Origin of the sequence: Rothia sp. P7181 (assembly GCF_048513015.1) — a bacterium.
Lineage (GTDB): Bacteria > Actinomycetota > Actinomycetes > Actinomycetales > Micrococcaceae > Rothia.
Window position 1 is genome coordinate 115,119 of sequence record NZ_JBLXXZ010000001.1, and the last position, 115,343, is coordinate 230,461.

Below are 115,343 nucleotides of genomic sequence, written 5' to 3' on the forward strand. Positions count from 1 at the left end.
GTGTTGTTCCTGGGCATAGAACATTTGCGCGGATTCCGTGTGGGGCAAGTTGCAACCCAAAACTTGTTGTGACTCGTGTTGCGGCAGCTTTTGACGCTCCGTAGGCTCCAAATTCGGCGCGTGGTACGTTTGCAGCGTTTGAGCTGATAGTGACGATACCTCGACTGTTTGTCGGGTCTTGTGGTTGTTGTTCTATCATGTATTGGGCAACTTCTCGAGTGACTAAGAATACCCCGTCAGCGTTGACGGCATGGACGGTGCGCCATTGTTCTAGGGTCGTTTCGAGAAGAGGAGCAGCATGAACAATCCCAGCGCAGTTAATGAGTCCTTGTACTGGCTGGCGACGTTGACGAAGGTAATCTCCTAGATGTTGTACACAGGTTTCGTCGGTGACATCTAAAGGGTAGTATTCACATTTTTCAGTGGGGTGTTGTGTGTTTGAGAGTATTTGTTCTTGTGTATCGCAGGCAAGAACGGCGTAGCCTTCTGTCAGAAGGTGTTGGGTGACGGCTGCGCCGATGCCACCGCAGGCGCCGGTAACAATGACAAGTGGTGTTGTGGTATTCATGGTGGTTAGTCCTGACGAGATAATGCTGTCAGAATGTCTTGAGTTGAGGTGACGATACCGCATCGTTGAGCAACATAGTCGCAGGCAAGTTCGTGTTCTTTTTGGCTGAAATCAGCAAGGGCATCAGCGGTGAAGAATACTTGTATGTCGCGCATAAATGCGTCAAGAGCGGTAGTCATACAACCGATGTGTGCGTAGACTCCGGTGATGATTAGTTGGTTTCTGCCACTGAGTTTGAGGTCTTCTTCGAAGGTGCTTTTTGCGAAGGCTGAGTAACGCCATTTGGTGAGGACGGTGTCTTGTTGGGTAGGCGCTAGTGCGGGAATAATTTCTGCGTCAGCGTCTTCTTGTAGCCCTTCGCCCCAGATGTCAGTCAGTAGTGCTCTATCATCGGGATGTTGGCGTGGTGGCTGTGCCGTGTAGTAGACAGGGATTCCGCTATCTCGTGCAGCGTTGATGAGGGCAGAGGTGTTGTGAATAGCCTGTTGAATTTGTCCTTTATTTTCATCTTCAAAGATGGAGATAAAATAGTTCTGCATATCGTGGACGAGCAACGCGGCTTGATGTGGATTAAGTTCCCATGTGGCACGTTTTTCATACGGGGTATACCTATACGTATAGGTTGGTATTGTTTTGAGAGACATTGTATGTACCGTCCTTTTCCTGCCAAGAGTGTGAGGGGCGGAGAAAACCCCTCTACATGCTATTTAGGTTTACCTATGTTTTCAATACAGTAAACCTAATTTATGGTTCTTTACATGCTTTATCACTACATGTACGGTTCAAGGCAGGCAGCTATAATCTCATGTCTGCACCATGCACCCACAACAACCGATACGCCGTAAGTTGTTGTGAATTTTTATCGCAACACCCACGTTGGGTGCTCACCTCAGGCTAAGAAAGCAAAGTCCAAAGAATCGCAAGAAAGTTATTCTTATTGTTGAGCTAGCTCATTGAGCAACTTATCGTAATGTGTATCAATAGTGGCAAGGGTTGAGGTAATAATCTCGGCAGGAGTCTCGTATCCTTGCTGTGCCCACATGGTAAATACCGCCAAGCATCCTTGCAAGTGATAGTTTGCAAAGAGAGAGAGCTGTTGAGCTGGAACAACACCTTTTAGAGAGCTCCAGAAGATATCAATATATTCACGTTCTAATCTATTGCTTAGCACCTCAAAGAAGCTTCCAGCGCCACGTTGGGTGAGGAGCATGCGGCAGACTTCTTTATTACCTTGCACAAATTGCATGAACGCACCAAACACTTCACGGCTATTCATATTTTTACCGTTAACAGGGTCTGGATCTAGAATACTGCTGAGCTCTGCTAGTGCACTTTCTTGAATTTGTGAGTAGAGTTCTGATATATCAGAATAGTGCGAGTAGAAAGTTGCGCGATGAATATCAGCTTTCTCTGCTAGCTCGCTAACAGTGATGGAGCTGAGCTTCTTGTGTTGCAATAAATCCGCTAGGGCAAGGTATAACGCTGATTGAGTTTTGCGTACTCGACGGTCAGCTCGTTGAACTTTTTTCATTTTAATATCTCCAAATCCTATTTGGTAAACACTATACGGCGTATTGTCTACTATCCTACATAATAAGACCTCGTTGGTCATTGCGGATTTTCTCACACCCCACGTAGGGTTTTTACGTAGGTCACCATGTCGAAACGGTAAGAACATATGATTGAATCGCTCAATAAAGCAGATAGACAAGCTGTTGCTCAGCTCATTAGCGACAAATACCATCATTTCGTACGCCGGCCATCCAGCACACCAGAAGAGCAACAGAGAGCTATACACCTCATTATCCGCAGGTTTAACCCCGAACAATCATTTAGTGTTCGTCGAAATGGCAAAATTGTTGGATTTGCTGTTGTCGAGACATCAGAATATCCTCACGCCTTAGCCATCCCCTACGCTTCTATTCGCAAAGAATTTTCATACTTCAAAAGCCTTCTCTTTTGGATAGCACTACGAATATACCGTTCACGCAAAATAGAGATTGATGAGTACACCGCACGAGTAGAAATACTCCTTGTCGACCGCAATCACCGACGCCAAGGGGTAGCTACCGAACTTTTGGAAAAGATTCAAGAATTCGCACATGAAGAAGGAAAAACCTCACTCACCTTAGAAGTGCCAGAGGACGATATCGAAGCCCACACTTTCTTCAACAAGGTAGGGTTCACAACACTCAGTTATCGGCAACTCACCCAGTTCTTTCACCGGCTCGTACTCCCCACCGCACCTACAAAAACTTTTCAGCTATGCTATCCACTCGACGATTCAGAAGAATAATCTTGACGACGTAACAGAACCATCACCTCATAATGCTGAGTATGAGCAAACATATCTAGCACCCTGCCTTGCACTGGCTGATAAGAGGGCATATTCTGCAAATCTTTTATTAACGTCTTTGCGTTACAGCTAGAGTACAGCACCGTATCAATACCAGATTGTTCTATCCACTGGCAAAGAACCGCCCCGATACCGCGACGAGGAGGGTTCACCACCAACATCTCAGGTAAAGAGAACCCACGTTTCTGGCTCTCAAGAGCAAAGGCTGTAGCGTCCATTGCCTCAAAATGAGTATTGTTAAGACCCATATCTGCCACCGTACGATGAGCGCTCTCAATAGCTTCAGCACTAATCTCGATACCGGTCACACGAGCGTCTGACGACATTACTTGTGCTGCGTGTATAGCAAACCCGCCCACGCCACAATAAAGATCCCATAGACTTGCTGGGTTACGTTCAGAAACCCATTCTTGTCCTTGACGGTATAAAGCTGCAGCAACAGAAGAATTCGTTTGGAAGAAGCTCTGTGGTCGTAAATGTAAGGTGATATCGTTCGCCGTCATTGCAAGAGTCTGGGCAGAGCTAAGAATAATTTCTTCATCACCTTCAACTCGTGCAATCGGTTCGCGTAAAAGATTGACAGAAAAAACCCGAAGCTGTGGTAAACGTTCTTGAAGCCACGGTAAAGAACGTTTGATGGGAACAATTAACTTTTTAGAACGCAAAACGCAACGCACCATCAACTCCCCCGAAGAAGACGCTGTCATGAGAATATTTTTGAGCTCTCCTTTACGCGTTTTAATGTGGTAGGGAGTCAGCTGAGCCCGAGTAATAAATTCTTTAAGAACCGGCATAGCTTTTAACAACGCAGGCTCGTAAAGAGGACATTGGCTCAGGTCAGTCCCTTGCCCAGAAGAACCATCAACGATACCGAGTACGGGGTGATAGCTGGTTCCAGAAACCACTATTTTTGCTTTGTTTCGGAAGTTTTTCTGTTGACTAGGAACAGCGTCGAGCCACTTAATCTGTGGGTATCCTGCCGCTAGTTCACGCATATGACGTTTTTTAGCGGAAAGTTGTTCTGGGTAAGGAACATCCAGTTCAGTGCACGAAAAACATTGGTGAGTATCAAAATAGTGGCATTGCATAGCTCAACTATCCTACCGGAGTCCGAATATCCAACATAGATTCAAAGGAAATAAGACTCTTAAATAAAACGGGAGTATAACCGTTTTGGCAATTCTCAAAACACATGTGAATGTTATAAATAGCAATGTCTATAAATGTTCATATCTCCGGCTCTAGAAAATTAATAAATGCAGTTCAGCAGGACGTCCCTACACTCAAGCAAGAGCACAAGATACCCCGAGAGGATACATGGATGAGGCACACAGACTTGACACCCCGTACTTGGTGTTCATACACCATAACGATATTTTTAACTGGTCTTATTAGTGTAGGATATGGTGCCGTTGATCTTGTGATGGTTGCACACAAAGGAGCACCCGCGATAGCAGCAGTTGGACTAGGAGAAATTATTGCGGGCGCATTATTTGCACTTCTAGGACTTGGAATAGTTGACAGCTTATCAGCCCATATTGCTTCAGAAGAAGGCTGTAATAACTTAGAAAACAAAATTAATATTTTTTTAGGAGCTATGGTAGTTCTTCTCATCCCAGCAACGGCATTGGGATTGTTAATAGCGTCTACCCTAGAACCTATTCTTCAGTTATTTGTCCAAGATGATGACATCGTTACACTTACTTCTCATTATACGTGGATTAGGCTTATCAGCCTTCCTATTGCAATTGTCTTTATGCTTTTTGCTGAATCACTTAAAATCTGCGGTCTAAAAAGTTGGAGTCTTCTACTACTAATAGTTGGGTTTGGTGCTAATGCCGCTCTCAATGGGTTAGTACTATACACACCTCTAGAAACAATATTTCCTTCACCACTAGCAGCAATATCAACAACAACAACTATAGTACAAATATGTAATACTATTCTTGCAGGTTGGGTTCTCTACAAGTCTTTAAAACAACGCAAAACCGATTTTAGAAAACCTAGCTGGACAGAAATTTATGATGAATCCGCTACAATCGGTAAGTCCGCTCCAGGAATTGGGATACGCCATTTTAATGACTATATAGGAACTATTGCTGTCATTTTTCTTTTAGGAACATTTGGAGTAGAAACTTTAGCTGCAGTTACTGTTGCTACAAAAATATGGAGCTTATACTGTCGAATTCCCCAAGCTTGTGTATCTGGAACTTTTGTCTTTTACGCTTACGCAATAAGACGTTCAGAAAAATATTCAGGAAAAGCAGACCTACGCGAAACCGCTCAACGCTTATTGCGATACGCTATGATACCGACGTATCTTGGAGCATTGATACTTGCTTTTTATTCGCCCTTGTTTATATCAATTTTCGCTTCAGATAGCTTAAATAAAGATTTAACTCGTTATCTACTTCTAGCCTTCCTCATAACAGTGCCGGTATACCTTATTGAAAAAAATTATGGCGAGATGTTAACAGTTAAAGGCCGTGGTAGGGTACTTGCTGTTGGCTCATCTTTTAGTACCTATTTAATTGCCATCCCTCTAGCAACAATAGGAACTTTTTGGCTAGAATCACCAGTATTCGTCATATTGGCTGAAGGAATCTCGTCGTTGGTTCTTGCCTTAATATTTCATAAATCGCTACAACTTTGTGAATTTGAGGAAAATTATTTCCCGCGAGCGAGTTTATCCCACAACCGGCTAGGCAACACAGAATGAGCCAAAAGAAGAGGACGCGCCCCAAAACCAGCAACATAACGAGTCTTCGGACGAGAAGCCGAGACAGCTTGTACCAACGCACGAGTAATCACCTGAGGATCAGAAGCCCACCGAGCATAAAGCTGACGCATCCGCTCTGCAGTCGCCCGAGCAGAATTCTCATAGGCTCCACCCTCAGCAACCCTCTCCAAATTCTCTATTGCCACATCACTCCACTGACTAGCAATAGCACCAGGCTCAATGAGCACCACCTCAATGCCCAAGGGTTCAAGCTCCATACGCAAGCTATCACTGAGCCCTTCTAAAGCATATTTTGTGGCGTGATACCAACCACCAAATGAAGTGGTTAAACGTCCAGCAATAGAAGACACATTAATAATTCTTCCGCGCTTTGCTTCACGCATCGCAGGAAGAACAGCACGAGTAAAAGCAGCCAGCCCAAAAACGTTAACATCAAATTGGTGTCGAGCCTCGGCTAAAGAGACATCTTCAATCGCACCGTACATCCCATAGCCGGCATTATTGATGAGCACGTCAATACGGCCCGCTTCAGCTAGGACGAAATCCACCACTTTCTTGATAGTTTCTTCATCCGTCACATCAGCATATAGTGGCGTCACACCGTATTGTTTCAGCGGCTCCATCAGCTGAACCCGCCGAGCCACAGCGTACACGCGATGCCCTTGCTGAGCTAAGCTCACTGCCGCGTCATATCCGATTCCGCTAGAAGCACCTGTAATAATGATGACTGCACTCATTGTTCTTCCTTCATCAATCCATCGTACGTTCAGAATACTCTTTAATTCCCACTTTTTCCTTCTCTAAGAGGAAGAAACCAGCCACAACGTCTGAGGGGTTTTCCCTTTCTCATGCTAAAAGACGGTGCCCCGATACCAGTAAAGTATCGGAGCACCGCCCCACAGAAAATTTTCAACGTATCGTTGAAAAAATTACATCATGCCGCCCATACCAGGATCCATAGCAGGTGCAGCACCAGCAGGTTCAGGCTTGTTAGCAACAACAGCCTCAGTGGTCAAGAAGAGACCAGCGATAGAAGCAGCGTTCTGCAACGCAGAACGAGTCACCTTAACAGGGTCGTTGATACCAGCAGCCATCAGGTCTTCGTACTCACCGGTTGCAGCGTTCAAACCGGTACCAGCAGGCAAACCGCGAACCTTATCAACAACAACACCGGGTTCTAGACCAGCGTTGGTCGCAATCTGCTTCAACGGTGCGTCGATAGCAACCTTGACGATATTTGCGCCAGTTGCCTCATCACCGGTGAGTTCAAGCTTCTCGAAGGCTTTAGTGCCAGCCTGAATCAAAGCAACGCCACCACCGGCGACAATGCCTTCTTCAACAGCTGCCTTTGCGTTACGAACAGCATCTTCAATGCGGTGCTTACGTTCTTTGAGTTCAACCTCAGTTGCAGCACCAGCCTTGAGAACAGCAACGCCACCGGCAAGTTTAGCCAAGCGCTCCTGAAGCTTCTCACGGTCATAATCAGAATCGGAGTTAGCAATCTCGCCACGAATCTGAGCTACGCGACCTTCAATAGCAGCTGCGTCGCCAGCACCTTCAATGATGGTGGTCTCGTCCTTAGTAACAACAACCTTACGTGCAGAGCCAAGAAGGTCAATAGTTGCTTGGTCCAACGACAAACCGACTTCTTCGGTAATAACCTGTCCACCAGTCAAGATAGCGATATCTGCCATCTGAGCTTTACGACGGTCACCAAAGCCAGGAGCTTTGACAGCAACAGACTTGATAGAACCACGCATCTTGTTCAAAACCAGTAGTGCAAGAGCTTCGCCCTCAACATCTTCTGCGATGATAAGAAGTGGCTTACCAGCCTGCATAACCTTCTCAAGAACAGGTACAAGATCTTTCACATTAGAGATCTTGGAGTTCACAATGAGAATATAAGGATCCTCAAGGACTGCTTCTTGACGGTCTGGGTCAGTGACGAAGTATCCGGAGAGGAATCCTTTATCAAAGCGCATACCTTCGGTGAGCTCAAGCTCTAGACCAAAAGTATTGGACTCTTCAACAGTGATGACGCCTTCTTTGCCGACCTTTTCCATAGCTTCTGCAATGAGCTTACCAATTTCGGTGTCGCCAGCAGAGATAGATGCGGTTGCAGCGATTTCTTCTTCAGTCTCAACTTCTTTAGCAGAAGAAAGAAGTTCAGCGGTAACCGCTTCAACAGCTTTCTCAATACCGCGCTTGAGGCTGAGAGGATCTGCACCAGCAGCAACGTTGCGGAGGCCTTCACGAACAAGTGCCTGAGCAAGAACAGTTGCAGTAGTGGTACCGTCACCAGCAACGTCATCGGTCTTTTTAGCAACTTCTTTGACCAGCTCTGCGCCGATCTTCTCGTATGGATCTTCGAGTTCGATTTCTTTAGCGATAGAAACGCCATCATTGGTAATCGTGGGAGCACCCCAAGACTTTTCCAAAACAACGTTACGACCACGAGGTCCGAGAGTAACCTTCACAGCATCTGCTAGGGTATTCAGACCCTTTTCAAGGCCACGACGTGCCTCTTCTTCAAAAGCAATGAGCTTTGCCATTATGCTTAATCCCTCCTGGACTAAGAAAGTATTTTTCTCTCAGTTGTGCCCGCGACGGACGATGTTCTATAAGCCATGTTCTTCACAACTTATAAAGACATCTCACAAGATGAAAGTAGATATTCTCAAAGCTACCTACCGCGAATCTAGCACTAGGATTTAGCAGTCGGAGACTTTGAGTGCTAACAACAATTTTGACACCTCAAAGCACAGAGCGCAAACCTCTTGAAAGAACAAACACACTTAATCGCCCATAGCGCACAGATTACGGGGCAACGGCAGGAAGATAATCAGAGGCAAGAACAACATACAACGGGGAAGAACCAGAAGAACGCTCTTGAATATAACCAATACCTAACGCATCAGCCAAAGTATTAGCCTGCTGCTCATAACCGGCAGAATAAAACACTGTCGAAACATACACAGGCGTATCCTTCCAATTCTCTGTCACGGGCACAGGATAGCCTAAAGCCTCCACACGCTGAGTCAGTTCTGAAGCAGCACCCGTATAGGCCGAAGAGTTATAAACCTCAACCTTAATATCAGCAGGATCAGTAGGAGCATAAGTTGGAGTCACAGCGCTTTCTGAAGCAGTAGCACTCGCAGAGCCTGTTTCAGAAGCCACCGGAGAAAGAGTGCGTGGCTGAACCACAAACATGACTGCACCCACCAGAAGCGCAAGCGCACCAGCAACAACAATCAGAAGAGTCTGCCTCGTAGCATGAGCATTACCTAGAGGCTCACCACGATAAGCACCACGACGTTTTGAATTTTCAGGTACGTCGTCGAATTCATCATGAGGATACGAGTTCACATTAATCTCCGATAGCTACAAGCAATAGTTCTTCCATCTAGAGTACACAGGCTACAACCTAAAAACCCTTTTATTTTCCGTGGACTATCATCATAAAGAGCTCAAGACACCGAAAATTCAGGGCTTAGAATTGTCGCGTTGTTCCCTTAACCGACGCATCAACGCTGGTTCCTGAGCAATGACACGAGGAGAATCTATCAGTTCGTTAAGAATCTGATAATACGCTGTTGGATTTAATCCCAAACGTTCTCGAATCACTCGTTCTTTCGTCCCAGGATAACGCCAACGTTGCTTCTCTAAAGCAATCATCTTTTCTTCTTGTTCTGTTAACCCCGTATCGATAGTGTGCTGAGGAGCGTCCAACTCAGAAGTATCTTCGTGCATATCACTCCCCGACCTTCCTTAAAACGGTATGATAAAAAGCCCTATTGTATCTTATGTGTTCTGCCTAAAAATACACATATGGTGACGCATAGCAACCATTCAAACGGTGAGAACGGAATCTCATGCCCGCTTTACCCCTTAAAGAAATTATGTCTCCAGACTGGGCTGAAGCCCTAGCCCCAGTAGAACACAATATCCGTGCCATGGGCGACTTTTTACGTCAAGAACACCAAGCTGGACGACGCACACTACCGCCGTCACAACAAATCTTCCGAGCCTTCCAAGAACCGCTAGCACAAGTTAAAGTTCTTATCATTGGGCAAGACCCGTACCCCACCATCGGGCATGCGATGGGGCTGTCCTTCTCTGTACACCCGCAAGTGCGCCCTATCCCACGTTCACTTCAAAATATTTATCGTGAACTATCCTCCGATATGAACATTACCCCGCCAGAACATGGCGACCTCAGCGCGTGGACACAGCAAGGAGTACTTCTTCTCAACCGTGTACTTTCTGTTGGTGCAGGAGAAGCCGGATCTCATAGAAATAGAGGGTGGGAAAATATCACCAGCTGCGCAATTGAAGCTCTCATCCAACGAAAACAGCCGCTTGTCGCCATACTGTGGGGACGAGATGCACGAAATACGAAAACTCTTATCTCACCCTACCCCTGTATCGAATCAGCACACCCATCACCTTTATCGGCATCACGCGGATTCTTTGGATCACGACCCTTCTCAAAAGCAAACGAATTGCTAGTTCAACAAGGAGCAAAGCCTATTGACTGGCGACTTCCGTCGTCAATACCTATAGCACCCTAAAACGTTAGGCTAACGATCAAAGACGGTTGTGGAGAGGTCTTCTCGTTCACGCCCAAAACGTTGAATCAGCCACTGCATGAGGTAATGCCCCAACGCAACGCCTGAAGCCATCGCAACAATAATTGCCGCAGCGGTGATAACGCCGGGCATTGAGTTGAGGGTGTCGGTCTCTACCGTAAAAGAGTACATACCTCGGAATAATGACAAACCAGGTAGGAGGAATGTTAGAGACGGAATCGCAAATATGGCTTGTGGGGCGTGCAGACGGTATGCCAAATATGTGCTAACCATACCAATAACGAAAGCTGCTACCGCCGTATTACCGCGCCCTGCACCTTCTCCCAAGAAAAAGGTATACACGTGGTAAGTGCTCAGCCCGCTTAAAGTTACTAGCGCAATCCACCACAATGTTTTCAACCGTGCATGAGTTGTAATAGCAATAGCAAGGGTAGCGACTGTCATCCAGAAGATGTTATCGACGATAGTTGGTTTCGCAAAAACCGACTGCGATACGTCAATAGTTGTTGCCGTTGTAATCGACAATACGGTCACACCGCTAGCGAGTCCCACAACAAGCCCCAAAAAAGACATACCTGTAGACACAAAACGACCCGCAGCAGTGACCGGAAAACCGTTAATCGCGTCTTGCACCGCCGACACTAACCTAAAGGTCGGTAAAAGCATGATGAGTCCGGCAGCAACAATGTGAGGACCAGAGACGTTCAACCCAATACTATGCAGGATTGAGCCGTCATCTGTAGCGTAAATCGCGACAAAGGTAATCACTGCAGCACAAGCAGCCATATTGAAGAAGCTAGGCATCCCCATTTTGTTCATGATTCGAGTAATAAAATGAACGATGACCCATACCATTGCAGATAACGCCGCAGCATAACCGCTACCACCAATGCCCATGGTAAGTGTTCCAGCAGCAATAATATTTGCTAACCACACCACCATCGGTGAGTATGGTTTCTTTTGAGCGTTAATCGCATTTAATGTTTTTTCAGCTTCTTCACGGTCAATACCGCGGTGGGTAATCTTATGAATCAGACGGTATATATCAGCCAAAGAAGCATAATTATCAGAGGTGGAACGTACCACGCGCACCACAGTATGACTGAAACGTTCTTCTTTGAGAGTACGACGTCGTGAATCAAGGATTTCTACATGACCGTCAACGTCAGAAACATAGTTGATAATCACTGACTGATTGGTAATATCCACTTCAACGTCTTCAAGCCCATACGCGGAGCAAACAGCAACAATAGCAGAATCCACATCCATGGCGTCAGCACCATAGTGAAACATCGTTTCAGCAAGACGTAATGTAAAGTTCAGTACGTCTCGTGCTTGTTCTTTCTCTTGTACAAGCTTCTCACGATCACGTCGGGTCGATAATGAAAACTGGCGTTGAGCAATACGCCCCAAACCACGAATAGGTGCGGTCAAAGAAGGGTCTGCGCGAACAAAAGAACGTAAAGAAGAAGAAACCCAACCTCCCCTAGTATTTTTAGGTTCGACTTTAGGGATAGACGTTGTTGCAGGCGATACAGAAGGGTAACTACCTTGTTGCATCCCCGTAGCAGAAACCGCTGATTGTTGCGTGGACACAAGAGGAATACCACTAGTTAGCGGAGCAATAGGTTCTTGCTCTAGTGTCCGTAACGGTTCAAAGGGGCTAGAAGCAGAAGACACCGCATGCTGATCAGGTTGAATGCCCGTAGAGGCATCCCCAAATGGGCTGTTGGGGGCAAGATTCTCAACCGGAGCAGGAGCAACAGCCGATATGTTCGGGCTAAAAGGTGTCTGCTCAACTTGTTTATTCTCTAATGCCTGACGAAGAGCAGTATCTTGTACCCGGTCCAATGAAATAGCAGGCATATTGCCCGGCATTTTGGTAGGGGTTTTCGTTTCAGGTTGCGATGTTCCAGCTCGAGGAAGCGAGACTGTTGCACCGAACGCTTGCGAGCTCGGTTGTTCTGGCGTTGCTTGGTCAAAGGCAGCGGCGGAGGGGTATGCCTTTTGTTGTAGCTGCTCATCCGAATGAGTGCTAAAAGACATTGCCACCTCCGCCGAATTGCGTCAAAAGATTTGCCATCACGTCTTATTGTGCTGATGTGTTCTCGTTACACAAAAATACAATACGTAGCTGGGCTTATCCTACGGTTTAGTAGAAAGGTTGCCCTGTTTTACGGACCCAGAGACCACGCATAACCTTCTCAGCAAGACGATTCCATATGGTGTATTTTGCCGGAGAAAGAACATAATCCCAGACACCAACATAGTCAATGACGGTTTTTGTAAAGGATGTCTTAAAAAGACCTAAACCGTAGTGATGGTGTTCTTTATTTTTGAGCTGATCTTTAGGCGGAGTACCGCAGAAATCATAGCTCTTAATCTGGTATTCCTTCATGAGGTCTGTCAAGGCAGTCCACTGTACTTGATGTGAGTCGCCATATTGTTTACGACGAGGCTTAGAACCACCATCTTTATAAGTTCCTTTATCGCCATAACGAATCACGTAAGCACCAACGGAGGGTTCGCCGTCTTCATAGGTGAAGTAGAGGCGTCCTTGACCAGCTTTTTCAAAAGTTGTCCAGAAGTCACGGTAATACTCGTATGACCGGAGGTGGACATTTGCTGAGCCTTGTCCGACAGTGTCCATGAGCGCATACATGGTGCGCATATTTTCATCAGTCAGCTCAACACGTTCCACTTCGCAACCTTCACGGGCAGAACGACGAACGGCGTTACGCCCTCGAGAGTGAAGAGATTTGAGAACGTCTTCTTCGCTCTTGTCAGTATCAAGAATGGCAGTAGAGTCGTTAGGCTGAATATTCCATGACTTAACCAAACCAGCTTTTGAGAGAACAGCGTTGGTCTGTTCATCAGCGAGAATATCTGGCTCAACTTTAATCAGGAATACGCCAAGTTTATTCTCTTCTACGAAACGCTTACTTGCTTCAAGAATGGCAGGGACATCTTCTACGCTGTAGACGTCTGGGCCTTTAATCATGTACCAGACTTTTCCAAGTGCAGGCACACTTTTTTCAAGAATAAGGTTATAGCTGGTCAGTGAAGTTTCAGCACCTTCGACCTCTGTTGTACCTTCATATACGAGGTATAGAGGTTTCCAGCCGTGCTTAGCTTTTACTGATGCAAATGATGCTGACTGCAAGAGGTTTCCGCCATTGGGGTTAGCAATAACGTGCTCATCCCATGTCGCTATTTCTTCTGCAGTGGCAAAACGCGCTGTAAATTCTCGCAAGGGCCTCAACTTCCACATCGGTGCAAGGTTTTTCTTGCACTTGTTCTTGTTTGTATCAAACTCTAAGTGTAACGACCTACGCCACCGGAATACAGCCTGACTTGATGTGACAGGAAGCATTTTCTGAGAAATAGGTGCTTAGCGTAGAACGTAATGTCATGACGATGCCCCGCCTCATACATTGCATACAAGACGGGGCATCGACAAATTGTTTAAAGACTACTCAGCGTCGTGGTCGGTCTCAAGAATCTTTACAAGAGATTCGAGAGCTTCCTCGGCGCCTTCGCCTTCTGCGCGAAGAACAACGCGGTCGCCGTGCTTTGCGCCAAGAGACATCAAAGACAAGATGGAAGCTGCGTCCATAGCCTCATCTGCTGGCTCGCCTTCAGCGGCGATGGTTACCTCTACGGGAAGGTCGCCAGCTGCTTCTGCGAAGATAGCTGCTGGGCGTGCGTGCAGGCCAACACGGCTTGCGATGGTGGCGATACGTTCTGCCATGATTTTCTCCTTGAGATAAGAGTGTGGGAAAAGTTATCCCACTATCGAGTCTAGGACAGATTGGATAGGTTTTGCACTACCAAACCAGCCTATGTCGGTTTGTTTTTAGAGACCGAGTTCTTCAAGAACAGGGAGTTTCTTACGTGCTGCGTTTTTAGCTTCTGCAGAAGAAATCTGCGCCAAAGCGTCAGCCGCAATTTCTGCCGCTTGTTCTTTAGTAACGGAGCGAAGAACTGCTGCAACAGCTGCCATAGCACCAGCATTCATGGACAAGGTGTCTACACCAAGTCCAACGAGAACAACAGCTAAGGCAGGATCTGATGCTGCTTCACCACACACCGAAACATATTTTTTGACGCCGTGGGTTTCTGATGCTTTACGTGCACCTTCAACAGTGAGCTTAATCATTTTCAAGACTGCAGGCTGCCATGGGTTGTTCAGGTGAGCAAGGTCCCCCAAAAGACGGTCTGCTGCCATGGTGTATTGGGTGAGGTCGTTGGTTCCGATGGAGATGAAATCAACTTCACCCAAAATAGCTTCAGCATTTACGGCTGCGGCTGGGGTCTCTACCATGACACCTTTAGTTTTGAGGCCGGCTTTGTCCAACATATTCTTGAACTTACGAGCTTCAGAGGTCGTTGAAATCATCGGCGCCATCACCCAGATGTCAGCTTCAGTAGCGTCAGAGGCACGCTTAATAGCTTTAAGCTGGCGTTCTAGAACACCGGGAACAGCGTTATCGGTGCGGAATCCGCGTACACCCAAGGCAGGGTTTTCTTCTTCTGTAACGTTCAAGAAGGGAAGGGGCTTATCTGCACCTGCGTCAAGGGTACGAACAACAATGTGTTGACCAGGGAAAGCATCAAATACTGATTTGTAGGTCTCTGCCTGAGTCTCTTCACTTGGTTCGGTGTCGTTACCGAGGAAGCCAAATTCGGTGCGGAGCAGTCCAACGCCCTCAGCCTGTTTGCTAGCAGCCTTCTCTGCAGATTTTCCGTCACCAACGTTAGCGTAGAGGGGAACGTGGGTTCCGTCGGCTAGTTCACCCTTGCCGGTGAAGTCAGGTAGAGGCTTACGATTTGCATATTTAGCAGCTGCTTCTTCGTGTTCAGCAGTAGGGCTAGTCTCGATAATGCCTTCGTTGGAATCGATATATACCTTGGTTCCGTTAGGAATTTCGGTAACACCCTTAGCAGCAACAACAGCAGGAAGACCAAGCCCACGCGCCAAAATTGCGGTGTGTGCTTGAGGTCCACCGTCAGAAGTAATCAATGCGATAACTTGAGAGGGGTCAAGAGTTGCGGTGTCAGCAGGAGCAAGATCTACAGCAGCCAAAATGAAGGGCTCATTTGATTTAGGTACGCCTGGTGCTTGCTGTCCGGTCAGTTCTGCCACGATACGAGCACGCACGTCATGAATGTCGGTAACGCGTTCTGCCATGTAACCGCCAAGTGATTCCATCTGCCGTGCAAAGTCACTAGCAGCTTCCCAGATAGCACGTTCGGGGGCTAGGCCTTGTGCCTCTACCTTTTTAATAGCGCCTTTAAGGAGTGCGCGGTCAGTTGCCATCTGAGAAGTAGATTTGAGGACGGCTTTTCCGTCTCGTCCTGCGTTTTCGGCACGCTCTAGAAGATCAGCTTTGACCGCCTGAGCTGCTTGCTGAATACGCTCAGCGGCTTGTTCTGCAGTTTCGCCTTCGGCTAGCGGCAAGCCTGCTTTAGGTTCTTTGATGGGGTCTGGCATCTGAAGTACCGGACCAATAACGCGACCGGCGTAAACACCAACGCCTTTATAGGTAGTAGTCATGGAGAGTTCCTCTATTCCTTATGTATCGAAAATATCGCTATATCTTGCGTGTACGTTGAGCAATGCTTACGCCTTAGACAAGATTCCCTTTTTGTTTATAGTTGTGTAGACATCATCTAGAGCAGGCGAGCGCTCCTCCCTTATCAGAAATGATATTGGCTTCTTGAAACATAGTTTTATGGTTTCAAGAAGTCACTACTTCAGGCCATAGAGAAACTAGAGGGTTATCTCTCGAACGCTCACGGCGTCGGTGCGAGTTTCTGCTACGGTCGAAACTTGAGTACCTGGTAGTGCTGCAGCAGCTGAGCCTTGAGCCACAGCTTGTACTAAACATTCCACGGGGGTTTTACCGAGTTCGTGGGCAATTAGATAGCCGGCAAGAGCGCAATCCCCTGCTCCGACGGTGCTGCGGACTTTTACAGGTTCGTGTATGGCGTGCCATGCGCCTTCTCGTGTGACGAGAACAGCGCCGTTGCTGCCGAGGGTGGCGAGGACGGTGTCGATGCCACGGTCGACTAGCTCTTTAGCTGTACGTGCGGTCAGTTCAGCATCTTTTTCGAGGTCTTCCCATGCCTCTGGTGTACCGACGAGTTCAGCCAGCTCTTGGGCATTAGGTTTGATAAGGTTTGGCATGCCGTCCTGTCCGGTAACGGCATCACGTAGGGCGGTACCGGATGTATCGACCGCGATGAGTGGGGCTTTTTCTCCTTGAGCCTCACGAATAGCGCGACCGACTACTGCATAGTAGTCGCTGGGAACACCCGAGGGTAGGGAGCCTGCAAGAACTAACCATGAGGCGTCGTGAGTCTCTTTAATCAGGAGGCGTGTGAGTTGTTGTTGTGCCACGTCGTTGAGAGGTTCACCGGGAGCATTGATTTTGGTGGTGGTTCCGTCTGGTTCAACGATGGTGATATTTGAGCGTATGGGCGCGCCGATGGGCATGTTGGTGAAGCTGACGTCTTCTTCGCGTAGGCATCCTAGGACGGCGTCTTCGTCGTCACCGGGAAGTATCGCGACGGTGTCGAAGCCAGATACTTTGAGGGCGCGGGCGATGTTGACGCCTTTTCCGCCGGGGTCGTCTACAGCGTGTTCAGCTCGTATGACTGCCCCTCGTTGGAGGACTCCGGGCAGTTCTACGGTACGGTCCATACTTGGGTTAGCAGTTAATGTGATGATCATGCGATCAGTACCTCTACATTGGATTCTTCAAGTGCGGCAGCTAAATCACCGTCTGGAGCTTTATCGGTGATGAGGACGTCGATGTCTTCGAGCCCCGCAAAACGTACTAGTGATTCTCGTCCGAACTTTGCTGAGTCGCAGAGGAGTACCACTCGACGGGCAGATTTCACAATCGCGGTTTTAACGGTTCCTTCGTTAATTCCGGGGGTGCTGAGTCCGAAGTCTGCGTCGAGTCCGTTGACTCCGATAAACGCAATATCGGGGCGAATGGAGGCAAAGTGTTCTGCAGTGCGTGAGCCGATAGCTGCCCACGTCATTTTTCGGAGTTGTCCGCCAATGAGGTCGAGGATGATGCCGTCAGCTTCAGCTAGCTTGACGGCAATGTGTAAAGCATGTGTGATGATGAGGCGGTCTGCCCCAGATTTGAGGCTGAAGTCTTCTGCGGCGATACAATCAGCGAGAATCTGTATCGTTGTTCCAGCGTCAAGAACGATAGCTCCTGCATCGGATTCTTGAAGGAGTTCGTATGCTTTGCGTGCAATACGATTTTTTTCTGGATTATTTTCTCTCTGTCGAGATGCGATAGAAGATTCTACGGAGGTAGATTGTTCTACGGTAACAGCACCGCCGTGGACTCGTCGTAGGCGTCCCTCAGCTTCGAGGGCTGCTAAGTCTCGGCGAACTGTTTCCATTGTGACTTCATAACGGCGCGCTAGTTCTGCGCCATTGACTCGACGCGCGGTGGCAACGAGCTTCGCGATTTCAGCGCGGCGTTCTTCAGCGAACATAAGAAAATCACCTTGTATTGTGGAAATGAATAAGCCTTGTGAATTTGATTTTATGTGGGTTTATGTTGTTTCGTCAATGTAATAAGAGACGAACCCACACAATAATATGTGTTGTTATTCTCTCACCCGAGTTAAGCCCTACGACGCAACCGATACGAGGAATACTTCAACGTTACCACCGCAAAGACCCAACCGAGGCAAGCTCCTAAAGTATTAGCAAGAATATCTAAAAAAGAACTTGTACGCTGTGGTAAAAACAACTGAATACACTCAATCGTACACGTTACCAAAAAACCCACAAGCGGCACGTAAGAACGGTATCGTCGCCGAATGAGTAAAGTACCTAGAAAGCCTCCTGGCACAAATAAAATAACGTTACTCAACCATTCCACGGTCGAATACGTAAACCAAGACGGCAACCATCCCGCCTCATGCGAGTGCGCTAAGAACTCAGCCAGCCATAAACCGCCACTATTATCATCAATATGTCTTGGCCAAAGGACGATAAAACCCAACGCCAGAAGATATAGCCCAAAACTTAGCTGAGCTGCACGGTATAACAGCCGCTGTGCAGATGGAACAAACATCAAAACCTCGTACTCAAATATCCTATGGTTTACCCACCAGAAGAGGCTCATTCTCTTCCGCCCAACGGAATAAGCCAGCAAGAGGAATCTCCAGAGCCTGAGCATTAGGTACGGCTTCTTTCCATTCTTCTCCTCGAGAAGCACTGAGCACACGACGAATCAATGAGCCGTGAGAGACCGCAATAATATGTTGTCCAGGATAGTCTGAGACAATCTGACGTAAAGTTTTGATACCGCGAACGTACACTGAACGTTCTGATTCGACTCCTTGATAAAAGGCATCTGGTTCTCGTCGAGCTTCCAAAGAAATGTCTTGCCCTTCAGCTTCTCCATAATGACGTTCAACGAGGCCCTCATACGTTCTCGAAACCTCCACACCCAAATAGTTGCCAACAATTTGAGCTGTCTCAAACGCCCGAGACAAAGGAGAAGACACTATCACATCACAACGAATGCCCTCCTGAGCTAGTTTCTGAGCAGTATAGAGAGCTTGTTCACGTCCTACCTCGTTCAACTCAATATCAGTAGAGCCTTGCATAAGGCCTTTTTTATTCCAGTCTGTTTGCCCATGACGAATCATTAGCAAAGAACCCGTCAGAAGAGGCTCTACATCAGGCATATATTTTCCTTCAAATGTTAGTGGGAACAATTCTAGCCTTGATAAGACTCAAGGATGTGAAGTGGAAGTTCAGTCACCGACGCATTCTCGGGGATACCGTGTTCTTCACCAGTCAACGCTGTCATAATTTGAGCAATCCATAGACCATGAGCCACCACAATAATATGGCAATTAGGATGCTCAGCGACGATCTCTTTAAGAGCGCTAATACCGCGCTGAATCATCTCAGAGAGAGGTTCAACATCGGAGAATTGCTCTTGAATATCACGCCAATGATAGTCCGTTGCGACGAGCCCTTCCGCAGCACCGAAGGAGCGTTCTTGAAGTCCTTCATGCGTACCAGAAATATCTAGGTTTAGATGCTCACCAATGATTTTTCCTGTCTCATAAGCACGCGAAAGCGGAGAAGTGACGATTAGTTCCCAAGCAAACTCAGGAGTGTGTTCACGTATCTGTTGCTGGTAGACCATCAGATTTTTAGCTGCTTCTTGGGCCTGCCCTCGGCCTGTATCATTCAACGGAATATCGCTACGGCCTTGAAAACGGCGCTCAACATTCCACGCTGTTTGCCCGTGACGAATCAATACCATGCGAGCAGAAAAATCAGAAGATAAAGAACCCATGCCTCTTATTATCTCAAACTCTTAGACGAAGCGAAGAGTTTGAAGTATAGAGATAAGGCACAGTTCTTGGTGTATCTTCCACCAACTTCATGAATATGAAACAATGAAGCTATGTTTACTCATTCTGTTGACCCCGCATGGTTTCCTACGTGTGCCGTCTTCGATTGTGATGGAATACTCATCGATTCTGAACGCAGCTGGAATGCCGTCCAAAAACAAATTTTCAAAGAGTACGGAACAGAGCTAACTCCCGATATTGAACGGCAATTAGTCGGGGCAGCAGCTCCCGCGGTTGCCCGCACCCTCGCAGATAAGACACTACCCAACGACGCCACCGAAACAGCAGAAGAACACTACCAGAAAATTCTGCACCACTTGATGAGTGTAGAACACGATGTGATTCGTGATGGAGTTCAGCTCATACCAGGAGCTCGAGAAGTCATGGCATTACTAGCTGAAGTCATGCCGGTTGCGGTAGCTTCCAATAGCAGTCAAGAATTATTGACCTACAAAGTCAATCACCACCAATATAGCCAGTACCTTCAAACATGGGTTGGTTCAGATGCGGTTGCTCAACCTAAACCAGCACCCGATATGTATTTAGAAGCTATCCGTCGCCTCGGCGGAAACCCTGCAGACACCCTCACCTTTGAAGATTCTGCAACGGGAACACGTGCGGCTCAAACAGCTGGAACCGTTACCATGGTGTACACCCAAGATATTGAGCATGCTCCAGCAGCTCAGGGACATTTCGATAGCTTCCGTGACGAAAAGTTCCTCACCCAAATTAAGCGATGGATAGAGCTATACCGTGAGCACCACCCCAACCTCTAACCATTCGGAGAACAACGGGAAGTACGGTCTTCGTTTTGACCAGATGGATGAAGAAGAACTCGAGTATTACCGCGAGTTCTGGGAGATGCCTCAAGCACCAGAAGATACCGACACCGTTGTATCAGAGCAAAGACTGCTCAACGCAAAAATGCGAATGGTCTCGGGGCTGAGCTTCACGGTCATTCTCATTGGGTTGTTAAGCAGCACATTGGGTCTTATCAGCTCACATTTGGTGGTCACAGTTGCTGGAATCATCATCTTCGGTGTTGGTACCACTATTTTGATGATGGCAAGACGCCGTTATATCAGGCTCCTTGGCGACGGCTATCGTACGTTGAACATTCATCGACGCCATAAACGGTGGTTTCGTATCGCCCATGTTCTAGCAGTTCTTGGGGTGCTGTGCGCCATAGCAAGTATGAGCATCATTCCGAAGATTTTTGAGCATGAAGAGATTGCTCTTACTCGAAGCCACGTTGTCCTATGGAATGAGCTTTCATTGCTCTTTCTTCTAGTTGCAGCACTTATCTACGGTATTAACTTCTTATCGGTTTATACCCCTGTCGACGATGATGAAAGCATTATTCGCCCCACCGATTACGCGCAACAACGTCTAGCTCAAGATCTTGCAAAAGATAAAAAACGCCATGACGATGAAGATTTCTACGATTCATCATGGATTAGTGGACGATAACAAAAACACTGAACACGGTAGAAGGGGTGGGGTGAACCTCTCTAAGAGTTTCACCCCACCCCTTCTCTTTAACAAACCTTATCGGCGCATCACTTTACGAGCTAACGTGTTGCCAACAAGCTGAATGAGCTGAACCAAAATGATAATAATGGCAACGACTGCCCAAGTAATTGCATCGTTGAAACGCTGGTAACCGTCGACCAAAGCGACTTTACCAAGACCGCCACCACCGATGTAACCGGCCATTGCAGACATATCAACCACGCCGATGACTAAGAAGGTGTATCCAAGGATGAGAGGGCCAAGTGCTTCTGGCACCATGACGGTGAAAAGAATACGCATCTTGGATGCGCCCATCGCACGAGCCGCTTCAATCACACCAGGGTCGATAGAAACCATGTTTTGTTCAACGATACGAGCAATGGCGAATGATGCTGCAAAGCACATCGAAAAAATTGCAGCGTTGACGCCAAGACGAGTCCCTACGACCACGGAGGTCAATGGTCCTAACGCCGCAAGAAGGACGATAAAGGGAATAGGGCGAACAATATTAACGATGACGTTCAATAAGATATTGACTGGTCGATTTGCCAGAATATTCCCTTGTCGTGTGGTGTAGAGTAAGGCACCAATGACCAGCCCTACAAAACCAGCGATAATCATCGTAATAGAGACCATGTAGATGGTATCGAACAAGGCGGGAAAGAGTTTTTGTGGGAGGAATTTCTCCCAGTCCACGTCGTTGGCGGCAAGCAGGGTGCCACTAGCAGATGTCAAAGTGATCATATTTTAGCGAACCTCTCTTACAGCGGTGACGGTAGCGAGTTCTGCAACAACCGCATCAATACTTGTAACGTCCCCGATGAGTTCGAGGGTTAGATTTCCGTAGCTTTTACCTTGTAGGGTTTCCATGCCACCTTGAACAAAGTTAAATTGCACACCGCGTGCGCTGAGGTTCGAAAGAACCTTACCGATACCGTAGTTTCCTTCAGTGATTTCGATATTAATAAGGTATCCGCGATGTTGTTTGCATAGTTTTTTAGCGTAATTGCCACGTGGGGTTTGTTTGACGGTGGTGGCGACGAAACGTCGAGCGACATCTGTGCGGGGGTTTGAGAAAACGTCATAGACGTTACCGAGTTCTACAACGGCACCTTTTTCCATGACAGCAACGCGATCTGCAATAGTTGAGACGACGTCCATCTCGTGTGTGATGACAACGACGGTGATACCGAGTTCTTCATTAACTTTTTTGAGAAGAGCAAGTACTTCGTGGGTGGTCTCTGGATCTAGTGCAGAGGTTGATTCGTCTGCTAATAAGAGAGAGGGTGATGTTGCGAGCGCACGCGCAATGCCTACACGCTGTTTTTGCCCGCCGGAAAGTTGGTCGGGGTAGTTTTTCGCTTTGTCGCTGAGTCCCACAAATTCCAGCATTTGTTCGACTCTCTCACGGCGTTTTGCTTTATCCCATCCAGCAATTTTGAGGGGAAATTCGACGTTTGCTGCAACCGTTCGGGAGTTCATCAGGTTAAATTGTTGGAAAATCATGCCGATGTTATGTCGAGCAACACGAATTTCAGATTCTTTTTTCCCAGAGATGGTGAATCCGTCAACGCTGAGGGTTCCAGAGGTGACGGTTTCTAATCCGTTGATAAGTCGGACAAGGGTTGATTTTCCGGCGCCGGAGTATCCGATGATAGCGAAGATTTCTCCGCGCATAATCTCTAGTGAAACGTTATTGACGGCGGTAACGGTGTTCTTTCCGACGGTAAATTGTTTTGATACGCCGTCGAGAACAACCATGGGTGTAGGGTTCTCCTGCTGTACTGCTGTACTCATACTGATGCTTTCGGGCTGGTGTTCATCTCTAGCTGTGCTCTATACAAGGCAAAGCGGTAACTGATATTGCAATCTTGGTAAGTTCTTAAGACTGCCATAAAAATCAGCTACCGCTTTACTTATGTGAGGAAGATTAGCTTTGACGTTTCTCGTCTTCTGCTTTTTTGAGTGCTTCACGAAGGTCTTTGACGTCGGTGGTTACTTCTACGGCAGTTCCTTCAGTGTCTTCTTGAACGACTGCCTGAACTTCTGGGGTGTGGAAGAGCTCAACAATTTCTTTGTATTTTTCGTTGTCAGCGTCATCTGCTTGAGCAACAAAAAGGTTGACGTAAGGCTTCGCGGAGTCATCGGCTGGGTCATCTTGAGCTAAAGCGTCTTTGGGGTTGAGCTTTGCGTCGCGGATGAAGTCGTTGTTGATGACTGATGCGTCAACAGATTCGAGGGAGAGCACTGTTTGCGCGGCGTCAACAGGGGTAACTTTAACCTTTGACTGTGCAGTGTCGATGTCGTCAACGGAGGGGCTTTTTATGTCATTTCCGGTGAAGGTGACGAGGTTGTTCTTCTTGAGAAGAAGTAGTGCTCGAGCTTCGTTAACGGTGTCGTTAGGGATAGCAATTTCTGCGCCCTGAGGAATGTCGGCTACAGAGGTGTGCTTCTTAGAGAAGAGAGCCATGGGGTAGATAACGGTGGGCCCGACAATTTGGAGGTTGTCATTTGCTTCAACGTTATAGTTTGAGAGGTACGCGATGTGTTGGAACCAGTTGAGGTTGATGTCACCGTTGTGTAGTGCGGGGTTGGGCTGGGTGTAGTCGGTGAACTCTTTGTATTCGATGTCGATGCCTTTATCGGCAGCTACTTCTTTGAGTTTTTCGTTGACGGGGTCTGCGCCGACAACGCCGATGGTGATTTTATTGTCTTCTGCTGAGGTTTGAGTTGAACCGCATGCAGAGAGCCCGAAAGCTAGCGGTAGGAGAGCCAAAGTGGCAACAAATTTCTTCACGGCTATGAATCTTTCTGTTGTTGATGTGTATTTGGTGTGCAACCACTTTTTGAGCAGAACCTTCTGGTAGCTCTACCGCTAATCAAGTGGTGTCCTTCCTCGTTTGGAGAGGAGGTAGTTATCATTCAAACATGGTCAGGCGGTGGGTGCGAACTCGTTACGTTACGAGGTCGTTTTTTGTGGTTTTAACGAAAAGAAGCGCAACAATGTCATAAAACGTAATATTACTGTTCTCCGTATTTTTCCTGCAACTTCTTGCGCACTTCACGACGCAAGGTCTTACCCAGCATTGAACGTGGCAAATCATCAACTTCAAAGATTCTGCGTGGCACTTTATAGCGAGTCACCAGACCATAGCAATGTTCACGTAGCTCATTTTCCTCTACGGCATAGCCGTCTGTCGGAACTACTGCGGCAACAACCATCTCACCGCCACCAGCTTGAGGTAGACCGACAACAGCAGCGTCTTGAACCGAATCATGCTGACGTAAAGCGACCTCAACTTCAGTCGGTGAAACGTTAAAGCCTCCCGTAATAATGACTTCTTTAATGCGGTCTACTACGTACAAGTAATAGTCTTCATCAAAAGTCACAATATCTCCGGTACGCAACCACCCGTCAGAAGTAATGGCTTTCATGGTCGCTTCTTCACGCTTCCAATACCCGCGAAAACGTTGCGGGCCTCTCACCCACAGTTCTCCTTCTTCACCGAGGGCAACATCCTCTAATGTTTCTGGGTCTACGACGCGAACATCCACACCAGGGAATGGCACACCGATAGATCCTGCTCTGCGCGTATCGTTGAGGGCATTGCACGTTACCAAAGGAGCACATTCTGTTAGCCCATACCCCTCAATAAGGTATCCTCCGGATTGTTCTTCCCATTCAGCAACAAGTTCTTTTGGTAGGTTCATCGCACCAGATACGGCGTAACGAATTCCCTCTAAGGAGAAGTTTTGTTCTTTGGCGCGATCAAGCAAACGGCGATAGACCGGAGGAACAGCAGGAAGAATAGTTGGCATAACTTTCTTCATTGCTTTGAGAATCAAATCAATGTCAACCGTTGGAAAAATAACCAAACGAGCCTGACATACTACCGCAATGGTCAGACCAAGAGTCATCCCATAGGCATGGAAGAGGGGAAGTACCGAGTAGATGACTTCATCATCCCCTGGTTGAATCCATTCTTCTCCCATGCGCGCGTTTGCTTCACAGTTACGATGAGTGAGCATAACGCCTTTGGGCTGCCCAGTAGTTCCTGAAGTGTACAGCAAAAGTGCTAAGTCATCGGCGGTAGGACGGTGATGTGAAGGGTCAATAGGAGAATTTTTAAGGAGTGTTTTCCACGGTGTTGTGCCACGAGCTGGCGCTGTAAGTTTTGCGCGCGAAGCACGAGCAGTCTTCACTGGAAGTTTGAGTGCAGCTCTCATGTGCAGAGGCATCGCTTCTACCATGTTCACTGAATAAATGAGGTGAGGGCGCACATCAGATGGAAGATCAGTCACATTAGCTGCTGCTTTATCCCACACAATAGCCACTTTTGCCCGATGGTCTTCGAACATGTGGCGCAGCTCCGCAGAAGTATACAACGGGTTGTGTTCTACCACGACAGCGCCTAAACGCATGACCGCATAAAAAGCAACGATATGTTGGGGGCAGTTTGGAAGAATGAGAGCGACTCTGTCTCCTTGGTTCACGCCGGCAAGGCGAAGCCCCTCCGCAACACAACGAATCTGTTCACCTAATTCTGCATAAGTTGTTGTAGCCCCAAAAAATTGTAGAGCAACCTTTTGAGGAACCTCACGCACTGCTTTTTCCATTAGGTGACTCAGAGAAGTATCAGGAAGATCTAAGTCGCGAGATACGCCAGGACAATAGTTCTTATACCAGGGACGATGAGCTAACGGAAAATCATTTTGAGCAGTGTTATCAGCTTTTTGCATACCTACGATTGTGCCACGAAAACCATGGTAGAAGCGCAACTCTATGAGGGTAGTAACAGTGAAGAGAGATACCTCATCTTTCTTTCCTCGGGTAGTCTTTGTACCATTTATTGCGGTTCACTGACATACTTAGCTATATGGCTAAAAAACTTCCACCTATTACCGAAGAAGAATTCAGCGAGCTCATCCGTCATATCACCAAAAGAATGTTGATTGGTGGGGCTATTGCTATCCTCATCGGGGTCGTCATCATTGCAATCACAGCGTTCTTTAACAGCTAAAACTATATGAACCTTAGATTTTAACAACACACCCATTTCCAACAAGCTCCAAGGCGTAAGATATGAGCACACATCGCAGTTCACGCAACCACCCCACAGGTCAGGTTCCTTATTCGGAACGTGAAGATGCTACTCGCGTCATCCCCTCATACAACGAAAAATACCCCAACACCTATGAGGACGCCCCTACCGAGGTGTTCTCTTATGACGATGCGCCGACTCGCCCTTTTAGCACTCATAACCCGCAGGGAATGAGTTATTCTTCCTCTGATGCTCCCACTCAGGTGATGAGCGGTGGCCCCGAAAATTACCATCAACAAGGATACGAAAATTATGTGGAGAAAGCTCCGACTATTCCGTTGAGCCATCAACGTCAGCCAGCTTCTTCCCACATGAGATCTTCAGAATCTTTGGGTTCTCGACCTCAAGAACGTCATGGTATTCACCCGAAGACAGGTATGCCGGAACGCCTAATGCAGATGCAATTACTGCCGTGTTTTTTGGGCTGGATTGTTGGTTACACTATTTTTGGTTTTCTTCTTAACTTCTATGATGTTGCGGTATCCATCACAGGAGAGCGTTTTGGAGTAACGTCCTCATATGGTTCAGAGCACACAAATGCAATTCGCGCGATGCTAACCGCTTCTGAAAGCACCATGAGTCATATTCAATTATGGGTTGTGAGCACCGCTTTGCTCTATAGTTTTGCTTTTGGTTTTGCTGGTTATACGGCAACGCGTCTTACTCGAGTTAGCCCGTTTAAACAGTCTTTGGGCATTATGCTTTGGCACGGTCTTTTCGTCGTTGCAACGGTTATTGTCTCTTTTATTCCGGTACTGTCTCAACCACTACATGTTCCGACATTGACATTATTACTTGCAGAGAATTTTCCGTATGGGTTCTTGTTATGTGTTGGGTCTACGGCCTGTATTTTTATCGGTTCGTTGATAGGCTCTTTCTTCGGGCTGGGATACAGCAAACGGGTGATTCGTGAACAACAACGTAACATAAGAGATTAAAATTTTTATTATGCTTGTGAAGTATAAAATTTAGCGCGTCTTATTAACTAAAGTTGTAAGATATTACTACGTCTAGCCAAACCTAGTTTTGGCACACAAGACCATAAAATAATTCATATATTTTAATGATCATTGAGGTGAACTGAATCCATATTCCACGCCATTGCGTGAGTTGGCAGGGAACCATAGTATCTAACGGGGAAAAAATGACTCTTACACGAGTAGCAATTGTCGACGACCATGAAGTCGTACGCGAAGGCATGCGTGCGGTGGCAGAAAAAGCGGAAGCAGTTGAGCTTGTAGCAGCTTCCCCTACTGTCAATGACTTATTAGTGGCGTTAGGGCGCAACCCCCGCAACCCCAGCACTGCAGACCTTGGAAAAATCAAACGAGACTGCGATGTCGTACTCTTAGACTTGTCCCTCCAGGACCGTTCACGTCCTAGCGAAAATGTGGAATTATTGCGTCAAGCCGGAGTCAAAGTCCTCATTTTCTCTATCGGAGAGAACCCCGCGCTCATTCGTGAAGCGCTTAAATCTGGGGCGCTTGGACTCGTTCGCAAATCTGAGCCTCTAGAACATGCACTAGCTGAAGCAAAAAATATTGCAGATGGTAAAGCTGTTGTTACGAAAGAACTCGCTGCTGCTATCGACGGAGACCACGAGTTCTCACGCGCGAACCTTTCTCCTCGAGAGCAAGAAACTCTGCGCCTCTATGCATCAGGATTCGCTCAGGTACAAGTAGCTCGACGCATGGGCATCAAACAGTCTGCAGTCAAAACTAATATCGACCGCATTCGTGAGAAATATGCGCGAGTAGGTCGCCCTGCACCCACAAAGATTGACCTCAGAATCCGCGCTATTGAAGACGGGCTCGTCGATACGATGGAAGATATTAGTAGCGCAGAACGTTACTTCTAACCGGGTGAACAGCACAACGTATAACTGTTATACTGTTCTCTGCACTAATAGACGTCGTAGCCCCCACTATAGGAAATAGGTTGAATCAACTCAGAACTGGAGCTACAAAAGACCTTTCACGTTCCCTGCAACAAGGTTTTTCACTCCGGGCCTTATTCTCTGGGGAAGCGTCACAGCGGCAAAAATCCGGAGCTAACTACGACATCGCAACTACATATACTTTTGAAGTATTTTTTGCGGCGTTAACAGTAGCTTTACTGGTGCAAGGTCTTGCAATACCTAGCCACCATATTATTGACTTCGCATTTTGGCATATTATCTTTGCCTTCGTCATACTGTTGCACGCTGCACTTCTGATGTATTTAGGAGTACGCAAAGATGAGTCACCGAATATAGCGCTTGTACCAGCGTTATTGATTGCTTATGCTGCATACCTGACATGGCCATTAGCGGTCACCTCCGAAACAAATACTGCGCTCATGCCATGGTGCCGCTTTCTTGGTCTTTATGGACTGATTACACCCATCTGCCTAGGGAATATCCGAACTGTTATCTATAACGTCGTAGGTCTCTCAATAGCACTATTTGGAGGGCTCATCTTTGCCTCCTATCGAGCAACAGGCGAATTTCAGTTGGATGAAGCCCTCGGGCGAACCGTCACTTTCACTATTATGGCACTTATCCTTGGCGTATTTTTCTCATATATCAAAGAGTTTGCACGCCGAGTAGACTATGTATATTCTGATGCAGTCTCTTTGAGACTTCTGCTCAACCAATCAAAAGATCAGTCAAAAGGTCTCCAAGAATTCGATAAGCTCGTCCACGATAATGTGATGGCGGCTCTACTCGACGCGAGTCGAATGGCTGGCCCAGTAGCAGATAGAACGCGTACCCTCGCCCGTCGAGCAATTAGAGTTCTGGAAGAAGAATCCTATAAAACTGACCCAGAAAACTCTATTACGTTCCAAGAGCTCACAGAACAAATTGCAACTGGCGTGTATCCGTGGAATGCTCGTTTACGTTTCGTCCCCGAAAAACGGCAGACCTTCCCTCGAGCGAATCCTAACAGTACTATCACAAACCAAGCAGCACGCGCTTTTACCCATGCAGTTACCGAAGCCGTCTCTAATAGTGCACGACATTCTGGAACTCGAACAACATTTATTAGTATTCGCACAGAGCTACGCCGACCTAAAAATTCTAAAACCCGTGGCGCCAAGGAAAGGGCCTATATTTACTGCACAGTCAGCGATAAAGGACAAGGTTTTAACCTCAAAAATCTTGATATACGCCGCCTCGGGGTGCGAGTATCAATGATTCGTTCGATGGAAGAAGTGGGAGGAAGCACCACTATTGAGTCAGCACACCATAGGGGTACGACCGTCACGATTCAATGGCCAAGTGATGTAGATGAATAATATCTACAACCTTTTCAGCAAAAAATACTATGGTACTACCAATTTTAAAAAGTACTATAGTACGTCACTCTTCCGTATCATCTCACTAGCAATTTTTGTACTCCTCTTTCTGGGATACCTTACATGGCATCTATCATTAGAGGCTATTCCCCTCGGCAATGACATACCTCTTATCGCCTGCATCGTATTGAACATGATTTTGTTACTCTTCCCTACACAGAAGAGCATCAAACTCCCACTGGTTCTTATGCCCATCATCACATTCGTTTCGATGCTTATCGTACAATTAGCGCTTAACGACTTGCCGCATAACCTACGGCCTTTCTGGTTACTCTGGCCAGTTTCTGTCACTCTGATTACGTGCGTTATTCTAGTGCTTCGAGATTGCACCCGTACTGCTATAACGCTCTATATTGTCTCGGCTTTATTGGTCGTCAAATGGCATCAAAATATTTTTACCTCAACGCTCACCATTCTGGCAGAGTTCTTTATTCCCATATTTTTATTGTGGGCAGCGTTCATCTTCCGCCAACACATTTCTACTTTTGACGTTGCCGTCCGTAAGACGATACGGATGATTAAGCGTTTGCAATCTAATAACGCTCAAGAACAAAATATCAGTAATATTGCGGCTCAACGAGTCCAAGAAGTACGTACGTTAACCGAAGAGATGTTGCATCGTATCGCCTATAACGATGCACCCATCACTGCTGAAGAAATTGATGACTTTCGTTTTACCGAGGCACAGCTGAGAGATACCATTCGCGGTCGGTATATTGCCAACCGTCCCATCCTTAATGCTGCTCTAAAAGCTCGGCGTCGAGGAGCCAAAGTCGACATTCTCGATGAACGAGGCTGTTCACTTCCAGAAGCTGTTGAAACCTCTTTAACAGAATGTGCAATTGATTTATTGAACAATGCAACGGGCGGAACTATTACTATCCGCGCTTTCCCTGCCAGCGACAAGGTTGCTGTCATGATTGTTCATGATGGCAATCACGAAGATGACGAAAGCCCCTCAGCTATTGAGATTATGCAAGGAACCGGCGAAGTGATTCGGTTCTAATAATTTTTTCTTCGAATTATTCTTCTCAAAAGATTTCATTTGAGTGGTTTTTGAGACCTGTATGGTGAAATAACATACGATATCTTTTCTCAACGTAGAGTGAACAACGTCAAGAGCATATTTTGTAGGCTTATCTGCACTGTAAAGTAAACAAGTTTAGGGACATACATTTCTCAGACTTTTTGCAATAATTATTTTTATGTTGAGAGAAGTGGCAACCTCGTCGGGAGGTACCAGTATCTAAAATTCTCTGGGAATGTTGGGGGACGGACCCAGAAAATATTCAACATACAAGGTGTAACACCAGGTTCTTATCAACGAAGATTGAAGAATCTTTCAAAAAGTTGAGACAGTTCTTGGGGGAGAACATCTCAACAACTCATATAAGAACACTTGTCATTCTGGGTAGTTCGCACTCATCATGAGTACCGCAGAGAATCCAGAATATAAGGCTGGTAATACACCGCCTTGACGTAAGGCCCGCAGGTTCTCGTACCTGCGGGCCTTACGTTGAGAAGAAACTCTCCCTAAATGTTAAAAATATCGACCTCTGACTATTCCAAGAGCAAAGCTGGCTCTTCCAAGATGGCAGCAACATCCGCCATAAAACGAGCAGATAAATCACCATCAACCACACGATGATCAAAAGACCCGCCAAGAGTCGTCACCCAACGAGGAATCACCTCACCATCAACCACCCACGGCTTTTGCTTAATCGTGCCAAAAGCAATAATGGCAACTTCTCCCGGATTAATAATCGGAGTTCCTGTATCAATACCTAAAGCACCAATATTTGTGATGGTCATCGTCCCCTGAGCCATCTCACTCGGCTGAGTCTTACCCTCACGTGCACGAACCGTTAACTCATGGAGTGCTACGGCAAGCTCTTTCAATGAAAGCTCCTGAGCATCCTTAATATTAGGAACCATCAAACCACGAGGAGTCGCTGCAGCAATCCCTAGATTCATAAAATGCTTAATAAGAATCTCTTGATCAGTCCACGTCGCATTCACCTGAGGGTTTCGAGCCGCTGCCCAAATGACAGCCTTCGCTAAAATTAGCAGGGGCGTCACTTTAACCCCTGCAAACTGCTCTGAGGTTTTAAGACGTTTGACGAACTCCATGGTGCGAGTAGCATCTACATCCACAAAAATAGAAACATGAGGTGACGTAAAGGCAGACTTCACCATAGCCTTCGCAGTAGCTTTACGAACGCCACGTACTTTAATGCGTTCAATACGGTCGCCACCAGAGCCCTGCGGTATCCAAAAAGACTCAGGGAAAACTTGCTCCGTTGTCGAATCTTTTTCACGCAGATGAGCCACATAATTTAATAAATCACTCTTAGTCACCTGACCATGATTTCCAGTAGGAACAACATCCGCAAGGTTAACCCCCATATCCTGTGCAGCTTTACGCACCGGAGGTTTTGCCAACATTTGCGGACGAGGAATAGAACCCACCGGCTGATGAGCAACCGGTTCCTTCTCTGACACAGGAAGACGTTTAAGCCCTTCTTCCCACAAAGCACTCGCTTTTTCTGTCAAGGCGCTCAACGACGCCCTCGAAAAACGTCGTTCGTGAGAATCTTCCTGAACCGAATCATCAGATACTTGAAGCTGAGTAGATAACGCAGACTGATGTTTCACCCCATCTGCTACACGGCGTTTACGAGCACGACGCTTGATATGGTCAGCTTTAGGCCCCGAACCAACCAAAGTACCCTGGACTGAACTGCCCTGAGCGTTATTGTCTTCAGCAGCTTCGTGAGAGTTCTGCCCCGTAGACTCAGAATCCTTTTCGGAAGACGAGATAGTAGCCAACGCAGCACCAACCTCAAGAGTTTGCCCCTCCTGAGCGTGCAACTCCTGAACCACACCCGCATAAGGGGATGAAAGTTCCACCACCGATTTAGCGGTTTCTACTTCGACCAACACATCATTAATCGCAACAGTATCTCCACAGGAAACTTTCCATAGAAGAATCTCTGCTTCGGTAAGGCCCTCTCCCACATCGGGAAGTCTAAATACCTGAGACATAGTTCGTGTCCTTTCGTCTGAGGGAGATGGTTCTAATACGAGAATGAACGGTCAATAGCGTCAAGAATACGGTCAATACCGGGCAAAAATTCTTCTTCAGCTCTCGGCACTGGATACGGCATATGAAAACCACCCACACGTAGCACAGGTGCTTCCAACGAATAAAAGCATTGTTCCGTCACAGCAGCACTCAATTCTGAAGATACTGACACAAAGGTGCTAGCTTCTTGGACAATAACAGCACGCCCCGTCTTGTTCACAGAATCTGCCACAGTACCAATATCCAGTGGAGAAATAGAATGTAGGTCAATAACTTCAATATCATGCCCATCTTCTACGGCTGCTTCAGCTGCGGCTAAAGCAACTGGAACAAGAGCACCATAAGTAACGAGCGTCAGGTCTGTGCCTTCGCGAACTACCGCTGCTTGAAACGGGTCATAATCATCTGCAGAAAATTCAACATCACCTTTGAGCCAATAACGGCGTTTAGGTTCCATAAAGATTACGGGATCAGGATGTTGAATACTTTTTCGCAGCATCCAGTAGGCATCGTGTGAAGAGGATGGGACCACAACACGTAACCCTGGTGTATGAGCAAAATAGGCTTCTGGAGATTCTGAATGATGTTCGATAGCACCCACTGCACCACCATAGGGTAAACGAATAGTCACAGGGGCACTCAACTGACCAGTAGAGCGAGTACGGATCTTAGCAAGCTGAGTTGTTATCTGGTTAAACGCAGGAAAAACAAAACCATCAAATTGAATCTCTGGCACAGGGCGTAACCCGTTCATGGCCATACCAATAGAAGTACCGATAATTCCAGATTCTCCCAAGGGTGTATCTAATACCCGTTGTGGCCCAAATTCTTGATAAAGACCATCGGTGACACGGAACACTCCCCCAAGTTTTCCAACATCTTCACCTAAGACGATTACGTCTTCACAGGCTGACATCTCATCGGATAAGGCACGAGTAATCGCTTTAGATAACGCTAAATTTTCGTAAGTCATATTGTTAGTCCTCGTCCTCAAAGCCTTCTAAGTATTCGCGGTAGAACGCTCTATCTGCTTCTGTTTGTGTATGCGGTTGTGCATAGACGTTATCGAAGTTTTTCTCAAAGTCTTCTGGTTCAGAGTTGAGCGTATATTCTCGTACTTGTTGAGCTATCTGCGCAGCCTCATGGCGTACCTGTTCGAAGAAAGAGTCGCTCACCGCATAATGGTCTCGTAGATATTTTTCTAGACGTAGGAGCGGGTCTAAGGCTGAATATTCTTGGAGTTCTTGTTCTTCACGGTATTTTGTGGGGTCGTCAGCTGTTGTATGCGCACCTAAACGGTAGGTCTCTGCCTCAATCAAGACGGGGCCTTCTCCTGACCGAATTTTTTCGAGAGCGTAACGAGTTGCTGCCACAACAGCTAATACGTCGTTACCGTCTACGCGTAGCCCCTCAAAACCATACCCTTGAGCTCGTGTCGCTATTGGTACACGCGATTGCGTTTCAAAAGGAACCGATATAGCCCAACGGTTATTTTGGACAAAAAACAATACGGGAGCGTCATAGGAGGCTGCAAAAACCATTGATTCATGAACGTCACCTTCAGTAGAGGAGCCATCACCAAAATATACGGCAACTGCTGGTTGAGAAGAATACTCTCCTGATGAGCACGCTCGTTTCATACTCATTGCATAACCGACCGCCTGAGGAACTTGCGCTGCGAGCACAACAGTGTAGGGGTGAAAACGGTGTTTTTTAATATCCCAACCGCAGGTTCCAGAACCACGGAAAAAGGGCATTAACTGTTCAAGAGGTACACCTCGAGAAAAGGCTAATGCATGTTCTCTATAGGAGGGGACCACATAATCTTCAGGACTTAGAGCAAACCCCGATGCGACTTGGGCGGCTTCTTGTCCTCGACTAGGAACCCAGAGGGATAGCTGACCTTGGCGTTGTAACGCGGTCGCTTCATCGTCAAAACGACGAACAATCACCATTTGACGGTAGAACTCTTGGAACTGTTCTACTCCAATGTCTTTGACATACTCGCTGAACACTTCATGTGGGCTTAGCTGAGCTGAGTCATCCATCAATTGGATTAACGGTGGAATATTGCTCGTACTATGGTGACGTTCTACCATCGTTCCGCCTTCGTACAGATTAGTGGGTGTTACCTCCTTATACCCTATTCCTCTTTGGTGAGAATACTCTGAATACTTGATGTTCTGCGTGTCCTTATTAAAGCGGTCTCACCAGTACAAATAAGCATTTTCTTGGGTGTTCAGAGCGCTCCCACCCAACACTTTTTACCCCTCCTTAAAGAAGCTTAAAAGTGCGTCCCTTCTGGGCGCTGAGGTGCATATTCGACAGATTGGCAGAGCGCAATGAAGCGATCGTTTGCTTCGTCCTCTCCGATAGAGACACGAACCCCTTCTTGAGCGAAAGCACGCACCGAAAGAGCATGTGATTCAGCTCTTTGCGTAAAATCTGCAGTATTTTCACCAAGATTAAGCCACACAAAATTAGCTCGAGTCGTAGGAATCCACCATCCTAGTTCTTGTAATGCCCGCACAACACGTTCACGTTCAGCAACAAGATGACGGACTCTTTGCATCACCACATCACGGTGTTCGATAGAGGCAATTGCAGCTTGTTCAGCAATACTTGTTACCGCAAAAGGTGTTGCTGCAACTCTCAAATACTGTGTTAGCTGAGGATGAGAAATGGAGTATCCGACGCGTAAACCGGCAAGTCCTTGAGCTTTTGAGAATGTCCGCAAAATAATAACGTTTGGATAATCAGGATAAACCGATAGCCCGTTGACCGGAGGTTCTTCTCCCGCCATAACCGGCGAGGCCTCACAGAACTCAAAGTAGGCTTCGTCGATGACCACAACGATATGTGAAGGTACCCGATCTAAGAAGGAACGGAGCTGATGTTCTGTAACAGATGGCCCAGTAGGGTTGTTCGGTGTGCAGACGAGGATGACGCGAGTTTTATCGGTAATAGCTTCGACCATCGCCTCTAAATCATGTGCCCCCTCAGCAGTCAGAGGAACTTTAACGCTCTTCGCACCAGCTAACCCAACACAAATAGGGTATGCCTCAAAAGAACGCCACGCATAGATGACTTCATCTGCACTACCGTCAGCAGATGTTCCAGCAAACGTTGCAAGAATCTGGTTTAGCGCACCGAGACTGCCAGCGCCAGTCACGATGTCTTCGGCAGATATACCGTGTTCTTCTGCGAGCGCATGACGTAATGAGGTACAGAGAGGATCAGGGTATCGGTGAACTTGAGTGAAGTTCTCAAGGATATGCGCCACTTCTGGTACGGGGCCGAGTGGGTTCTCGTTAGAAGAAAGTTTATATTGTTCAAGTCCCGGTACCGGTTGTGGAGCTTTACCAGCAGAGTATTGAGGCAGTTGGGAGAATACTGCTCGCGGGGTGGGCAGTTGTGGTTGGTGATCGCAAGAAGGATTATTCATAGTTTCGAGTGTAGTTCTTTCTGTTTTTCTTTTACACCTTGAGCTTGGTTCCTTTACGAGGGTATGAGGTAGAGAGAGTAGGTTTTCTTATCTTTTTGCAGGCTGGTAGTCATACCAGTGTTCGTTGAAGGGGTTTTCTTCTGGTGTGAGATAGTCGTTGCTGATGTCTTCTATTTTTTGGGAGGTGTTTGCAACTTTTCCGGCTTCTCCAGGGAGATTCTGTGCGATAGATGAGGCAAAATGTGATCCCACATGGATTCCTGTTCGTAGGTCGTGGGCAAGTACTGCTGATTTGCTAAGGTTTCGTGGAAGGGTGGAGCCGGCAACGACAGATAGCTTGGTTTTATGCTGGTTTCGTGAAAAGTTTTTCATCATGGGCAGGGGTTGGTGTGCTAGTGGGTAGTTTTCTGTGCTGATACGGTATTGGCGGTATCCGTGTTCGGTGGGGGCATGGCGGCTTATCATTCCAGCAAAATATGAGGTGCTTCCTTGCCATACGGGGTGGTTCCCCCATAGTTGTGTTGCTTCTCGAATTTTTTGGGCACGTTCTTTGGTCTCTTGAGTACCGGTAGGAGTTTCTCTGTAATGGGTTTCTAATGTTGAGATATTTGGGGTACGTGTGGTGTTCAGGGAGGTGCCTTGGAGGGACGTAACGCCGTCGTTTTGGTCGGTAAGAACGTGTATGGGAATATCTGTAGCTAAGGGGAGGGAGCCAATGGGGGCACCTTGCAAGTAGACTCCTTGCACATTATGTTTTTTGCGGAATTGTTGATGTGTTGATGCAACTGCGGCAATGGCTCCGCCTTGGCTGAACCCGGCTAAGTAGATGGGTGTATCTGCTGGTAGGTTTGCTTGTTCTAGGGCGGTGTCTAGTAGTTGTAGTCCGGCAGAACTTTCTTCCATTGGTGTCTCTGGTGAGTCGGTGACGGAGCTGAGGTTACTAGCAATTCCGATAGGTGCCCCGTGTAGGGTGATGCCGTCAGTATCTGTTCCAGGGACGTAGGCGATAACACCTGAGAGCTGTTCGGACGAATCATAAATATGTTGGAGGAAAACACCGTCGTATTCGACGTTGATTCCTTGTTGGTGTTGGAGTTCGTCGATGGTGTTGACGCCAGAGGATATTGTCTCAAAATTATGTGCATAATCAGCGGGGCTTTGAGGAATAACAAGTTGCTGTTCTATGTGTTCGAAGGTTGCAGAATCAGCTGATTTGTATGTTTGTATTCCTGAGATGTTGAGTGCTCGAAGGTATCCTCCACGGTGGAGTTTATCTTCAACATATTCTGTGGCAGTTCTGCTGAGGGAGCTGATACCGTAAAGCTTCATTTTTTCTGCTCGACGACGGTTTGCGTATTCTTCACCGTTATATAGGTAGTCTCCCCAATACCCCATACCGAAGAAAATTCGTTGTCCTAAGAAACTCGTGATTGGACCAGCAACGGGCATCAGCGTTGTTGCCTGAGCAAGTGGACCGCCTGAGCTAAAGAGTGAGCCCATCCAATACATGGCTGCCGGTAGTTGGGTTTGGCAGGTGCGTAAAAGCTCCGTAGCAATGTAATCAGCTTGTTCGTAGGCGATACTTGTTTGTTCGAGACGAACGGTAAGGTCTAGCTGTTCGCTGGCGCGCTGTGTGCTGCACTGAGATAGTTCTAGGATTTCTGTGCCCAGAGAAAAACCTTGAGGATGTAGGGCAAGTAGCTTCATCACATCAGCAGATATGATGCTCAGTTCTTGCGCAACCTGTTGATTTATTTCGTGCGTGCGGCGTAGGTGTGTTGAGTATTCTTGAAGGCTTGTCGTATCTACTCGCAGAAGGGTGGTGTGCCCTTCTCTGATATTTCTCATCACTGTAGTGTGAGATTCTTTCAACCTTATAAGAGAAGACGTCATGATGGGGGCTTTCTACGAGTAGGTAGGCAGGAAATTCATCAATGGGTGGTGAAGGAGAGATTCTAAAGCTGATTGAGTGTTTCTAACGCTCTGTGTGTAGAGGATTTCAGCACCTACCGTTGCAGCGTCACTGTACCGGTGTGCTTGGATGATGGCGTGATCTACTGCGATACCGGCAGTAGTTACTAGGGCACTGAGATGTTCTGCTTGTTGTGCTAATTCTTCACCAGCTTGGATGAGGTTTTGACGTTTTTCATGAAGTTGATGTTCTAGATACTGTTGTGAGTGTTCTTCCTCTTCGATGAGCCGGTAAAAGTTTTTAGATGCGAGAGAGTCCCATTCCATCTGTGTTTTCAGGTGGAGGGTGCGTTGAATCTGTCGTTGTTTCTCTTCTTGTTCGTTGAGTCGTTGTGCAAGTTCTTGTGTTTGTTCTCGTATGTGATGGGCAAGCTGAGAGAGTCCTTCAGCGATAGGGGTACTTCTGGATGTGCCGAAGCCTTGTTGTTGTGCAAGAAATAAAAGGTGTTGTTCTTCCATAGGTGGGTGGTTTCCTCAAACAGGCTGTTCTCCGGTGTAGTTGTTCTAGAGATACGTTAGATGAATGGTTAGAGCAGAAGACGTTGAGGGGAAGAATTGTGGATAATCTTGAGGAAAGGGTGCATCGTATCGTATTTTCCACAGGTATGAGGTACAAAGTTTCTTGAGTATGACGCAATAGCGCCTGAGCTTTTAAGCTTTTCTGAGTTATCTCAACCACAACCGGCATATCACATGACAGAATAGAAGTATGTCTCAACCTGATCTTTGCATGACTCTGCCCAATGGACGACGTAGCCTCACCGGATCCGCCACCGCGCTAGGCCCACTGGACGGCCGTTATAAGGCGGTAACAGAACCTCTCGTCGATTACCTCTCAGAAGCTGCCCTTAACCGTGACCGTATCCACGTCGAAATAGAATGGTTCATCTACCTCTGCAAAAAGAGTGTGCTTCCGGGGCTTTCACCCCTCACCGAAGAGCAAGAACACGCATTACGAGCTATTGTCACCGAGTTCTCTCCTGAAGACGTTGACGAGCTAGCAGATATTGAAGCAACCACCGTCCACGATGTTAAAGCAGTGGAATATTTTATCGGTCGTAGGCTCGCAGATATTGGTCTTGAACACCTCAAACCACTCATTCATTTTGGGTGCACCTCAGAAGATATTAATAACCTTTCCTACGCTCTAGGTATTAAAGATGCGGTACATCATGTATGGGTTCCACAAGCCGAAGAGCTCATTGAACAACTTCGCACCATGGCAGAAGAATCAGCTCATATTCCCATGTTGAGCCGAACCCATGGGCAACCAGCCACCCCCAGTACGGTCGGTAAAGAACTAGCAGTTTTTGCCTACCGCCTTAACCGTCACCTTGACAGTGTCAAAAAGGTGCAATTCCTTGGCAAAATCAACGGTGCAACAGGTACGTTCTCGGCACATATCGTTGCAGCCCCTGACGTCCCATGGCTAAAAATCTCTGAAGAATTTGTCAGCTCATTAGGGCTAAGTTGGAATCCGCTCACGACCCAGATTGAGAACCATGACTGGCAAGCAGAGCTATATCACGCTATGTCACGTTTCAATCAGGTATTGCACAACCTCTGCACAGATATTTGGAACTACATCTCTATCGGCTTCTTCCGTCAGATTCCTGTTGCTGGAGCAACAGGATCTTCGACCATGCCGCATAAGGTCAATCCCATTCGCTTTGAAAATGCTGAAGCGAACCTTGAAATTGCGAATGCTCTTCTTGGCACGCTCAGCGCCACGTTGATTCAATCACGCTGGCAACGAGACCTCACTGACTCATCCTCACAACGTAATATCGGTATTGCCTTTGGCCATTCTGTTCTGGCAATGTCCAACGTCGTTAAAGGGCTCAAACGTCTTGACGTTGCCGATGATGTGATGGCTCAAGACCTCGACCAGAACTGGGAGGTGCTTGCTGAGGCCATCCAAATGGTCATGCGTGCCGAAGCTATTGCAGGTGTTGAAGGAATGGAAAACCCGTATGAACGGCTCAAAGAGCTCACCCGCGGACAACGTGTTGATGCTCAACGCCTCCAAGAATTTGTTGCCTCATTAGGGTTAAGTGCGCAGGCCCAGAAACGCCTATCCCAGCTCACCCCCGCACTTGGTTATAAACCTAGAGCTTCTACGGTACGAATCAAAGATATATGTGCTAAAGAATGCGGGAAGTTACCTGTCATTCGCTCAGCGGTGAAATCGTATTCTGAGCTCATCAGGTTAAGGTCGTTCGCAACCCCCAGTACTGTATCGAGAATTCTTCGCCCGTCTTGTTCTCGACCAGAACGTATGTATTGTTCTGCCAACCAGAGCGAAGCTGCACAGTGTAGGTTATCTTGGTCTTCAAAACCGTCAAACCCGTTGCGGTTAATGTAGCGATAAATCATTCCGCTAGTATGCTGTAATTCTTGTTCAATTCTGCGGACAGTGCCGAGCATGCGTTCGTCAGACCAGTCTAAGAAGCCTACCTGTGGAAGTTGCAATAAGGAGGCGTCTACGGTGGTTCCGTCGTAGGTTTGCACGAAGGAATTCAATTCTGGGTTGTAGCCGCGTTCGAGAATTTCTTCTGCAAGGCTGTCTCGACAATGTGCCCATAATGCTCCGTCTCCAGCAAGACCATAGTCTTCAACCGCTGATACTCCGGCGTTAAAGGCTGCCCATAGCATGACTTGAGAATGAGTGTAGATGCGAGGTTCTGCTCGCATTTCCCACAGTGATCGGTCTGCTTGTCCGATTCGTTCAACGGCTGAGTTGAGGAGTTCTTTTTGTAGCGGCCATGATAGGTGGTCCTCCCCTACCCCGTTATGACGCAAGTTTGCGAAGGTGACGAGCATTTGCCCTAGAGCGTCTGCTTGGAAGTATTCTCCTGAGCCGTTACCTGAGCGAACCGGTTGTGAACCTTCGTAACCTGGTAATGCGAGACGACGGTCTAGGTCGTCTTTTTCTCCGGCGACACCGTAGACGGCGTGAAGTTTTTGAGGGTTATTTGCTACGGCACGAAGTATCCAGTTTCTTAGCTGGGCAGTTTCTCGTTCGTGTCCGTGTGTAAGGGTCACGTCCATTGCCATGGCGACGTCTCGTAGCCATGAGAATCTAAAGTCCCAGTTTCTACTACCACCTAGGGTTTCAGGTAACGATGTGGTGAGGGCACCGACGAGTCCGCCAGTTTCTCGGGAGATGAGGGCGCGTAGTGTGAGTAGTGCGCGTAGCCGTGCTTCTCGGTAGAGTGCATCGTGCTCATTTTGGGTGTCTTCTGCGGTGTTTGGCAGGATGGTATGCGTTGCTGTTTGCGCGAGTTCGTGATAGGTCTGTGAATCAATTTCTGGTAGTTGCGTATTGGTCACAGGGTCATTTTCAGTGTTGAGAGCTTCACCGATAGAGCGTGTTGCCCAAACAGCGGTTTCGTTGGTGTTCGTTGAATCTGAGACAGCTTCTGTTGCGGTGATGACAGGGCGTGATGATGTTTCTGGTGCTGGTTCGTTGCGCCCTGTAGTGAAAAGTTCTGACCATTCGCTCCATTGTTCGTTGGCGTAGGTCAAGGCGGTGTCATAGTCGATGGGTGCGGGCGGGTTGTGGTTTGAAGCGAAATAGCTCAGGGAGAAAGAATAGTGTTGTCCGGCAGATACAACGAATGTGTCGGTATGGGCACCATGTTGGGTGTCGGGAATGGTATCTCCACGGAAGACGAGTGCGTGAGGTCCAGCCATTCCGATGACCATGGGGTCGGTGTCTCCGTCGGTGTAGCGGGTGACCCATGGTGTTGTTTTTCCGTTGTCGAATCGCATGGTGAGCTCGTGGAGCATGACGACCTCTCCGGTGAGTCCTTCGACGTTTCGTACGATGGAGGTTCCGCCGGTTAGTGGCATAAAATCTGTGACGCGTACGCTGGCGTCTCCGATGTGCCAGATGGTTTGGAGAGTGAAGGTGTTTTCTCGGTAGGAGCGTTCTGTACGAACTTCTTCTACGGGGGCGGGGTTTACTGATTCTAGGGGCGCAAGCAGCCATCGTCCGTGTTCTCTGTCCCCTAGTAGGGCGGCGAACACGGCACCGGAGTCGAATCTTGGGGCGCAAAACCAGTCAATGGATCCTGCGCGGGAGACAAGCGCTCCAGTGTTCATATCAGATAATAATGCGTAGTCCTCGATAAAAGAAGCCATGGGGTTAACACTAACCTAAGCTTAGTTTTCTGGGGAGGGTAGAAGCGTCTTTCGTGGTTTTTTGCAGAAATAAATACATTCTTGACACCTCTTGTTTTATACCCCTAGGGGGTATATCTTGGAGGTGGGTGTTTTCCTCATCGAACACCAAACACTACGGAGGGAACGTGCAACATGTGCCAAGAAGAAATCCACTCAAAGACCTCACCGCCTCACGGATACACCTCTGAAAAAGAAGCGTATCTCAAAAGGTTACGTCGCATTGAGGGGCAAATCCGTGGTATCTCACGCATGGTAGAAGAAGACCAATATTGCATTGATATTTTGACGCAAATATCAGCAGCTAATAAGGCACTACATGCTGTTTCTATCGGCTTGCTCGAAGAACATATCGGACATTGTGTTGTTCACGCGGCAGAAGAATCTCAGCGCACAGGAGACCACCGCATCGTCGAGCATAAAGTTTCTGAAGCTAGTGCCGCAATTTCACGGCTTTTACGCTCCTAAATAAGCTTTCCTTGTACACCATAAAACCTAAGAATATGGAGAAAATATCATGACAGAAACTATTGTCAAAGCAACAGGACTGACCTGCAACCACTGCGCAATGAGCGTAGAAGAAGAGCTCAAAGAGCTTTCTGAAGTGCAAGAGGTCAACGTGGATGTTGTAAAAGATGGAGAATCCACCGTCACTATCTCACACGAAGAAGAGTTAAGTAGAGATAAGATTCGTGAGGCCATCGCAGAAGCCGGCTTCACCCTAGTGGATTAGTCCTCACTGACCTTGAGGGCACCTCATCGTTCTCATGGAGCTGAGGTGCCCTCTGCCTTTATACCCCTTCTTAACCTCTAGGAAAATAACTGTGAACGAGCAACAAAACCAACGCGTTATCAATCTTCATATTGGGGGCATGACCTGCGCTTCCTGCGTTGGGCGGGTAGAGCGCAAATTGCGCAAAATTGACGGAGTGGACCCTTCCGTTAATTTGCCGTTGTCTTCCGCTCGAGTACTTGTTCCAGAAGGTGTAGAAGCTGAAGAACTAATTCGCACGATTGAAAAAGCTGGGTATACGGCACAACTTAAAGAACCAACGATGAGCCAAGGAGCGTCTTCTTCTCCTGAGCATACAGAGTTAGATTCTCTCAAACAAAGAATCTGGGTTACAGCAGTATTTGCTGTTCCGGTGTTCTTTATATCGATGTTTTCTTCTGTTCAGTTTCCGCATTGGGGTTGGGCGGTTGCACTCCTTGCGAGTGTAGTGGTGTTTTGGTCAGCGATTCCTTTCCATCGTGCAGCATGGACCAATCTGCGACATGGCATGTTTACGATGGACACTCTCATTTCGCTAGGTGTTCTTTCTAGTTATTTCTTTTCTTTAGCTCAGTTATTGATCGACCCTGCAATGACAGCAGCTGTGCACGCTCATTCTGCGCATAGCCATCAACTTTATTTTGATTCTTCAACGATGGTTGCGTTTTTCCTCTTGATAGGACGTTACATCGAACAGCGTATTCAGCAGCGTTCTTCTCGCGCTCTTCATCAGCTTCTTGAACTGGGCGCTAAAGAAGCTCGTATTCTTCGTCATGGTCAAGAGGTCAAGATTCCAGCTCAAGATGTTCTGCCAGATGATGAGTTTCTTGTCTTACCTGGGGAAAAGATTGCCACCGATGGTGAGGTCGTTGAAGGACGGTCTTCTGTTGATATGTCTCTCGTGACCGGTGAATCTGCTCCGGTTGAGGTTGGAGTGGGAGATACCGTCACAGGTGCTACGGTCAATCTTTCTGGTGCTTTGACAGTCAGGGCCACCCGCGTGGGGGAAGAGACGACTTTAGCTCAGATAGGTGCTCTTGTGTCTGAGGCTCAGGCAACTAAAGCACCTATTGCGCGTCTAGCAGATAGGATTTCTGCGGTTTTTGTTCCGGTAGTTCTTGTGATTGCGGTGCTGACATTCCTTGCATGGTGGGTGTTCTCTCAGGACGTCAATAGCGCTTTCATTGCCTCAGTATCTGTTTTGGTGATTGCATGCCCTTGTGCCTTGGGTCTTGCAACTCCTACTGCGCTTCTTGCGGGAACCACGCGTGCTTATCAGCTAGGTATTCTAATTCGTTCTGCACAAGTACTAGAAGATACTCGCGATATTGGTGCAATTATTTTCGACAAGACAGGAACAGTTACTGCAGGAAAGTTTAACGTCGTTCATACATTGCCACTCAGCGGCAGTTCCTCGCGTCTTACTGTTGAGCAGGCTCTTACCTATGCTGCGTGTGTTGAAAAACGTTCAGAGCATCCTATTGCTCAGGGAATTATCCGTCATGTCAACGCTGATTATAGTTCTGTGGTTGAGCCAGTTGTAGAAGATTTTACGATGACCGCAGGTGGTGGCGTACAAGCATGTGTACGGTCTTCGGGGCAAAAGCACACTGTGATGGTTGGGCAGCGTTCTTTCCTTGAGGAGCATTCAGTGCAGTTGAGTGAGAAAGATGCCCTCTTATTACGGCAGGAGCAAGAACGGGGCTTAACGGTGGTCATGGTTGCTGTTGACGCTACCCCAGTTGCTCTCATCGCGCTTCAAGATACGCCAAAAGATGATGCAATAACGGCTATTGCCTCATTAAAGAAGCAGGGACTACATCCAGTGTTACTAACCGGTGACGCTCAGCCTGTTGCAGAATCTATCGCACGTCAAGTGGGTATTGCAGATGAGGATGTTTTTGCTGAGGTATCACCATCTCAAAAGGTAGAGACCGTTAAACGCCTTCAAGAAGGTGGGGTACGCGTTGCCATGGTGGGTGACGGTGTCAATGATGCAGCTGCTTTGGCACAGTCCCATCTTGGTATTGCGATGGGTTCTGGAACAGATATTGCCATGGAAGCATCTGATATGACGGTGATGCGTAGCGATGTACGTTCTATCGTGACAGCAATTGAGCTTTCGCGAGCAACATTGAGGCTGATTATGTCTAATCTTGTGTGGGCGTTTGGGTATAACTTTATTGCTATTCCTGTGGCTGCTTTGGGATTGTTGAACCCGATGATTGCTGGCGCTGCAATGGCTTCTAGCTCGGTGATTGTGGTTCTTAATTCTTTGAGGTTGATGCGTTTCCAAGAAAATTCTTCAAAGTAAAACAGCTAGTAAATCAGCAAAAACATAAGTCCACTGAACATTTTTGAGAAAATACCGTGACATTTTCTCTTGTCGTTTCGTCTTATTAGTGACGGCACCTCAGGCGCTTCGACCAATATCTCTTGGGGTGCCGTTATCTAAAATTTTTTAGCCATTATGACAATAAACTCGCAAGGAGAAAGAATCATGGCACAGAACACTAAGGTAACCCCTGCAGATGTAGAGTCCAAGAGCACTTCAGCTTCCTCTGGTCCTGCAAAGAACATTGGCGCAGATAGCGGTCAGGGTACCACCCACGTCAATGACGCAGTTATCGCTAAGATTGCTGGTCTCGCTCTTCGCGATGTAGAAGGCGTTTACGCACTTGGTGGCGGCGCAGCTCGCGCATTGGGCGCTATTCGTTCCTTCGCTGGTCAGGAAGAAAACCTTAAGCAGGGTGTTTCTGTAGAGGTTGGCCAGACTCAGGCTGCTGTAGATCTCTCCCTCGTTGTTGAGTACCCTTACCCCCTCTACAAGGTTGCTGAAGACGCACGTAACTCCGTCATCAAGGCAATTGAAGACCTCGCTGGTCTTGAGGTAACTGAAGTAAACATCGAAATTCTCGATGTTCATGTTGCTTCTGAAGATGACGAAGAAGAAGTAGAAGAAGAAACCAAGACTGAAAGCCGTGTTAAGTAGTGAGTAAGACTCTAATCGGATTATTAGTAGCCGCAGTGCTTGCATATGCAGCACTTGATCATGGATTTGGCGGATTCCTCCTCGCTGTAATTTTCCTTGCAGCAGGTGGATTCCTCGGGGCAATGCTCGAAAACGGTTCTTTGAACCTTGATGAAGCATGGAAGTCTCTCGTAAATAAAAAGGGCTCTTCCTCCAACTAATCCATGTCACTTCGGTGAATAGTCCACGAAAGTACAAGCAATGAATTCAAGTAGTCGCGGAAACACGATTGTTGCCCGCAAGGCTCTGGTTACCGTGTGCACTGCTGTTGCTTCTGAGGCGTTCGGTGTGGCGTCATCTGATATTAAGACGACGCTCACCGATCACTCAGGTAAGCTCGGCGTGAACATTTCTATACCGCTTCGTGCTCCACGTCTCGACGAGATTCCCACTTCACCTGACTTTCTTCAAGAAATGGGTGGCACGGTCTTTGATTTGGTGGAGCGCGCTCGTGCGCTAGTTATCGCACAGGCCAGTGAGATTACTGGTCGTGAGATTGGCGCAGTAAATGTCAGCATTTCAGGTATTACCGAGTACGGAAAGCAGGTGCGTGTTCAATGAGTCGTCATCAAGAATATGTCGAAGAATATCCCACCGCTCGTCGCGCTCCAGGGCCGTTTGTTAAATATATGGTTCGTCGCGAAACGCACTCTTCACGTGCTGGCGTCTCCATCTTCTTCGCGGTCTTATTGCTCGCCGTCATTCTTTGGGCTGGTATTGAACTAGTTTTGAGCATGGCAGGGCAGAAGGCTCTTTTGCTCAGCGGTGAACAGATGTTTGATGGTGTAGCTCAGCTACCTTCAGGCATACCTGACTGGGCACTCTACCTAACGGGCGCTGTTCTTGTCATCCTCGGTATCTTCGCTGTTCAAAAGGCGTTGTCGCCTGGGACTTTGGCAAAGCATTCTTTAGGATCTCGCCAGAGAGTCGCTTTTGTTGCAGATGATAAAGTCATCGCTGCGGCAATGAGCGAGGCAGTACGCCGTCAATTCGGTTTCAATCAGGAGCAGGTCACCACAAGTATCTACCACGCTAAGGCTGTTGTAGAGATTGTTCCGACCTCTGGTTCGGTTGTACCGACTCAAGAAATCACTGATTTTGCACAAAAAACCTTGGACGCATACGGTTTTGTACCGACAATGCGCGCTTCGGTCACTGTTACTGGAGAAGGGCTGGTGGCATAAAGATGGGTAACGCACCTCGCGCACTCAATAGAATCTTACTGACCCTCTTCGGCTTAGTATTCCTTGCTTTAGGTGCAGGGCTTATCGCGTTGAAAGTCTCTGAGCCTTTGGCACAGTACTGGAATGATGCTGTTGATCAGGTAGAACAGCCAGCACGCGATGTGTTTGCGGCAGCTGCAACTCCTTGGGGTTTTAGCTGGGTAACAGTCGGAGTTGTTGTTCTAGCGGTCATCGCCGTTTTCCTTCTGGTACGTTGGATTTTTGCTCAGCATGGTAACCGCGCTCATTCTGTAGCTTCTAGTCAGCACTCGGTAAAGTCGCAGGGCTCTCAGGGACGCACAGAACTTGCTGCTAGTTTCGCTAAAGACGCTGTCAAAGAGTCTTTTGAGCAAAACCCTGACGTTCTAAGTACAAGTGTTACGGCACTTAAACTCCCCAAGAAAACCTCTGGATTATTTGTCAAGGTTGAAGTTCGACAGGGCGCAAACCCGCTCTCACTACGGGAAACAGTTGATAAGACTGTTGCTGGTTTAGATGCCCTTACAGGACAAGAAATTCCTGTAACGGTCTATTTGACCGGCGGGATTCGCGCCATGATGTCCAAGGACACACAACGGGTAAACTAACCCTTAGAACACATAAGGCAGAACCACACGAGTTATTAATGTTGTTGGTTCTGCCTTGTGTTTTTGTGAGACCGGGAAGGAAAACACATGGCATTACTCACCCCCGATAGAGTAGCAGGACTATCTGACGCATTATTGTGCGAAAGATCTGCAAACGGCGATTCAGACGCATTTCAAGCTCTATTACGTAGACATGCTCCTTCCATGAGGGCCTACGCTATTCGGTTAACAGGAAGCACCGCTGACGCAGACGATGTTCTCCAAGAAACCTTTATTCAGGCGTGGAAGAAAATGGATACGGTCGAGAACCCTGAACGTGTTAAAAGCTGGCTCATGATGCTTGTCAACCGTAAAGGAATCGATCTTATTAGAGCGCGTAAGCTCAACGCCGACATTGATAATTCACCCGAACCCGTCGCTGCAGGAGCTACTCCTGAGCAAAGTGCTATTACGGGTTCACAGATGGGTGCGCTCTCCGAAGTGCTCAAAACATTACCCGTTCAGCAACGGCAGATATGGGTGATGAGGGAACTTGGTGGAGCCTCATATAAAGAAATTGCACAGACATTGATGATTAGCGAATCTAGTGTTCGAGGAAAACTTGCTCGAGCAAGAATCGCACTGCTTGATGGATTGGAGGGCTGGAAATAATGTCTGATTGTAGAATCCCTCTCAGCGTCTTAAGTGACTGGTTGGATGATGAACACGAAAATAATGAAACGGTAGCCCATAGAAAAACAACAGAACATATTGATCAATGTCCTGTATGTACACAACGAGTCAAGGCGCTACGTAAGCTCGGCACACTCACCGCTGAGCTCTCTGAGCATGACCTTAAAGAGCAAAATAAGGATACGAGCTGGATTGATACGCTCTTGAATAATATTGCTCTCGAAACTAAAGCTGGACGTTCTATCCCCCTACGCTCAGATAACGAGTTTGACCGTCTAACACAAACGGAAGGTTCAGTTATCTCAGCTATCCGTTCAGCCGCTGATGAGTTAGAGGACGTCGTTATTGGTAAATGCCATCTTGATGGTGATGTGACTGTTATCGATTCCCCCATTACGGTTAATGTCACTGCATCTATTCGTTTTGGCACAGTTATTGACAACGCTGCTGAAGAGTTACGAACACTGATTCTCAAAGAAATTGAGCGTATTAGTGAGCTGAACGTTCAGATGGTGAACGTGACGATTCAAGATATTTTTGATGCTGCTCAAACGCAACACACACGTCAGAAGAAAACTGGTGCTTGGGGGATGCTCCGCGACGAAGCTGCCTTCGAATACCGGAAAGGTGCGTGATATGCCACAAATCATTCATATTGAGCCACATTCCTCCCACGATTCTGATTCCCAAAATAACACGCAAGAAGAATACCAAGGTTCTGAATTATCAATTGATATTTCTCGGATACGCAAGGAAGTATTAGCGGTAGAGGGTGTAGAGAAAATCTACCCTCATTATGCTGGTGCTACACGTATTTTGCGGGCGATGAGCGCGGTTAACTCTACGGTGGGTTCAACGGTTCGAGAAACCCTTAACGGGTCTGCCTCATCTGAGCAGAAAAAGGGTATTGACTCTAATCGTTCTCGTTCTTCACAGAGTGCGGTGCAGACTCCCCAACTAAATATTGTTCTTCGTTTAGGAACAACCTCGAGTGCGAATGTTCCAGATACCGTACGGACTGTAGCGCAGGTTGTCCGTCGTATTGTGGAAGAGCCAGTGGTTCTTCATATAGACATTGTCAATAGCTAAAAATATGCTGGTGACGAGCTTTCCCTCGTCACCAGCATATTTATTTTAAGTTTTATCGCCACAACGTCTTTAGCGCTCTTGAGAGTTTTTCTCCTCTTGAGAGGTTTTCTGTTGTGCTTTTTCTGCGCGTGCTTGGGCTTCACGTCGGGCACGGGCTTCGGCGTAAAGTTTTGCTGAAGAACGGTTGATTCCGGTACCTTGCCCTAGTTCAGGAGAGTTCGGTTTTTCAACAAGAATTAATGTTGCACAAACAACGATGGTAACGATAAAAACTGCACCAGCAACCGTAAACGCTAAAACATATTGTGGGCGGTTATTTGTTCCACCTGTTGCAGTGATGAAGGTTCCCCAAAACGCAACGACGGCTAGAATTGAGGCGATGACGAGCGGCCCTGTCACCTGCTCTTTGAAACCTCTAGGGCGCTGTTGTACCACTAAACTTTCCTCCTGATGTGTCTCATCCAGTCTACTCGTTAACCGGCGAGCATGCAGAGAATGTTAATCTTTCAGCTTGTCGTGTGCATTTCCCCAAAGAAAACTTCAAGCTACTGGGAACTTGGATGAGGTAAGAGACGTCGTTTTGTAGGTGTTCTATATTTCTAGAGGTTTCCCGAGCCGGTGCCACGTGATAACACCGGTGCTTAGAAACACACCGGTAATGATTGCGCCACAGCTGAACACTCCAAGCATGGCTCTATCGCCGATACCGCTCACAGCCCAGAAGCTCAGCCCTGTTGCAAGCATCATGATTCCTTCAAAACGCCAATCTTTAGCAAGTGCGTTGTTGTTCTTTAACTTGTTTGAAAAGATGGTTTGCGCAGCACCAGAAATACACCATCCTATTCCGAGGATAACTCCGGCTGAAGTTTCTTCCCGTGCAAAAAATAGATATATCAGCGTAGTTATGCACAACACTACGGACGAGGTGACAAAGAGAAACCGACTCTTGTCTTTTTCTGTTGCAGATAAAGTTTTGTATAGGTAGCTATGCACAACTGCCAACATGACCATAAATGGTGAAATCATATAGCGAAGTACGTCAAGACTGGGGTTCACCATGAATAACGTGATGAGACCGAATACAACGTATATTGATGCGTGGACGGCAGTCCACTGGCTTAGCAACTGTTTTTTCTGCTTTGATTGGTTGTTTGAAGATTTTGAGTGGGTACGGTTTTGAGTCACGGTATAAGGCTATCGGAAAAGAGTATTTTCGTGCGAGTAGAGAACTGATAATTCTCAGAGTCTGTTTTAGGGATTGCAGATGATGCGGGTTAGCAGTGTCATTGCTTGTTCGAGGTGCCGTTCTGATACTGCACCGAAGCCGATGATTAGCCCGTAGTCTTGACGCGGCATACCATTATGCGACCAGTATTCTCCTAAGCTTCTGACGGATACTCCTTGTTCTTTAGCTCGCGCTACAACCTTTTGTTCTTTGAGGTATTGTTCTTCTGCGCTGAGGTGATTTATTGACGCAAATTTGAGGATAGCGTGTAGTCCACCGTCCATGGGTAAAAGTGTGCACTGTTGAGAGAGTTCACTGTGGTCATAATAGTTTTGCACAAGGCGTCGTCTTGTGGCGTAAGTTCTTCGCATCTTTGCGATATGGCGACGTACCGTACCGTTTTGTAGGAGGAGTGTCATCGCTTCTTGAGTAATGGCAGAGACAGGTGAGCCGAGCTGGGTTCTGAGCGTGCTAAGTGGCTCATGTAGGTGTTGCGGAGTGAGAAGGTAGCCTAGCCCAACGGCTGGGGAGAGGGTTTTAGCGAACGATCCGAGGGTAACGACACAATCATAGTGTGATGCTAGATGATGTGAGCGAGTGAGTGAAGCGAGCGCGGGGACGGGGTCTCCTGTGTAACGCAGTTCGGAGTCGTAGTCGTCTTCGACGATGAGGGCTTTGTTTTTGTGTGCCCATTCGAGCAGTTCGAGTCTGCGTGTGATAGGCATGGTGGTGCCTAGTGGGTATTGGTGGCTTGGTGCAAGAAGGATGATATCTGGTGGGGTGTGAGGAGGTAGGTGTTGGGGGTTGAGTCCTTGTGTATCGAGGGGTATCGGCATGATGGTGTGTCCGAAGGTGGCAGGAATTTTTTGTAGTGAGGGGTACCCTGGGTTTTCAACGGCGATACGTAGTGGTCGGTCTTTGATGATGGTTCTTAGTGTTGAGAGGATGAGTCTAAATCCGTCTCGTGCTCCTGATGTGATGAGTAGCTCTTCGGGGTGGGTGATGACGCTTCGGGTGATTCGCAGGTGTTCGGCTAGTTCTTTTTTGAGGGTGGGAGAACCTGTGGCAGGGTATGTTGTTCCGACGTTGGCTGCTGCGGTTCTCCATGCTGCTCTCCATGGTGTGCTGGCGAGTGTGGAGGTGTCTGGGGTGCCTGGGCGTAGGTCGATAATGGTGTTTTGAGGTGTTCTCAGGTGACTAGTGGAAAGGTGTGTTGGTGTGGTGGGCTGTGGTGTGTTGGTGTGGTGTTTGTTGTGGGGGTGAGGTAGGTGGGGGTTGATGGTTGTTCCGGTGTGTGTGGCGTGTAGGTATCCTTCTGCGGTGAGTTGTTCGTAGGCGGAGACGATTGTTCCTCTGGAGACGTTGAGACGTTGAGCGAGTGTTCGTGTTGAGGGTAGCGGGTCTGATGCGATGAGTGTGCCGTTGAGGATGAGTTCGCGTATTTTTTCTGCCAGTTGGCTTGGTAGTGAGGTTGTGAGGTTGCGGTTGAGGGTGATGGGTAGTTCTACGGAAGCTGAGGTGTGCATAGGAGTGTGGTAGTTCCACCTAGTGGTCTAAAATTTTTGTTGATTCTTGGCTCTATCTTAGACCAGCGTTTTAGGGCACAGTAGAGACCATGACTGAAAATACTGAACTTCATGGATCTCCCCTCGTCAAACGAGGATTAGCAGATATGCTCAAAGGTGGCGTCATTATGGACGTTGTCAACGCTGAACAAGCAAAAATTGCAGAAGATGCTGGTGCTGTTGCGGTGATGGCACTGGAGCGTGTGCCTGCCGATATTCGTGCTCAAGGTGGCGTTGCTCGTATGAGTGACCCCGACATGATTGAAGATATTATTAACGCGGTGTCTATCCCTGTGATGGCTAAAGCACGCATTGGACATTTTGTTGAGGCGCAGGTTCTTCAATCTCTCAAGGTGGATTACATTGATGAATCTGAGGTTCTTTCTCCTGCTGATTATGTGAATCATATTGATAAACAGCAGTTCACTGTTCCCTTTGTGTGTGGTGCAACTAATTTGGGTGAAGCACTTCGCCGTATTGCTGAAGGTGCGGCGATGATTCGTTCTAAGGGCGAAGCTGGCACGGGCGATGTTTCTGAAGCGACAAAGCATATTCGCACGATTAAATCTGAGATTGCTGAGCTACAAGCACTATATGCGACCTCTCCTGACGCGTTGTATGTGAAAGCTAAAGAGCTTGCTGCACCGTACGACATCGTTGTGGAAGTGGCACGCACAGGAAAACTTCCGGTGGTTCTTTTTACTGCTGGTGGTGTGGCAACCCCCGCTGACGCTGCAATGATGATGCAGCTTGGTGCAGATGGTGTTTTTGTTGGTTCTGGCATTTTTAAGTCTGGTGACCCTGTTGCTCGTGCACGTGCCATCGTTAAGGCCACTGCGTTCTATAACGACCCTGCTGTTATCGCTGAGGCTTCTCGTGGTTTGGGTGAAGCGATGGTTGGTATTAATGTTGCGGACCTTCCAGCACCTCACCGTTTAGCTGAGCGCGGCTGGTAAGAATTGTAATTACACAAAAATTCTTGTGGTAGTTGTGCGTATTCTTCATCGAGGATGTGCACAACTATCACGTTAAAACACTGACTTGATACGTCGAAGGGTTAAAACAGTAAGTAGCAGAGCTATGCGCTACCGGCTTATCCGTCCGAGTTATCGCATATCAACTAGATATTTCCAAAAGCAGTGTCGCACGATATATTAAAGAATTCGAGAAAGAAAATAATGTAAGCGTATAAAGGATTGATGAACATATGAAGAAATTTTATTTTCTGACTACTTTTACGCTATTTTCTTTAGCTATTACGTCTTGTGGATTTCCCTCATCTTCATCACCGTCCAGCGCTGGAACAAAAGTTCCTGAACTGTTTTCACCAATTGAAAAGGATGGTTCTTATACCAGGACTTTCTATAGCAATTTTCCGCTGGACAATCCGAAGAGTTCTTTAGTCGCTTCTGACGCTTCCGGAAAAGGCCCTTTCACTGCTTATATAGCATGCAGTGAAGGAGAGGAGATGGCTGTATCTATCGATTCAGAAATCGAAAAAACTGTACCTTGTGATGAATCAGTTTATGAGATTCATGAAATCCAAAAAATTGCACTCTCAGGGGGTATAAAAGCTACTGTAGAGTCCTCTAAAAAGTCAGGAAGCTGGCAGATTCAGTTCCTAAGTTCTAGAAGCTTTAACTAGACATTATAGTTTTGCAATCAGCACCAGCGCGCAGGCGCCACCAACCCAATACCTCAGACCGAACCCGTACCATCTACTCAACACATCGGTGCTCTGCACCGAGTATTGTCCACGCACAAAAAGTTGCGCACGGTTTTATGCTGAGACCAGCGGGATATATCAAAAGTTAGGGAAAGGGTGTGCACAACTACCACGTTAAATACATAAATTTAGCGTTCTCGACTCAGATACTCAGTCTTACGCAAAAGCATCACTGCAGTGACAACACCAAGAACGACCCATAACCCCGCACATAAAATCCCCAAAGAACTCATCTGCCTCAAAACACCAACTTGATACGTCAAAGGGTTAAAACCAGCAAGAACAGCAAGCCAATTTCCCTGAATAGGGTAAAACAAGGGAGCAGTAAAAACTACTGGAAGTGACGTCACAGTAACAACAAAATCACGTGTAGCGTACGAGTCCACTTTCCCGCCTAAGGCTGCACCAAAGCCACACCATCCAGCAACAAAAAGAACGCCCACACCTAATAAGGTTAAAACCCTCCACATATCTGGTGCAGACTCAGGGAAAATAAGCAGAGAACACGCAAACAAGAGCGCAAACTGAGCAATAAATACCAATGCACCAAAAAGCACAATGCTTAATACATACCCGACTACCGAACCGCCTTGAAGGATATATAAGGCCAGCACTCCCCACTTACGGTCATTAGCGACATCACTCATACTTGCTGTGGCAGAACGAAAGGCCAGCAAACATACCAGTCCTGCCAACACAAATTCGCTATACACATCGACCTTATTTTCCAACGAAGGTCGAAGCCCCTGTAGACAGGAAAACTAAGTAAGCAACAGGTTCTATAAAACGACCAAGATAGGACGTACGCCAGTTCCATAAGGAGAGGATATGAAATTTTATTAAGGGTTAAAGGGCGTAGCATTAGAAAATAGTCTCCCTAATATGTGTGTAAATATCCCAAAATCATCTGTCTCTCTAGGGGAAAGGCTTAGATAGTCTTCAACAGGTAAATCAGCGATTATTTTTCCGTGGTCGATAGCCACTACTCGGGTGCAGTGTTTCGAGAATCGTGATGTTTCGTGAGTGCTTATTAATGCTGTTGATCCGTGTTCTTTACGTTCATCAAGATATTTAAAAACTGTTTCTATACCTTCAGGGTCGAGACCGGTAGTTGGTTCATCAAGAATCATTAGTTGGGGGTTTCCGACGATTGCACGTGCAATTTGAGTTCGTCGTAGCTCTCCCCCAGACAGAGTTTCTGCAGTTTTTCCGAGATAATCGCTCAGCCCAAGGGTGTGAGTGACTTCGTCTATGGAAACACGCTGTGATTTCTGTAAGGCACTACGTCGAAGCTCTACACCGAGTGCAATGTTTTGACGCACGGTAAGAGACCAATCGATGATTTCTCGTTGAGGACACCACCCTATCTCTGAACGGTTGATATTCGTTGATAGTGTTCCTGCTGTTGGGTGTGTAAAACCGCTGACGAGGTCAAAAAGGGTTGATTTTCCTGCGCCGTTATGTCCTACTACTGCTATGACTTCTGCTGGGTTGATAGTCAGGTTTACGTTGTCTATTGCCGGTGTTGTTTTCTTGGGAAATTTTTTGACTAAGCCTTCTGCAACAATGATTGGTTTCAAGGTATCAGCTTTCTCGAAGTGCTTAATGAATATTCTCTTCTATATAGGTCTTTCTAAGACGTCATTCTCTCTTATATGAGTTTGATAATACATTTCTTATAAACAGTAGAGACATATTTCCTTATCAGAACGAATCAATAAAACGAGTATGCTTAGTTTAGCCACAGATTTTATCTGTATAAGTTTGCGCGAGAAAAACACGAAGGGTACAAACATTGACCACTATTGTTAACAATTCTGGGAACGGTAAAACTGTTGGTGTTCTTGCCCTTCAAGGTGGCGTCGCAGAACACACACAAATGATGGAATCTCTGGGCGCGCAGGTAGTTCTTGTTAAAAAGGCTGAGCACCTTCATGGGTTAGACGCGTTGATTCTTCCCGGTGGAGAGTCTTCTACCATTGACCGTCTTACTCGTATTTTTGGGGTACGGGATGCCTTACGCGAAGCTATTATCTCAGGTGTCCCAACGTTAGGTACTTGTGCTGGGCTCATCATGTTAGCGCACACTGTAGACGACCCTGCACCGGGTCAGCAAACACTCGATATTCTTGATATTTCTGTAGATCGTAACGCTTTTGGTTCGCAGGTTGATTCTGCCGAGACAGAGGTTCTTTGGCGTGGGGCAGATGAACAGCTACACCCTGTTCATGCGGCTTTTATTCGGGCTCCTCGAGTGAGTCGAGTGGGTCAAGATGTTCAGGTAACAGCTCATCATGGTGGGCAGGTTGTCGGTGTTCGGCAGGGCAATGTTATGGGTATTTCTTTTCACCCTGAACTTACGGGCGATACAACGATTCATCGTGAGCTGCTTAGCATGACGAATTTTAGATCATCATTCTGTTCTCTGTCTTAAACGTTGAAGCTGTCATATCTTGGTGTACGTATCGTAGATATGGGTTATGTTTAGTTTATGTTCAGTACTTTTACCTCCCGCTTACACGGTATTCTCTTTGCAATTGCGTTAACAGTGGGAGCTTATCTCATCACGTTTATTCCGGGGTTTCAGCTTGTTAGCGTTCTCCTGTTGGCGATTGTTCTCGGCATTTTGATGCGGAATGTGGGTCTTATCCCCGATTCTTGTTCAGCAGGTTTGACGTATTCGAGTAAAACGTTTTTGAGGGTTGGTGTTGTGCTCTTGGGGTTGCGCCTGGCAATTCCTGACATTCTTGAGCTAGGTTGGGGCGTGCTTTTTATCATTGCGGTCACGGTGCTGAGCACGTATCTGGTGACGTTGTGGTGCGGACGTTTGATGGGTGTTGCCCATAATTCTCGTATGCTTATTGCGACGGGTACAGCTATTTGTGGTGCTTCTGCGGTTGCTGGTATGTCTGCGGTGTTAGAGAAAAAAGATGATTCCGAAGAGGATGTGGAGTCTTCTGCGACTACTGCTATTGCTTGTGTAACACTGTTTGGAACATTTTTGATGTTTCTTATTCCGGCGTTAGCTGTTCAGTTTGGTCTTTCGTCCGAGCAGGCTGGGGTTTGGATTGGTACTTCTATCCATGAGGTGGGTCAGGTTGTTGCGGGTGCTGGGTTTATCGGTACGGATGTGGTGGCAACTGCTACGGTGACGAAGTTGGGTCGTGTGGTTCTTCTTGCTCCTTTGGTTGCTTATGTGGGGTATCGGCAGGGGCAAGAGAAAGCTCGTCGTGGGGTGTCGTCTCAGAAGCGGCCACCGTTGTTGCCACTTTTTGTGGTGGGTTTTCTTATTGCAGTATTTTTGCGTTCAGTATTGAGCTATATGGGGTTTGATGGTGTTCTTAGCAGCGTGTTGAGGGGTGCTGAGGTTCTGTCAACTGTGTTGATTACTGTTGCGATGGGTGCGATGGGCACTAATGTTCATCTTCGGAAGATTATGACGACGGGGTTGAGCGCTGTTGTTTTGGGTGCTGTTGCGAGTGTGGTTGCGGCTGTGGTGAGCCTTGTCTTGGTCTTAGTCATCATGTAGGTTTTCAAGCATCTTAGGTTCTCATGGGTGCCTACCGTGAGTAGTTGAGTGAAAATATACTTTCATTATTGCTGTTGGGCTGCTGTCGTAAAGTGGTAAGTATTTTTAATAGCTAGCCAAGCTATTGAGCATAGTATTGAGATGATAGCAACAACTAGGAAAACTGGTGTTCCACCAAATTTATCCATGATATATGCGGCAATAATTATTGTTATTGCATTGAAAATTAGTTCAACAGTATCTATGACGGAGAACCAAGCAGCAATTTTTCCTTGAGGCGCATTGAGCTGGATAAGAAGGGTCATCCCTCTCAACTGAAAGACACTACCGAACCCTAAGATAAATGCCCCAACCATAGCAATGCTTAGTGTTCCGTAGGATAGAGCAATGATGGCACCTCCTAAACCGGTGATAAAACATCCAATACCAAATAATTTGGAAATAGTATCTTTTGTAGATTTTCCAATAAAAAATGCCGCGATAAAAGATCCTAGAGCCATAGCTCCTAAAACTAAACCAGCAGAAGATGTGTCTAAGGTAAATTCGTGTACCAATAGCGCGAATAGGAGCAGTAGAACTGTGGATATGGCAACCGTAGCTAACGTGTCAATCACAAGGAAATATCTCCACGACGGTGACCTTAAAATGTAAGATAGCGTCTGCTGGAAACCGTTAGGAAGACTCGTACTCTCTGCTGGCTTTTCTTCTAAAGTTCCATCTAATTTTTCCTGCTGGTTATGCTCAGACTTTTCTGTTAAGTGTGCCTGCTGTCCAATAGTTACTCCCATCTGCTGGTTTTTGACCGTTGATAAGAAGAAAACAAGTAAGGTATAACTTAGCCCATAGAGTATTCCTACAATAATTAATGACTTAAATCCTGGGAAGTCGAAAATAATTGCGCCGGATATAACGGGTGCGGCGATAGATGATATAGACCGAACCGATGAATCAAGACCGGAAAATTGGATGAGACTTCTCTCGTCATCGCCGAAGACTTCGGGAAGTGCTGATTCGTGAGCAATTCCAACTAACTGATTAATAAAGTCGATAGCTCCAGCTAAAAGTACTATAAGAATAATGCTGGTAACACCAAATATGAGGTTAGATAGACCAGCAGTGATAAGCAGCAAAGAAGCTAATGAAGTAAATATTATGACTGCTTTTATGGGACCAATTGCGTCTATCTTTGACCCTAAAGTTGCTGATGCTACTGCTTCAGTAAGATATCCTGCAAAATATATCCAACCGATTGCTATAACGCTATCAGATATGTCCAGAGCGGTTTTAGCGAAGGACATATCGTAAGTTGATTCTGAAACTGAACCAATAAATCCTGAAAGTATAAAGATAGATATTAATATTATTTTTAATACTTTTTTACGGGATGACATCTCTTTACCTGCTCAAAAGATATTGAACATCCACTGTCAACGTCGAAATACACTTTGTGTGATTATTTATATTTTCAAAGTTCGTTGACAACAGAACCGCTCATGTGTGACGCAAGTCAATATATCATAAAGGTTCAAAATTAGTTCAAATATTTTTATTGCACATCCTACCGAACCCATATCTCAGTGCGAGCGCGTCGGCCAAGAGTCACGGCACGAGCACCCATGAAAACCGTAGAATACGCTAACCATAGAGCGATAAAGGCCGCACTCTGCCCCATGAGCGGGGTGAGGACGTCAACGAGTAGAAGTGACGGCACGTAGGCACCTAAAACAATGAGTGAAGCAATGCCAAGATAACGCATGTCTTCTGCGCCCATCAGCACCCCGTCTAGAACAAAAACATATGTGGCTAATGGTTGGGTGAGTCCCACAACTAATAAGGACAACACAAAAAGGTGTTGAACGTGCGGGTCAGAACTAAAAATCCAGCTACTGGTAAAACCGATGAGTGCACAGAAAATTCCTGTAATTACACCAAAATAAAGACTCCACCGCACCAAAGCATTTTTAAGATCAAGAACAGCGTTCTTTCCTTGTGCCGTGTTGAGGTTCTGCGCACCCAGTTCTTTACCTAAAAGAGCCTGTGCAGCGATAGCCAAAGAGTCGAGCGCAAAAGCAAGAAAGCTAAAAAAGCTCATGGTGAGCTGATAGGTTGCAAGAGCTGTCTGCCCTTGATGTGTGGCAACAATAACCGTACCGAGTAACGCCACTCGCATAGAAAGCGAGCGCAACATGAGCCATGAGCCGAGAGCAAATACGTGGCGAAGCCCCGAAAGTTCGGGTGCAAGTTGCACACCGTATCGGGTGATACCCCGCCACAAACTCACACTGAGGACAGCGAACATGCCCCATTGTACGGTGGCGGTAGCAATAGCAGAGCCGGCAAGTCCCCACCCCAGAAGGTAAATCATCACCCAGTCGAGGACGATGTTCACAATCGCGCCGACGGTGGCAACATAGAGCGGGGTTTTTGTGTCTTGTAAACCTCGTAGCACCCCTACGATGGCGAGTACACCGAGCATGGCGGGCAGTCCAAGTAGTGAGGGGTGTAAGTATTCTTGGGCGTTGATGGTGGTGACGGTGTCTGCTCCTAATGCGGTGAAGAGCTGTTGAGAGAAAACCCACCCTAAGATGCCAAGTAGTACCCCTAGTCCGAGGGCGACCCAGAGCGCGTTTCGTCCTACAGCGTAGGCTTGAGCGAGATTATTTTTTCCGTAGGCTCGGGCAACTGCTGGTGTTGTGGAGTATGAGAGGAACACCATTAGCCCTATGACTGTTTGGATGATGGTCGAGCCGAGGGTGAGTCCTGCTAGTTTGTCGGTGCCGAGGTGTCCGATCATGGCAGAGTCAGCCATGACGAAGAGCGGTTCAGCGACGAGTGCGCCAAAGGCTGGTATTGCTAAGTGAAGGATTTGTCGGTGCAAGGTATTGGAGGGTGCAGGGCGGGTAGCTGACATAATCTTTACTCTACTTGTGTGGGGCAGGTGTTTAGAGGTTGAAACGGCGTATGACGTCGTCTCCGTAGATGTCTTGGGTGAGGTAGAATTTGCGTTCTCCGACGATACGGAAACCGTATTTTTCGTAGAATTTGTTGGCACGTATGTTGAGTTTTGCGGTGCCGAGCCATAGTGTTGTGAATCCTGCTTGTCGCGCTTGTTCGCAGACGGCATCCATCATTTTTTGGGCTGTTCCGTTGCCGCGTACGGATGGGTCTAGATAGAACTTGCTTAAGCATGCTGCTTCTGCAACGATTTCGGGGTTTTCGGCGGTGTTGGTGCAGAGGACGGTGTACCCGACAGGTTGTTTGTTCTTTTCGAGGATGCCTACTTGGTAGTGTTCTGAACGGATGTATTCTTCAAAGATTTTTTGTGAGAGTTTTTCGTTGATGAAGGTTTGTACTGCTTCTTGGGGGATGTAGGACGGTGTTGCGTCAGGGAACATCTTTTGTGCGAAGGTGTGCAGTATGGGTGCGTCGTTGAGGTTTGCTAACCGGTAGTTTGGGGTTTCTTCATGTATCACTCGCTCTATCCTAGTGGCAGGGGTGAGTCGACGGAAGAGAGCTTTTCCTCTCTATAGGTTGAGTATCAGATTTTAAGATTTTTCGTATCCTCGAAGTTTGTTGAGTTCACGACGTTGAGCTTTTGTTGGGCGCCCCGCGCCAGGTTCACGGCGGGGAACACCGCCACGCAATAAATATGATGGGTATGGTTCGGATAAGTCCTCGTAACAGGTTACCGCGATAGGTGCGCCTACTCGACGAGAAATGGTACGAATAACTTTCAGGACCTTCTCATATCCGGGGTATCGTACACGTATCACGTCTCCCGGTTTTACTGTTCGCGAGGGTTTAACAGCGCTATCGTCGATACGTACGTGCCCTGCTTTACATTCACTCTGCGCTAAGGATCGTGTTTTAAAGATACGTACAGACCACAACCACACATCAACCCGAACTGGTGGATTATGTTGATGAGATGAGCTGAGGTTGTCCTGACTCATTTTCTGTGCCTTTCCTCAAAACAAATATGATTCTCTTAGCATACCCAGCTAAGCTGAAGATATGACTACCGCCCTCTCCCTCCCACCATGCTCGCATGAGGAGATTCTTTCTACTATCCGTTTCCCTGTTCTTCCACCAGAGTCTTGTTCTCAGAATGTTGAGGGGGAAACTTATGGGACGGCTACACGTACCCGTGGATGGGTTGGTGTTGAGGTGCCAGGGCAGTGGGGGCGAGATATCCTCAAAGGGGGCAGTGTTCATTCTGCACTTGCTCGAAGAATTGCGCGTAAGGTTAAAAAACTTCGCGGATATAAGCTGTTGTTTATTAGGGAGCCGGTTTCACGTGGAAGTCAATCTCAGCAGAAGCGTCAAATACACCGCATTTTTATTGTTAATAGTGCACAGGGGAAGCAGCGCACGTACCGTTTTGAGGTTCCTCATTTAGAGAAGATGCTCTCTCTTCCGTTGCACTCACCGCAGAAGATTAAGGGTGTTGAGAAGGTTCCTCATAGTCTCATATTTTTGTGTACTCATGGTAAGCGTGATCGGTGTTGCGCGTTAGCAGGACGGCCTATTGCACAGTATCTCAAGCAGGTTCGCCCTCCGGAGACGGTTTGGGAGTGTTCGCATATTGGTGGGCATCGTTTAGCTCCCACCGGTGTGGTGTTGCCTGCTGGTTATATGTATGGTCGGTTGACTCCTGCTACTGCTCTTATGGCGGTGGTGTCTTTAGAGGAGTATCAGGTTCCATCGTTGGCTGGTATTCGTGGTTGTTCTTCTCTTGCGGCGGTTCATCAGGTGGCAGAGGTTGCTGTTCGTGAGTATCTTGCTCAGGGTGGAGAAGAGCCTACTATTTCTCAGCTGTCGTTTTCTTCTGTTAAAAGTGAGAAGTCCTCAAAGAAAAAGAAGAGTCTTAAGAAGTCTCGAGAGTATCGGCAGTTGAAGAAGAAGTATGCGCGGTTGCGTAAGAGTCGACTGTGGCGTGAGCAGAAGGCGCGGGCGAAGGTTCTACGCAAAAAGTTGTCTTATGGTCAGGCATGTGTTGAAGAGCTGGTAGAGCTCAATGAGCTTAATCGGCGGTATCGTGAGGTTAAAGAGCAGTACCGTCGTGAGAAGTATGCGTTGCTTCATGGTGGGCAGGATACTGGGTCTTCTCAAGTTTTTTCGTCCGCGCATAAGGGTGTTCAGCGCTCTATTGTTCGCCATGAGGATGGTCGTTCGTGGGTTGTTGTCACAGCTAAAACGAAGACTGCTCCGGCACGTGAGTCTTGCGGTAAGGGAGAAAAACCGCTTTCAACGTTTAAGGTTCTCTCGGTGGAGAAGGTGTCTCATCGTTAGTCAGTTGCTGGTAAGTTTTCAGGTGTGGTTCTGAAGATTGCAGTTTTTCTTGTTAAAGTGTTGTCCCCGTAGCATGCGCGCTACGGGGACAACACTTTTAGAGTGTAGGAATGTTTTAGATTGAGCGGATACCTTCAACCAGAATATCTAATGCCTGTTCAAGGAGATTTTCTGGGATGGTTAGAGGAGGTAATAGGCGTACAACGTTGCCATATGTTCCGCAGGTGAGGATAAGCACTCCGCGTTCTAGGCAGTAGCTTGCAATATCTCGTGCTGCTTGCGGGTGTGGTTCTTGTGAGTTGGTGTCGAGAACGAACTCTAGTGCCATCATGGCGCCGCGTCCACGTACTTGACCAAGAATAGGCAGTTCGTGGACGAGTGGTTCAAGTTTTTGGCGGATGAGTTGTTCAATACGTAACGCGCGTTCGTTGAGGTTCCACTCTTGCATGGTTTTAATAGTGGCGAGAGCTGAGGCGCAGGCGACAGGGTTTCCGCCATAGGTGCCGCCGAGTCCGCCTGGTTGCACTTTTTCGAAGAGTTCAGCTCGTCCGGTAACGGCTGATAATGGCATACCACCGGCAATGCCTTTTGCGGTGGTGATGAGGTCTGGTTCGATGTCTTCATATTCGCTGGCGAACCATCGTCCGGTACGGCAGAATCCGGCTTGTACTTCGTCGGCGATGAAGACGATGTCTTTGCTCTTTGCCCATTGTGCGATGTTAGAGAGGAATCCTTCTGCGGGGACGATGAATCCGCCTTCACCTTGAATGGGTTCGATGAGCACGGCGGCGATGTATTCTGCTCCGACTTGTTTTTCGATGATGTCGATAGCTCGTTGTGCCGCTTGTGTGCCGGTGAGTTCTTCACCGTCACGGTAGGGGTAGCTCATGGGAACACGGTAGATTTCTGGTGCGAATGGGCCAAAGCCTTTTTTGTAGGGGGTGGCTTTTGCGGTGAGTGCCATGGTGAGGTTGGTTCGCCCGTGGTATGCGTGGTCGAAAACGATGATGGCGTTACGTCCGGTTGCTGCGCGCGCGATTTTTACGGCGTTTTCTACGGCTTCTGCGCCGGAGTTGAAGAGGACGGATCGTTTAGGGAAGTTACCGGGGGTGAGTTCGTTGAGTTTTTCTGCTACCGCAATATATCCCTCGTAGGGGGTGACCATAAAACAGGTGTGGGTGAAATGTTCGCTGGCTTCTTGGATGGCTTTGACTACTCGTGGGGCGCTTGCGCCTACGGAGGTCACGGCGATGCCTGAGCCGAGGTCTACGAAGGAGTTTCCGTCGACGTCGAGGATTACTCCGCCGTCTGCGTCTTGTGCGTAGATGGGTGCGGTGGAGGCGACTCCGGCGGGTACGGCGTCTGCGCGTCGTTGTGCTAGTTGTTGTGAGTGTTCACCGGGGAAGGTGCCGTTGAGTTTGATTTCTTGTGGTAGGCGGTAGGTTATGTTTGTCATTGATGTACTTTCTCTTAGAGGAAGCAACCGAGAAGAGTTGACGTTTCACGTGAAACGTTTGGGGCTCTTCTCGGCAGCTTTTGTGTTCAGTCACTTCACAAGCAGGAGCTAAAGACTCCCGCCGTAGAGGAATTACACGCTCATATCACTCATCACGTGTTTGACGCGGGTGTACTCTTCTACTGAATACAGGGAGAGGTCTTTGCCGTATCCAGAGAGTTTGTATCCTCCATGTGGCATTTCTGCGGTGAGCATGACGTGAGTGTTAATCCATACAGCACCAAAATCCAGGTCACGAGACATGCGCATGGCAACACCATGGTTGTTTGTCCACACAGAAGAGGCCAAGGCATACGAGACGTCATTAGCTAGTTCTAGAGCTTCTGCCTCATCACTGAAAGGTTGCACAGTCAGAACCGGAGCAAATGTTTCTTCTTGGACGATAGGATCTTGCTGTTTGACGTTACTAATCACCGTGGGGGCGATGAAGTATCCGCGTTCAGTGCAACGAACACCGCCCGTATCAACAACCGCGTGCTCAGGAAGGTTCTCTAGCTTCTGCATAACCGTCTTGAAATGGTTGACGTTATTGAGCGGGCCATAATAGTTCTTTGAGTCGTCTGCGTCTCCGGTCGTAATCTTTTCGGCTTCTTGCACCAGCAGTGCACGGAATTGTTCGTAGACAGACTCTTCAACAAGAACACGAGTAATAGCAGTGCAGTCTTGACCAGCATTAAAGTACCCGAATTCGGTGAGCATACGAGCTGCGCGAGGTAAATCTGCATCAGCGAAAACAATGGCGGGAGCTTTACCACCAAGTTCAAGGTGTGCACGTTTGAGGTCTTTTGCGGCGCTTGCGGCGACTGCTTGGCCTGCACGCACTGAACCGGTAATAGAGACCATGGACGGGGTGGGGTGTTCTACCATCTGAGCCCCAACACTTGCGTCTCCTAAGAGTACATTCACCACGCCGGCAGGGAAAATATTCTGAATGAGCTGGGCCAGCACCAGAGTGGATTCTGGGGTAGTGTCCGAGGGTTTAAGAACAACGGTATTACCGGCCGCCAAAGCTGGCCCCAGTTTCCACACGGCCATTAGGAGCGGGTAGTTCCATGGGGCGACTTGGGCAACAACACCTACGGGTTCACGGCGAACATAGGAGGTATGGTCGGCCATGTATTCGTAGGCTGCTTTGCCTTCAAGGGTGCGTGCGCAACCAGCAAAGAAGCGCATTTGGTCTGCACCGGCGAGAACTTCTTCGTTGCGGATGATTTCTCGTGGCTGACCGGTATTGCGGTGTTGCGCTTCAACCAGTTTGTCGGCGTTTTCTTCCATGGCTGTTGCCAGCTCAAGGAGGTATTTTTGTCGTTGTGATGGGGTGGTTCGTCGCCAACTAGTGAAGGCTTCACGAGCGGCGCTCATGGCAGCTTCGATCTCTTCTGCTGTTGCAATAGGTGATTGTGCGACGGTTTCTTCGGTTGCGGGGTTAACGATATCGAGTGTCTCGACTGAAAGAGAGTCGATAAATTCTCCGTTAATGAAGTGTTGTAGGCGTTTCATGGGGTGAACCCTTCATTGTGTCTTGGGGTGACGTACATTACTTACAGCATATCTTCTAAAGAGCGTAGGGGTCTTTAACTCCGATATATTGCGTGTAGGTGTATTCATCGATGCCTTCTGCGGCTCCTTCACGACCTAAACCAGAATGTTTAACTCCGCCAAAGGGTGCAGCCGCGTTAGAGATAACCCCAGCATTCCAACCCACCAAACCAAATTCTAGGTGGTCAGCGGCACGCAGTTGACGCTGATAATCCTTAGTGTAAACGTAGGAGGCAAGCCCGTATTCGGTGTTATTAGCCATGCGGTAAGCTTCATATTCATCGCTAAAGGTCATAATGGGTGCAATAGGCCCAAAGATTTCTTCACGAATCACAGATGCTTCTGCTGGAACGTTAGCTAACACGGTTGGTTCAAAGAAATATCCTGCACCATCTATTGCGTGACCGCCCACAACGATACGAGCACCGTGAGCTACCGCGTCAGCAACTTTTTCGCTCATCTGTTCTTGTGCTTTCTTTTCAATGAGAGGACCGCAAGTAACCCCTTCATCCATGCCGTTGCCGACTTTCATCTGACGGATTTTTTCGGCAAATTTTTCAGTGAATTCTTCAGCAACTGATTCGTGCACAATAAAACGGTTTGCAGCGGTGCAGGCTTGACCCATGTTTCGCATCTTTGCGCCCATTGCGCCGTTGACGGCGTCATCAATATCAGCATCGTCAAAGACGATAAATGGCGCGTTTCCGCCGAGTTCCATGGAGGTGCGCAGAACATTTGCGGAAGCTTGTTCGAGGAGTTTTTTGCCGACTTCTGTTGATCCAGTAAAGGACACTTTACGCAGTCGAGAATCAGCAAGCAGGGGTGCGCTAATAGCAGATGCTGAGGCTGAGGGTACGACGTTGAGTACTCCGTGAGGGAGTCCAGCATCGAGCATTGTTTGCGCAAAGTATTGTGCGGTCAAAGGGGTGAGTCGTGCTGGCTTGAGAATCATGGTGCAGCCAGCGGCGATAGCTGGGGCGACTTTGCGTGTTGCCATAGCAAGAGGAAAATTCCATGGGGTGATGAGCAAGCACGGACCAACAGGTTTGCGGGAGGTGAGGATACGGTTTGTTCCTTCGGGTGTGTTAACGTATCGCCCGTAGTTGCGAACGGTTTCTTCAGAGAACCAGCGAAGAAACTCAGCACCGTATTTTACTTCTCCGTGAGCTTCTGCAAGCGGTTTACCCATTTCAAGTGTCATAAGTTGCGCAAAGTCTTCAGCGCGTTCTGTGACGAGCTCGTAGGCGCGACGAAGAATTTCAGCTCGTTCACGTGCAGGAGTTTCAACCCACCCCTTGTTTTTATATGCGGCGTCTAACGCTTCAGTAGCGTCTTGAGAAGTTGCTGAGGCAATAGTTGCTAGTTTTTCTTCAGTTGCAGGGTTGAACACGTCAAAGGTTTCTCCGGTGGAGCTTTCTTTCCACTGGTCGCCAATGAGCAAACCGGTGGGTACTTTGTTGATGAGTTCGGTAATTGCGGTGTTCACGTTAGTCCTTTTCTCCATGTTCTTCGTTGAATGTTGGAATGATAGGGGGAAGATGATGATTCTTCTATCACACCCCAACCTAATGCGTTAAGGCAATTTTGGCGAGGTTTTATTATTTTTGCTACCGTTATCACGATATTAATGGCTTTTGTTGAAGGTATTTTTAATCTTCCTATCGCAAGAGTCTGTACACAATGCGACGGTATGAGAAAATGACCCCATGAGTTTGAATAGCTCCCCCACAAACACTGTAGATTTATCGGCTCTGACCTCACTTCTAGAGAATTACTCACAGCAGGCACAAGAGCCTATTCACGCGCACCTTCATAGCTCTCGCGGTGAAATAGTTGAACTTTCATTGACGAACGACGGCGGAAATATCATTATTGACGCCACACTCACGCAGAACTTTCTTGTGACTGCTCAAGAGTTGCGAAATAGTGGTGTTATTCCCCCTAACGCTACGATTAGTATCGACACCTCTGCTTCTCACAACAACTCTGATGTTGAGACTGTTAAGTCTGACCCCGGAGATTTAGATTCTGTCCCAACCACGAAGAATGACGGTTTAGCCCTTCATCGTGCATTGACACGTTTGGGACATAGCAAGGGTTATTCACCGTCAGATATTGATTACATCATCAAAAAACGTGGGGGTATTACTCTGCCGGAGCTACGTTTTTATCGTTCGACGGTGCGTGATGGAAAAATTGCGGACGGACCCCACGGGGATATCCTTGCATCACATATTGAAGAAGATTTTGGTACGAGCGACCTTGCAGATGCTCAGCTTCCACGTATTCCAGCGCAACCGAGCGATATTGTACAGCCGTTGTTATCTCATCGGCTGTGGGTAGAAATTGCCCATGATACAGATACTCTTTATGCGGTAGATCTTGCCCCTGGGGCCTCTGGCGCAAAGGGACAGGTTATTAGCCGTGACCCGCGTATTGCAGAGCCGCCTCGTCTTCTTGCTCGTTCGTTCTCAGATTTTGTGACTGGCAACTGGGTCAGCGAAGAGGAGCGCGGTAAGAGTTGGGGCGTATCGGTTGGTTCTTCTTCTGTTCAGTGGACGAGCTCTACCACTGTCAAAGAAGATGACAGCACGCACGAGAGTCAACCACAGCAGGAGCAGGCTGTTCCAGCAGTGACGATGGATTCTCTTACAGAGCCTGCATCTTCTCAGGTTCTTTCAGATGATTTCCTACCTGCTGAAGAGTCTGCTGCTTCTGAGCAAGTTACGATATCTTATCGTTCGCAGGTTGATGAATTTTTACGGCATACCAAGCAGAATGAGCAAAAATCTCAGGAAGAGTTTGCTCAAGATTTTGCAACTCATGCTTTTGGCGATACCGAAGAATCTTCTGCTGTTGAGACAGAGGCGTCATCATCATCTTCAGATGAGTCACTTCCTGTTTCTACTCAGGAGAAGAATCTTGAGGCAGAGCGTGATGAGCCGAAGAGACGTCATTTTGCAGAGTCTGAACCGGAGAGTGTTCTTAAAGCTGCGGTTAAAAAGTTTTTCCTCGGTTAGGTCACGGGTTTTATCGTGGCTTAGTGTAGCCGATGTGCTCTCCGCTGGAGACCTCACGTACGTCATTGTTGGTGATGTTCACGCCGAAATTCTTCATGTTGGTGACCATGACCATGACTTCTGGCAGTGGTGTCGAGGCGTATTCTTTTTCTCTGCTGATGCGCAGTAGGGGTTCTCCGGCGGTAATCTGAGTTCCTGTTTCGACTAACGCTTTGAGCCCGTAGTGGTTTCGTTGGGCGACGTCTACTCCAATGTGTATGAGCACTTCTGCCCCTTGCGGTGTGCAGATGGCGCATGCTTGGAGGGTGTTTTGAATGAGAACGATACGTCCACTCACGGGTGCGTTGATGGTTTTTTCTGTCGCTTCTACGGCGTAGCCTTCTCCTAGTAGCCCGCTGGAGAATACTGGGTCTCCGACAAGGTTTAGTGGCTTATATGTTCCTTGTACTGGCGAGAAGAGTTCTTCTGGCGTATATGATGCGGTTGAGAGCGTGGCTGTTCGCTTTTTTCGTCTGAATCCAAACATCGTTCTCCTTTGGACGTATGTTGTTTCTCTACACACCATGAGAGTAACCTGGAACACTCTTGAGTGGTATTTAGCCACTCATAGATACAGAAATTTTACGCGTTCTTAGCTTGTCTCGACATTGTTATATACAAAGTATCTTCTGCACGGGTAACGTTGATACGAGTTCTATCATGATGAGGAGAATTGTGGCTGATACTGTACAAAATGCTGAACTTGAGGTGTTTATTCCCGCTCCGGGAGAGAATCCTGACGACCCGCAAGATATAGAACGTGAGGAGTTTCTTAGGATAGCTCAGCAACTCCTTGATGAAGGTTTAGATATTGTTGTTTATTCAACAGATTCTTATCCGAGCGCTTTTACGCAGTGCGTTCCGGTAGCTGATCAGATTGAGATATCGGGCACCGACGTGCTTCCTATTTTGTTGGTTGATGGCGAAGTGAAAGTTTCTTACCACTATCCTGATGCTGAACAGTTACAGCGTTTTTCGCGCGCTCGTAGTGTGCAACAGAAAAAGGTGTCGGCGACTGCTGCCGGTTGTGGCCCTGTCGCCGCAGAGTCGGCTCCCCCTGCAAAGCCTTCGGCTCCGGCAGGTTTTGCTGCAACGTTAGCGGGTCTTTCTCAGAATCCTTCTGGGGCACCGGATATTGGTCAGCGTCAGAACCTGATGGAGCCTGTGGAGAATCAGGATGAGTTTTCAAACGAAGAATTATCTGAGGTAGAGCGTCGACTCTCTGGTGCGCCAGCTTCTGGGGGTTGTGGTTGCGGTGGTTGTGGTTGCGGATAACTGCCTGCGTGTTCATATCGCCTAAACTAAAGTATTGAGAATTATTAGTGTGTTCTTCGGCAGTGATGTTGAAGTTCTGTATGGTCTTTGAAAGGACGCTCCTATGACAAGCACTCCTCATATCAACCCTCAGGGTGTTCCTATTGCAAAAACTGTTCTTTTGCCGGGGGATCCTCTTCGTGCGCAGTTTATCGCGGAGAATTATCTGAGCGATGTTCAGCAGTTTAATACTGTTCGTAACATGTTTGGGTTTACAGGAATGTTTAATGGTCAGCAGGTTTCTGTGATGGGCTCTGGCATGGGTATTCCTTCTGCAAGTCTTTATGCTTATGAGCTGATTCATACGTTCGGTGTTGAGCGCCTGATTCGTATTGGTTCTTGTGGTGGCATGCAAGATCAGCTTGAACTATTCGATATTGTGGTTGCGGCTTCAGCTTCTACAGATTCTCATTTCATGCATCAGTACAAGCTTCCTGGTACTTTTGCCCCAACTGCTTCGTGGAGTCTGCTTTCTGCTGTGGCGCAGGAAGCTGAGTCTCAGGGTATTCAGTTGCATGTGGGTAATGTTTTGTCTTCTGATGTGTTTTATCGTCATGATCCTTCTGATGCTCAACGCTGGGCTCAGATGGGTGTTCTTGCGGTTGAGATGGAGACTGCTGGTATTTATTCTGTTGCGGCACATGCTGGTGTTGAGGCGTTGGCTTTGTTCACGGTTTCTGATCATTTGTTTAAGGGTGAAGAGACCACCAGTGAGCAGCGTCAGAAGAGCTTTACTCAGATGATGGAGCTTGTTCTTCCGGTTGCTGCACGTTAAGGGACACTGGCGTTTATGATGTCTGATTTTGCGCGAGTGGAGCATCGCCCATCGCTTGTTCTTGCTGGTTTACGTGAGACGATTGATCCTGCTGTTGGCAATGCTGATGTGTGGGAGCGTGTTTTGAATACGGTTAAGCTGGCTGGTTTTAGTACTGAGGGTACTCAGCAGGTTGCCATTATTTTTGGTGCTAATATGCGTCAAGAGTTTGATTATATGGCTGGTTTGGTGGTGAATTCTCGGGATAACGCGCAGGCTTTGGGTTTGAATGCAGCAGAGGTTCCTGCTGGTGATTATGCCATTGTTGATGTTCGTGGCCCTGCCCCGTTAGCGTCTATGACGGGTTTGGATTATCTTTTGGGTACGTTTTTGCCTGAGAGAGCTTTGACGGCGTCTGGTCCTGCAATGGAGGTGTATGGTCCTGGGGATACTAGTTCTGAGGATTATATGATGCAGGTTTGGGTTCCTGTTAAGGCACTTTGAGAGGGTAGTTCTTCTCGTGTTTTGGTATAGAAGGTCGCTTCACTGTTTGGTGGAGCGACCTTTTTCGTATGGTGTTTGTTTGGCATGAGTGTTTTTTCAGTTCTGGTGTGCACAGTGCAAGTTGGGTACCACGTTCTGGGGCTGAGATGTATGGGGCAGGTGGAAATGTTCTGCTAGCCAGATGGTTTATGCGGGGTTTTCTAGGAGTTCTATTGTGGTAAACGGTAGGGGTTCTTGTTTTTTCGGGTGGGGTATCGGGAGTGAGGTTTTTTGCAAGTTTTTCCAGTCTTTAACGCAAAATAAAGAAACTTTGTAACTATGTCAGTACAAACATTGACATTTGGGTGTGTGATGGGGCACGCTATAACTAACAGCTTTTCGGCGAGGACGCCAAACCCATACGACCCCACTAAGGAAAGATTTCATGTACGACCTTCTCACCATGGGCCGCATCAGCGTTGACGTATACCCTAACGACATTGGAGTCGGACTAGAAGACGTCACATCATTCGGTAAATACCTCGGTGGCTCCCCTGCAAACGTAGCGGTAGCAGCTGCCCGTTACGGACATAAAACTTCGGTCATTACCCGCGTTGGCAATGACCCTTTCGGCACTTTTCTTCGCCGTGAACTCAAAAAATACGGTGTAGACGAAGCTCATGTTTCAACTGATCCTCAGCTACAAACATGCGTAACTTTCTGCGCTATCAAGCCGCCAGAAGATTTCCCTCTATACTTCTACGGCCGCTTCCCCACCGCACCAGATTTACAGCTCACCGAAGCAGACATCAACAAAGAAGCTGTCAAAGAGAGCCGTATCTTCTGGAGCACTCTAACAGGAATGTGCCAAGAACCAGCTCGTAGCGCGCAACTTGCAGCACATGAGGCACGCCCCCGTGATCTCCTCTCCGACGAACAACACACCATCCTCGATTTAGATTACCGCCCCATGTTCTGGGAGAACATTGAGCAGGCACAACAAGCTGCTCAACAGCTTCTCTCCTATGCAACTATCGCGATCGGAAACCGTGAAGAATGCGCCGTAGCAGTTGGAGACGGCACCCCAGATGAACAAGCAGACCGACTCCTTGAAGCAGGCGTCAAACTTGCTGTCGTGAAGATGGGTGCCAACGGTGTTCTTGCAAAGACCACAACCAGCCGTGTGGTATGCGCACCAACACCAGTTGAAACAGCTAATGGTCTTGGTGCTGGAGACTCTTTCGGCGGAGCTTTTGTGCACGGCGTACTCTCTGACTGGGAACTCGATAAGGTACTCGACTTTGCCAATGGTGCAGGCGCTATCGTCGCATCACAAATTGCATGTTCGGATGCTATGCCTACCGAATCTGAAGTACAAGAGTTCCTCGCTCAGTATGGGCGCAACTTCTAAGCACCGCACGAGCCAAATTTTTCAGGAGATTACAATGTCCCATTCTCATGATGAAGAGCGTGACCCTAGACGATATGAGCATCTCACGCGTATCCGTCTAGAGGATCCTCAAGCTATTCAACGTGCAGCCGACAACCGTGTTCGCCACGAAGGCCCACGTTATGGAAAACAAAACTTTATCGTCGCTGCAGATCACCCTGCACGCGGAGCAAACCGCGTCAAAGATCGTGCAATGGCGATGGCAGATCGTCGTGATCTTCTTGACCGCCTACAAATTGCACTCAAAAACCCAGCGGTGGACGGTGTTCTCGCGTCTCCCGACATTCTCGACGACTTGCTCCTTTTAGGTGCTCTTGACGGAAAGCTCGTCTTCGGGTCGATGAACCGTGGTGGTATTAGTGGGCTTGTCAACGAAATGGACGACCGCTTCACCGGACACACTGCCGAATATCTCAAGCGTATTGGCGCTGACGGCGGCAAAATGCTCACCCGCATTCACTACGGTGATGAGAACACTGTAGCTACCCTAGAGGCTTGCGCTCAGGCAGTTAATGCTTTAGCAGAACAAGAACTCTACGCGATGGTTGAGCCTTTTATCTCAGAAACTCATAACGGCGCTATTCGTAACAATCTCTCTGCTGATGCTGTCATTACCTCTATCGGTATTGCTGAAGCTCTTGGAACTAACACCGCTTATACGTGGATGAAACTTCCTGTTGTTGAGGAGATGGAACGAGTCATGGCAGCTACGACGATGCCGACTGTTCTTCTGGGTGGAGATCCTTCTGGTTCTCCCGAAGAGGTATTCTCTAGCTGGGAAAATGCGTTGAAGCTCCCTGGTGTTCAGGGTCTTACGGTAGGGCGTACCTTGCTATACCCTGCAGATGGCAATGTTGCTGGTGCTGTTGAAACAGCCGCTTCACTTCTACATCACACCATCACCGATTAATCTTCTTTCATTCACCTTTTGACGTATAAGGACACAAATTATGGGTTTTCAAAAACTCTCTGTAGCTCAGACTGTGGTGAAGTTCTTAGCGAACCAGTACACCGTAGACACCATTGATGGGCAGGAATACTGTGAGCGCACTATTCCTGGTATTTTCGGTATTTTTGGGCACGGCAATGTTGCCGGCATGGGGCAGGCTCTTCGCCAGTATCAGGAATTAGATCCTTCCTTGATGCCGTACTATCAGGGTCGTAATGAGCAAGCTCAGGTAGACCAAGCTGTTGGGTATGCTCGCCATACTCGTCGTCGTGCAACCTACGCGGTTACCACGTCGATTGGCCCTGGTGCTTCAAACATGGTTACGGGTGCGGCTCTTGCGACAACGAACCGTCTTCCGGCGTTGCTTTTCCCGTCTGACCAGTTCGCTACTCGTGTTCCGGATCCTGTTCTTCAGCAGCTAGAACGTTTTGACGCAGCAGATGTGACGGTTAATGATATTTTCCGTCCTGTAAGCCGCTATTTTGATCGTGTATGGCGTCCGGAGCAGGTTTTCTCTGCACTTTTGAACGGTATGCGTGTTTTGACTGACCCCGTGGATACAGGTGCAGTGACGATTGCTTTGCCTCAGGATGTTCAGGCAGAAGAAATTCTTGTTCCTGATGAATTCCTTGCTCCTCGCCATTGGCGAATCCGTCGCCCTGAGCCAGAAGATGTTGATATTCAAGCAGCGATGAGTGTTATTCGCGAAGCGAAGAAACCTGTCATTGTTGCTGGTGGTGGCGTACATTATGCGTTTGCTCAAAATGAGCTACGTCAGTTTGCAGAAGCAACAGGCATTCCTGTCACATACACTCAGGCTGCTGTTGGTGTGATGGATTGGGATCATCCTTTGTGCTTGGGTGCTGTTGGTTCCACTGGTTCTACGGCATCTAATGCTCTTGTTCGTGATGCTGATGTGATTATTGGTATTGGTACTCGTTACGAAGATTTCACGACGGCTTCTCGTACGGCATTCCAAAATCCTGATGTTAAGTTTGTCAATATCAACGTTGCAGCATTTGATGCGTATAAGCACAGTGGTGTTGTTGCGATGGTTGCTGATGCGAAGAAGGCTCTTATTAAGCTCAATGACGCATTGAGCGGTTTCAAAGTTTCTTCTGCTGTTACTGAGGAAGTTGCTTCAGAAAAGGCTCGTTGGAATGGCATTGTTGATGATGCTTTTGCTGAGCGTTATCGTCCGTTGATGAGCCAAAACGAAATTATTGGTGCTGTCAATGAGGCAATGGACGACCGCGATGTTGTGGTGTGTGCAGCGGGTTCATTACCTGGTGACCTCCACAAGATGTGGCGAGTTAAGGACGCTTATGGTTACCACGTTGAATACGCGTATTCATGTATGGGCTATGAGATTCCTGGCGGTTTGGGTGTGAAGCGTGCGTCGTTAGATACCCAAGATGGTCGTGATGTTGTGGTGATGGTTGGCGATGGTTCTTATCTGATGATGAACACTGAGTTGGTCACTGCGGTAGCAGAAGGTATCAAACTGATTGTTGTTTTGATTCAAAATCATGGTTATGCCTCTATTGGTGCGCTCTCTGAGTCTGTTGGTTCTCAGCGTTTTGGCACGAAGTACCGCACCTTGGATAAAGAGACTCACAGTTTTGATCATGGCGATACTTTGCCTATTGATTTGGCAGCGAATGCTCAGTCTTTGGGTGCGAAGGTTATTCGTGTTGAACCGGGTGAGGATGTTCGTGAGCGTTTGCAAGATGCTGTGGCTCAGGCGAAAGCAGCACCAGAAGGTTCTGGACCGATTGTTATTCATGTTGAGTCTGATCCGATGATTGATGCGCCGTCTTCTGAATCGTGGTGGGATGTGCCTATTACGGGTGTGAGTGAGCTTTCTTCTACTCAGAATGCTTATGAGACCTATCGTGAGAAGAAGGCCATGCAGCGTCCTCTTCTTGGACCTTAAGTTTTAGTTGTCGTGTGTGCTGTGGCGCATGAGTGTTACAGCACGCATTATCCCGATATTTTTCTATCTCTATACAAGGAGTAAATATGTCATACGAAGTTCTACACTTCATCAACGGCGAAGAAGTACCTAGTTCTGGTTCTGCTCGTCAGGAAATTTTTAACCCTGCTACCGGAGATGTTCTAGGGTCTTTGCACCTTGGTTCTCAGGACGAGCTTGAGAAGGCTGTTGCTGCTGCGAAGACTGCTGCGAAGGGCTGGTCTGAGCTATCTTTGGCGAAGCGCACTGCTGTTCTTTTCCGTTTCCGTGAGCTTCTTGTAGAGCGCACTGGAGAGTTAGCAGAACTTGTTGTTTCAGAACACGGTAAGGTTCTTTCTGATGCTCGCGGTGAGATTGCTCGTGGTCAGGAAATCGTTGAGTATGCTTGCGGTATTACCAACCTTGTAAGTGGTCGTTTCACTCCTCAGGCCGCAACTGGTATTGATGCGTATTCTGTTCGTGAGCCTTTGGGCGTTGTTGCTGGTATTACTCCGTTCAACTTCCCTGTCATGATTCAGTTGTGGATGGCACCTTTGGCTATTGCTGCTGGTAACGCTTTCATTTTGAAGCCTTCTGAGCGTGACCCCTCTGCTGCAAACTTCATGGCAAAGTTGTGGAAGGAAGCTGGTCTTCCTGATGGCGTTTTCAACGTTTTGCACGGTGGTAAAGAGACCGTTGACGGTCTTTTGACTCATCCTGATGTTGATGGCATTTCGTTTGTTGGTTCTACTCCTATTGCTCGTTATGTTCATGAGACTGGTACGAAGCACGGCAAACGTGTTCAGGCTCTTGGCGGAGCGAAGAACCATGCGTTGATTATGCCTGATGCTGATATGGATGTTGTTGCTGAGCACCTTAACGCTGCAGCTTTTGGTGCAGCGGGTCAGCGTTGCATGGCTATTTCTGTTGCTGTTGCTGTGGGAGAAGCCGCTGAGAAGACCATCGAGAAGGTGACCGCTTTAGCTCGTAACATCAAGGTTTCTAACGGTATGGATAAGGACGCTGATATGGGTCCTTTGATTACTCCGCAGTCTTGTGAGCGTGTTCAGCGCATTATTACTGAGGCTGAGAAGGCTGGCGCTACCGTTGTTATTGATGGTCGTAACCTTGTTGTACCTGGCCATGAGAAGGGTAACTTTGTTGGCCCGACCATCTTGGATAATGTTTCACCTGAGATGAGCGCTTATGGTGAAGAGATTTTTGGTCCTGTTTTGGTAGTTATTCGTGTTGATACTTTGCAAGAAGGTATTGATTTGATTAACTCCAATCCCTTCGGAAATGGTACCTGCATCTTCACTTCCTCTGGTGCTGCAGCTCGTACCTTTAGCCGAAAGATTAAGGTCGGCATGGTTGGTGTCAATGTTCCGTTGCCTGTTCCGTTGGCAAATCACTCTTTCGGTGGTTGGAACGATTCGCTCTTTGGTGAGCACCATATTTATGGTGAAGATGGTCTTCGCTTCTACACTCGTGGCAAGGCTATTACTCAGCGTTGGCCTGAGCCGAAGCAAGCTTCTGGAGCGAACTTTAATTTTGAGTCACGTAACTAGTGACTAAAAAGGATCCTTTATTGGATGTGTGATGGTTGTGAGGGGTTAGTAGCTAGTGATTACTGGTTACTAGCCCCTCCTCTTTTGTGGTTGTGGCTAGGGTTGATGTAGGTTCTTTGAGGGTTCATAATTTTTCTCAAACTTTTTCTTCTACTATGTTCACCACCACACATTATTTGATAGTATGTCTTAACATAGTTAAGGGTTTTTGAAACTCTTCATTTTCACCCAGACAACACTTTTCAACGATGAAAGCGTGAGAACATGACCGAGAATAACCTCATCATTGGCACAGCCCCCGACTCTTGGGGCGTATGGTTCGCCGACGACGACGCTCAAACACCGTGGCAGCGTTTCCTAGATGAAGTTGCTGAAGCTGGCTACAAGTGGATTGAACTTGGACCTTACGGCTACCTCCCTGCAGAACCAGAGGTTTTGGCTCGCGAACTTAAAGAGCGCGATTTGCAAATTTCTGCTGGAACTGTTTTCACGGCTTTCCATCGAGGCGGACAGGAGCAGTGGGATATCGCGTGGGAGCCCGCTCGCAAAGTTGCTGAACTAACAGCAGCTATGGGCGCAAAGCACATTGTTGTTATTCCGGCTCTTTGGCGCGACGACAAGACCGGCGAAGAACTAGAGCCATCAACCTTGACCGAACAGCAGTGGGATAATCTTGCTCAAGGACATAACAAGCTTGGCGAAACCCTTCAGCGCGACTTCGGCTTGTTCCAGCAGTTCCACTCCCATGCAGATTCTCATGTTGAGACCATGGAAGAGATTGAAAAGTTCCTTGCTGTAACTGACCCGAAGCTTGTTACTCTCTGCTTGGATACCGGACATGCCCAGTATGGTGGAGCTTCTTCTGTTGAACTAATCGAAAAGTATCCTGAACGCATCGGGTACTTGCACTTGAAGCAGGTAGACCCTGAGATTCTTCGCCGAGTACGTGAAGAAAACATGACCTTCAAAGATGCAACCGCAAGTGGAGTGATGTGCGAACCACCTCACGGATTGCCTGACTTGTCGAAAGTTATTGAAGCTGCTGAGGCTCTCAACCGACCACTCTTTGGCATTGTTGAGCAGGATATGTATCCTGTGAAATCTTTTGATATCCCACTACCTATCGCTCAGCGCACCAAAACTTATCTACTTGGTTGCGGTTCTCGCACCGTAATTGGCTAAAGATAACCCAACTTCATCTGTTATTGAAAAGGAAGTAAAGATGTCTCAGGATATTCGTGTTGCCGTTGTTGGCGCTGGACGTATGGGATACGACCATATTCGTCGTATTCACGAACGTATTGATGGCGCACGCGTTAGCGCAGTAGTAGATATTGATGAGTCTAAGGCTATTGAAGCTCTTGAAGGTATTGATGGAGCTCAGGTTTATACTGATTTCCACAAGGCTCTTGAGTCTGACAGTGTTGACGCTGTTTTAATTGCGACTCCTGGTTTCTTACATGCACCTGTTTTACAGCCTGCATTAGAGGCTGGATTGCCTATTCTTTGCGAGAAGCCACTCACCCCAGATTCAGCCTCTGCATATGAAATTGTTAAGGCTGAAGTTGCTACCGGCAAGAAGTTGATTCAGGTTGGCTTCATGCGTCGTTTTGATGGCGGTTACCGCACTATTCGTGCAGCTGTTCAGGCTGGTTCTTATGGTGAACTTTTGCAGCTGGATTGCGAACATATTAATCCGTATGTGTTGGATTCTTATACGGGGCGTAATCTCATTGACGACACTGTTGTTCACGAGTTTGACGGAGTTCGTTATCTGACTGGTGAAGAGATTAAGACAGTCCGTGTAATCTCTGGCAAGAAGACCAAGCATGCTCAAGGTGAGCTTGCTGATCCGGCAAAGGTCATTATGGAGACTGAGTCTGGCGTACTGGTAACGGTTAGCACTCATGTCACTGCTCGTTTTGGATATTCTGTAACTACTCGCGCAGTATTTGAAGAAAACCACATTTCTGTCGGTCAAGATTTGACCTGCCCCAGTTTTGAGCCGCGCTTTGTTGATGCATATGATCAAGAAGTTCAGGCATGGATTAATGCCATCAGCAAGGGTGAGCATACTGGACCATCTGCTTGGGATGGTTATGCGGCGGCTGCTTGTTGTGAAGCTGGTTTTGCGGCGTTGAATTCCGGAAATGTTGAGCAGGTTGTTCTCGAAGAGAAACCTGATTTGTATCGCTAAAGATATTTTCGGGTATCTACGCTAGAGGGGGTACCAACGTGTTGGTACCCCCTCTTCGCGTATCTGCTTGTCTTTGCACTCTTTTTCTTGGATTAGGGCTGATTGTCGTTTCAAGAAAAAGGGGATAAAAAATTTTCTTAAAAAGATTGTCATTATGTCATGACAAATATATAGTGTTTAGTAACACATTGGGTTCTCTGTTGAGTAATCGGTTACTAAAACCACACACTCTATAGAGCATGAGGTTAGGTAAGCTCGCCTACAGAGACTATCGTTTAACCTCATATATCTACTATCGACATTTCTTATAGACGAAGGAGTCATAATGTCAGGACACTCTGTTAGTGCGTCGGAGGCGAACTTACCGCCTCTCACCAAGGGGCCTCACAGTAAACGCCTCGGCCAGGTCGCCGTTGTAGCAACTCTCGGCGGTTTGCTCTTTGGTTACGACACCGGTGTCATCAACGGTGCTCTACTTCCTATGTCAGAAGAGCTAGGCCTCAACGAAAAAACAGAAGGTATCGTTACTTCTTCACTCCTTTTCGCTGCAGCATTTGGCGCACTCTTCTCCGGTGGCATTTCCGACAAATTTGGTCGTCGTAAGACCATCATGGGGCTCGCAATTATCTTCTTCCTCGGCGCATTAGCGTGCTCCTTCGCACCAAGCCTAGGCCTACTCGTCCTTGGACGCATCCTACTCGGTATCGGCGTCGGTGGCGCTTCCACCGTCGTTCCCGTGTTCCTTGCAGAACTTGCACCTTACGAAATTCGTGGTTCCCTCTCTGGACGCAACGAAATGATGATTGTTGTCGGTCAGTTGGCAGCATTCGTCATCAACGCATTTATCGGCAACGTATGGGGCCACCTTGATGGTGTCTGGCGTATCATGCTCGCTATCTGTGCAGTTCCTGCAGTATTCTTGTTCATCGGCATGCTCCGCGTTCCAGAATCTCCTCGTTGGCTAGTTTCTAAGGGACGCCTCGATGAAGCAACTGAAGTTCTACGCCAGATTCGTTCCGAAAAGCGAGCTGAAGCTGAGGCTAAGGATATTCAGCGAACCCTCGAAAAAGAATCCACCATGGTTGCTCCTAGCGTGTCCTCCATGCTCAAAGACAAATGGATTCTTCGCATCGTCCTTGTTGGTGTTGCTCTTGCGGTATTCCAGCAGTTCACCGGCATCAACTCCATCATGTACTACGGTCAGATTGTTCTTCAAGAATCTGGATTCTCTAAGAACGCAGCTCTTATCGCTAATATCGCTCCCGGTATCATCGCTGTTATCGGCGCATTCATCGCATTATGGATGATGGAAAAAATTAACCGTCGTACCACCGTTATCACCGGCTACACTTTGGTTACTATCTTCCACCTCCTCATCGGTACTGCAGCATTGGTACTACCTACCGACTCTGCAGCTCGCCCTTACATTCTCTTGCTTCTCATCGTCGGCTTCGTCGGTTCGATGCAGACCTTCTTGAACGTTGCAACATGGGTTCTTCTCTCCGAGATTTTCCCTCAGCAGATTCGTGCATTCGGTATGGGCTTCGCAGTTCTCTGCCTCTGGCTTGCAAATGCTGCAATCTCCTTCGCGTTCCCTTCAATCCTCAAAGCAGTTGGACTAAACTCCACCTTCTTCGGATTCGCCGTCATCAACGCAATCGCAGCGTTCGTAATGTTCAAGTTCCTACCAGAAACCCGCGGTAAGAGCCTTGAAGAAGTGGAAGTTGGCGTCACTACCGGTGCTATCTACATTGTCAAGAACAAATAAACTACCACTGAATAACCTCTCTTGATGTTCCGTAGCCTCTATTGCTCACGATGGGCATAGGGGCTACGGTTCCATTTTCCTCAGTTCTACACATCTACTACTTTTTTGAAAAGGTCACATCATGACAACAACACGTACCATCAACGTTGGTCTTATCAGTGTCGGCTGGATGGGAAAAGTCCACAGCAAAGCCTACGCAGCAGTTCCACAGGTCTACCCAGAACTAGGAATCAAAACTCGACTCGTTCAAGCCGCAGATACCTCCGAAGAACGCGTCGATTACGCGGTTAACGTTCTTGGCTTTGAAAGTGGAACAACCAACTATCAAGACGTCCTCGCAAACCCCGATATTGACGTTGTTTCTATTTGTGCACCTAACTTCTTGCACGCACAAATCGGTAAAGAAGCAGCAGCTGCAGGCAAAGCATTCTGGATTGAAAAACCAGCAGGACGCTCCGCGGCAGAAACCCAAGAAATTGTTGATGAAGCTCGCAACAGTGGTGTAGTCACCGCCGTTGGATTCAACTATCGCAACACACCAGCTATTGAATACGCTCGTCAACTCATCAGCGACGGAAAACTTGGAAGAATCACCAACGTTCGTGGTTCATTCTTTGCAGATTATTCTTCAGACCCCCGCGGAGCGCTCTCTTGGCGTTTCGTACGAGACCTTGCTGGTACCGGCGTATTAGGAGATCTTTTAGGACACCTCGCAGACCTTATTCACTACACCGTCAGCCCTATCACTGAGGTCTGTGCGCTCACCCACACCGTCCATACCGAGCGCCCCAAACTGCCTATGGGAAGCGGAACCCACTTCGCAGTCATTGAAAATGGTGAAATGGCACCGGTCGAGAATGAAGATTACGCCGCACTCTTAGTACGTCTTGGTGGCGTAGGCGCGGTAGGAACTCTTGAAGCCTCTCGTGTGAGTGTTGGCCCACGCGCCCAGTACGCTATTGAAATTTACGGCACTGAGGGCTCCCTCAAATGGGATTTTGAGCGTATGAACGAACTCGAATTAGCTCTTGGATCAGCTGGCGAACAAGTTGGATACACTCGTATTTTTGCCGGCCCAGGCTTTGGAGATTTCTCCTTCTTCCAACCAGGGGCAGGAACTTCCATGGGATATGACGACCTAAAAATTATTGAAGCGAAGAAATTCCTTCAAGCATATCTTGGACGAGAAAAGATTCACGCTGATATTCACGACGCACTCCTCGCTAACCGCGTCATCTCAGCGGCAGTAGACTCTGCGGAAACGCAGACATGGCAGGTAGTGGAACCTGTTACTGGCACTAGTGCCAGCGGAGAAGACCTCTCCAAACGATAAGAAGAAAATAACTCCTAGAGATACTTAAGGCTCTTTGAAACTGGCGGGGAAACCGGTTTCAAAGAGCCTTAAGCATACTCAAAACTTTTTAGAAAACTAGGTAAAGAGCCCCCACCCACGTCACAACAATGACAAGACGCTCAAAAACTTTTTGTGGAATACGTCGAGCATAAAACCAACCTATAAAACTTCCCAGAAGAAGCAGCGGAAGTAAGACTAAACCTAATGTTAAGGTGTGAGGGTTCACCAACCCTAAACTCACAGAAAAAGGAAGTTTCAGCATGTTCATCACCGCAAAAAACCAAGCTGTTGTTCCTAAGAAAAGCTGAACGTTAAAACGGCGCGCCAAGAAATACATGTTCATGACTGGCCCACCAGCATTAGCGACCATCGTGGTAAAACCACCAAGTCCCCCATAAAACCAAGCAAACTTCTGCGAAGTATTCTGTGCTGAATGACGGCTCTGACGCTGAAGAAGAGTCAGCACCATCAAAGCCAATAAAATCCAACCAATACTACGACGAATCACCTGATCATTAGAAACAAAAAGATACGCAGCACCCACAACTAAGCCACAAAGCACAGCCGGCACCAACGTCAAGAGTGTTTTCCAATGAGCATGTTTTCTATACGCTACTAACGCTGAAATATCGCCGATGATGAGCAATATTAATAATGCGCCCGTTGATATTTTTGCTGGCATGAGAGAAGCAAAAATAATAACAGAAATAAGATTAACTCCCGGAAGCATCGTCTTAGAGATACCCACTAAAAAGGCTGCACATCCTAGAAGAGCCCAAGAAATTAGAGAGTACTCCCCTATAATATTCAGCATTGTTTTTGCCCCATCATGTTAAAGCCAGAGGTGCTAAAGAATAATTCTTTAGCACCTCTGGACATATTATATTTTTATTGTTCTGCGGTGAAAGGAAGACGAGGATCAATCTCCTGATTGTCCCATGTCGAACGGACCCAGCCATGGTGTGGGTCATCGCTGATCAACCAATCACGAACAGGTCCAGGACCTGCCATAACATTCAAGTAATACAAATCGTAGCCAGGAGCCGCCATGGCTGGCCCATGCCAACCATAAGGCACCAACACCACGTCACCGGTACGCACTTCAGCGTTGACATCAATGGGACGTTCATCTGAAGCATATACACGCTGGTAGCCAATCGCGTCCTGCGCTTCTGCCGGTGCACCTACTGCAGGGCGAGTCTCAAAATAATAAATCTCTTCTAACGCAGTTTCCCCTTCTTGCTCCACATCATGCTTATGAGGAGGATATGAAGACCAGTTACCAGCAGGAGTAATCACTTCACAGACAATGAAACGGTCTGCTTCTAACGCTGCTGGAGTACCAAAATTATGAACCTGACGAGAACAATTACCGGCACCACGGAGCTCTACAGGAATCTCACTCTTTTTAACATGACGAACCGGATAGTGTGCACGTGCTGGTGCAGAAGAAATAGAAACTCGCGCACCTTTGACTCCGCTAATCACCACAGAGGTATTAATACCGGTGTATAAGATATCTGCAGGGCCGTGGAATACAGATTCGCGACCTTCAAGAAGGTACTGTTGCTCACCTATCGTGACGTGAACATCACCGTTCAAGGGCATGATGATACGCTCTTCATCTGCTGCATCTAAGCTCAGAGGCTCTTCCCCCAAAGTAGCAACACGAATACCAGTATGTTTCCAGCCTTCTACAGTCGTTGTAGAGTCAGAAGCCCCTAAAGAAACCTCCCATTGGTCTTGGGAAGCAGAACCTGCTGGGTAGAACCACTGCTGTGTCACGGTACTCTCCTATCGTAGAGTTCAGAATTTTAGTTTGAAAGCGTCATTTCAAAGGAATATAGGTCTGCTCGGTATACGTGCTTTCCTGTTTCAACACGAACACCGGTGTCATTCATGGTGGTGCGGAACATCGTCACCAACGGTGCACCCTCATGGGTATCAAGCTCTACCGCCTGATACTTATTAGCTATAGTGGCACCAATTTTTTGTTGAGCAAGAGAGAACGTCACCCCACGAGATCCCATGAGCTCATACAAACCGCGTTCATTTAATTCGTCCTCTGTCAAAGAGACCGCACTAACAGGAACCCAATTCTCCATTAAAGCTAGTGGAGTACCGTTTTCGTAACGAACACGAACCAGATGATAAACCGATAAATCATCAGTTAAGGCAAGTTTCTCTGCAATTTGCTCATCAGCTTCAACCACTTCATAGGTAATGACACGTGTTGTTGGTTCAATACCGCTTCGTTGCAAATCGTTGTATAGAGAAGACAGGCTCAAGGGGCGACGAATCTCGTTTGAAACAACCTGTGTACCTACCCCACGTTTACGAACAAGTAGCCCGCCACGAACAAGCTCATCCATAGCTTTACGCACAGTTGGACGTGATAGATGCAGCTGAGCAGCAAGTTCTAGTTCGTTAGGGAGCATTGAACCAGTAGGAATCTTTCCCTCAGCAATATGGTGGTTAATGCCGTTAACAAGCTGATGGTACAGGGGAATAGGGGAAGAACGATCAATAGTAATTGCAGGAAAATCTATAGTAGCCATCATCAACCTTGCTGGGGATAGTGTCTATATGTCCTTTTGTAAAGACATAACTATTCTAGAGTAGCATTGTGATTCATTCCAAGGGTGCTAGCACATCAACAAATGCAAGGAAGTCATCGCTATTGATCAAAATAATAGCGATGACTTCCACACCTGAACCACAGTGTCTGTTAGCTCAACGCACCACGCAAAGCACGCAACGCAACAGAGAGCACATCAAAACGGGGGCGACCATCAGACCCAGTAGCAGCCTGAACTACCTCAGCTAAAGTGTCATCAACTCGTTCCATACGAACAGGATGTTCTTTGACCCATTGTTGAACGGCAGAATCTCCTTGTTCCACCGAGCGAGCCGAGGCATTTTCACCTTGAGCCTTCAAAATTGCTAGGGCAAGGCCAGCAGCAATCTCATAGAGGTCATCGCGAAGAGCTGAACGAGCAAGAATCTCCCAACGGTCAGTACGAGGCAGACGGCTAATGAGCGTCAACAAAGAATCTACTCCGAAACGGTCATACACCGAGAAGTAAATCAGGGCAACAGCATCAACACTGAGTTGATGAGCCTGAGCAGTCCGCACCACATCCATCAATGCGAAACCTTCAAAACCACGAATCCAGACAACTAACAATTCTTCAGGAAGACCCCATTGCTCACCCTGCTCACGCAAAGCACGAACGCGAGCGCGAGAATTATCAGAAAGATAATCAGGGAGGTTGCGTCGCAGTCGCAGAACCTCTGAATAGGTGTTAATGATGTCAAGGATTGGTGCTCCTGTAACAACAGAACGCTCAGAGATAAACCAGCGTACGAGACGGTCAAGTACGCGTTGCCAGTCTCGCATTGTTGCCTGCCAACCCTGAATCGGGGTGCGTGCAGGAAGTCCGCGATGCACCGTAGAAGCCTTGTCAATATCGAAAAGGTCACGGGCAACGAAGAAGGCTCGTGCGATAGTGTCTACGCTGGCGCCTGTTTCTTCTTGAACCCTAAAGACATGCGTAATACCAGCAGTGTTCACTATCTGGTTTGCAACCCGCGTGCAGATAATTTCTTGACGTAGCGGATGGGTGTTTAGGTCTTCTCCGAATCGCTCTACAAGTGCTGGAGGGAAGTACTCTTGCAAAATACGGTGCAGATAGGGGTCTTCTGCAAAAGATGTTTTGCAAAGCTCCGCAGTGAGGTGCATTTTGACGTATGCGGTAAGCACTGAAAATTCAGGGCTAGTGAGAGTAATTCCGGTCTGTTCATAGCGTTCGCGGATGTGTTCGTCGTCAGGGATGAACTCTACTTCACGCACCAGTCCGGCATATTTTTCAAGGTCGTGGATGAGTCGAATGTAGGCGCTTACCCCTGGGATAACACCGTGCCGTTCTGCTTGGAGTAGAACATTTTGTTCACGGTTTGTTTCAAGAACTTGTTGGCCCACATCTTCCCGTTGAGCTTCAATAAATGTTGCTCTCTCCTCTGGCGATAGTTTGCCTTGAGCGATGAGTCGGTCAATTAGGATTTTGATGTTGACTTCACGGTCGGAGGTTTCTACGCCGGCAGAGTTGTCAATAGCGTCAGTGTTGAGAAGTACCCCTGCTTCTGCTGCTTCAATTCTGCCGCGTTGGGTCATTCCGAGGTTTCCGCCTTCACCGATAATGGTGGCTCGTACTTGGCAACCATTGATACGAAGTGCGTCATTGGTTTTGTCGCCAACTTCTGCGTGAGTTTCTGCAGACGATTTAATATATGTACCGATACCACCGTTGTAGATGAGCTCGACGGGAGCTTTGAGAATAGCTGAAAGCAGTTGAGGTGGTGACATCTCTGTGATGTCCTCATCAATACCTAGAGCGGAGCGTACTTGGGGTGTCAGCGGAATAGATTTACTATCGCGAGAGTAGACTCCGCCACCTTCAGATATGAGTGAACGGTCGTAGTCCTGCCACGAGGAGCGTGGTAATTCATAGAGGCGTACGCGTTCTTTGAAAGAGGTTTCGGGGTCGGGGTTGGGGTCTAAGAAAATGTCGCGGTGGTCAAAGGCGGCAAGGAGTTTGACTGTTTGTGTGCGCATCATTCCATTACCGAAGACGTCACCGCTCATATCTCCAATACCTACTGCGGTAAATTCTTCTTGTTGGCAGTCTTTACCGAGTTCGGCAAAGTGACGTTTAACAGATTCCCATGCGCCTTTTGCGGTAATTCCCATTGCTTTATGGTCGTATCCGATTGAGCCGCCGGACGCGAACGCGTCACCAAGCCAGAATCCATATTCTTCGCTGATGCTATTAGCTGTATCAGAGAACGCTGCAGTCCCTTTATCTGCGGCTACAACAAGGTAGTAGTCGTCTGCGTCGCGAGCGATAATACCTTCGGGGCGGATGATGTGTTCTACACCGTTCTCATCGATACGCAGGTTGTCGGTGACAGAGAGGAGCGCACGAATAAAGATTTTGTAGGATTCTCGTCCTTCTGCAATCCATGCGTCACGATTTTGTGCTGGGGAAGGAAGCTGTTTCGGGAAGAACCCGCCTTTAGCTCCAGTTGGGATGATAACCGCGTTCTTGACCATCTGGGCTTTGACAAGGCCAAGGACCTCAGTTCGGAAGTCTTCACGACGGTCAGACCAGCGGAGTCCGCCGCGTGCAACGGAGCCAAAGCGTAAGTGCACGCCTTCTACTCGGGGAGAATACACGTAGATTTCAAATTTAGGTCGAGGCAAAGGCGCAAAATCAATGTATTCGGGAGAGACTTTTAGCGCGAGGAACTCATCTGGTAGGTACGCGTTAGTGCGTAAAGTAGCTGCGATAACGGTAGCCATTGAACGCATAAAACGGTCTGCGTCAAGAGTTGGTATCTTACCAAGTTCTAAGAGGAGCTCTTCCCATGTTTTTTGACGTGCTTGTTCTCGTTCTTCATCAGTGTTGTACTGGCGTTTCGGGTCGAAGCTGATAGCGAAGAATTCGTTAAGTAGGCTCGTAACAGCAGGGTACCCTAGCAGCGTGTCGGACATGAATTCTGGGGTGAATCCGCATCCAAGTTGACCAAGGTAGTGTGTGTAAGCGCGCAGAACAGTCACATATTTCCAGCTCATTTTTTCTTTGAGAATGAGACGGTCAAGGGTGTCTGTTTCACGGCGTCCTTGAAGGAATGAGCTTAATGCTTGTTCGTAAACATCTACGACTTCTTGTGCATCAATCCCTTCAGGGAATACCACACCGAAATCATAGAGGATAAAGTCTCGCCCGTCTGCAGGGGTGATACGGTAGGGTCGCTGATCGATTACGATCAGCCCCATATTCTGCATAACCGGTAGCAGTTCGGTTAGTGTGTGTTGGCTATTGAGATACGTTTTGAGGCGAGTTTGCCCATCTTTTGTGTAGAGTCTGACTGCTACAGGCTTTTTATGTTGTGTTGAGAGCTCTTCAAAGATGTCAACATCGTTGACGGCTTCTTCAACGGAATAGTCGGCACGATAGGTTGCAGGAACCGCATCAGCCCATAGCTGAGAAATCGTACGGGCTTTATCTTCTGGTTGGGCTTTTTCTAGTGCCGAAGCAGTTGCTTCTGACCATGAGCGCACAGCTCGTTGGACTCTTTGTTGGATGTCCTCAGTGTTAATCTCGAGGGTCGTATTGGGTTGACTCAACCGAATACGAAGGAAAAGACGAGCTAAGGAAGAAGTCGACAAACGTACGTCATAGTCGATGTCTGCGACATCAAATTGTTCGCAGAAAACAGATTCGATTCGTTGGCGAACTCCAGTGTTATAACGGTCTCGCGGTAAGAAAATAACGGCACAAATAAACTGCCCTAAGCTATCGGGGCGGATAAAGACCCTCGTAAGGCGTCGTTCTTCAAGCCCCATAATGGCTCGGAAGGTTTCGCTGAGAGTTTCAACGTTGGTGTGGAACAGTTCTGTTCTAGGGTACTGCTCGATCATTCCGGTAAGAGTTTTTTCTGAATGGGATGAGCGGTGGAACCCGAGTCGGTGACGAATAGAATTAATACGTTCTCGTATCAATGGAGTTTGCGTAGCTGGCAGTGTATACGCTTGAGCAGAGAACAGCCCTAAGATAACGTGCTCTCCGATGATTGCACCGGAGTCGTCCACAATGCTGACACCAATATAGTCGAGATACTCGTGACGGTGAATGGTTGAGCGAGAATACGCTTTCGTGATGTGTAATGGCTGTTGGGAATACGCCGTTGTGATGTCGAGGTCAGGTAGTTCGACGTGATGTTCTTGGCTTTGGGTAAAGATTCCTAAACGATTCTGCGGTGAGGTCTCTAGTGTTGCTGTTGCGGGGTTAATGCGCCGTTCTTCCATCCCCCAGAACAAGAAGTTTCCTTCGGTTAACCAGTTAAGAAATTCTTGAGCAGTGCTTATTTTTTGGATGGGGTCATGGGCGCTAAAGGTTTGTTGTGTGGTGTTCGTGCGCTCGCTGAGTTGTTGGGCGATGGTTTGTACGTGTTGTGCCATGGCGTCAGCGTCCGTAACGGCGCTACGTACATTTTTGAGAATCTGGTGAATACGTGTTGTGAGTTCTTGTTGCGTTTGTGGGTCAAGAGTTTTGATGAGCTGGATGGATATCCATGATTCTACGGTGAGTGTGTTGCCGTTCGAGGGTGTTTTTTGGTCTAGTACGGGTAACGCTGCGGTGTCTCCGCTGACGACCGGTTGTTCTACGCCTGTTCCTTCTAGGCTGATGAGTGTTCCGTTATGGTCTCGTTCAGCGATGAAGGTGGGGTGGTTCAATGTTGCAATACCGCCGTAGTGTGCGGCAATCTCGGCGGTGATGGAGCTGACGAGGTAGCTCATATCATCGGTGGTGATGAGTAATGTGGTGGAGGTTTCGTCCTGTAGCGTGTTGACGAGGGATTCGCCGTGTTGACGGGTCTGTGATAGACGTCGGTGTTCTTGGGCGAGACGTTGGCGGTTGTGAACGTTATTTCCTTCTGCCTCTGTAGAGGTGTATTGGTAATACTGATCGATCCATGTTGGGGTGGTCAGTTGTTCTGGTGATGCGTCGTCGCGAGCGTGCAAAATATGCCTCCGGTAGTAGTACAATCACACCTTTGTGATATGGTCAACACACTGAGTGTGCGTGTTATAGGTAATACCTTATAACGTGACTCCACTAACACAAAACCCCTAGAGTGCTCTCGTGAAGAAAATTAAAAAAACTAACGTATCAGCTAGATAACCCCATATTTTAGAATAACCAAGAAGCATTAAAGTCTGTAACACTTTTATTCGCTACTGATATTCCTCAGAAGACACCCAACCACAAGACCTTGCTACATCACGAGACATGAGAGAGCTCCTCTAAAGTCCAAGCTACACTCTAAAAACACCTATAATCATGGGTACATGTACTTTTGAGATAAGGGGGCACTCATTGACTGTGCGAACTACCATTATTATGCCGGTCTACAACACCGCTCATGCGGTTATCCGTGCCATCGATAGCGTTCTGCATCAGACAGACCCAGATTTTGAACTCATCATCGTTAACGACGCCTCCCCAGACCACGCTGATCACATCATCACAGAGCACCTCAAAAAAGTTAATGATTCACGGGTACGCTACTTCCTCAACGAACAGAACATTGGATTATCCGAAACTCGCAACCGAGGACTTTCTCAAGCTCGCGGACAGTGGCTTGCCTTCTTAGACTCAGACGATGCCTTCACACCAACTTTTCTTGAAAGAATGCATCATTGGACGAACGATGAAATAGACGTTGTTGTCTGCGCTCATGATGTCGTCACACGAGACGGAAACCAACGCACCCGACTCCGCGGAAAAACTGGAATATTCACGGGACATGAGGCGATGCTCAAACTTCTACGCGACGAAACAACACCCTATGTGTGGGACAAAATTTTTCGTGCCAGCACCGCAACTGGACACACCTTCCCCACTATTAACCGTATTGAAGATGCTGCCTACATTATTCCGATTTATCAAAAAGCGCGAAAAGTGCGCTTTATTGAAGAATCATTATGCCTCTATAGCGTAAACCCGCATTCTGTCACGTGGGGGTCTGTACCGCCCATACAAGAAATGTACCGGTATATGAACTATCTCAAAGAAAATACTCAAATACATCAAGGGAGCAAGCAAGAGCAGGACGCTCTTGCCGTTACATGGTGTCTAGCTTTTCTCAATGGAGCACAAAGTGCTCTGCGTTTAGGTGTTTCCAACGCTCCGAATTATTTGAAACAATGCCAACAGGCATTAGCGTGGCATATTGTTGTACGAGCTCTTAGAACACGTCCAGTTTTTGGTGCTGCCGCATTCTTATTTAAACTTTCGCCGAAGGTCTACCAGACGTTTTATACCCGTTATGTTCAACGAGCGTATGGAATTGACTAAGTCTCTTTGGTCTTACACTACTCAGATGTAGCACTCCCTGATGTCCGCTATAACTTTTTAAGGTTCTGCATGACGCATCCTTTGTTTCAAGCGGTGAAGGATATAATGTGTGCTGTCGATATTTCGTTTCCTACCCGTGAGGAACTTCTGCATGAGCTTTTCTGCTCCTCGCACATCCATCATTATGCCGGTGTATAATACTGCTGAACGTGTTATATCTTCTATTCAATCGGTGCTCGCTCAAAGTGACCCTGATTTTGAGTTGCTGATACTCGTAGATGGGGCAACTGATCATTCAGCGCAGGTTATTGAACAATTTCTTCACCACAACCCTGATCCAAGGCTACGTTTTTTCAATAATGCGCAGAATCAGGGGGTTTCACGAACACGCAACCAGGGGCTAGAGCATATTCGGGGGCAATGGGTTGCTTTTCTTGATTCAGATGATACGTATCGCCCGCATTTTTTAGAATCTTTGCATTCTTATACGGAGCGCTATGATGCCGATATTGTGACCAGTGTTTTAGCTATTGCTAAACCAGATGGTTCCGTTACCCCACGCCCAACCCAACCGACAGAGACTTTCCTAGGACAAGAAGCCGCTTATCACCTTCTTCAAGGTGGAAGAATCACTCCTTATCTGTGCGACAAAATCATTCGTAGTTCTCTTTTTGAAAATGTTCGTTTCTGCCCAGATATTCATCGTGGAGAAGACGCTCTTGTCACCTTGGCATTATGTCTTAACGCTCAGACGGTTGTAGCAACTCCAGAAGTCCAATATGAGTATTTTATGGAGTCGACCGGTCTTTCGTGGGGACGCATTACCCCTGTAGAAGAAAGCTTAGCTCTCATGCAGGCTCAAGCAGAGCTATTAGGGGAACGCCTGAACACCATTCAAGGGCGTAAGGCTTACGACGTTTCGTGGATTATCACTTTTCTTAATAGCTCACAGCAAGCAATTTTTAATGACACTGCTCAGGGGCGTGAAATTCTATCTCGTAATCGTCAGCTGATTCGGTGGTCACAGATTTATCAGATTATTTCTATTAATCCTATTTTTTGTGCGGCTGCCACTTTACTAAAATTATGCCCACCGTTGTATCGGGTAGTGTATCGCGCCTATGTCAAGAGAACCTATGGGCTTTAGCGACTCACGCGTGCGTTCAGCCATGCTCCAATGAGGTGAATACTAAATCCGCTGAGGGGGCCGACAAAAAGCGATATCAGCACTCTCACCATAAGCGGCAAAGGTAAGAAGAGTAACCCGAGGGAAATACACGCCGCCCCAACCCACCCGAGGATATAGATTCGGTGCAGGTTTGTTGCCAGTACAAGTGTTCCAGAAAGAACTAAGAGCGCCATAATAGCTGAAGCAAAGGTGAGCAGGGCGAGGATATGTCCTTGGGCGACTTCTTGGTACGCCACGGTTTCTTCTGGTTTGGGATGATAAATCGCCAAGAAGAGGAACGGCCCTATCAGATAAGCTGCGATCGCCCCAATGGCGCCCACCCCGAGAAGAGCACCAGCAGGTCGGACAATGGCTTGAAGAGGACGATCCTGATGCTTGATAAAGAGAGAAATTGCCACGCCTTGAAAAGCTTGGAGCGGAATCATAATAGGTGAACGAGTAATCGAAATAGCCAGAATGAGCGCTCCTAGCACCATATCTGAGTGTGTACCAGAAGATGCTCCTTCAGTGGCTTTCATCATGAGGGGGAACCCTGTGGTAAGAGCAGCCGATGCGCCGGCTGAGCCCATTGCGATAAGGGTGTTTATGGTGAGCGTTTTTGCAGGCACATCACCTCTGGCCCCTAAGGCAGAACGGGCATGAGAAGAACATATAGCAAGGACTATCCAGAGTAATGCTGGCGAAATAACAGCAGCTTCAAGACCCCAAAGGTATCCGGCAAGAAGACCGACAACAAGCATGCTCACGAAACGCCAAGTAGCCTCTCCGCCGTTAATGGTTGCCATAAGATACCATTTTTTCTCACCTGCAGCATTACCGCTTAGAGCAACTTGAACAGCATATAGAACCGTAGCTAACGCAATGGCGACGAGAGTAAACTGGGGGTCTTGAGAAAGAAAATAATGAATCCAGATACCTGATGTTGCTGTCACGATGATGGCAATACCAAGACCTATCCCTAAAGCGATAACAGCAGGGCGGGCACCAGGTGTTGCAGGTGGGTTAAGTTGAGCGGCTCCAACGGCGCGGGTGGCCTCTGAGGCAATACCTCCAATGATTCCGTAGATACCAAAGAGTAGCGCCCAAAATACTAAAAATTCTGGTACGTCAGCGCTAGGTAGTGCATGTTTTGCAATGACTGTAGCAAGGAATGCTGAGAGTGCAGAAAGAACAGACGCACCGAGGATAGCGCTAGATTCCTTACGCGTAATAGATGTTGGGGGGGTAGGTTGATCGGTAGATGCGGGAGGTTCTTTTGATTGTTGTTTGACCACCGATAACACTCTACACTTTCATAACTTATCAGGAATATATACTAGTGCCGGCAAGGTTTAAACCTTACCGGCACAATAACATCATCTCTACTTCACTAGATGATTGACAAGATTCTTCACACCATTCCATTTCTTCGCCATCGCAGCCTGAGGCAACAACGTCAAAGCATGCATACGAGATGAGAAATGAACACGAGCAACCATAGCTGCTTTCTTCCAACCTAAAGCAGACATCTCTTGTGCAATGGTCTCAAAATATGTTCTCTCCTCATCAAAACGTGTTCCTTCAAGAGCACGCCAAGAAGAGTCAGATGCCTTATGACGACGGTACATAAAAGCAACAGCCTCGTCGTAGTATAACGACCCACCACTCATCGCAACATCAAGCACTAGAGCCATATCTTGAACAACATTGAGCCCTTCTCTAAACCCAAGACCAACAATAGTCTCAGCACGCCATCCAAGAGAGGGGAAGTACAACCAATCGCCACGAAGAATCGATACAGCTAGTTCTTCACCAGAAAGCTCCGTTGAAGTGTTAGGTCGGTAATAAGCTTTTGTTTTCTCTACTAAGGTGTTCGACAATGCATTATTTTCATCAATCACAACACAACCAGGCTGAAAAATCTGAGCTTGAGGATGCGCCTGCGCAGCTTCAATAAACCAGTCAATATAGTTTGGAAGCATCACGTCGTCAGCACCCATCACTGTGACCAGTTCATTTTCAACGAAGCTCAGAGCCTTAGTGTAGTTACCATTTGCGCCGAGGTTCTTTTCGTTGCGCATATAGGTGATACGTTCATCGTTAAGGGACTCAAACCATCCAGGGATAGAGTCATCGGGGTAACCATCATCAACTACGACAAGACGCCAATGAGGGTTCGTCTGACCCAAAACGGAACGCACCGCTTGTTTCATAAAGTCCACATCACCGTAGTACGGGAAAAGCACATCAACGGTCGTCATTTTTTCTCCTGTGAGTTATTAAGGTTGCACTTCTTAGAAGAAGTGCTCTGAGCTGTTTTCTTTGAAGCGTAGCGTTCTTGCACCTGTTGAGGACTACCCTGATCTACGGTAGCTTTCAGCATCGCTATTTCTTCTGCTAAGGTTCTCGTCTCATCTGATAATTTTGACACTTCAAAACTCAAGTGCAGGCACACCGCAATAAGCATCATAATTGCTAATAAAAACAGTAGGTTCACAGGCACAACCACACCTGTAAACTCCGCAAGGCGAAGAAGAACATCAGGGAATAGCGCAAGGACGATAATAACGGCTGAGATAACAAGCCATAACGCCGCATATTTCTCTTTCATCTTCTGATTACGCACCTGAGTAATCACCATCAAGAAGACAACAAGAGAAAGAAATAAAAAGAATACGTTAGATGGCATTAGTTATCCTTTCCCGCTGGTTCTGTTTTTCGTCGTGTCATGGAGATACCGAAAGCAAAGAACGAGCGAATCAGATAAATAGCAGATTTGAGAGGCCCTGAAGAGGGTTCTCCCCCCTGCCTCTCACGCATCTGAACCGGAACCTGAATGACTTTACATCCCGAACGAATCGCCATCACCGTAGAGTCTATGGTGTCACCAAGATATTCGGCAGGGAAGAAATCACAATATTGAGCGATACCTCTACGGTTCACTGCACGGAACCCGCTAGTAACGTCTGTAAATTGTTCTCCAGAAATGCGGGAGAACATAAAAGATAGGATTCCCATCGCCCATTTTCTCGGACCAGAAACTTTATACGTACTATTTCCTTGAAAACGCGAACCAATAACAATGTCAGCTTGTTCTAGTCCTTTGATAAGAACATCAATATATTCTGGTGGGTGCTGTCCATCAGAATCCATTTGCAAGGCGATATCGTATCCCATGCGTTGAGCATATTTATAACCAGTTCGCATGGCAGCACCTACGCCCATATTGAAGGGAAGATCTATAACGAACGCTCCATGTGATTTTGCGATATCACTAGTTTTATCAGTAGAACCATCGTTAATCACAACAAGGTCTACCCACGGCGCCGTCTCGCGTAGTTCACGAATACTCTGCCCAATAGTTGTTTCTTCATTCCACGCGGGCATGATGACGAGGACGCGCTGAGGCGTCACATCAGATGCAGGTGTATTCGTCAAAAATTTGCTCCCAGTATGTGCAATGGCATCGAGGGGTGTTCTCGGTGAATCGTTACTCAGTGTAACAGTTCATTTCCCTCATATACCGCTAGTTACAGGCAGTGATTCGATAGAGAATAGCATCACCTTGACGGTGAACTTCAGAGAGTATTCCCGAGTTCTTGAGATTCTCAAATCCTTGATAACGATGCGTATGGTCATCACCGTTAACTTCTTGTTTTCCGAAGTCAAGATAGTAATTCATTCTATCTTTTTTAATAATACGGCACACTTTCGGGTCATCTTTGGCCTGATTAAGGTGTTCTTGTACGTATTTAACCTCAGGCTCTTCAACATAGATGGTGTGATAAGCGGTAACTTTTCGATCTGCTAAAGCATAGGCTAAAGCAGAGCCTGTATAGGGTTGCACAATAATTTCGTTATCTGCTGGAACATAGTCATCCAAGGTTTTAAGGATTTCTATTTCATCAGTCGTCAGCAGTCGAGAATCGTGAGTAGGCGCATAGAACCAGAAACTGTCTTCAATCTGACGGGTAAGAGCTTGAGCAGTTTGCCCCCCATAAATCACAGCACATAGAACTACTGCTGTCGATACGATACGAGCTTGAGATTCTAGAGTTTGTTTCCGTCGTGACGTGTTCTTTATAGTGTTTTCTAGGACGTGTATCAATTTAGACCATAGAACACTCTGGTAGAAGTTCTGTGTCATGTATTGAATACCCCATACAGCAATGGGAATCACAACAATAGGCAAGAGTGCTGCTAATCGGTAAGAATCGTGATACCAGATGCCAACAACCCAGTAACGGTCTTGGTCCCAGGGGAGAGATCGTGCAGCACTATAGAAAAATGCGACAAAAGACCACGACAGAAGAAGCCACAGATTCCGATCTTTGCGGCGTAACAATGCGTAGATTCCTATGAGGAATATAATCGTGATAAACCATTGAGGGACGTTATTAATCTCAGCGTTCGTTAAGGCTTCTCCATAACCTTGAGCTTGACTAATATGAGGACCCCAGATTTCTCCAGCTTCTTTAGAGGGACGCACAATCCCCCACAGGATATTAACGACCGCAAGAACAGCGCTTAAAGATGCCATTTGCACGCAAAAAACCCATCTGCTCAGCGCGCCCTTCGATAAACGAATTATTTGCAAAACCATCCGCACAAGTACTAATGGCAACGCAATCACAAAGAGTGACATAATCGCGTTTGGGTGTGATAGTGCAATTCCTAATGCACAGAAAATTCCTAAGAGCAGGCTCTGAGCGGTGTTCAGCGAACGCATTCCTGTAATGCGCAATAACTGAATAATCAGGGCAAGCCCTGAGGGGATGAGCGCTATGCCAAGAAGGTTAGGGTAAAGCACACCAAAGTTAAGAAGCAACACGGGATATGCTGTAAAAGCTGCACCAAGAGCACCAATACTCATGACCGCTGCAGCGTTAAAACGATATATGCTCCTCATGAGCATCACGAGGTTCAGTGGCCAGATAATTGCACAAGTCACCAATGCCATCGTATTGGTTGCGATGGGTATGGTTGTTCCAGAAAGCTGGAAAATCAGTGAGACAACATCGTGCCATGCAGCAGGGTAGAAAAATACGTCGCCGTCTCCAGATGTCATCCCAGCGATAGATAAAGATGAGCCATTTTGTGTTTGTTCTATATAGCGAATGGCATTTAGGTGAAAGTTATTATCAAAAGTTTGCGAAATCCATTCAGGGCGACCAATAGCATTTTTGGTGTTCCGCAGAAGCAATAACGCCCCGATTAGGAAGCTACCCCAGTAGATTGCTTGTTCTTTGCTGAACCACCGTTGCAGTGTAAGTGCTGGCGCTGTAATGCCAGCACCTTTGGTTATAGTCAAGGCTCGTTTGCTTCGCACTGTTGCAGGGAAGTCTTCGCATCGAAGATAGCGGATAAGAGCATAGATAACGCCAAGGATAAAAGCTACCAGCAAGGAGAAACCTAAGGGAACACCAACGTTCCAAGGAAGTCCAATAAGTGGCGCAATCATTGCGCTAACGGTAATGAGTGCAATAGAGACAGAAGGCGCGATAGCTATTGCGTCGATACCTCGAAGACGTAGTGCGGAGGTAACAAAAAGACCTGGTAGCAGAATAAGTGCTATTCCTATGAGGAATGGCACTGCGGTAACCAGCCAGACCATAGTTTGCGTTCTCCTTGCTGTGCAGTATTAATGAGCCGTTTATACAGCCTACAATATGCGTTCTGTTCGTTATTGCGGAAAAGACAAAAGCCTTAGATTCTGAGGTAAAACACACTGTTTTCTCGAGTTATTTGCGAGTTCTTTCTCGAAAAGCAGGTGGTTTATCGGAGGTATGACCGCTATCGTTAGAGACGATATGCGTTACCACACTTTATTTTAGGTTTAGGAGTTTATTCTAATGTCTTATACCGTAGGTCATTATCTGCTTGATCGACTAGTCGAATTGGGTGTCACCGACATCTTTGGTGTTCCAGGAGATTTCAATTTACATTTTCTAGATCATGTTCTTGAACACGAAAAACTTTCGTGGGTGGGTAACGCTAATGAACTTAACGCTGGGTACGCTGCCGACGGGTATGCTCGCGTACGTGGTTTAGGTGTTTTATGCACCACCTACGGTGTTGGGGAGTTATCTGCTATTAATGCGACGGCTGGTTCTTATGCCGAGAATGTTCCCGTTATTCATATTGTTGGAGCGCCGGGTACAACGGCTCAGCAACAGCATGGACGTATGCACCACACTTTGGGCGATGGGGATTTTAACCATTTTGTGCGCATGGCTAGAGAAGTGAATTATTCGGTAGCTATTCTTGATAGGGCTACCGCAACGAGCGATATTGATCGTGTTTTACGCGAAGCTATTGTTCATCGCAAACCCGGTTATTTGATGGTTCCTGTGGATGTTGCTCGCGTTCCAGCAAGCGCTCCCAGCACCCCTCTTGATGTGAATTTGCGTCTTTCTGATCCTGAGGTTGAAGATCAGTTCCGTCATGCGGCGAGAGATTTTATCCGTGGTAAGAAGACTGCTGTTCTTGCCGATATTATGACAGAGCGTCTTGGTGCAGTCGGCGAGCTTAACGCTCTTGTAACCTCCACAGGGTTCCCTTTTGCGTCTATTCTGTGGGGTAAGGCAATGATTGATGAGACGTTGCCAAATTATGCTGGCATTTACATTGGTGCGCTGTCTGACGAGAATACTCGTCGTGTTGTTGAGGAAGCTGAGGTTCTTATCTGTTCGGGTGTGGAATTTACCGATATGACTTCAGCGCATTTTTCTCAGCAAATTGACTCTTCTCGTGTGATTGATTTAGGTGCACAAGGGGCAACGATTGCTGGTGCGGTATTTGCCCCGCTGACTATTGCTGATGCTTTGAATATTATTCGTGAGGCTGCTACGGAGGTTGGTGCTTTACCAGCAGATTTTTCGTCGATTCTTGCCTCTGATAGTTCGGTGGAGGTAAGTTCTGAGCCTTTGACTCAGCACCAGTTATGGTCTCTTCTTCCTCAGCATTTGGATGCAAAGAACACTGTGGTTGTTGATATGGGCACGTCGTTCTTCGGTATGGCTCATCAGAAGTTCCCTGAAGATTCTCGTTTTATTGGCATGCCGTTGTGGGGTTCTATTGGCTATTCGATTCCTGCATTATTAGGTGCGGCGATGGCTGATCGTGATTCGCGAGGTGTTCTTCTCGTCGGTGATGGTTCTGCTCAGTTAACGATTCAGGAGTTGGGAACTATTATTCGTGAGAATCTTAATCCTGTTATCTTCGTTGTCAATAATGAGGGTTATACGATTGAGCGTTCTATTCATGGGCCAGAGGCTCAATATAACGATATTACTGCTTATAACTGGCAGAAGATTCCAGAAGGTTTTGGGGCAACGGAAGAGAATTCCATCATTTTGAAGGCGACGACCTCTGAGGAGCTTGTTCACGCATGTACGGTGGCACGCGAGGTTCGAGATCGATTGGTTTTTGTTGAGGTTGTGACCGATAAGAATGATATGCCTCAGTTGCTGAGAGACTTTGGTGCACTCGTTGAAGAAATGCACAAAAAGGCATAAATACTAATCAAATACATTATTTTTCTTGTGTACAGTTCAGGCCTGCTATCTGTGCGTAGATAGCAGGCCTGAGCCGTTAAGAGAGTGTTCTTGAGTGAAACCTTGTTTTCTGCCGTTGCAGATATGCGGTTTTAGTATGTAATTACAAAAATTTAGGATGGATACTTCTCTAGAGGATTCATATGAAGCGCTAGCAATGTGACGTTATACCCTCGTCATATTCGTCATAGAACGCCCTCATTTACACAAAACGACATAACCTCGCGCATTCTGCTGTGTGCCTTTAGGCTTACCCGTATCACCTTGCAGCCGCAAAAGAAAGATTGATAGCCATGAGCACACAGTTGGCACCTACATCGCACGTATTTTCTTCAAAGACTCCAGCAGAACTTTTTTGTGAGTGTTTTGGAGCTCAGGCAGCAGCAGTTGCCATCATTACGGCACAAGATCAGCAGGGGTTTCCTGCGGGGCTGACTATTTCTTCTCTTTCTTCGGTGTCAGCAACACCTCCTATTGTTGCTTTTTCTTTTCAGAGTAGAACCGGTTCTGCAGCTAGAATTGTTGATTCGGAGTCCTTTCTCATTCATTTAGTTAGTGGGGAGAATGTTGAGGTTGCGAAGAAATTTGCGACCAGCAGATACCCCAAGTTTGAGGATAGAACAACGTGGGACATTCTCCCCACGGGTGAACCTCTTTTGCAGGGGTTTAACCGTGTTCTAAGAGTGAAACCTCTTCAGAAAATTGAGGCAGACCCAGCGGTTGTTTTAACTGCAGCCGTCACAGATTTTATTCGTCATGACACTACAACAATGACTCCGGTGGTGTATCACGCCCGTAAGTTCCACCGCTTAGGCGACTTTTACGAAATATAGTCCTGCCTCGCACACATATTTTCAGAGGAGTTTAGAAAACTATTTCTGAATTCCTTTTAGACTGGATATACACAGACCACCGATTGATTAAGGACTCATGATGTCAACGCTTCCCGATTCGTTGCCTTGGATTCAAAAAGTTATTGCGATTCCTACGATTTCTGAAACTTCTAATGCCATCCTTTTAGAGCTCATTGCGCAAGAGTTTCTCAAATACGGTTATACCCCGTGGTATACCTATAGCGATGATGGCGAGCGCGCCAATATGTATGTCACGATTCCTGCAGCAGATGGAACACGCCAGGGTGGTGTTGTTCTTAGCGCTCATACCGATGTGGTTCCTGTTCAAGGACAGCGTTGGGATACTGACCCGTTCTGCGCGACGGTAGTAGGTGATCGACTTTATGGTCGTGGTGTTGCTGATATGAAGTCTTTTATCGGGGTAGCGTTGTGGCTTCTTGAACGGATTGATCAGCAACGTTTAGTGAAGCCTTTACATTTTGCGTTCTCGTATGATGAGGAAATTGGGTGTTTGGGTGCCCCTCGTATGATTGCGGAGCTTGCAGAACGTGGTGTTCGCCCTGAGTATGCGGTAGTTGGTGAGCCGTCTTCAATGCAGGTTATTGTGGCGCATAAGTCGGCTCATCGTGGTCGTGCTACTTTTCATGGCATCGCTAAACATGCGTCGTTGGCTCCTCATGGGGTCAATGCTGTTGCTTCGGCCGCCGAGTTCATTGTGTTTATTGAGCAGTTGGCGCAGCAGTGGCTCGAAGAGGGGCCTTTTGATGAGGGTTTTGTGACTCCGACTTCTACTGCGGGTGCAAATTTTGTGCAGGGTGGTTTGCAGTACAACATTGTGGGAGAGAACGTTGTGGTGGAATATGATTTCCGCACGATTCCTGCAACGAACCGTGAAGAAGTTATTGCATCGGTTGAGGATAAACTTTTCAATGATATTCTTCCGAGGATGGTACAAAAAGCCCAGCGTGCAGAACGTCTATCGGGTGTGCCAGAGGGTTCTTTGTCTTCTCAGGTTTCGGTGAATCATGAGTTGATTGCGGCGGTTCCTGGGTTAGATACTCCTGAGGATTATCCACTGGTTTCTTTAGGTTTTGAGTGGGTTGGTCAGGAGTATAGCGATACGACATCTTTGGTTCGTGTTACGTATGGTACGGAAGCTGGTCAGTTTCAGCAGGCTGGTATTAGTGCGGTCATTATTGGTCCAGGTGATATTGCTCAGGCACATACTCCTAATGAGTGGATTGAGCTTTCCCAGATTCGTTTATGTGAGCAGTTTATGCTTCGTGTGCTGGAGTATTCTTCACGACCAACTCTTTAAATTAGTCTCTGGTGGGTTGTTTGCGGGTGTGGTGTCGTAGTAATTCGATGATGGCCCACCCCATCATAGCTCCGATGGTGTTGGTGAGCAGGTCTTCTGCATCAAAGGTGCGGTATGCGCAAGGATAGTACCCCCAAATGCCAGTTAGTTGTGTGAGTTCTATGAGCATTGATAGCCCGAAGCTTGCGAAGAGTGTTGTTTTCCACGTTGTTTTTGCAAGGAGTGCGAGGAAGACACCGGCTGGTAAGAAAAGTGCAACGTTGAGGATGAGTCCTTTGATGTAGCTGCTGGTGAGTATTGCACCGATTCCCATGGAGGAGAAATCACGAATGGCAAATTGTAGGCTCCATCCGAGGATGAATCGTGGGTAGTAGGGGTTCTCAGAGCAAATGTGGGTATATTCTTCGGGTGTTGGTAGGGGCAGCATGGTGACTGCGATGACGCCACAAAGATAGAGCAGGATGATGGGTGTGTAGAGAAACCATCGTAGGCTAAAAGTTATTTTTTTCATGCTCCATAGTGTTAACAGGATGATGCTGATGATGGCATAGGAGAAACCCCATAGGTAAAACGCTTGTTCGATGGCGAGGAAGTGTACAGCGAGCATATCTGAGTGAGCCTTGTTGTTAGTTTTGGGGTTTAGGGGTATCTGTGTTGCGCACGTTGTGTGGTGTCGTTAAAAGATAGCAAGTTATTTTGCGGTGGTGTTAGCTGGTAATTGCGAATCCTAGTGCTGCACAGGTGAGTGCTAGTAAGGGTTGGATGAGCAGAAGAAAATAGACTGCGTGGTGTTGTTTGATACGTAGGTGAGTGACGACTTCGACCATTGCGCTGGAGAATGTGGTGAATCCTCCGAGGAATCCGGCGCCGATAATGGTGATAATCCAAGTGTCGGTGATGGTTTGTGATGCGATGGTTCCTGCGAGTAGTCCGAGGAAGAACGATCCTACGATGTTGATGAGGAAGGTACCAAGAGGAATGTGTTTTTTCCATAGTTTTTTGACGAATCGGTCGCAGGTAAAGCGTGCCCATGCTCCGCTTCCTCCAGCAATGAAGATACCGATGATGAGTGCATAGTTCATGAGGTTTTTCTCTATGGTGTTGAGGTTTTTGTGCGGTATTGAGTTCCGAGGTATGTCCCAAGGTGGGTTCCAAGCCAGCAGCAGAGGAGCCCTAAGGTTAGGGTTGCTCCTAAGCTGAGGGCAAAGCCTCCCCAGAGATTTTGTTGTGCTAGTTTGATGGTTTCTACGGAGAAGGAGGAGTATGTGGTGAATCCTCCCATGAGTCCGGTGCCGATGAGTAAGCGTAGTGCTTGACGGTGCTCATTATCTTCTCCTGAGGCGGAGAGGAAGCTGAGGAAGAGTCCGAGGATAAATGCTCCGGTCAGGTTAATCATCCATACTTGGGTTGCAGTGTCTACGGCTAATATGACGCTCAGTAGCCAACGTAGTGTTGCGCCGGTTCCGCCACCTAAGAAGACGAGTAGTCCTTGTGGGATATCCGATAGTTTCACGGTATCTAGTGTCCTTTATTTTTCTTCAAAGAAAAATTGTATCTGTGCTAAGTCTTTTAGTTCGGCGCGTATTGTGCCAGTTCGTGCAAATTCTGCCCAGATGGTGCGGAGCGCTTTTCCTTGTTGGGTTCTTTCATAGTGGTGCATTCCGGCAAGCATTTTAGAGTTTTCCCAGGCGGGGTTGTCAAAGAGGAGCGAAAGTTCTGCTCCATGTGCTGAACGTAGGCGGTGCAGTGGGTGACCGACTTTTAGGGTGTATCGGGTTGCTTTTCCACCTGCTTGTTGGTGCCTTTGGGCGAAGGTTTTTGCTGGTTTTTCGTAAATATCGTAGGTGGTTTTTTGGATGATTTTTTCGAGGGGTTGTGAGTTGCTGATGGAGGTGAGGTATTGTGTGGCGGGTGTAAAGTAGGCGGCTTCTCGTTCGTTATTTCCAAGGAGTACTTGTACGTGAGGTGCGGCTTTTTTCCATGCTTGTTCTACATGTTCTGGGGCTGGTAACGGGTAGTACCCATATTGTGTTCCGAAAGGCATCATCGAAGGATATAAGCCGAATTTGAGCGGGTTGAGGCTTATCATTTTCCAGGAGAGTTCAGCGTAGGTTTCAGCTGGTGCGTTTTCTGGGATGTGTGCAATTTTTTTGAGCATTGCTGCTGGCATTTTTTCTTTATGGTTGACCATGTCTAAAGGTGCACTTTGTGCAATGACACGGTGCAGTAGTCCTTCTTCGATGACGTTTTCGGTAATCATGAGTTGTGTTGCGAGGTCTGCTCCTGCTGATTGTCCGAAGACGGTAATGTTGTTGGGGTCTCCACCGAATGAGCTAATGTTTTCTTTGATCCAGCGAAGGGCTTCTCTAACGTCGAGCAGTCCGAGGTTGGCTGGCCTTTGGGGTGTTCCTCCGAGGAATCCTAGTATTCCTAGCCTGTAGGTTACAGTGACGACGATGAGGTTTTGTTCTGTGACGAGTTTGTGGGCGTTATATCGTTTTCCGTCTCCTGAGCCGACAACATAGGAGCCTCCGTGAAGGTAAACCATAACTGGTTTTTTAAGATCCACTGTTGTGGGTGCGAGGATGGATAGGTTTTGGCAGTCTTCGCTGATGAGTGTTGCTTGTCGTATATCGGAGCGTGTTCCACGAAGTTTTTGTGGTGCTGCCGGTGCTGGTTGGTCTGCGATATAGGGTTGTTCAAAAGCGTCTAGTCGGACTGAATATGGGGCTTGGAATCTTTTGGCTCGAGCGTAGGGGATTCCGCATGCTTTGATGGTGTTCTCATCTTCTATGGCGTGGATGGTTCCTGCTGGTGTGTTGATGAGTTTCATGAGGTTGTCTTTCTGAGCTTTTGAAGGCGTTTTGTCTACTCTTTTCAGTGTAGTTTGTTGAGGTGGGGTTTGGCGGTGGGCAGTATTGGTGTTGTATTTAGTACAGTTATCTGCTTTATCATCAAATATTTTTGTTATCTGGTTTATGTATAAAAATGGGTCTGTATAGGTCTTCTCTATGAACAATAGTTGTTCAGAAAAGTTGAAGAACAAGACATTGACTAGGAATAATAATGCGTTAGTAAGCTCTACTACACTAAAGGTTTACCTGACTATGTTACCCACGGGTACTGTGTTAAAAAATTATCTAATGCCACTTGCGTCATTGCTCAATAAATAGGTATAGTTATTGTGTTGTCAACTAAATTAGCACCCGAAAGGGTGCGCGCGAGACTGAATCGTACTAATGCAAACTCGAGATGCGTACGTTTCATTTAGACTGGCTCGTGTCGGTGGTTGTGGTTCCCCCCGGCACGAGCCTTTCTACGTCTTCAGCCATGTGTCATCACGGAAGAAAAGCTCCCTCACCACTAAAACTTCTAGGCATGATAGCGGTCAAACCCTTTCTTGACCGACATATCACCTAAAATAGAGAAGACATATATGCTTCATAGTTGTTTTATTGAAGGAGGGTACTTTGCGGATTTCTCGAATCTACAACAATAATGTTGCCCTCGCTATGAATCACTCTGGTGTTGAAACAGTCGTCATCGGCAGAGGTCTCGCCTTCGGCAAACGCAAAGGCGACCTTCTTGACCCCACCAAAGTTGAACAGACTTTCGTTCCTGAACAGAACACCTCAGACGAAAGGCTCACGTGGTCTCTGTCAGAGATTCCTTCAGAGATTCTTGCCCTTGCCACTGAATTAGAGGCTTCTGTTCGTGAAAATAGCGATATATCTCTTTCTCATTCTTTTATTATCCCACTCGCAGATCACCTGAACTTCGCTATTATTCGAGCGAAGGAAGGTATTGACGCGGATTATCCACTCACTCTTGAAGTGACCCAGTTATATCCTCAAGAAGTAGAGTTCGGAAAGAAAGCAATTGCATTAGTAGAAGAACGTTTAGGCGTAAAGTTAGCTGAGGCAGAGGCTATTCCTTTAGCATTGCATCTGGTCAATTCTCAATTAACAACGGCGGATATGTCTACGACGTTCCGCATGACTGAAATTTTTTCCCAAATTTTTGATGTGATTTCTTCCGCATATGGGCAAAAAATTGATCAATCTTCGATGAGCGTTGTCCGTTTTATCACCCATTTGAGATATCTTTTTGTTCGCTCTCAACAAGGCAAATATCCTCTACAGCAAGATCCAACAACTCCAGCTATTTTCGAGGCTGTCAAGACGAGTTATCCTCAAGCTTTTTCTTGCGCTAAAAAAGTCCGTCTTCTACTTGAAATGCAATTGGATCAAGAACTCACAGACGATGAGTTAACCTACCTGACTATTCATATTGCTCGTTTAGCAAAAGATTTAACTCTTGATAGCTAGCAATTATCTAAACAATCTTAGCGAAAGTCACAATAAACAACTTTCCTGTTTTATCAATAAAGAAGTTCTTAGAAGTCAATAGCGACACTATTCCCCTCAGATGAAACTCATAGAACGTAAAGATTCCTATCAGCTTTAACGACTAATATCTTAATATTATTTGTATTTTTACGCTCTTGACTAGGTCAATCTATATAATTGAAGACGTAGATATCAGACTTAACTGGAAATTACCGGCTGGTAATGAGAAAATTTTTCTTTGCATATAATGTAACTGTTAAGGGATTATTTACTATAAACTATATGTAGATTGTGGACTTGATATTTTGTCATGGATATCCAGTAATGGATTTTCTGAACAACATATCATCGAAACCTACAAAATATATTTCCCCAACCCACTTCCCCAACGAAGGGTACACTCCATACTGCTATGAATACTGCCCATCCACTTACCGAACAGGAAATTACACTTCTCTGGAAGCTATTTTCACAAACACACAGCACCATTACCCAATACCTTGATAAAGGCCTTCGAGCGCATACCAAAATGAAGCTCGACGACTTTCAGGTGCTTGCAGTACTTGCAGAAGGGTACAAAAAAGACAAAGAGCCACCAGTGGTGCGCATGGGTAAGCTGTCCTCAACGCTCGTCCTCTCTCCTTCTCGACTCACCTACCAAGTTGGTCGTCTCATTGACATCGGTTGGGTTGAACGCATCAACGTCGAACAAGACCGCCGAGGAAAAGGCGTCTACCTAACACCCCAAGGATATAAACAATTCCGAGCAGCACGCACCGTGCACACTGACCTTATTCAAAACCTACTGCGCAACACTGATTCAAATGAGATTGTTGCAATGTCTACTCTGATGAAGAGAATCCTCAACGACATCATCTAAGTAGTAGCTATGCAAAGAAATAAAAAATGCGGTGGTCCTCCATTTATGGAGGACCACCGCATTTTTTATGCTTTCGTATTGTTATGACGAACGACCAGACGTACGTGCAGAACGAGACGCTTCTAAACGCTGAACATGATGTAAATAATCTCGATTAGCCAAAACAACTAGCGCCATAGCGTTAAGAGCAAGGCCAACAGCAAAAACAATCCACCCGATAATCATCATGTCAGTACTAGCTAGCACCGCACCAACAATAAGCGCACCAACCGACATAAGATACGCCGGAGAACGTAAAAACTTTGTATTCATACCGGTTCTTTACCTTCTAGTTTCGTGGGCGAGCAGAACGGGAACGAAAAATCTTTTCTTGTTCTTTTTCAGTCTTTTTCTCTACCACGGGTTGAGCTTCTGTATCAGGTTCAGGCTCAGAATCTTCTGTCTGAGTAATAGCTTTTTTCTCGTCACCACGAGAATCCGAAACAACAGAACTAATCAAGCTAGGAAGATCCTTACCTTTAGCACCTTGGAGAGAAACCATCACGGAAAATACGTTAAGAACGAGGGCCGCCAGTAACAGTAACCATCCTAGAGCCGTTACTACTACCGAGCTTGAACCAATCATCAACGCTCCCACGAAAATACCTGCTAACGAGGTTAGGAATGCTGGAGAAAAATCTTTTAAATTCATGGTTATTGAATCAATTCCTTGAGTAAGTCTTTGCGTCGCTCATAGAGGAGCTTTATACAGGTTCATAAGCTATCTTATGCAATAAGTCTAGTTCATATTTCTTCTCGTTCTAAGACCTAAAGACTGATAGCATCATCAAAGTTTTTCCCGATGACGGTGTTTATCAAGAAGATAATACTGATAATGCCGTCTGAGCAACTTTACTATTAGCTTCTTGCCCCTGCTGTTGCTCTGCGAATCCGGTTGTCATTACGGATAGAGCATATGTTTTCCCATGATGAAGCACATCGCCCGTAGAATTAATGAACCAGATGCCAGCATCATCAGCAATCCATCCGTTCTTGCAAAGTACGCGTTGAGCACCGGGGTTTTGAGTGAGGGCACCAACACCCCACCCCTGCGATGACGGGTCAGCTCCTTCCATAGCAGCACGAAGAACGCGCATATCCGATGAAGCCACCCAATCAAGTCCCTCATAGACCGCTCGCGCAATTTTGAGGTGGTCTCCAGCTGTTGTGAGGTTATTCCCCCAACCACCACCGTCTCGAGTCTGAGAAACACCCAGCTTTTGATAGGTGAGATTGAGTTGTTCAGAGCGTTCCTGCTCGTTGTCACCTAATCCGGCGTAGAGCAAAACTGTCGAATTATTATCGCTATACCCGATACTTGATTTCACTAAAGATACGGTATGGCGCCCCAACGATTTTCCATGCTCATAGGCAATACGCATTCGAGCTAAAGCAATAGGAACCTTCACCGTGCTCGCTTCATAACCACGATATGACGGGTTATAGTAAAAAGTTTCTTGCGTATCATAACGGTGCAGAGCCAGAGAAAAATTACGAGGGGAAGAAAACTCTGGTAGCCCACGTAGAGAATCAGCTAATTGACGGTAAGCACCAGAAACTTTAAGCGGATTATTCTGGCGGTCCAATAATTCCACGGCAACATGGTCTTCATCATTTCCTTGATCGGAGGAAGAACCACAAGCATTAAGAGCTAAACCTAAACCGCCTAAACCACACAATGTTAGCGCTGAACGTCGAGAAATAATGGCTCTACTCACCCTCTCATGATGTGCTGGTGCATCGTATAAGACATCATGCCCCAGTCTATGTGAGAAAAGAGCAAAAATACTTTATTTTTCTCACCGTATCATCAGAAAACCATCAGGCATTAGGGGCGATATCAGTACCCACGCCACGTTTTCTCGTAATAACAGGCGAAAACTCTACATGATGACCAGAATCTTGAGCAGCTTCTACTGAAATATGAGAGCTTCCACAAGCTCCAGCAGAAGAACAACCACCACAAGCACTCACCGAGCCACTGGTTCCACAGGGGGTCGCAGCCGGCATGTTCTCTTGAGGTAAAGCATGATGAGCACGCAGGTATTCTTCATGTTCTGCCACAAGGTCTCGGTCTTCAGCACCGAGAACAACGAATCCCCCATCACGAATCATTTTTAAATCGTCTAAAGCAGACTGCCCGACAGAAGTTAAATAATCCCCGAGGAATAAGGAATTAACGACGTGTAATGCTGTAGCTTGAAGCGAGCGCAAGTGCATTTCTCGTCCGCCAGCCATACGAAGCTCTTTTTCAGGGTTCACCATACGGACTGTTGCAAGAATGCGTAAGCATCGCATGGGCGTGAGTTCCCACGTGCCAGCTAAGGGTGTCCCGTCAAAAGGCATCAGGAAGTTGACGGGGATAGAATCTCCCTCAAGGTCTTTAAGAGCAAAAATTGCGTCGACGAGTTGTTCGTCGCTTTCTCCCATTCCGACGATGAGACCAGAGCATGCAGATAGTCCAGCATCCTGAGCTGAGTGCACCGTGTTGACGCGGTCTTCGTAGGTGTGGGTGGTGCAAATATCTTTATAGTGGTCTTCACTAGTGTTGAGATTGTGGTTGTAAGCGTCAACCCCAGCTTGTTGTAAGCGTTCAGCTTGTCCTTCTTTGAGGATGCCAAGACAAGCGCATACTTCTACTTCGGGGTGTTCTTCTTTGAGGCTTTCAACCATTCCAGCAACACGTTCAACATCGCGGTTGGTTGGGCCTTTGCCTGATGCAACCATACATACACGAGATGCCCCTCCAGCAATACCGTGCCCTGCCTGTTTGACGGCTTCGTCAGGTTTAATCCACGTGTATTTGAGAATATCGGCTTCTGATCCTAATCGTTGAGAACAATAGGTGCAGTCTTCTGGACATAGGCCAGATTTGAGGTTGACGAGGTAGTTAATTTTGACGGTGTTTGAAAAATAGTGGCGACGTAGCTGACCGGCGGCTTCTACCAGGGTAAAGGTAGAAAAGTCTTCTGCGGTGAGCATGGCTAAGGCTTCTTCGCGGGTGGCAGGTTGTCCGCCGTTGAGAATGCGTTGAGAAATCTCTAGAAAGTTGGTCGTCATAGACTCATCTAACTGTTTTTTTGAACGGTGTTCAATTCAAAACGCGCCAACACCCCTGAAGTTCTCCAGAAAATCTCAGGTAAGCGTCATTTTAAGGACATCTACATCACATGATGACTAGCCACAGCCACCTGAACCGCACCCGCAGTTGCCACCACAACCGCCACCGGAACTTTCTTGGTCTCCCAGAAGAACCTCAGCATAAGACCGAGCATCTGAATCTCCTTGAGATTCAAAGAATGAAACATATTCTTCTACGATATCTCGACCTTGCACTCCAGAAATCTCTAAACGTGCATTACGAATAGAAACAAAATCTTCAAAAACGCTCAACGACGCATTCTCTTGGTTTTGTTCCAGCATCAACGTATCGATGACGTGCAATCCTAAAGATTGTAAGGACTGTAGTCGTTGGACTCGTTGCTGACGCAAGAAAAGACTGTGCGAACCAATGAGCAGACGGAGAGCAACGAGAACACCAACCGCTCGCATTGGGCTAAGTGCCTGAGCCGCGTCGGATACCTTGTGAACTGGCAAAAAGTCGAGAACCAACTGTCCAGGTTGTCCGTGCGTAAGCGACTCTAATTCTTCAGCTGCGTCCATCAATTTACGCGCTAACGTTTGATCATCTTCTGCGTCTGCAACCGTTACAACAACTTGCGGAATATCAGAAAGAGGTGCTGCACCGAGTAAATTAGCGATTGTTATTTCACGACCAAAAAATTCGGTACGTTGCTGTGCAGCTAATTCGACAAGAGCGAATTTTGCACCTGGACCAGAGCTCAAAATATCAACAACATCGTTAATAGTCAGATGCTCTTTATGAGAAACACGTGCTTTGAGTTCAGAGAAGTTCAGTGTCATATTTCCATTCAACCCCATTGTTTATCTATTTTTTTGTTCTCTGAACCGTTTTACAATAATGTGGTGGCTCTATCACGTGAAAAAATTTTGGACACAGCATTCTCCGTTCTCAACCAATATGGTTTAGCGGATCTTTCGATGCGCAGATTAGCCACCGAGTTAAACGTCGCACCAGGTTCTTTGTACTATCACATTCGCAATAAACAAGAGCTTCTTGCCTCTTTAGCCTCAAGAATGCTCTCCGCCGTTCACTGCACTGGAGACACTGAGGCTATATCACTGTATAACGGCACTCAAGAACTTTATACACAGATTATTTCTATCCCTGAAGGCGCCGAAGTTATTCGTTTAGCCTTAGCGCTTCACCCTGAAGATTTACCTTTTCTATGCAAGCTAGCAGAACTCTTCACCCACCAACGAGACGATATTTCAGGGATGGTTGCCGCAAAGTCTTTAATACATCTTTGTCTCAGTCTCATCGAAGAAGAACAAACAACAGCTGTGCTTGAAGCACGAGAGACGATGCTGACGCCCCCTTCTTCTTATCAAACAAGTATCCAAGCGCTCATTCATGGGTGGTTATCTACGGAATGCTCGTAAATACCCTAAAAGTAATACATCCGAAACGATGAAAACTGTCATCTTTAGTGAGAACAAAAACAAGACTTCACCACGGGGAGGGAATACGTCGTGGGAAAATATCGTTGATATTCCCGAAACTGCCACATCATCATGTATGAGGTTTGAAGGTTACAACTACAGGAAAGAAGATATATCGCTATGAGCAATTTTGCTCAACCACATTGGAAGGATCTTCCTCACCATCAAGAACAGGTATTACGCATTAGAGATGCATTCAAAGAAAAATACGGCGTCTATCCTGATGGTGTCTGGTCTGCTCCTGGACGCCTTAACCTCTTAGGGGAATATATTGATTTCTTGGGTGGTTCATGTTTGCCGATGCCTCTTCCCTATCGCACCTATATTGCAGGAAGACTAAGAACTGATGGTGTGCTTCGTGCAGAGTCTCTACAGATGCCCGCGGACGAAAGAACCGTCGTTATTCGAGATATCCATCCAGGCAATCTCAAAGGGTGGTTCACATATGTTGCAGGTGTTGCTTGGGCCATGAACCAGGAAGGGGGCAAAGATATTGTTTTACCTAAAAATTTTGGTGCAGATTTACTCATTGATTCTCATGTTCCTGTCGGCGGAGGGCTTTCCTCTTCTGCAGCTTTAGAGTGTTCAACGATTTTGGCACTCCTCGACCTTTCATGCCCTCTACGTGAGGATTGCGATGAGAGTGAGCCGTTACCTTCTGATAGAGGCCCTGGCAATGATGTTTTACGTTCTCGTTTAGCTCAAGTATGTATACGTGCAGAAAACGATGTTGCGGGGGCTCGTACAGGAGGACTAGATCAAACTACCTCATTACGGTCTAAACCACATAAGGCTTTAGCTATTGATTTCCGAGATTTTTCTATAGAACCTCTAGAAGCAGATGTCGAGTCAGCAGGACTAGGTTTCCTCGTCATCAACACCAATACTCCACATGAGCTCTCAGGCGGAGAGTTTGCGGTTCGTCGAGCAGCAGCAGAAGCCTGCGCTCAGGCTCTAGGTTTGGACTATCTTCGCAATGCTCTCCCTGAGGATTTGTCCTGTTCTCAATTAGATGAGCATCAGGCGAAGCTTTGGCGTTTATCGATGGTTGATACAACGACGATTCGTGCTCTTGATGCTTTTGAGGGGACTCAACAACCTCCACAATTTCCTCGTGGTTGGGTTAGACATACTTTTCACGACATGTGCCTTGTAGAGCGAGCGGCATTCCTTCTTCGGAATATGTCAGATGAAACCCCTCATGCGTGGAGTGAACTAGGGCATCTTTTCACAGAATCTTTTATTTCCATGAGGGATGAGCTGAGGGTTTCACGACCAGAGATTGACCTTGCAGTAAACGTCTGTCTTGAAAATGGAGCATTAGGCGCTCGCATGGTTGGTGGAGGATTTGGTGGTGCTGTTATGGCACTCATCGATCAAGACAAGATTCATGACACTGCAAAGAGTGTGGCACAGGCTTATGCTCGTTGCGGTTACGCAGCCCCTGAATTTTTGCCGATGGTTGCGGGATTCCCTGCAGATAAAGATTTCTAGGAGCTATTTAAATCAAGCTGTCCCCTAATATATATTCCCGTAATGGCATATATACTAGGGGACAGCTTGTCAAGATACGTTAATTATGAAACGTGTACAACAGGTCGTCTCATAATCTGTTTCTCAGCTCGCCGCAACACCTCATGCGTCGTTGAAGCAACTTGACCTTGTCCAAAGAAAATAAACGCCAAGTAATTCTTCATCGGAGAACCCGCAGCCCAGTCAAGATACACGTGCGGAACATTACCGGTCATATCACGAATCTCTAGTGTCAAAGCAGCAATGTTATTAGGGATAGAAGCCCCAGAAGCGCAGAGGATACGTTGGTCGCCTACCTCAACGCCGTGCACCGTTAGCTCAGATTTAAACTGGCTAGGATCCATCACTGCAATTTCCATAAAGAGCACATTCTTATCCCTACCAATATGATGCCCCCATTCTTCACGTTCTCGCTTTTCAAGATAATCAGCAAGATTGAAGTTATCAGGACGATGAGCAATGAGGTGTATGGGCTCATCCGTTTTTTCGAGAATAAATTCAAGAGCCTTTTTATCAAATTTAACGTGGTCAATACGAAGCTCGTATGAGCGCATAGCACGAGATACCAGCGACACAAGCACTATTGCCAGAATGAAAGTGCTAGCAATACGAATACCTTCTGGGCGTTCAATAATGTTAGCAACGGTTGTGTAGACAAAGATAAGAGTGATCAACGAATAGAAAATAACGGAATAAGGTTCTCGATGACGGCGAGCGCTTAGTGTTACTGCAACAGCGGCACTAGTCATGAGCACCAAAACACCTGTAGCATAAGCTCCACCTTGGGCGTTAACATCTGCCTTATAGATGATGGTGATAATAAATGCGGTAATAGTAAAAACAATGACCAGAGGGCGCGAAGCACGCGCCCATTCTGGGGCCATACCGTATCGAGGCAAATAGCGTGGCACGAGGTTCAAAAGACCACTCATCGCTGACGCTCCTGCAAACCAGAGAATGAGAATGGTGGCAATATCGTAGATTGTGCCAAATCCTTCCCCATACATTTCATGGGCCAAGTAGGCTAAAGCTCGACCGTTGGCGTGGCCGCCTTCTTGAAATTCTGCCTGCGGAATGAGCAACGTTGTAACAAAACTTGAGGTAATCAATAACGTACTCATGGTTATTGCCGCTGTTGTCAGTAGTTTACGAGTAGCGATAACACGATGTTTAGTCTGCTCGGCGGTATTCTTCCCTTCAGCTTTGATTTGAGGCATGACAA

The 115,343-nt window shown here is 47.2% G+C and carries 107 protein-coding genes and 2 pseudogenes (2 of these 109 cut by a window edge); 49 read left to right on the forward strand and 60 right to left on the reverse strand.

Annotated elements, in window-relative coordinates:
• The 3 genes from ACN08Z_RS00545 to ACN08Z_RS00555 form a co-directional block, all read right to left on the reverse strand.
• Positions 1–568 carry the 5' portion of an SDR family oxidoreductase gene (locus ACN08Z_RS00545; RefSeq protein WP_419102695.1) on the reverse strand. The gene continues 209 nt to the left of window position 1, outside the view, so only the first 568 of its 777 coding nucleotides appear in the window; its start codon is at positions 566–568; the stop codon falls past the left edge of the window.
• A 5-nt stretch (positions 569–573) separates the two neighbouring features.
• Positions 574–1,212, reverse strand: coding sequence for an isochorismatase family protein (locus tag ACN08Z_RS00550; RefSeq protein ID WP_419102696.1), 639 nt, complete (start codon positions 1,210–1,212; stop codon positions 574–576).
• A 290-nt stretch (positions 1,213–1,502) separates the two neighbouring features.
• Positions 1,503–2,099, reverse strand: a complete 597-nt coding sequence (locus tag ACN08Z_RS00555) for a TetR/AcrR family transcriptional regulator (RefSeq protein ID WP_419102697.1) — start codon at positions 2,097–2,099, stop codon at positions 1,503–1,505.
• A 147-nt stretch (positions 2,100–2,246) separates the two neighbouring features.
• Here ACN08Z_RS00555 and ACN08Z_RS00560 point away from each other — a divergent pair, with 147 nt between their 5' ends.
• Positions 2,247–2,864, forward strand: coding sequence for a GNAT family N-acetyltransferase (locus tag ACN08Z_RS00560; protein ID WP_419102698.1), 618 nt, complete (start codon positions 2,247–2,249; stop codon positions 2,862–2,864).
• On the opposite strand, the gene rlmC is transcribed toward ACN08Z_RS00560, so the two are convergent.
• Positions 2,837–4,012, reverse strand: a complete 1,176-nt coding sequence (rlmC, locus tag ACN08Z_RS00565) for a 23S rRNA (uracil(747)-C(5))-methyltransferase RlmC (protein WP_419102699.1) — start codon at positions 4,010–4,012, stop codon at positions 2,837–2,839. The two genes, ACN08Z_RS00560 and rlmC, sit on opposite strands and share 28 nt — an antisense overlap.
• A 248-nt stretch (positions 4,013–4,260) precedes the next feature.
• Between rlmC and ACN08Z_RS00570 the strand changes: the two genes are divergently transcribed.
• On the forward strand, positions 4,261–5,643 hold the full coding sequence (locus ACN08Z_RS00570) for an MATE family efflux transporter (RefSeq protein WP_419102700.1): 1,383 nt from the start codon (positions 4,261–4,263) through the stop codon (positions 5,641–5,643).
• On the opposite strand, the gene ACN08Z_RS00575 is transcribed toward ACN08Z_RS00570, so the two are convergent.
• The 4 genes from ACN08Z_RS00575 to ACN08Z_RS00590 all read right to left on the reverse strand — a co-directional run bounded on the left by ACN08Z_RS00575 (position 5,592) and on the right by ACN08Z_RS00590 (position 9,414).
• Positions 5,592–6,401, reverse strand: a complete 810-nt coding sequence (locus ACN08Z_RS00575) for an oxidoreductase (protein WP_419102701.1) — start codon at positions 6,399–6,401, stop codon at positions 5,592–5,594. The genes ACN08Z_RS00570 and ACN08Z_RS00575 overlap by 52 nt on opposite strands.
• A gap of 192 nt (positions 6,402–6,593) precedes the next feature.
• A complete protein-coding gene (groL, locus tag ACN08Z_RS00580; RefSeq protein ID WP_419101025.1) occupies positions 6,594–8,216 on the reverse strand; it encodes a chaperonin GroEL in 1,623 nt (540 codons plus the stop codon).
• A gap of 265 nt (positions 8,217–8,481) precedes the next feature.
• A complete protein-coding gene (locus ACN08Z_RS00585) occupies positions 8,482–9,030 on the reverse strand; it encodes a LytR C-terminal domain-containing protein (protein ID WP_419102702.1) in 549 nt (182 codons plus the stop codon).
• A 117-nt stretch (positions 9,031–9,147) separates the two neighbouring features.
• Positions 9,148–9,414, reverse strand: a complete 267-nt coding sequence (locus ACN08Z_RS00590; protein WP_419102703.1) for a DUF3263 domain-containing protein — start codon at positions 9,412–9,414, stop codon at positions 9,148–9,150.
• Positions 9,415–9,536: 122 nt separating this feature from the next.
• Here ACN08Z_RS00590 and ACN08Z_RS00595 point away from each other — a divergent pair, with 122 nt between their 5' ends.
• Positions 9,537–10,235 carry a uracil-DNA glycosylase gene (locus ACN08Z_RS00595; protein WP_419102704.1) on the forward strand — a complete coding sequence of 233 codons (699 nt, stop codon included), beginning with the start codon at positions 9,537–9,539 and terminating at the stop codon, positions 10,233–10,235.
• A gap of 9 nt (positions 10,236–10,244) precedes the next feature.
• On the opposite strand, the gene ACN08Z_RS00600 is transcribed toward ACN08Z_RS00595, so the two are convergent.
• The 9 genes from ACN08Z_RS00600 to ACN08Z_RS00640 form a co-directional block, all read right to left on the reverse strand.
• Positions 10,245–12,299 carry a threonine/serine exporter family protein gene (locus tag ACN08Z_RS00600; RefSeq protein ID WP_419102705.1) on the reverse strand — a complete coding sequence of 685 codons (2,055 nt, stop codon included), beginning with the start codon at positions 12,297–12,299 and terminating at the stop codon, positions 10,245–10,247.
• Between the two features lie 106 nt (positions 12,300–12,405).
• Positions 12,406–13,506 (reverse strand): lipid II:glycine glycyltransferase FemX, encoded by a 1,101-nt coding sequence (locus ACN08Z_RS00605; RefSeq protein ID WP_419102706.1) that lies wholly within the window; start codon positions 13,504–13,506, stop codon positions 12,406–12,408.
• 219 nt (positions 13,507–13,725) lie between these two features.
• Complete coding sequence (locus ACN08Z_RS00610; protein ID WP_419101031.1) at positions 13,726–14,004, reverse strand: HPr family phosphocarrier protein; 279 nt, start codon at positions 14,002–14,004, stop codon at positions 13,726–13,728.
• A gap of 105 nt (positions 14,005–14,109) precedes the next feature.
• Complete coding sequence (gene ptsP, locus ACN08Z_RS00615; RefSeq protein ID WP_419102707.1) at positions 14,110–15,810, reverse strand: phosphoenolpyruvate--protein phosphotransferase; 1,701 nt, start codon at positions 15,808–15,810, stop codon at positions 14,110–14,112.
• Positions 15,811–16,026: 216 nt separating this feature from the next.
• Positions 16,027–16,989: a 1-phosphofructokinase family hexose kinase gene (locus tag ACN08Z_RS00620; protein ID WP_419102708.1), complete on the reverse strand. Its 963-nt coding sequence runs from the start codon at positions 16,987–16,989 to the stop codon at positions 16,027–16,029.
• A complete protein-coding gene (locus ACN08Z_RS00625) occupies positions 16,986–17,777 on the reverse strand; it encodes a DeoR/GlpR family DNA-binding transcription regulator (RefSeq protein ID WP_419102709.1) in 792 nt (263 codons plus the stop codon). Before ACN08Z_RS00625 ends, ACN08Z_RS00620 begins: the two co-directional genes overlap by 4 nt.
• A gap of 131 nt (positions 17,778–17,908) precedes the next feature.
• Positions 17,909–18,364 (reverse strand): VanZ family protein, encoded by a 456-nt coding sequence (locus ACN08Z_RS00630; RefSeq protein ID WP_419102710.1) that lies wholly within the window; start codon positions 18,362–18,364, stop codon positions 17,909–17,911.
• Between the two features lie 22 nt (positions 18,365–18,386).
• Positions 18,387–18,983, reverse strand: coding sequence for a histidine phosphatase family protein (locus ACN08Z_RS00635; RefSeq protein WP_419102711.1), 597 nt, complete (start codon positions 18,981–18,983; stop codon positions 18,387–18,389).
• Between the two features lie 32 nt (positions 18,984–19,015).
• Positions 19,016–19,606, reverse strand: a complete 591-nt coding sequence (locus ACN08Z_RS00640; protein ID WP_419102712.1) for a histidine phosphatase family protein — start codon at positions 19,604–19,606, stop codon at positions 19,016–19,018.
• A gap of 111 nt (positions 19,607–19,717) precedes the next feature.
• Here ACN08Z_RS00640 and ACN08Z_RS00645 point away from each other — a divergent pair, with 111 nt between their 5' ends.
• Positions 19,718–20,440, forward strand: coding sequence for an HAD family hydrolase (locus ACN08Z_RS00645; protein ID WP_419102713.1), 723 nt, complete (start codon positions 19,718–19,720; stop codon positions 20,438–20,440).
• A complete protein-coding gene (locus tag ACN08Z_RS00650) occupies positions 20,418–21,134 on the forward strand; it encodes a hypothetical protein (protein WP_419102714.1) in 717 nt (238 codons plus the stop codon). Before ACN08Z_RS00645 ends, ACN08Z_RS00650 begins: the two co-directional genes overlap by 23 nt.
• 78 nt (positions 21,135–21,212) lie before the next feature.
• Here ACN08Z_RS00650 and ACN08Z_RS00655 read toward each other — a convergent pair whose 3' ends face one another.
• From ACN08Z_RS00655 to ACN08Z_RS00670, 4 genes are all read right to left on the reverse strand, one after another.
• A complete protein-coding gene (locus ACN08Z_RS00655; protein WP_419102715.1) occupies positions 21,213–21,920 on the reverse strand; it encodes a methionine ABC transporter permease in 708 nt (235 codons plus the stop codon).
• A 3-nt stretch (positions 21,921–21,923) separates the two neighbouring features.
• Positions 21,924–22,973, reverse strand: coding sequence for a methionine ABC transporter ATP-binding protein (locus ACN08Z_RS00660; protein ID WP_419102716.1), 1,050 nt, complete (start codon positions 22,971–22,973; stop codon positions 21,924–21,926).
• 133 nt (positions 22,974–23,106) lie between these two features.
• A complete protein-coding gene (locus ACN08Z_RS00665) occupies positions 23,107–23,973 on the reverse strand; it encodes a MetQ/NlpA family ABC transporter substrate-binding protein (protein WP_419102717.1) in 867 nt (288 codons plus the stop codon).
• A gap of 224 nt (positions 23,974–24,197) precedes the next feature.
• Complete coding sequence (locus tag ACN08Z_RS00670; protein ID WP_419102718.1) at positions 24,198–25,916, reverse strand: long-chain-fatty-acid--CoA ligase; 1,719 nt, start codon at positions 25,914–25,916, stop codon at positions 24,198–24,200.
• A 137-nt stretch (positions 25,917–26,053) separates the two neighbouring features.
• Here ACN08Z_RS00670 and ACN08Z_RS00675 point away from each other — a divergent pair, with 137 nt between their 5' ends.
• The 5 genes from ACN08Z_RS00675 (at position 26,054) to ACN08Z_RS00695 (ending at position 30,620) form a co-directional block, all read left to right on the forward strand.
• Positions 26,054–26,197 (forward strand): hypothetical protein, encoded by a 144-nt coding sequence (locus tag ACN08Z_RS00675; protein WP_419102719.1) that lies wholly within the window; start codon positions 26,054–26,056, stop codon positions 26,195–26,197.
• Between the two features lie 62 nt (positions 26,198–26,259).
• Positions 26,260–27,216: a hypothetical protein gene (locus ACN08Z_RS00680; RefSeq protein ID WP_419102720.1), complete on the forward strand. Its 957-nt coding sequence runs from the start codon at positions 26,260–26,262 to the stop codon at positions 27,214–27,216.
• A 206-nt stretch (positions 27,217–27,422) separates the two neighbouring features.
• Complete coding sequence (locus tag ACN08Z_RS00685; protein ID WP_419101045.1) at positions 27,423–28,136, forward strand: LuxR C-terminal-related transcriptional regulator; 714 nt, start codon at positions 27,423–27,425, stop codon at positions 28,134–28,136.
• An 80-nt stretch (positions 28,137–28,216) separates the two neighbouring features.
• Positions 28,217–29,554, forward strand: coding sequence for an ATP-binding protein (locus tag ACN08Z_RS00690; protein WP_419102721.1), 1,338 nt, complete (start codon positions 28,217–28,219; stop codon positions 29,552–29,554).
• Positions 29,547–30,620, forward strand: a complete 1,074-nt coding sequence (locus tag ACN08Z_RS00695; protein WP_419102722.1) for a hypothetical protein — start codon at positions 29,547–29,549, stop codon at positions 30,618–30,620. Before ACN08Z_RS00690 ends, ACN08Z_RS00695 begins: the two co-directional genes overlap by 8 nt.
• Before the next feature lie 554 nt (positions 30,621–31,174).
• Here the strand turns inward: ACN08Z_RS00695 and ACN08Z_RS00700 are convergent.
• The 6 genes from ACN08Z_RS00700 to ACN08Z_RS00725 form a co-directional block, all read right to left on the reverse strand.
• Positions 31,175–32,659 (reverse strand): dihydrolipoamide acetyltransferase family protein, encoded by a 1,485-nt coding sequence (locus ACN08Z_RS00700; protein WP_419102723.1) that lies wholly within the window; start codon positions 32,657–32,659, stop codon positions 31,175–31,177.
• Between the two features lie 32 nt (positions 32,660–32,691).
• The gene (locus ACN08Z_RS00705) at positions 32,692–33,672 is read right to left on the reverse strand and encodes an alpha-ketoacid dehydrogenase subunit beta (RefSeq protein ID WP_419102724.1); all 981 of its coding nucleotides are present in this window, start codon (positions 33,670–33,672) and stop codon (positions 32,692–32,694) included.
• 4 nt (positions 33,673–33,676) lie between these two features.
• Positions 33,677–34,798, reverse strand: a complete 1,122-nt coding sequence (locus ACN08Z_RS00710) for a thiamine pyrophosphate-dependent enzyme (RefSeq protein WP_419102725.1) — start codon at positions 34,796–34,798, stop codon at positions 33,677–33,679.
• Between the two features lie 185 nt (positions 34,799–34,983).
• Positions 34,984–36,144, reverse strand: coding sequence for a histidinol-phosphate transaminase (locus tag ACN08Z_RS00715; RefSeq protein WP_419102726.1), 1,161 nt, complete (start codon positions 36,142–36,144; stop codon positions 34,984–34,986).
• Between the two features lie 87 nt (positions 36,145–36,231).
• Positions 36,232–37,992, reverse strand: a complete 1,761-nt coding sequence (locus tag ACN08Z_RS00720) for a hypothetical protein (RefSeq protein ID WP_419102727.1) — start codon at positions 37,990–37,992, stop codon at positions 36,232–36,234.
• Positions 37,993–38,049: 57 nt separating this feature from the next.
• Complete coding sequence (locus ACN08Z_RS00725) at positions 38,050–38,574, reverse strand: hypothetical protein (RefSeq protein WP_419102728.1); 525 nt, start codon at positions 38,572–38,574, stop codon at positions 38,050–38,052.
• 250 nt (positions 38,575–38,824) lie between these two features.
• Between ACN08Z_RS00725 and purB the strand changes: the two are divergent.
• Positions 38,825–40,207, forward strand: a pseudogene (purB, locus tag ACN08Z_RS00730) (adenylosuccinate lyase); the annotation flags it as partial.
• A gap of 8 nt (positions 40,208–40,215) precedes the next feature.
• Here the strand turns inward: purB and ACN08Z_RS00735 are convergent.
• On the reverse strand, positions 40,216–42,261 hold the full coding sequence (locus ACN08Z_RS00735) for a glycoside hydrolase family 15 protein (RefSeq protein WP_419102729.1): 2,046 nt from the start codon (positions 42,259–42,261) through the stop codon (positions 40,216–40,218).
• 174 nt (positions 42,262–42,435) lie between these two features.
• On the opposite strand from ACN08Z_RS00735, the gene ACN08Z_RS00740 reads away from it, so the two are divergent.
• The 11 genes from ACN08Z_RS00740 to ACN08Z_RS00790 all read left to right on the forward strand — a co-directional run bounded on the left by ACN08Z_RS00740 (position 42,436) and on the right by ACN08Z_RS00790 (position 49,674).
• Positions 42,436–42,768: a metal-sensitive transcriptional regulator gene (locus ACN08Z_RS00740; protein WP_419102730.1), complete on the forward strand. Its 333-nt coding sequence runs from the start codon at positions 42,436–42,438 to the stop codon at positions 42,766–42,768.
• 49 nt (positions 42,769–42,817) lie between these two features.
• Positions 42,818–43,033 carry a heavy-metal-associated domain-containing protein gene (locus ACN08Z_RS00745; protein WP_419102731.1) on the forward strand — a complete coding sequence of 72 codons (216 nt, stop codon included), beginning with the start codon at positions 42,818–42,820 and terminating at the stop codon, positions 43,031–43,033.
• 91 nt (positions 43,034–43,124) lie between these two features.
• A complete protein-coding gene (locus ACN08Z_RS00750; RefSeq protein ID WP_419102732.1) occupies positions 43,125–45,386 on the forward strand; it encodes a heavy metal translocating P-type ATPase in 2,262 nt (753 codons plus the stop codon).
• Positions 45,387–45,572: 186 nt separating this feature from the next.
• Positions 45,573–46,064 carry an Asp23/Gls24 family envelope stress response protein gene (locus ACN08Z_RS00755; RefSeq protein WP_419101183.1) on the forward strand — a complete coding sequence of 164 codons (492 nt, stop codon included), beginning with the start codon at positions 45,573–45,575 and terminating at the stop codon, positions 46,062–46,064.
• Positions 46,064–46,264, forward strand: coding sequence for a hypothetical protein (locus tag ACN08Z_RS00760; protein WP_419101184.1), 201 nt, complete (start codon positions 46,064–46,066; stop codon positions 46,262–46,264). The genes ACN08Z_RS00755 and ACN08Z_RS00760 overlap by 1 nt, the downstream gene beginning before the upstream one ends.
• A 40-nt stretch (positions 46,265–46,304) precedes the next feature.
• Positions 46,305–46,664: a hypothetical protein gene (locus tag ACN08Z_RS00765; protein ID WP_419101185.1), complete on the forward strand. Its 360-nt coding sequence runs from the start codon at positions 46,305–46,307 to the stop codon at positions 46,662–46,664.
• Complete coding sequence (locus tag ACN08Z_RS00770; RefSeq protein ID WP_419102733.1) at positions 46,661–47,287, forward strand: hypothetical protein; 627 nt, start codon at positions 46,661–46,663, stop codon at positions 47,285–47,287. The genes ACN08Z_RS00765 and ACN08Z_RS00770 overlap by 4 nt, the downstream gene beginning before the upstream one ends.
• A 2-nt stretch (positions 47,288–47,289) precedes the next feature.
• The gene (locus tag ACN08Z_RS00775; RefSeq protein WP_419102734.1) at positions 47,290–47,913 is read left to right on the forward strand and encodes a hypothetical protein; all 624 of its coding nucleotides are present in this window, start codon (positions 47,290–47,292) and stop codon (positions 47,911–47,913) included.
• A gap of 87 nt (positions 47,914–48,000) precedes the next feature.
• On the forward strand, positions 48,001–48,564 hold the full coding sequence (locus ACN08Z_RS00780) for an RNA polymerase sigma factor (RefSeq protein WP_419101188.1): 564 nt from the start codon (positions 48,001–48,003) through the stop codon (positions 48,562–48,564).
• Positions 48,564–49,220: an Asp23/Gls24 family envelope stress response protein gene (locus ACN08Z_RS00785; protein ID WP_419101189.1), complete on the forward strand. Its 657-nt coding sequence runs from the start codon at positions 48,564–48,566 to the stop codon at positions 49,218–49,220. Before ACN08Z_RS00780 ends, ACN08Z_RS00785 begins: the two co-directional genes overlap by 1 nt.
• Position 49,221: 1 nt before the next feature.
• The gene (locus tag ACN08Z_RS00790; protein ID WP_419102735.1) at positions 49,222–49,674 is read left to right on the forward strand and encodes a hypothetical protein; all 453 of its coding nucleotides are present in this window, start codon (positions 49,222–49,224) and stop codon (positions 49,672–49,674) included.
• Between the two features lie 69 nt (positions 49,675–49,743).
• On the opposite strand, the gene ACN08Z_RS00795 is transcribed toward ACN08Z_RS00790, so the two are convergent.
• The 3 genes from ACN08Z_RS00795 to ACN08Z_RS00805 all read right to left on the reverse strand — a co-directional run bounded on the left by ACN08Z_RS00795 (position 49,744) and on the right by ACN08Z_RS00805 (position 52,425).
• Positions 49,744–50,109 (reverse strand): hypothetical protein, encoded by a 366-nt coding sequence (locus tag ACN08Z_RS00795; protein WP_419102736.1) that lies wholly within the window; start codon positions 50,107–50,109, stop codon positions 49,744–49,746.
• 156 nt (positions 50,110–50,265) lie between these two features.
• Positions 50,266–50,859: a hypothetical protein gene (locus ACN08Z_RS00800; protein ID WP_419102737.1), complete on the reverse strand. Its 594-nt coding sequence runs from the start codon at positions 50,857–50,859 to the stop codon at positions 50,266–50,268.
• 66 nt (positions 50,860–50,925) lie between these two features.
• Entirely contained in the window at positions 50,926–52,425 is a 1,500-nt protein-coding gene (locus tag ACN08Z_RS00805; RefSeq protein WP_419102738.1) for a PLP-dependent aminotransferase family protein, read from the reverse strand.
• An 89-nt stretch (positions 52,426–52,514) separates the two neighbouring features.
• Here ACN08Z_RS00805 and pdxS point away from each other — a divergent pair, with 89 nt between their 5' ends.
• The 3 genes and pseudogenes from pdxS to ACN08Z_RS00820 all read left to right on the forward strand — a co-directional run bounded on the left by pdxS (position 52,515) and on the right by ACN08Z_RS00820 (position 54,109).
• Complete coding sequence (gene pdxS, locus ACN08Z_RS00810; protein ID WP_419102739.1) at positions 52,515–53,420, forward strand: pyridoxal 5'-phosphate synthase lyase subunit PdxS; 906 nt, start codon at positions 52,515–52,517, stop codon at positions 53,418–53,420.
• A 125-nt stretch (positions 53,421–53,545) separates the two neighbouring features.
• Positions 53,546–53,656 (forward strand): annotated as a pseudogene (locus ACN08Z_RS00815) (helix-turn-helix domain-containing protein); the annotation flags it as partial.
• A gap of 15 nt (positions 53,657–53,671) precedes the next feature.
• Positions 53,672–54,109, forward strand: a complete 438-nt coding sequence (locus ACN08Z_RS00820) for a hypothetical protein (protein ID WP_419102740.1) — start codon at positions 53,672–53,674, stop codon at positions 54,107–54,109.
• 209 nt (positions 54,110–54,318) lie between these two features.
• Here ACN08Z_RS00820 and ACN08Z_RS00825 read toward each other — a convergent pair whose 3' ends face one another.
• Positions 54,319–54,903 carry an ABC transporter permease gene (locus ACN08Z_RS00825; RefSeq protein WP_419102741.1) on the reverse strand — a complete coding sequence of 195 codons (585 nt, stop codon included), beginning with the start codon at positions 54,901–54,903 and terminating at the stop codon, positions 54,319–54,321.
• A 126-nt stretch (positions 54,904–55,029) separates the two neighbouring features.
• Complete coding sequence (locus ACN08Z_RS00830; RefSeq protein ID WP_419102742.1) at positions 55,030–55,770, reverse strand: ABC transporter ATP-binding protein; 741 nt, start codon at positions 55,768–55,770, stop codon at positions 55,030–55,032.
• Positions 55,771–55,985: 215 nt separating this feature from the next.
• On the opposite strand from ACN08Z_RS00830, the gene pdxT reads away from it, so the two are divergent.
• Entirely contained in the window at positions 55,986–56,624 is a 639-nt protein-coding gene (gene pdxT, locus ACN08Z_RS00835) for a pyridoxal 5'-phosphate synthase glutaminase subunit PdxT (RefSeq protein WP_419102743.1), read from the forward strand.
• A 57-nt stretch (positions 56,625–56,681) separates the two neighbouring features.
• Entirely contained in the window at positions 56,682–57,719 is a 1,038-nt protein-coding gene (locus ACN08Z_RS00840; RefSeq protein ID WP_419102744.1) for a YeiH family protein, read from the forward strand.
• Between the two features lie 65 nt (positions 57,720–57,784).
• Here ACN08Z_RS00840 and ACN08Z_RS00845 read toward each other — a convergent pair whose 3' ends face one another.
• The 4 genes from ACN08Z_RS00845 to ACN08Z_RS00860 all read right to left on the reverse strand — a co-directional run bounded on the left by ACN08Z_RS00845 (position 57,785) and on the right by ACN08Z_RS00860 (position 61,672).
• Positions 57,785–59,110, reverse strand: a complete 1,326-nt coding sequence (locus ACN08Z_RS00845; RefSeq protein WP_419102745.1) for an MFS transporter — start codon at positions 59,108–59,110, stop codon at positions 57,785–57,787.
• Between the two features lie 167 nt (positions 59,111–59,277).
• Entirely contained in the window at positions 59,278–60,630 is a 1,353-nt protein-coding gene (locus ACN08Z_RS00850; RefSeq protein WP_419102746.1) for an MATE family efflux transporter, read from the reverse strand.
• A 31-nt stretch (positions 60,631–60,661) separates the two neighbouring features.
• On the reverse strand, positions 60,662–61,192 hold the full coding sequence (locus ACN08Z_RS00855) for a GNAT family N-acetyltransferase (RefSeq protein ID WP_419102747.1): 531 nt from the start codon (positions 61,190–61,192) through the stop codon (positions 60,662–60,664).
• A gap of 72 nt (positions 61,193–61,264) precedes the next feature.
• Positions 61,265–61,672 carry an RNA-binding S4 domain-containing protein gene (locus tag ACN08Z_RS00860; RefSeq protein WP_419101202.1) on the reverse strand — a complete coding sequence of 136 codons (408 nt, stop codon included), beginning with the start codon at positions 61,670–61,672 and terminating at the stop codon, positions 61,265–61,267.
• Between the two features lie 61 nt (positions 61,673–61,733).
• On the opposite strand from ACN08Z_RS00860, the gene ACN08Z_RS00865 reads away from it, so the two are divergent.
• On the forward strand, positions 61,734–63,011 hold the full coding sequence (locus tag ACN08Z_RS00865; protein ID WP_419102748.1) for a sucrase ferredoxin: 1,278 nt from the start codon (positions 61,734–61,736) through the stop codon (positions 63,009–63,011).
• Between the two features lie 115 nt (positions 63,012–63,126).
• Here the strand turns inward: ACN08Z_RS00865 and gabT are convergent, their stop codons facing one another.
• The 3 genes from gabT to ACN08Z_RS00880 form a co-directional block, all read right to left on the reverse strand.
• Positions 63,127–64,467, reverse strand: a complete 1,341-nt coding sequence (gene gabT / locus ACN08Z_RS00870; protein WP_419102749.1) for a 4-aminobutyrate--2-oxoglutarate transaminase — start codon at positions 64,465–64,467, stop codon at positions 63,127–63,129.
• A gap of 132 nt (positions 64,468–64,599) precedes the next feature.
• Positions 64,600–66,027 carry a gamma-aminobutyraldehyde dehydrogenase gene (locus tag ACN08Z_RS00875; RefSeq protein WP_419102750.1) on the reverse strand — a complete coding sequence of 476 codons (1,428 nt, stop codon included), beginning with the start codon at positions 66,025–66,027 and terminating at the stop codon, positions 64,600–64,602.
• Between the two features lie 55 nt (positions 66,028–66,082).
• Positions 66,083–67,570: an NAD-dependent succinate-semialdehyde dehydrogenase gene (locus ACN08Z_RS00880; RefSeq protein ID WP_419102751.1), complete on the reverse strand. Its 1,488-nt coding sequence runs from the start codon at positions 67,568–67,570 to the stop codon at positions 66,083–66,085.
• 202 nt (positions 67,571–67,772) lie between these two features.
• Between ACN08Z_RS00880 and ACN08Z_RS00885 the strand changes: the two genes are divergently transcribed.
• Positions 67,773–69,086, forward strand: a complete 1,314-nt coding sequence (locus ACN08Z_RS00885; protein WP_419102752.1) for a hypothetical protein — start codon at positions 67,773–67,775, stop codon at positions 69,084–69,086.
• Between the two features lie 10 nt (positions 69,087–69,096).
• Here the strand turns inward: ACN08Z_RS00885 and ACN08Z_RS00890 are convergent, their stop codons facing one another.
• Positions 69,097–69,612: a PTS sugar transporter subunit IIA gene (locus ACN08Z_RS00890; RefSeq protein ID WP_419102753.1), complete on the reverse strand. Its 516-nt coding sequence runs from the start codon at positions 69,610–69,612 to the stop codon at positions 69,097–69,099.
• A gap of 188 nt (positions 69,613–69,800) precedes the next feature.
• On the opposite strand from ACN08Z_RS00890, the gene ACN08Z_RS00895 reads away from it, so the two are divergent.
• From ACN08Z_RS00895 to ACN08Z_RS00945, 11 genes are all read left to right on the forward strand, one after another.
• A complete protein-coding gene (locus tag ACN08Z_RS00895) occupies positions 69,801–70,400 on the forward strand; it encodes an arsenic metallochaperone ArsD family protein (protein ID WP_419102754.1) in 600 nt (199 codons plus the stop codon).
• Between the two features lie 103 nt (positions 70,401–70,503).
• Entirely contained in the window at positions 70,504–71,214 is a 711-nt protein-coding gene (gene deoD / locus ACN08Z_RS00900) for a purine-nucleoside phosphorylase (protein WP_419102755.1), read from the forward strand.
• 15 nt (positions 71,215–71,229) lie between these two features.
• Positions 71,230–71,697, forward strand: coding sequence for a GyrI-like domain-containing protein (locus ACN08Z_RS00905; protein WP_419102756.1), 468 nt, complete (start codon positions 71,230–71,232; stop codon positions 71,695–71,697).
• A 424-nt stretch (positions 71,698–72,121) separates the two neighbouring features.
• A complete protein-coding gene (gene iolC / locus ACN08Z_RS00910) occupies positions 72,122–73,087 on the forward strand; it encodes a 5-dehydro-2-deoxygluconokinase (protein ID WP_419102757.1) in 966 nt (321 codons plus the stop codon).
• A 34-nt stretch (positions 73,088–73,121) separates the two neighbouring features.
• A complete protein-coding gene (locus tag ACN08Z_RS00915) occupies positions 73,122–74,036 on the forward strand; it encodes a Cgl0159 family (beta/alpha)8-fold protein (RefSeq protein ID WP_419101213.1) in 915 nt (304 codons plus the stop codon).
• A 40-nt stretch (positions 74,037–74,076) separates the two neighbouring features.
• Positions 74,077–76,011: a 3D-(3,5/4)-trihydroxycyclohexane-1,2-dione acylhydrolase (decyclizing) gene (gene iolD / locus ACN08Z_RS00920; protein ID WP_419101214.1), complete on the forward strand. Its 1,935-nt coding sequence runs from the start codon at positions 74,077–74,079 to the stop codon at positions 76,009–76,011.
• 86 nt (positions 76,012–76,097) lie between these two features.
• Positions 76,098–77,597 (forward strand): CoA-acylating methylmalonate-semialdehyde dehydrogenase, encoded by a 1,500-nt coding sequence (locus ACN08Z_RS00925; protein ID WP_419102758.1) that lies wholly within the window; start codon positions 76,098–76,100, stop codon positions 77,595–77,597.
• 264 nt (positions 77,598–77,861) lie between these two features.
• A complete protein-coding gene (locus tag ACN08Z_RS00930; protein ID WP_419101216.1) occupies positions 77,862–78,779 on the forward strand; it encodes a sugar phosphate isomerase/epimerase family protein in 918 nt (305 codons plus the stop codon).
• Positions 78,780–78,819: 40 nt separating this feature from the next.
• Positions 78,820–79,794 (forward strand): Gfo/Idh/MocA family protein, encoded by a 975-nt coding sequence (locus ACN08Z_RS00935; RefSeq protein ID WP_419101217.1) that lies wholly within the window; start codon positions 78,820–78,822, stop codon positions 79,792–79,794.
• A 325-nt stretch (positions 79,795–80,119) separates the two neighbouring features.
• On the forward strand, positions 80,120–81,562 hold the full coding sequence (locus tag ACN08Z_RS00940; RefSeq protein ID WP_419102759.1) for a sugar porter family MFS transporter: 1,443 nt from the start codon (positions 80,120–80,122) through the stop codon (positions 81,560–81,562).
• Positions 81,563–81,683: 121 nt separating this feature from the next.
• The gene (locus ACN08Z_RS00945) at positions 81,684–82,895 is read left to right on the forward strand and encodes a Gfo/Idh/MocA family protein (protein ID WP_419102760.1); all 1,212 of its coding nucleotides are present in this window, start codon (positions 81,684–81,686) and stop codon (positions 82,893–82,895) included.
• Positions 82,896–82,983: 88 nt separating this feature from the next.
• Here the strand turns inward: ACN08Z_RS00945 and ACN08Z_RS00950 are convergent, their stop codons facing one another.
• The 4 genes from ACN08Z_RS00950 to ACN08Z_RS00965 all read right to left on the reverse strand — a co-directional run bounded on the left by ACN08Z_RS00950 (position 82,984) and on the right by ACN08Z_RS00965 (position 90,504).
• Entirely contained in the window at positions 82,984–83,730 is a 747-nt protein-coding gene (locus tag ACN08Z_RS00950; RefSeq protein ID WP_419102761.1) for a sulfite exporter TauE/SafE family protein, read from the reverse strand.
• Between the two features lie 74 nt (positions 83,731–83,804).
• A complete protein-coding gene (iolB, locus tag ACN08Z_RS00955) occupies positions 83,805–84,701 on the reverse strand; it encodes a 5-deoxy-glucuronate isomerase (protein WP_419102762.1) in 897 nt (298 codons plus the stop codon).
• A 29-nt stretch (positions 84,702–84,730) separates the two neighbouring features.
• Positions 84,731–85,477, reverse strand: coding sequence for a GntR family transcriptional regulator (locus ACN08Z_RS00960; RefSeq protein WP_419101222.1), 747 nt, complete (start codon positions 85,475–85,477; stop codon positions 84,731–84,733).
• 167 nt (positions 85,478–85,644) lie between these two features.
• Positions 85,645–90,504, reverse strand: a complete 4,860-nt coding sequence (locus ACN08Z_RS00965) for an NAD-glutamate dehydrogenase (protein WP_419102763.1) — start codon at positions 90,502–90,504, stop codon at positions 85,645–85,647.
• Between the two features lie 361 nt (positions 90,505–90,865).
• Here ACN08Z_RS00965 and ACN08Z_RS00970 point away from each other — a divergent pair, with 361 nt between their 5' ends.
• The gene (locus tag ACN08Z_RS00970; protein WP_419102833.1) at positions 90,866–91,840 is read left to right on the forward strand and encodes a glycosyltransferase family 2 protein; all 975 of its coding nucleotides are present in this window, start codon (positions 90,866–90,868) and stop codon (positions 91,838–91,840) included.
• Between the two features lie 151 nt (positions 91,841–91,991).
• Positions 91,992–92,987, forward strand: a complete 996-nt coding sequence (locus ACN08Z_RS00975; RefSeq protein WP_419102764.1) for a glycosyltransferase family 2 protein — start codon at positions 91,992–91,994, stop codon at positions 92,985–92,987.
• Here the strand turns inward: ACN08Z_RS00975 and ACN08Z_RS00980 are convergent.
• The 5 genes from ACN08Z_RS00980 to ACN08Z_RS01000 all read right to left on the reverse strand — a co-directional run bounded on the left by ACN08Z_RS00980 (position 92,984) and on the right by ACN08Z_RS01000 (position 98,622).
• Complete coding sequence (locus ACN08Z_RS00980) at positions 92,984–94,303, reverse strand: hypothetical protein (RefSeq protein WP_419102765.1); 1,320 nt, start codon at positions 94,301–94,303, stop codon at positions 92,984–92,986. The two genes, ACN08Z_RS00975 and ACN08Z_RS00980, sit on opposite strands and share 4 nt — an antisense overlap.
• Positions 94,304–94,390: 87 nt before the next feature.
• Entirely contained in the window at positions 94,391–95,269 is an 879-nt protein-coding gene (locus ACN08Z_RS00985; RefSeq protein ID WP_419102766.1) for a glycosyltransferase family 2 protein, read from the reverse strand.
• Positions 95,266–95,697 carry a DUF2304 domain-containing protein gene (locus ACN08Z_RS00990; RefSeq protein ID WP_419102767.1) on the reverse strand — a complete coding sequence of 144 codons (432 nt, stop codon included), beginning with the start codon at positions 95,695–95,697 and terminating at the stop codon, positions 95,266–95,268. The genes ACN08Z_RS00985 and ACN08Z_RS00990 overlap by 4 nt, the downstream gene beginning before the upstream one ends.
• A complete protein-coding gene (locus ACN08Z_RS00995) occupies positions 95,697–96,395 on the reverse strand; it encodes a glycosyltransferase family 2 protein (protein WP_419102834.1) in 699 nt (232 codons plus the stop codon). The genes ACN08Z_RS00990 and ACN08Z_RS00995 overlap by 1 nt, the downstream gene beginning before the upstream one ends.
• Positions 96,396–96,534: 139 nt before the next feature.
• Complete coding sequence (locus tag ACN08Z_RS01000) at positions 96,535–98,622, reverse strand: DUF6541 family protein (protein WP_419102768.1); 2,088 nt, start codon at positions 98,620–98,622, stop codon at positions 96,535–96,537.
• Between the two features lie 238 nt (positions 98,623–98,860).
• Here ACN08Z_RS01000 and ACN08Z_RS01005 point away from each other — a divergent pair, with 238 nt between their 5' ends.
• The 3 genes from ACN08Z_RS01005 to ACN08Z_RS01015 all read left to right on the forward strand — a co-directional run bounded on the left by ACN08Z_RS01005 (position 98,861) and on the right by ACN08Z_RS01015 (position 102,736).
• On the forward strand, positions 98,861–100,525 hold the full coding sequence (locus tag ACN08Z_RS01005; RefSeq protein WP_419102769.1) for an alpha-keto acid decarboxylase family protein: 1,665 nt from the start codon (positions 98,861–98,863) through the stop codon (positions 100,523–100,525).
• Between the two features lie 332 nt (positions 100,526–100,857).
• On the forward strand, positions 100,858–101,397 hold the full coding sequence (locus ACN08Z_RS01010) for a flavin reductase family protein (RefSeq protein WP_419102770.1): 540 nt from the start codon (positions 100,858–100,860) through the stop codon (positions 101,395–101,397).
• Positions 101,398–101,494: 97 nt separating this feature from the next.
• A complete protein-coding gene (locus tag ACN08Z_RS01015) occupies positions 101,495–102,736 on the forward strand; it encodes an acetylornithine deacetylase (RefSeq protein WP_419102771.1) in 1,242 nt (413 codons plus the stop codon).
• A 1-nt stretch (position 102,737) separates the two neighbouring features.
• Here ACN08Z_RS01015 and ACN08Z_RS01020 read toward each other — a convergent pair whose 3' ends face one another.
• The 4 genes from ACN08Z_RS01020 to ACN08Z_RS01035 form a co-directional block, all read right to left on the reverse strand.
• Positions 102,738–103,343: a VanZ family protein gene (locus ACN08Z_RS01020; RefSeq protein ID WP_419102772.1), complete on the reverse strand. Its 606-nt coding sequence runs from the start codon at positions 103,341–103,343 to the stop codon at positions 102,738–102,740.
• A gap of 100 nt (positions 103,344–103,443) precedes the next feature.
• Entirely contained in the window at positions 103,444–103,818 is a 375-nt protein-coding gene (locus tag ACN08Z_RS01025) for a fluoride efflux transporter FluC (protein WP_419102773.1), read from the reverse strand.
• 11 nt (positions 103,819–103,829) lie between these two features.
• The gene (locus tag ACN08Z_RS01030; protein WP_419102774.1) at positions 103,830–104,249 is read right to left on the reverse strand and encodes a fluoride efflux transporter FluC; all 420 of its coding nucleotides are present in this window, start codon (positions 104,247–104,249) and stop codon (positions 103,830–103,832) included.
• 15 nt (positions 104,250–104,264) lie between these two features.
• Positions 104,265–105,569 (reverse strand): carboxylesterase family protein, encoded by a 1,305-nt coding sequence (locus ACN08Z_RS01035; protein ID WP_419102775.1) that lies wholly within the window; start codon positions 105,567–105,569, stop codon positions 104,265–104,267.
• Positions 105,570–106,206: 637 nt separating this feature from the next.
• On the opposite strand from ACN08Z_RS01035, the gene ACN08Z_RS01040 reads away from it, so the two are divergent.
• On the forward strand, positions 106,207–107,064 hold the full coding sequence (locus ACN08Z_RS01040) for a PRD domain-containing protein (RefSeq protein ID WP_419102776.1): 858 nt from the start codon (positions 106,207–106,209) through the stop codon (positions 107,062–107,064).
• A gap of 433 nt (positions 107,065–107,497) precedes the next feature.
• Positions 107,498–107,965: a MarR family winged helix-turn-helix transcriptional regulator gene (locus ACN08Z_RS01045; protein ID WP_419101237.1), complete on the forward strand. Its 468-nt coding sequence runs from the start codon at positions 107,498–107,500 to the stop codon at positions 107,963–107,965.
• Positions 107,966–108,046: 81 nt separating this feature from the next.
• On the opposite strand, the gene ACN08Z_RS01050 is transcribed toward ACN08Z_RS01045, so the two are convergent.
• From ACN08Z_RS01050 to ACN08Z_RS01070, 5 genes are all read right to left on the reverse strand, one after another.
• Positions 108,047–108,277 carry a hypothetical protein gene (locus tag ACN08Z_RS01050; RefSeq protein ID WP_419102777.1) on the reverse strand — a complete coding sequence of 77 codons (231 nt, stop codon included), beginning with the start codon at positions 108,275–108,277 and terminating at the stop codon, positions 108,047–108,049.
• 16 nt (positions 108,278–108,293) lie between these two features.
• On the reverse strand, positions 108,294–108,656 hold the full coding sequence (locus ACN08Z_RS01055; RefSeq protein ID WP_419102778.1) for a hypothetical protein: 363 nt from the start codon (positions 108,654–108,656) through the stop codon (positions 108,294–108,296).
• A gap of 163 nt (positions 108,657–108,819) precedes the next feature.
• Entirely contained in the window at positions 108,820–109,722 is a 903-nt protein-coding gene (locus ACN08Z_RS01060) for a serine hydrolase (RefSeq protein ID WP_419102779.1), read from the reverse strand.
• A 103-nt stretch (positions 109,723–109,825) separates the two neighbouring features.
• Positions 109,826–111,064 carry a biotin synthase BioB gene (gene bioB, locus ACN08Z_RS01065; RefSeq protein ID WP_419102780.1) on the reverse strand — a complete coding sequence of 413 codons (1,239 nt, stop codon included), beginning with the start codon at positions 111,062–111,064 and terminating at the stop codon, positions 109,826–109,828.
• Positions 111,065–111,181: 117 nt separating this feature from the next.
• Positions 111,182–111,928: a hypothetical protein gene (locus ACN08Z_RS01070; protein ID WP_419102781.1), complete on the reverse strand. Its 747-nt coding sequence runs from the start codon at positions 111,926–111,928 to the stop codon at positions 111,182–111,184.
• 63 nt (positions 111,929–111,991) lie between these two features.
• Between ACN08Z_RS01070 and ACN08Z_RS01075 the strand changes: the two genes are divergently transcribed.
• Together ACN08Z_RS01075 and ACN08Z_RS01080 are read left to right on the forward strand one after the other, a co-directional pair.
• Positions 111,992–112,528 (forward strand): TetR/AcrR family transcriptional regulator, encoded by a 537-nt coding sequence (locus ACN08Z_RS01075; RefSeq protein WP_419102782.1) that lies wholly within the window; start codon positions 111,992–111,994, stop codon positions 112,526–112,528.
• A 180-nt stretch (positions 112,529–112,708) separates the two neighbouring features.
• Positions 112,709–114,082: a galactokinase gene (locus ACN08Z_RS01080; RefSeq protein WP_419102783.1), complete on the forward strand. Its 1,374-nt coding sequence runs from the start codon at positions 112,709–112,711 to the stop codon at positions 114,080–114,082.
• An 83-nt stretch (positions 114,083–114,165) separates the two neighbouring features.
• Here ACN08Z_RS01080 and ACN08Z_RS01085 read toward each other — a convergent pair whose 3' ends face one another.
• Positions 114,166–115,343, reverse strand: the 3' portion of a protein-coding gene (locus tag ACN08Z_RS01085) for an amino acid transporter (protein ID WP_419102784.1). Its footprint extends 844 nt past the window's final position; the window shows 1,178 of its 2,022 coding nt (coding positions 845–2,022); its start codon lies off the right edge, out of view; its stop codon occupies positions 114,166–114,168.

What these genes read in the sequence shown, in the direction of transcription:
- ACN08Z_RS00550 (WP_419102696.1), bottom strand. Translation starts at nt 1,212, where the DNA reads ATGTCTCTCAAAACAATACCAACCTATACGTATAGGTATACCCCGTAT.
- ACN08Z_RS00555 (WP_419102697.1), bottom strand. Translation starts at nt 2,099, where the DNA reads ATGAAAAAAGTTCAACGAGCTGACCGTCGAGTACGCAAAACTCAATCA.
- ACN08Z_RS00560 (WP_419102698.1), top strand. Translation starts at nt 2,247, where the DNA reads ATGATTGAATCGCTCAATAAAGCAGATAGACAAGCTGTTGCTCAGCTC.
- rlmC (WP_419102699.1), bottom strand. Translation starts at nt 4,012, where the DNA reads ATGCAATGCCACTATTTTGATACTCACCAATGTTTTTCGTGCACTGAA.
- ACN08Z_RS00575 (WP_419102701.1), bottom strand. Translation starts at nt 6,401, where the DNA reads ATGAGTGCAGTCATCATTATTACAGGTGCTTCTAGCGGAATCGGATAT.
- groL (WP_419101025.1), bottom strand. Translation starts at nt 8,216, where the DNA reads ATGGCAAAGCTCATTGCTTTTGAAGAAGAGGCACGTCGTGGCCTTGAA.
- ACN08Z_RS00590 (WP_419102703.1), bottom strand. Translation starts at nt 9,414, where the DNA reads ATGCACGAAGATACTTCTGAGTTGGACGCTCCTCAGCACACTATCGAT.
- ACN08Z_RS00595 (WP_419102704.1), top strand. Translation starts at nt 9,537, where the DNA reads ATGCCCGCTTTACCCCTTAAAGAAATTATGTCTCCAGACTGGGCTGAA.
- ACN08Z_RS00600 (WP_419102705.1), bottom strand. Translation starts at nt 12,299, where the DNA reads ATGTCTTTTAGCACTCATTCGGATGAGCAGCTACAACAAAAGGCATAC.
- ACN08Z_RS00610 (WP_419101031.1), bottom strand. Translation starts at nt 14,004, where the DNA reads ATGGCAGAACGTATCGCCACCATCGCAAGCCGTGTTGGCCTGCACGCA.
- ptsP (WP_419102707.1), bottom strand. Translation starts at nt 15,810, where the DNA reads ATGACTACTACCTATAAAGGCGTTGGTGTTTACGCCGGTCGCGTTATT.
- ACN08Z_RS00620 (WP_419102708.1), bottom strand. Translation starts at nt 16,989, where the DNA reads ATGATCATCACATTAACTGCTAACCCAAGTATGGACCGTACCGTAGAA.
- ACN08Z_RS00625 (WP_419102709.1), bottom strand. Translation starts at nt 17,777, where the DNA reads ATGTTCGCTGAAGAACGCCGCGCTGAAATCGCGAAGCTCGTTGCCACC.
- ACN08Z_RS00630 (WP_419102710.1), bottom strand. Translation starts at nt 18,364, where the DNA reads ATGTTTGTTCCATCTGCACAGCGGCTGTTATACCGTGCAGCTCAGCTA.
- ACN08Z_RS00635 (WP_419102711.1), bottom strand. Translation starts at nt 18,983, where the DNA reads ATGCCTGATGTAGAGCCTCTTCTGACGGGTTCTTTGCTAATGATTCGT.
- ACN08Z_RS00640 (WP_419102712.1), bottom strand. Translation starts at nt 19,606, where the DNA reads ATGGGTTCTTTATCTTCTGATTTTTCTGCTCGCATGGTATTGATTCGT.
- ACN08Z_RS00645 (WP_419102713.1), top strand. Translation starts at nt 19,718, where the DNA reads ATGTTTACTCATTCTGTTGACCCCGCATGGTTTCCTACGTGTGCCGTC.
- ACN08Z_RS00655 (WP_419102715.1), bottom strand. Translation starts at nt 21,920, where the DNA reads ATGATCACTTTGACATCTGCTAGTGGCACCCTGCTTGCCGCCAACGAC.
- ACN08Z_RS00660 (WP_419102716.1), bottom strand. Translation starts at nt 22,973, where the DNA reads ATGAGTACAGCAGTACAGCAGGAGAACCCTACACCCATGGTTGTTCTC.
- ACN08Z_RS00670 (WP_419102718.1), bottom strand. Translation starts at nt 25,916, where the DNA reads ATGCAAAAAGCTGATAACACTGCTCAAAATGATTTTCCGTTAGCTCAT.
- ACN08Z_RS00675 (WP_419102719.1), top strand. Translation starts at nt 26,054, where the DNA reads ATGGCTAAAAAACTTCCACCTATTACCGAAGAAGAATTCAGCGAGCTC.
- ACN08Z_RS00680 (WP_419102720.1), top strand. Translation starts at nt 26,260, where the DNA reads ATGAGCACACATCGCAGTTCACGCAACCACCCCACAGGTCAGGTTCCT.
- ACN08Z_RS00685 (WP_419101045.1), top strand. Translation starts at nt 27,423, where the DNA reads ATGACTCTTACACGAGTAGCAATTGTCGACGACCATGAAGTCGTACGC.
- ACN08Z_RS00695 (WP_419102722.1), top strand. Translation starts at nt 29,547, where the DNA reads ATGAATAATATCTACAACCTTTTCAGCAAAAAATACTATGGTACTACC.
- ACN08Z_RS00700 (WP_419102723.1), bottom strand. Translation starts at nt 32,659, where the DNA reads ATGTCTCAGGTATTTAGACTTCCCGATGTGGGAGAGGGCCTTACCGAA.
- ACN08Z_RS00705 (WP_419102724.1), bottom strand. Translation starts at nt 33,672, where the DNA reads ATGACTTACGAAAATTTAGCGTTATCTAAAGCGATTACTCGTGCCTTA.
- ACN08Z_RS00710 (WP_419102725.1), bottom strand. Translation starts at nt 34,798, where the DNA reads ATGGTAGAACGTCACCATAGTACGAGCAATATTCCACCGTTAATCCAA.
- ACN08Z_RS00715 (WP_419102726.1), bottom strand. Translation starts at nt 36,144, where the DNA reads ATGAATAATCCTTCTTGCGATCACCAACCACAACTGCCCACCCCGCGA.
- ACN08Z_RS00720 (WP_419102727.1), bottom strand. Translation starts at nt 37,992, where the DNA reads ATGAGAAATATCAGAGAAGGGCACACCACCCTTCTGCGAGTAGATACG.
- ACN08Z_RS00725 (WP_419102728.1), bottom strand. Translation starts at nt 38,574, where the DNA reads ATGGAAGAACAACACCTTTTATTTCTTGCACAACAACAAGGCTTCGGC.
- ACN08Z_RS00735 (WP_419102729.1), bottom strand. Translation starts at nt 42,261, where the DNA reads ATGGCTTCTTTTATCGAGGACTACGCATTATTATCTGATATGAACACT.
- ACN08Z_RS00740 (WP_419102730.1), top strand. Translation starts at nt 42,436, where the DNA reads ATGTGCCAAGAAGAAATCCACTCAAAGACCTCACCGCCTCACGGATAC.
- ACN08Z_RS00745 (WP_419102731.1), top strand. Translation starts at nt 42,818, where the DNA reads ATGACAGAAACTATTGTCAAAGCAACAGGACTGACCTGCAACCACTGC.
- ACN08Z_RS00755 (WP_419101183.1), top strand. Translation starts at nt 45,573, where the DNA reads ATGGCACAGAACACTAAGGTAACCCCTGCAGATGTAGAGTCCAAGAGC.
- ACN08Z_RS00765 (WP_419101185.1), top strand. Translation starts at nt 46,305, where the DNA reads ATGAATTCAAGTAGTCGCGGAAACACGATTGTTGCCCGCAAGGCTCTG.
- ACN08Z_RS00770 (WP_419102733.1), top strand. Translation starts at nt 46,661, where the DNA reads ATGAGTCGTCATCAAGAATATGTCGAAGAATATCCCACCGCTCGTCGC.
- ACN08Z_RS00775 (WP_419102734.1), top strand. Translation starts at nt 47,290, where the DNA reads ATGGGTAACGCACCTCGCGCACTCAATAGAATCTTACTGACCCTCTTC.
- ACN08Z_RS00780 (WP_419101188.1), top strand. Translation starts at nt 48,001, where the DNA reads ATGGCATTACTCACCCCCGATAGAGTAGCAGGACTATCTGACGCATTA.
- ACN08Z_RS00785 (WP_419101189.1), top strand. Translation starts at nt 48,564, where the DNA reads ATGTCTGATTGTAGAATCCCTCTCAGCGTCTTAAGTGACTGGTTGGAT.
- ACN08Z_RS00790 (WP_419102735.1), top strand. Translation starts at nt 49,222, where the DNA reads ATGCCACAAATCATTCATATTGAGCCACATTCCTCCCACGATTCTGAT.
- ACN08Z_RS00805 (WP_419102738.1), bottom strand. Translation starts at nt 52,425, where the DNA reads ATGCACACCTCAGCTTCCGTAGAACTACCCATCACCCTCAACCGCAAC.
- pdxS (WP_419102739.1), top strand. Translation starts at nt 52,515, where the DNA reads ATGACTGAAAATACTGAACTTCATGGATCTCCCCTCGTCAAACGAGGA.
- ACN08Z_RS00820 (WP_419102740.1), top strand. Translation starts at nt 53,672, where the DNA reads ATGAAGAAATTTTATTTTCTGACTACTTTTACGCTATTTTCTTTAGCT.
- ACN08Z_RS00840 (WP_419102744.1), top strand. Translation starts at nt 56,682, where the DNA reads ATGTTCAGTACTTTTACCTCCCGCTTACACGGTATTCTCTTTGCAATT.
- ACN08Z_RS00845 (WP_419102745.1), bottom strand. Translation starts at nt 59,110, where the DNA reads ATGTCATCCCGTAAAAAAGTATTAAAAATAATATTAATATCTATCTTT.
- ACN08Z_RS00850 (WP_419102746.1), bottom strand. Translation starts at nt 60,630, where the DNA reads ATGTCAGCTACCCGCCCTGCACCCTCCAATACCTTGCACCGACAAATC.
- ACN08Z_RS00860 (WP_419101202.1), bottom strand. Translation starts at nt 61,672, where the DNA reads ATGAGTCAGGACAACCTCAGCTCATCTCATCAACATAATCCACCAGTT.
- ACN08Z_RS00865 (WP_419102748.1), top strand. Translation starts at nt 61,734, where the DNA reads ATGACTACCGCCCTCTCCCTCCCACCATGCTCGCATGAGGAGATTCTT.
- gabT (WP_419102749.1), bottom strand. Translation starts at nt 64,467, where the DNA reads ATGACAAACATAACCTACCGCCTACCACAAGAAATCAAACTCAACGGC.
- ACN08Z_RS00875 (WP_419102750.1), bottom strand. Translation starts at nt 66,027, where the DNA reads ATGAAACGCCTACAACACTTCATTAACGGAGAATTTATCGACTCTCTT.
- ACN08Z_RS00880 (WP_419102751.1), bottom strand. Translation starts at nt 67,570, where the DNA reads ATGGAGAAAAGGACTAACGTGAACACCGCAATTACCGAACTCATCAAC.
- ACN08Z_RS00885 (WP_419102752.1), top strand. Translation starts at nt 67,773, where the DNA reads ATGAGTTTGAATAGCTCCCCCACAAACACTGTAGATTTATCGGCTCTG.
- ACN08Z_RS00890 (WP_419102753.1), bottom strand. Translation starts at nt 69,612, where the DNA reads ATGTTTGGATTCAGACGAAAAAAGCGAACAGCCACGCTCTCAACCGCA.
- deoD (WP_419102755.1), top strand. Translation starts at nt 70,504, where the DNA reads ATGACAAGCACTCCTCATATCAACCCTCAGGGTGTTCCTATTGCAAAA.
- ACN08Z_RS00905 (WP_419102756.1), top strand. Translation starts at nt 71,230, where the DNA reads ATGATGTCTGATTTTGCGCGAGTGGAGCATCGCCCATCGCTTGTTCTT.
- iolC (WP_419102757.1), top strand. Translation starts at nt 72,122, where the DNA reads ATGTACGACCTTCTCACCATGGGCCGCATCAGCGTTGACGTATACCCT.
- ACN08Z_RS00915 (WP_419101213.1), top strand. Translation starts at nt 73,122, where the DNA reads ATGTCCCATTCTCATGATGAAGAGCGTGACCCTAGACGATATGAGCAT.
- iolD (WP_419101214.1), top strand. Translation starts at nt 74,077, where the DNA reads ATGGGTTTTCAAAAACTCTCTGTAGCTCAGACTGTGGTGAAGTTCTTA.
- ACN08Z_RS00925 (WP_419102758.1), top strand. Translation starts at nt 76,098, where the DNA reads ATGTCATACGAAGTTCTACACTTCATCAACGGCGAAGAAGTACCTAGT.
- ACN08Z_RS00930 (WP_419101216.1), top strand. Translation starts at nt 77,862, where the DNA reads ATGACCGAGAATAACCTCATCATTGGCACAGCCCCCGACTCTTGGGGC.
- ACN08Z_RS00935 (WP_419101217.1), top strand. Translation starts at nt 78,820, where the DNA reads ATGTCTCAGGATATTCGTGTTGCCGTTGTTGGCGCTGGACGTATGGGA.
- ACN08Z_RS00940 (WP_419102759.1), top strand. Translation starts at nt 80,120, where the DNA reads ATGTCAGGACACTCTGTTAGTGCGTCGGAGGCGAACTTACCGCCTCTC.
- ACN08Z_RS00945 (WP_419102760.1), top strand. Translation starts at nt 81,684, where the DNA reads ATGACAACAACACGTACCATCAACGTTGGTCTTATCAGTGTCGGCTGG.
- ACN08Z_RS00950 (WP_419102761.1), bottom strand. Translation starts at nt 83,730, where the DNA reads ATGCTGAATATTATAGGGGAGTACTCTCTAATTTCTTGGGCTCTTCTA.
- ACN08Z_RS00960 (WP_419101222.1), bottom strand. Translation starts at nt 85,477, where the DNA reads ATGATGGCTACTATAGATTTTCCTGCAATTACTATTGATCGTTCTTCC.
- ACN08Z_RS00975 (WP_419102764.1), top strand. Translation starts at nt 91,992, where the DNA reads ATGAGCTTTTCTGCTCCTCGCACATCCATCATTATGCCGGTGTATAAT.
- ACN08Z_RS00985 (WP_419102766.1), bottom strand. Translation starts at nt 95,269, where the DNA reads ATGACGACCGTTGATGTGCTTTTCCCGTACTACGGTGATGTGGACTTT.
- ACN08Z_RS00990 (WP_419102767.1), bottom strand. Translation starts at nt 95,697, where the DNA reads ATGCCATCTAACGTATTCTTTTTATTTCTTTCTCTTGTTGTCTTCTTG.
- ACN08Z_RS00995 (WP_419102834.1), bottom strand. Translation starts at nt 96,395, where the DNA reads ATGCCCGCGTGGAATGAAGAAACAACTATTGGGCAGAGTATTCGTGAA.
- ACN08Z_RS01000 (WP_419102768.1), bottom strand. Translation starts at nt 98,622, where the DNA reads ATGGTCTGGCTGGTTACCGCAGTGCCATTCCTCATAGGAATAGCACTT.
- ACN08Z_RS01005 (WP_419102769.1), top strand. Translation starts at nt 98,861, where the DNA reads ATGTCTTATACCGTAGGTCATTATCTGCTTGATCGACTAGTCGAATTG.
- ACN08Z_RS01010 (WP_419102770.1), top strand. Translation starts at nt 100,858, where the DNA reads ATGAGCACACAGTTGGCACCTACATCGCACGTATTTTCTTCAAAGACT.
- ACN08Z_RS01015 (WP_419102771.1), top strand. Translation starts at nt 101,495, where the DNA reads ATGATGTCAACGCTTCCCGATTCGTTGCCTTGGATTCAAAAAGTTATT.
- ACN08Z_RS01020 (WP_419102772.1), bottom strand. Translation starts at nt 103,343, where the DNA reads ATGCTCGCTGTACACTTCCTCGCCATCGAACAAGCGTTTTACCTATGG.
- ACN08Z_RS01025 (WP_419102773.1), bottom strand. Translation starts at nt 103,818, where the DNA reads ATGAACTATGCACTCATCATCGGTATCTTCATTGCTGGAGGAAGCGGA.
- ACN08Z_RS01035 (WP_419102775.1), bottom strand. Translation starts at nt 105,569, where the DNA reads ATGAAACTCATCAACACACCAGCAGGAACCATCCACGCCATAGAAGAT.
- ACN08Z_RS01045 (WP_419101237.1), top strand. Translation starts at nt 107,498, where the DNA reads ATGAATACTGCCCATCCACTTACCGAACAGGAAATTACACTTCTCTGG.
- ACN08Z_RS01050 (WP_419102777.1), bottom strand. Translation starts at nt 108,277, where the DNA reads ATGAATACAAAGTTTTTACGTTCTCCGGCGTATCTTATGTCGGTTGGT.
- ACN08Z_RS01055 (WP_419102778.1), bottom strand. Translation starts at nt 108,656, where the DNA reads ATGAATTTAAAAGATTTTTCTCCAGCATTCCTAACCTCGTTAGCAGGT.
- bioB (WP_419102780.1), bottom strand. Translation starts at nt 111,064, where the DNA reads ATGACGACCAACTTTCTAGAGATTTCTCAACGCATTCTCAACGGCGGA.
- ACN08Z_RS01070 (WP_419102781.1), bottom strand. Translation starts at nt 111,928, where the DNA reads ATGACACTGAACTTCTCTGAACTCAAAGCACGTGTTTCTCATAAAGAG.
- ACN08Z_RS01080 (WP_419102783.1), top strand. Translation starts at nt 112,709, where the DNA reads ATGAGCAATTTTGCTCAACCACATTGGAAGGATCTTCCTCACCATCAA.